Annotated in this window: 100 protein-coding genes and 1 riboswitch (2 of these 101 only partly in view); of the genes, 26 read left to right on the plus strand and 74 right to left on the minus strand. The window is 68.9% G+C overall.

Annotated features, from left to right (window positions below; translation table 11 throughout):
* Nucleotides 1-756, plus strand: the 3' portion of a protein-coding gene (dapA, locus tag OG876_RS38625; protein WP_328521676.1) for a 4-hydroxy-tetrahydrodipicolinate synthase. 255 nt of this gene lie to the left of the window's left edge; only the last 756 of its 1,011 coding nucleotides appear in the window; its start codon lies off the left edge, out of view; the stop codon is at nt 754-756.
* A gap of 179 nt (nt 757-935) precedes the next feature.
* On the opposite strand, the gene OG876_RS38630 is transcribed toward dapA (OG876_RS38625), so the two are convergent.
* From OG876_RS38630 to OG876_RS38670, 9 genes are all read right to left on the minus strand, one after another.
* Nucleotides 936-1,226, minus strand: a complete 291-nt coding sequence (locus tag OG876_RS38630) for a helix-turn-helix domain-containing protein (RefSeq protein ID WP_328521677.1) — start codon at nt 1,224-1,226, stop codon at nt 936-938.
* A gap of 163 nt (nt 1,227-1,389) precedes the next feature.
* Nucleotides 1,390-1,890, minus strand: coding sequence for a CinA family protein (locus OG876_RS38635; protein ID WP_328521678.1), 501 nt, complete (start codon nt 1,888-1,890; stop codon nt 1,390-1,392).
* Between the two features lie 86 nt (nt 1,891-1,976).
* Nucleotides 1,977-2,600, minus strand: coding sequence for a CDP-diacylglycerol--glycerol-3-phosphate 3-phosphatidyltransferase (pgsA, locus tag OG876_RS38640; RefSeq protein WP_328521679.1), 624 nt, complete (start codon nt 2,598-2,600; stop codon nt 1,977-1,979).
* Nucleotides 2,597-4,321 carry a MiaB/RimO family radical SAM methylthiotransferase gene (locus OG876_RS38645; RefSeq protein ID WP_328521680.1) on the minus strand — a complete coding sequence of 575 codons (1,725 nt, stop codon included), beginning with the start codon at nt 4,319-4,321 and terminating at the stop codon, nt 2,597-2,599. The genes pgsA and OG876_RS38645 overlap by 4 nt, the downstream gene beginning before the upstream one ends.
* 114 nt (nt 4,322-4,435) lie before the next feature.
* On the minus strand, nt 4,436-5,188 hold the full coding sequence (locus OG876_RS38650; protein WP_328521681.1) for a helix-turn-helix domain-containing protein: 753 nt from the start codon (nt 5,186-5,188) through the stop codon (nt 4,436-4,438).
* Nucleotides 5,189-5,306: 118 nt separating this feature from the next.
* Entirely contained in the window at nt 5,307-5,873 is a 567-nt protein-coding gene (locus tag OG876_RS38655) for a hypothetical protein (RefSeq protein ID WP_328521682.1), read from the minus strand.
* 3 nt (nt 5,874-5,876) lie between these two features.
* The gene (locus OG876_RS38660; RefSeq protein WP_442914056.1) at nt 5,877-8,312 is read right to left on the minus strand and encodes a DNA translocase FtsK 4TM domain-containing protein; all 2,436 of its coding nucleotides are present in this window, start codon (nt 8,310-8,312) and stop codon (nt 5,877-5,879) included.
* Between the two features lie 324 nt (nt 8,313-8,636).
* Nucleotides 8,637-9,167 carry a DinB family protein gene (locus tag OG876_RS38665; protein ID WP_328521684.1) on the minus strand — a complete coding sequence of 177 codons (531 nt, stop codon included), beginning with the start codon at nt 9,165-9,167 and terminating at the stop codon, nt 8,637-8,639.
* A gap of 40 nt (nt 9,168-9,207) precedes the next feature.
* A complete protein-coding gene (locus OG876_RS38670) occupies nt 9,208-9,576 on the minus strand; it encodes a VOC family protein (RefSeq protein ID WP_328521685.1) in 369 nt (122 codons plus the stop codon).
* A 95-nt stretch (nt 9,577-9,671) separates the two neighbouring features.
* A riboswitch (SAM riboswitch) is annotated at nt 9,672-9,785 on the plus strand.
* A 15-nt stretch (nt 9,786-9,800) separates the two neighbouring features.
* On the opposite strand from OG876_RS38670, the gene OG876_RS38675 reads away from it, so the two are divergent.
* Entirely contained in the window at nt 9,801-11,165 is a 1,365-nt protein-coding gene (locus OG876_RS38675; protein WP_328521686.1) for an aminotransferase class V-fold PLP-dependent enzyme, read from the plus strand.
* Nucleotides 11,166-11,181: 16 nt separating this feature from the next.
* Here the strand turns inward: OG876_RS38675 and OG876_RS38680 are convergent, their stop codons facing one another.
* Together OG876_RS38680 and OG876_RS38685 are read right to left on the minus strand one after the other, a co-directional pair.
* On the minus strand, nt 11,182-13,239 hold the full coding sequence (locus OG876_RS38680; protein WP_328521687.1) for a prolyl oligopeptidase family serine peptidase: 2,058 nt from the start codon (nt 13,237-13,239) through the stop codon (nt 11,182-11,184).
* A gap of 126 nt (nt 13,240-13,365) precedes the next feature.
* A complete protein-coding gene (locus OG876_RS38685) occupies nt 13,366-14,892 on the minus strand; it encodes an alkaline phosphatase D family protein (protein WP_328521688.1) in 1,527 nt (508 codons plus the stop codon).
* 218 nt (nt 14,893-15,110) lie between these two features.
* On the opposite strand from OG876_RS38685, the gene OG876_RS38690 reads away from it, so the two are divergent.
* Together OG876_RS38690 and OG876_RS38695 are read left to right on the plus strand one after the other, a co-directional pair.
* Complete coding sequence (locus tag OG876_RS38690; protein WP_328521689.1) at nt 15,111-16,190, plus strand: fatty acid desaturase family protein; 1,080 nt, start codon at nt 15,111-15,113, stop codon at nt 16,188-16,190.
* 55 nt (nt 16,191-16,245) lie between these two features.
* A complete protein-coding gene (locus OG876_RS38695) occupies nt 16,246-17,331 on the plus strand; it encodes a fatty acid desaturase family protein (protein ID WP_328521690.1) in 1,086 nt (361 codons plus the stop codon).
* Here the strand turns inward: OG876_RS38695 and OG876_RS38700 are convergent.
* The 4 genes from OG876_RS38700 to OG876_RS38715 form a co-directional block, all read right to left on the minus strand.
* Nucleotides 17,308-18,336, minus strand: coding sequence for a LacI family DNA-binding transcriptional regulator (locus OG876_RS38700; protein WP_328521691.1), 1,029 nt, complete (start codon nt 18,334-18,336; stop codon nt 17,308-17,310). The two genes, OG876_RS38695 and OG876_RS38700, sit on opposite strands and share 24 nt — an antisense overlap.
* A 191-nt stretch (nt 18,337-18,527) precedes the next feature.
* Nucleotides 18,528-20,222 (minus strand): ribonuclease J, encoded by a 1,695-nt coding sequence (locus OG876_RS38705; RefSeq protein ID WP_328521692.1) that lies wholly within the window; start codon nt 20,220-20,222, stop codon nt 18,528-18,530.
* A complete protein-coding gene (gene dapA, locus OG876_RS38710) occupies nt 20,219-21,133 on the minus strand; it encodes a 4-hydroxy-tetrahydrodipicolinate synthase (protein ID WP_328521693.1) in 915 nt (304 codons plus the stop codon). The genes OG876_RS38705 and dapA (OG876_RS38710) overlap by 4 nt, the downstream gene beginning before the upstream one ends.
* Before the next feature lie 197 nt (nt 21,134-21,330).
* On the minus strand, nt 21,331-22,119 hold the full coding sequence (locus OG876_RS38715) for a metal-dependent hydrolase (protein WP_328521694.1): 789 nt from the start codon (nt 22,117-22,119) through the stop codon (nt 21,331-21,333).
* Between the two features lie 125 nt (nt 22,120-22,244).
* Between OG876_RS38715 and argG the strand changes: the two genes are divergently transcribed.
* Nucleotides 22,245-23,678: an argininosuccinate synthase gene (gene argG / locus OG876_RS38720; protein ID WP_328521695.1), complete on the plus strand. Its 1,434-nt coding sequence runs from the start codon at nt 22,245-22,247 to the stop codon at nt 23,676-23,678.
* 49 nt (nt 23,679-23,727) lie between these two features.
* Here the strand turns inward: argG and paaE are convergent, their stop codons facing one another.
* From paaE to paaA, 5 genes are read right to left on the minus strand one after another with little or no spacing between them, the layout of a single operon-like run.
* The gene (paaE, locus tag OG876_RS38725) at nt 23,728-24,813 is read right to left on the minus strand and encodes a 1,2-phenylacetyl-CoA epoxidase subunit PaaE (RefSeq protein ID WP_328521696.1); all 1,086 of its coding nucleotides are present in this window, start codon (nt 24,811-24,813) and stop codon (nt 23,728-23,730) included.
* Complete coding sequence (gene paaD / locus OG876_RS38730; RefSeq protein ID WP_328521697.1) at nt 24,814-25,293, minus strand: 1,2-phenylacetyl-CoA epoxidase subunit PaaD; 480 nt, start codon at nt 25,291-25,293, stop codon at nt 24,814-24,816.
* The gene (paaC, locus tag OG876_RS38735; RefSeq protein WP_328521698.1) at nt 25,287-26,027 is read right to left on the minus strand and encodes a 1,2-phenylacetyl-CoA epoxidase subunit PaaC; all 741 of its coding nucleotides are present in this window, start codon (nt 26,025-26,027) and stop codon (nt 25,287-25,289) included. Before paaC ends, paaD begins: the two co-directional genes overlap by 7 nt.
* On the minus strand, nt 26,024-26,302 hold the full coding sequence (gene paaB / locus OG876_RS38740) for a 1,2-phenylacetyl-CoA epoxidase subunit PaaB (RefSeq protein ID WP_077016727.1): 279 nt from the start codon (nt 26,300-26,302) through the stop codon (nt 26,024-26,026). The genes paaC and paaB overlap by 4 nt, the downstream gene beginning before the upstream one ends.
* Nucleotides 26,299-27,225 (minus strand): 1,2-phenylacetyl-CoA epoxidase subunit PaaA, encoded by a 927-nt coding sequence (gene paaA, locus OG876_RS38745; RefSeq protein ID WP_328521699.1) that lies wholly within the window; start codon nt 27,223-27,225, stop codon nt 26,299-26,301. Before paaA ends, paaB begins: the two co-directional genes overlap by 4 nt.
* A 174-nt stretch (nt 27,226-27,399) precedes the next feature.
* On the opposite strand from paaA, the gene OG876_RS38750 reads away from it, so the two are divergent.
* Both OG876_RS38750 and OG876_RS38755 read left to right on the plus strand, forming a co-directional pair.
* On the plus strand, nt 27,400-28,584 hold the full coding sequence (locus OG876_RS38750) for a DUF418 domain-containing protein (RefSeq protein ID WP_328521700.1): 1,185 nt from the start codon (nt 27,400-27,402) through the stop codon (nt 28,582-28,584).
* A 30-nt stretch (nt 28,585-28,614) separates the two neighbouring features.
* On the plus strand, nt 28,615-29,220 hold the full coding sequence (locus tag OG876_RS38755; protein ID WP_328521701.1) for a GNAT family N-acetyltransferase: 606 nt from the start codon (nt 28,615-28,617) through the stop codon (nt 29,218-29,220).
* Here OG876_RS38755 and OG876_RS38760 read toward each other — a convergent pair.
* Complete coding sequence (locus OG876_RS38760; protein WP_328521702.1) at nt 29,209-30,180, minus strand: helix-turn-helix domain-containing protein; 972 nt, start codon at nt 30,178-30,180, stop codon at nt 29,209-29,211. The two genes, OG876_RS38755 and OG876_RS38760, sit on opposite strands and share 12 nt — an antisense overlap.
* Nucleotides 30,181-30,233: 53 nt before the next feature.
* On the opposite strand from OG876_RS38760, the gene OG876_RS38765 reads away from it, so the two are divergent.
* A complete protein-coding gene (locus OG876_RS38765) occupies nt 30,234-30,620 on the plus strand; it encodes a cupin domain-containing protein (protein WP_328521703.1) in 387 nt (128 codons plus the stop codon).
* 5 nt (nt 30,621-30,625) lie between these two features.
* On the opposite strand, the gene OG876_RS38770 is transcribed toward OG876_RS38765, so the two are convergent.
* A complete protein-coding gene (locus OG876_RS38770) occupies nt 30,626-31,063 on the minus strand; it encodes a VOC family protein (protein WP_328521704.1) in 438 nt (145 codons plus the stop codon).
* A gap of 183 nt (nt 31,064-31,246) precedes the next feature.
* Here OG876_RS38770 and OG876_RS38775 point away from each other — a divergent pair, with 183 nt between their 5' ends.
* Complete coding sequence (locus OG876_RS38775; RefSeq protein WP_328521705.1) at nt 31,247-32,971, plus strand: alpha/beta hydrolase; 1,725 nt, start codon at nt 31,247-31,249, stop codon at nt 32,969-32,971.
* Nucleotides 32,972-33,474: 503 nt separating this feature from the next.
* On the opposite strand, the gene OG876_RS38780 is transcribed toward OG876_RS38775, so the two are convergent.
* From OG876_RS38780 to OG876_RS38845, 14 genes are all read right to left on the minus strand, one after another.
* Nucleotides 33,475-35,988, minus strand: a complete 2,514-nt coding sequence (locus tag OG876_RS38780; RefSeq protein WP_328521706.1) for an ATP-binding protein — start codon at nt 35,986-35,988, stop codon at nt 33,475-33,477.
* 131 nt (nt 35,989-36,119) lie between these two features.
* On the minus strand, nt 36,120-36,566 hold the full coding sequence (locus tag OG876_RS38785; protein WP_328521707.1) for a hypothetical protein: 447 nt from the start codon (nt 36,564-36,566) through the stop codon (nt 36,120-36,122).
* A gap of 1 nt (nt 36,567) precedes the next feature.
* Nucleotides 36,568-37,314: a 4-hydroxy-tetrahydrodipicolinate reductase gene (dapB, locus tag OG876_RS38790; RefSeq protein WP_328521708.1), complete on the minus strand. Its 747-nt coding sequence runs from the start codon at nt 37,312-37,314 to the stop codon at nt 36,568-36,570.
* 76 nt (nt 37,315-37,390) lie between these two features.
* Nucleotides 37,391-39,223, minus strand: coding sequence for a hypothetical protein (locus OG876_RS38795; RefSeq protein WP_328521709.1), 1,833 nt, complete (start codon nt 39,221-39,223; stop codon nt 37,391-37,393).
* Between the two features lie 18 nt (nt 39,224-39,241).
* Nucleotides 39,242-40,255 (minus strand): ABC transporter ATP-binding protein, encoded by a 1,014-nt coding sequence (locus OG876_RS38800; RefSeq protein ID WP_328521710.1) that lies wholly within the window; start codon nt 40,253-40,255, stop codon nt 39,242-39,244.
* The gene (locus OG876_RS38805) at nt 40,255-41,256 is read right to left on the minus strand and encodes an ABC transporter ATP-binding protein (RefSeq protein WP_328521711.1); all 1,002 of its coding nucleotides are present in this window, start codon (nt 41,254-41,256) and stop codon (nt 40,255-40,257) included. Before OG876_RS38805 ends, OG876_RS38800 begins: the two co-directional genes overlap by 1 nt.
* 115 nt (nt 41,257-41,371) lie before the next feature.
* Nucleotides 41,372-42,268 (minus strand): ABC transporter permease, encoded by an 897-nt coding sequence (locus tag OG876_RS38810; RefSeq protein ID WP_328521712.1) that lies wholly within the window; start codon nt 42,266-42,268, stop codon nt 41,372-41,374.
* Nucleotides 42,261-43,187 (minus strand): ABC transporter permease, encoded by a 927-nt coding sequence (locus OG876_RS38815; RefSeq protein ID WP_328521713.1) that lies wholly within the window; start codon nt 43,185-43,187, stop codon nt 42,261-42,263. The genes OG876_RS38810 and OG876_RS38815 overlap by 8 nt, the downstream gene beginning before the upstream one ends.
* Nucleotides 43,184-44,764 carry a peptide ABC transporter substrate-binding protein gene (locus OG876_RS38820; protein WP_328521714.1) on the minus strand — a complete coding sequence of 527 codons (1,581 nt, stop codon included), beginning with the start codon at nt 44,762-44,764 and terminating at the stop codon, nt 43,184-43,186. Before OG876_RS38820 ends, OG876_RS38815 begins: the two co-directional genes overlap by 4 nt.
* Before the next feature lie 466 nt (nt 44,765-45,230).
* Nucleotides 45,231-46,613, minus strand: a complete 1,383-nt coding sequence (locus OG876_RS38825; RefSeq protein ID WP_328521715.1) for an FAD-binding oxidoreductase — start codon at nt 46,611-46,613, stop codon at nt 45,231-45,233.
* 77 nt (nt 46,614-46,690) lie between these two features.
* Complete coding sequence (locus OG876_RS38830) at nt 46,691-48,004, minus strand: M16 family metallopeptidase (RefSeq protein ID WP_328521716.1); 1,314 nt, start codon at nt 48,002-48,004, stop codon at nt 46,691-46,693.
* Nucleotides 48,001-50,223, minus strand: a complete 2,223-nt coding sequence (locus OG876_RS38835) for a polyribonucleotide nucleotidyltransferase (protein WP_328521717.1) — start codon at nt 50,221-50,223, stop codon at nt 48,001-48,003. The genes OG876_RS38830 and OG876_RS38835 overlap by 4 nt, the downstream gene beginning before the upstream one ends.
* A gap of 288 nt (nt 50,224-50,511) precedes the next feature.
* Nucleotides 50,512-50,784: a 30S ribosomal protein S15 gene (gene rpsO, locus OG876_RS38840; RefSeq protein ID WP_328521718.1), complete on the minus strand. Its 273-nt coding sequence runs from the start codon at nt 50,782-50,784 to the stop codon at nt 50,512-50,514.
* Nucleotides 50,785-50,901: 117 nt separating this feature from the next.
* Nucleotides 50,902-51,864 carry a bifunctional riboflavin kinase/FAD synthetase gene (locus tag OG876_RS38845; RefSeq protein ID WP_328521719.1) on the minus strand — a complete coding sequence of 321 codons (963 nt, stop codon included), beginning with the start codon at nt 51,862-51,864 and terminating at the stop codon, nt 50,902-50,904.
* A 120-nt stretch (nt 51,865-51,984) separates the two neighbouring features.
* On the opposite strand from OG876_RS38845, the gene OG876_RS38850 reads away from it, so the two are divergent.
* Nucleotides 51,985-52,989 carry an SGNH/GDSL hydrolase family protein gene (locus OG876_RS38850; protein ID WP_328521720.1) on the plus strand — a complete coding sequence of 335 codons (1,005 nt, stop codon included), beginning with the start codon at nt 51,985-51,987 and terminating at the stop codon, nt 52,987-52,989.
* A gap of 66 nt (nt 52,990-53,055) precedes the next feature.
* Here OG876_RS38850 and OG876_RS38855 read toward each other — a convergent pair whose 3' ends face one another.
* The 12 genes from OG876_RS38855 to rimP form a co-directional block, all read right to left on the minus strand.
* On the minus strand, nt 53,056-53,934 hold the full coding sequence (locus tag OG876_RS38855) for an NAD-dependent protein deacetylase (RefSeq protein WP_328521721.1): 879 nt from the start codon (nt 53,932-53,934) through the stop codon (nt 53,056-53,058).
* Nucleotides 53,935-53,963: 29 nt separating this feature from the next.
* The gene (locus OG876_RS38860) at nt 53,964-54,638 is read right to left on the minus strand and encodes a response regulator (protein ID WP_328527009.1); all 675 of its coding nucleotides are present in this window, start codon (nt 54,636-54,638) and stop codon (nt 53,964-53,966) included.
* The gene (locus OG876_RS38865) at nt 54,638-56,065 is read right to left on the minus strand and encodes a sensor histidine kinase (RefSeq protein ID WP_328521722.1); all 1,428 of its coding nucleotides are present in this window, start codon (nt 56,063-56,065) and stop codon (nt 54,638-54,640) included. The genes OG876_RS38860 and OG876_RS38865 overlap by 1 nt, the downstream gene beginning before the upstream one ends.
* Nucleotides 56,066-56,120: 55 nt before the next feature.
* Nucleotides 56,121-58,112, minus strand: a complete 1,992-nt coding sequence (locus OG876_RS38870; RefSeq protein WP_328521723.1) for an APC family permease — start codon at nt 58,110-58,112, stop codon at nt 56,121-56,123.
* 97 nt (nt 58,113-58,209) lie between these two features.
* Complete coding sequence (locus OG876_RS38875; protein WP_328521724.1) at nt 58,210-59,067, minus strand: LLM class flavin-dependent oxidoreductase; 858 nt, start codon at nt 59,065-59,067, stop codon at nt 58,210-58,212.
* 33 nt (nt 59,068-59,100) lie between these two features.
* Nucleotides 59,101-59,874 (minus strand): class I SAM-dependent methyltransferase, encoded by a 774-nt coding sequence (locus tag OG876_RS38880; protein WP_328521725.1) that lies wholly within the window; start codon nt 59,872-59,874, stop codon nt 59,101-59,103.
* A 53-nt stretch (nt 59,875-59,927) separates the two neighbouring features.
* The gene (gene truB, locus OG876_RS38885) at nt 59,928-60,836 is read right to left on the minus strand and encodes a tRNA pseudouridine(55) synthase TruB (protein WP_328527010.1); all 909 of its coding nucleotides are present in this window, start codon (nt 60,834-60,836) and stop codon (nt 59,928-59,930) included.
* A 26-nt stretch (nt 60,837-60,862) separates the two neighbouring features.
* On the minus strand, nt 60,863-61,297 hold the full coding sequence (gene rbfA, locus OG876_RS38890) for a 30S ribosome-binding factor RbfA (RefSeq protein ID WP_328521726.1): 435 nt from the start codon (nt 61,295-61,297) through the stop codon (nt 60,863-60,865).
* A 98-nt stretch (nt 61,298-61,395) separates the two neighbouring features.
* Nucleotides 61,396-64,545 (minus strand): translation initiation factor IF-2, encoded by a 3,150-nt coding sequence (infB, locus tag OG876_RS38895; RefSeq protein ID WP_328521727.1) that lies wholly within the window; start codon nt 64,543-64,545, stop codon nt 61,396-61,398.
* Between the two features lie 113 nt (nt 64,546-64,658).
* Nucleotides 64,659-64,997, minus strand: coding sequence for a YlxR family protein (locus OG876_RS38900; protein WP_442914057.1), 339 nt, complete (start codon nt 64,995-64,997; stop codon nt 64,659-64,661).
* Nucleotides 64,998-65,050: 53 nt separating this feature from the next.
* Entirely contained in the window at nt 65,051-66,043 is a 993-nt protein-coding gene (gene nusA / locus OG876_RS38905; protein ID WP_328521728.1) for a transcription termination factor NusA, read from the minus strand.
* Between the two features lies 1 nt (nt 66,044).
* Nucleotides 66,045-66,560 carry a ribosome maturation factor RimP gene (rimP, locus tag OG876_RS38910; RefSeq protein ID WP_328521729.1) on the minus strand — a complete coding sequence of 172 codons (516 nt, stop codon included), beginning with the start codon at nt 66,558-66,560 and terminating at the stop codon, nt 66,045-66,047.
* A gap of 153 nt (nt 66,561-66,713) precedes the next feature.
* Between rimP and OG876_RS38915 the strand changes: the two genes are divergently transcribed.
* The 3 genes from OG876_RS38915 (at nt 66,714) to OG876_RS38925 (ending at nt 68,185) form a co-directional block, all read left to right on the plus strand.
* On the plus strand, nt 66,714-67,262 hold the full coding sequence (locus OG876_RS38915; RefSeq protein WP_328521730.1) for a cell division protein FtsK: 549 nt from the start codon (nt 66,714-66,716) through the stop codon (nt 67,260-67,262).
* 115 nt (nt 67,263-67,377) lie between these two features.
* Nucleotides 67,378-67,788, plus strand: coding sequence for a ferritin-like domain-containing protein (locus tag OG876_RS38920; protein ID WP_328521731.1), 411 nt, complete (start codon nt 67,378-67,380; stop codon nt 67,786-67,788).
* A gap of 1 nt (nt 67,789) precedes the next feature.
* Nucleotides 67,790-68,185, plus strand: coding sequence for a YchJ family protein (locus OG876_RS38925; protein WP_328521732.1), 396 nt, complete (start codon nt 67,790-67,792; stop codon nt 68,183-68,185).
* A gap of 18 nt (nt 68,186-68,203) precedes the next feature.
* On the opposite strand, the gene OG876_RS38930 is transcribed toward OG876_RS38925, so the two are convergent.
* Nucleotides 68,204-69,382 carry an ROK family transcriptional regulator gene (locus OG876_RS38930; RefSeq protein WP_328521733.1) on the minus strand — a complete coding sequence of 393 codons (1,179 nt, stop codon included), beginning with the start codon at nt 69,380-69,382 and terminating at the stop codon, nt 68,204-68,206.
* 123 nt (nt 69,383-69,505) lie between these two features.
* Between OG876_RS38930 and OG876_RS38935 the strand changes: the two genes are divergently transcribed.
* From OG876_RS38935 to OG876_RS38950, 4 genes are all read left to right on the plus strand, one after another.
* Entirely contained in the window at nt 69,506-70,426 is a 921-nt protein-coding gene (locus OG876_RS38935) for a carbohydrate ABC transporter permease (RefSeq protein ID WP_328521734.1), read from the plus strand.
* 9 nt (nt 70,427-70,435) lie between these two features.
* Nucleotides 70,436-71,392 (plus strand): carbohydrate ABC transporter permease, encoded by a 957-nt coding sequence (locus tag OG876_RS38940; RefSeq protein ID WP_328521735.1) that lies wholly within the window; start codon nt 70,436-70,438, stop codon nt 71,390-71,392.
* Nucleotides 71,393-71,402: 10 nt separating this feature from the next.
* Nucleotides 71,403-72,785 carry an ABC transporter substrate-binding protein gene (locus OG876_RS38945; RefSeq protein ID WP_328521736.1) on the plus strand — a complete coding sequence of 461 codons (1,383 nt, stop codon included), beginning with the start codon at nt 71,403-71,405 and terminating at the stop codon, nt 72,783-72,785.
* 151 nt (nt 72,786-72,936) lie between these two features.
* Nucleotides 72,937-74,130, plus strand: coding sequence for a cation:proton antiporter (locus OG876_RS38950; protein ID WP_328521737.1), 1,194 nt, complete (start codon nt 72,937-72,939; stop codon nt 74,128-74,130).
* Between the two features lie 12 nt (nt 74,131-74,142).
* Here OG876_RS38950 and OG876_RS38955 read toward each other — a convergent pair whose 3' ends face one another.
* The 14 genes from OG876_RS38955 to hisD all read right to left on the minus strand — a co-directional run bounded on the left by OG876_RS38955 (nt 74,143) and on the right by hisD (nt 92,785).
* Complete coding sequence (locus tag OG876_RS38955) at nt 74,143-76,038, minus strand: glycoside hydrolase family 15 protein (RefSeq protein ID WP_328521738.1); 1,896 nt, start codon at nt 76,036-76,038, stop codon at nt 74,143-74,145.
* The gene (locus OG876_RS38960) at nt 76,035-77,390 is read right to left on the minus strand and encodes an NAD(P)/FAD-dependent oxidoreductase (protein WP_328521739.1); all 1,356 of its coding nucleotides are present in this window, start codon (nt 77,388-77,390) and stop codon (nt 76,035-76,037) included. Before OG876_RS38960 ends, OG876_RS38955 begins: the two co-directional genes overlap by 4 nt.
* A gap of 15 nt (nt 77,391-77,405) precedes the next feature.
* Nucleotides 77,406-78,782, minus strand: a complete 1,377-nt coding sequence (zwf, locus tag OG876_RS38965) for a glucose-6-phosphate dehydrogenase (RefSeq protein ID WP_328521740.1) — start codon at nt 78,780-78,782, stop codon at nt 77,406-77,408.
* Nucleotides 78,783-78,818: 36 nt separating this feature from the next.
* Nucleotides 78,819-80,396 (minus strand): GMC family oxidoreductase, encoded by a 1,578-nt coding sequence (locus OG876_RS38970; protein WP_328521741.1) that lies wholly within the window; start codon nt 80,394-80,396, stop codon nt 78,819-78,821.
* Between the two features lie 57 nt (nt 80,397-80,453).
* Entirely contained in the window at nt 80,454-81,437 is a 984-nt protein-coding gene (cydB, locus tag OG876_RS38975) for a cytochrome d ubiquinol oxidase subunit II (RefSeq protein WP_328521742.1), read from the minus strand.
* 21 nt (nt 81,438-81,458) lie between these two features.
* On the minus strand, nt 81,459-82,856 hold the full coding sequence (locus OG876_RS38980) for a cytochrome ubiquinol oxidase subunit I (protein ID WP_328521743.1): 1,398 nt from the start codon (nt 82,854-82,856) through the stop codon (nt 81,459-81,461).
* A gap of 72 nt (nt 82,857-82,928) precedes the next feature.
* Nucleotides 82,929-84,629 (minus strand): thiol reductant ABC exporter subunit CydC, encoded by a 1,701-nt coding sequence (gene cydC, locus OG876_RS38985; protein WP_328521744.1) that lies wholly within the window; start codon nt 84,627-84,629, stop codon nt 82,929-82,931.
* 8 nt (nt 84,630-84,637) lie between these two features.
* Nucleotides 84,638-86,299: a thiol reductant ABC exporter subunit CydD gene (gene cydD / locus OG876_RS38990; protein WP_328521745.1), complete on the minus strand. Its 1,662-nt coding sequence runs from the start codon at nt 86,297-86,299 to the stop codon at nt 84,638-84,640.
* Complete coding sequence (locus tag OG876_RS38995) at nt 86,286-87,578, minus strand: DUF2254 domain-containing protein (protein WP_328521746.1); 1,293 nt, start codon at nt 87,576-87,578, stop codon at nt 86,286-86,288. The genes cydD and OG876_RS38995 overlap by 14 nt, the downstream gene beginning before the upstream one ends.
* A gap of 17 nt (nt 87,579-87,595) precedes the next feature.
* The gene (locus tag OG876_RS39000; protein WP_328521747.1) at nt 87,596-88,987 is read right to left on the minus strand and encodes a glutamate decarboxylase; all 1,392 of its coding nucleotides are present in this window, start codon (nt 88,985-88,987) and stop codon (nt 87,596-87,598) included.
* A 120-nt stretch (nt 88,988-89,107) separates the two neighbouring features.
* Nucleotides 89,108-89,749 (minus strand): imidazole glycerol phosphate synthase subunit HisH, encoded by a 642-nt coding sequence (gene hisH / locus OG876_RS39005; RefSeq protein ID WP_328521748.1) that lies wholly within the window; start codon nt 89,747-89,749, stop codon nt 89,108-89,110.
* Entirely contained in the window at nt 89,746-90,345 is a 600-nt protein-coding gene (hisB, locus tag OG876_RS39010) for an imidazoleglycerol-phosphate dehydratase HisB (protein ID WP_328521749.1), read from the minus strand. The genes hisH and hisB overlap by 4 nt, the downstream gene beginning before the upstream one ends.
* Nucleotides 90,342-91,460, minus strand: a complete 1,119-nt coding sequence (locus OG876_RS39015) for a histidinol-phosphate transaminase (protein ID WP_328521750.1) — start codon at nt 91,458-91,460, stop codon at nt 90,342-90,344. Before OG876_RS39015 ends, hisB begins: the two co-directional genes overlap by 4 nt.
* Nucleotides 91,460-92,785, minus strand: coding sequence for a histidinol dehydrogenase (gene hisD / locus OG876_RS39020; RefSeq protein WP_328521751.1), 1,326 nt, complete (start codon nt 92,783-92,785; stop codon nt 91,460-91,462). The genes OG876_RS39015 and hisD overlap by 1 nt, the downstream gene beginning before the upstream one ends.
* A 101-nt stretch (nt 92,786-92,886) precedes the next feature.
* Between hisD and OG876_RS39025 the strand changes: the two genes are divergently transcribed.
* The 3 genes from OG876_RS39025 to OG876_RS39035 all read left to right on the plus strand — a co-directional run bounded on the left by OG876_RS39025 (nt 92,887) and on the right by OG876_RS39035 (nt 94,182).
* Nucleotides 92,887-93,558 carry an LON peptidase substrate-binding domain-containing protein gene (locus OG876_RS39025; RefSeq protein ID WP_328521752.1) on the plus strand — a complete coding sequence of 224 codons (672 nt, stop codon included), beginning with the start codon at nt 92,887-92,889 and terminating at the stop codon, nt 93,556-93,558.
* A gap of 85 nt (nt 93,559-93,643) precedes the next feature.
* Complete coding sequence (locus OG876_RS39030; protein ID WP_328521753.1) at nt 93,644-93,880, plus strand: ribbon-helix-helix domain-containing protein; 237 nt, start codon at nt 93,644-93,646, stop codon at nt 93,878-93,880.
* The gene (locus OG876_RS39035; RefSeq protein ID WP_131288663.1) at nt 93,880-94,182 is read left to right on the plus strand and encodes a type II toxin-antitoxin system PemK/MazF family toxin; all 303 of its coding nucleotides are present in this window, start codon (nt 93,880-93,882) and stop codon (nt 94,180-94,182) included. Before OG876_RS39030 ends, OG876_RS39035 begins: the two co-directional genes overlap by 1 nt.
* Here the strand turns inward: OG876_RS39035 and ilvD are convergent.
* Entirely contained in the window at nt 94,179-96,029 is a 1,851-nt protein-coding gene (ilvD, locus tag OG876_RS39040) for a dihydroxy-acid dehydratase (protein ID WP_328521754.1), read from the minus strand. The two genes, OG876_RS39035 and ilvD, sit on opposite strands and share 4 nt — an antisense overlap.
* A gap of 123 nt (nt 96,030-96,152) precedes the next feature.
* Between ilvD and OG876_RS39045 the strand changes: the two genes are divergently transcribed.
* The 4 genes from OG876_RS39045 (at nt 96,153) to OG876_RS39060 (ending at nt 99,987) form a co-directional block, all read left to right on the plus strand.
* Nucleotides 96,153-96,992 carry an AraC family transcriptional regulator gene (locus OG876_RS39045; RefSeq protein ID WP_328521755.1) on the plus strand — a complete coding sequence of 280 codons (840 nt, stop codon included), beginning with the start codon at nt 96,153-96,155 and terminating at the stop codon, nt 96,990-96,992.
* Nucleotides 96,989-97,417, plus strand: a complete 429-nt coding sequence (locus tag OG876_RS39050; protein WP_328521756.1) for a VOC family protein — start codon at nt 96,989-96,991, stop codon at nt 97,415-97,417. Before OG876_RS39045 ends, OG876_RS39050 begins: the two co-directional genes overlap by 4 nt.
* 58 nt (nt 97,418-97,475) lie before the next feature.
* A complete protein-coding gene (recQ, locus tag OG876_RS39055; protein WP_328521757.1) occupies nt 97,476-99,311 on the plus strand; it encodes a DNA helicase RecQ in 1,836 nt (611 codons plus the stop codon).
* Nucleotides 99,312-99,408: 97 nt separating this feature from the next.
* Nucleotides 99,409-99,987 (plus strand): dihydrofolate reductase family protein, encoded by a 579-nt coding sequence (locus tag OG876_RS39060; protein WP_328521758.1) that lies wholly within the window; start codon nt 99,409-99,411, stop codon nt 99,985-99,987.
* Between the two features lie 20 nt (nt 99,988-100,007).
* On the opposite strand, the gene OG876_RS39065 is transcribed toward OG876_RS39060, so the two are convergent.
* Entirely contained in the window at nt 100,008-101,159 is a 1,152-nt protein-coding gene (locus OG876_RS39065; protein WP_328521759.1) for a serine hydrolase domain-containing protein, read from the minus strand.
* Nucleotides 101,156-102,055, minus strand: coding sequence for a LysR family transcriptional regulator (locus tag OG876_RS39070; RefSeq protein ID WP_328521760.1), 900 nt, complete (start codon nt 102,053-102,055; stop codon nt 101,156-101,158). Before OG876_RS39070 ends, OG876_RS39065 begins: the two co-directional genes overlap by 4 nt.
* 99 nt (nt 102,056-102,154) lie before the next feature.
* Here OG876_RS39070 and OG876_RS39075 point away from each other — a divergent pair, with 99 nt between their 5' ends.
* Nucleotides 102,155-102,874, plus strand: a complete 720-nt coding sequence (locus OG876_RS39075) for an SDR family oxidoreductase (RefSeq protein ID WP_328521761.1) — start codon at nt 102,155-102,157, stop codon at nt 102,872-102,874.
* A 17-nt stretch (nt 102,875-102,891) separates the two neighbouring features.
* Nucleotides 102,892-103,659: an SDR family NAD(P)-dependent oxidoreductase gene (locus OG876_RS39080; RefSeq protein ID WP_328521762.1), complete on the plus strand. Its 768-nt coding sequence runs from the start codon at nt 102,892-102,894 to the stop codon at nt 103,657-103,659.
* Here OG876_RS39080 and OG876_RS39085 read toward each other — a convergent pair.
* The 8 genes from OG876_RS39085 to OG876_RS39120 form a co-directional block, all read right to left on the minus strand.
* The gene (locus tag OG876_RS39085; protein ID WP_328521763.1) at nt 103,650-104,021 is read right to left on the minus strand and encodes a VOC family protein; all 372 of its coding nucleotides are present in this window, start codon (nt 104,019-104,021) and stop codon (nt 103,650-103,652) included. The two genes, OG876_RS39080 and OG876_RS39085, sit on opposite strands and share 10 nt — an antisense overlap.
* Before the next feature lie 87 nt (nt 104,022-104,108).
* A complete protein-coding gene (locus OG876_RS39090) occupies nt 104,109-105,959 on the minus strand; it encodes a DUF3352 domain-containing protein (protein ID WP_328521764.1) in 1,851 nt (616 codons plus the stop codon).
* A 46-nt stretch (nt 105,960-106,005) separates the two neighbouring features.
* On the minus strand, nt 106,006-106,629 hold the full coding sequence (locus OG876_RS39095) for a hypothetical protein (protein ID WP_328521765.1): 624 nt from the start codon (nt 106,627-106,629) through the stop codon (nt 106,006-106,008).
* A 33-nt stretch (nt 106,630-106,662) separates the two neighbouring features.
* Nucleotides 106,663-110,208, minus strand: coding sequence for a DNA polymerase III subunit alpha (gene dnaE / locus OG876_RS39100; RefSeq protein WP_328521766.1), 3,546 nt, complete (start codon nt 110,206-110,208; stop codon nt 106,663-106,665).
* Nucleotides 110,209-110,483: 275 nt separating this feature from the next.
* Nucleotides 110,484-112,133 (minus strand): glycoside hydrolase family 13 protein, encoded by a 1,650-nt coding sequence (locus OG876_RS39105; protein WP_328521767.1) that lies wholly within the window; start codon nt 112,131-112,133, stop codon nt 110,484-110,486.
* Between the two features lie 126 nt (nt 112,134-112,259).
* Nucleotides 112,260-114,572: an ATP-binding protein gene (locus OG876_RS39110; protein ID WP_328521768.1), complete on the minus strand. Its 2,313-nt coding sequence runs from the start codon at nt 114,570-114,572 to the stop codon at nt 112,260-112,262.
* 54 nt (nt 114,573-114,626) lie between these two features.
* A complete protein-coding gene (locus tag OG876_RS39115; protein ID WP_328521769.1) occupies nt 114,627-114,920 on the minus strand; it encodes a hypothetical protein in 294 nt (97 codons plus the stop codon).
* Nucleotides 114,917-115,343, minus strand: the 3' end of a protein-coding gene (locus OG876_RS39120; RefSeq protein WP_328527012.1) for an RluA family pseudouridine synthase. The gene runs 482 nt beyond the window's last position; only the last 427 of its 909 coding nucleotides appear in the window; its start codon lies off the right edge, out of view; it ends in the stop codon at nt 114,917-114,919. Before OG876_RS39120 ends, OG876_RS39115 begins: the two co-directional genes overlap by 4 nt.

Raw genomic sequence — 115,343 nt, forward strand, 5'->3', positions numbered from 1 at the left:
CGCCGCAAGGTGGTCAATATCTGCGCCAACGTGTGCGTGGAGCGCGGCGCAGACTTGATTGTCGGCGCGGGGTCGAACTCGACCGCTGGCTCGATTCACTCGCTCGCCGCGATCGATCCGCGCGCCACCGCTGCTCTCACGGTGGTCCCCTACTACACCCGGCCGTCTGAGGGTGGCGTCGTTGAGCATTTCCGGCAACTGGCGGCTGCCAGTCCGATGCCGTTGCTCGTCTACAACGTTCCCTACCGTACGGGCAGGCCGTTGGGCGCAGATGCCCTCGGGCGGCTCGCTCGGATCCCCAACGTTGCCGGGTTCAAGCACGCAGTTGGTGGGATCGACGATGCGACTGTCGAGTTCATGAGCAGGGTGCCAGAGGATGTCGCGGTTCTAGCCGGCGACGACCTGTACGTCGGGCCGCTGCTGGCGCTCGGAGCACACGGGGCGATCCTGGCCTGCGCCAATGTGGCGACAGGGGCGTACGCAGATCTGCTCGCCGCTTGGCGCGACGGGCCGCTCGAACCCGCGCGTACGCTCAGCAACCGGCTCGTTCCGCTGGCCCGCGCGCTGTTCGCCGAGCCCAATCCTGCGGTGATCAAGGCCGTACTGGCGGCTCACGGCCGGATCCCCAGCCCACACGTGCGCCTACCGCTGCTTCCGTCCAGCCCGGCAGCCACCACTGCCGCTCTCGAATGCTGCGAGACCTTGGACACGCCCGCCACCAAGCCAGCTCTCGAGCCGGCAATCCGCCACCGCTAACCGCCAGGAGCCGGGTAGGAGGTGCCCGGCAGAGATCCAGCGTCGTGGTCCAGATCCCGACTTCCCCGCGGCGCAGCGGGCTGCGGCTATCCGCGCGAGGCGGCGGACGCGACGAGCCCGGGCCTCGCTAGGCGGCGAAGACGATCACGTCAGGTGGTGGAGGAGGCGGTCCGGGCCGGTTAGGCGGCGGAGGCTACTACCTCGGGCTCGATGGTGGGGTGGGTTAGGACCAGAGCCTCTTCGCGGGCCAGGTCCTCGCTGACTTCGGCGAAGACGGTGGACAGCGGGACGTCCAGGGCCATGCAGATGGCGGCCAGGAGTTCGCTGGAGGCTTCCTTTTGGCCGCGTTCCACCTCGGAGAGGTAGCCCAGGCTGACGCGGGCGTCGGCGGATACCTCGCGGAGGGTGCGCCCCTGGCGCAGCCGCTTGCGCCGCAGGACGTCGCCCAGCAGGCCACGAACCAGCACCATGAGGTTTCTCCCTTCCGCCTGTCCGGTCGTTTCTACTCGCACGGTAGCTCGACCGTAGGAACCAACGGTACCCGTTGCTGGGTCACTGCTCCTCGCAATGTCCACCTTCGGTGCGCCGCGCCGGTCTGTCCTACCTGTCCCCATGGTGGTCTCAACACCTCGATCAGTCGAGTTCTTCCGCCACAAGAGTTGCTCCGAGTTCCAGAACGGCCAACACACTTGCTCGGCGTACGGCTGCCCGGTCACCAGTTAGTTGCAACTTCCGCACCTGGACAGAGCCCGGTCCGGCCGCGGCGACGTACACCGTGCCGGCCTCGATCCCCGCCTGCGGGTCCGGCCCGGCCACACCGGTCGTGGCAAGGCCATAGGTGGCCTCCAGCCGCTCTCGTACGCCGGCGGCGAGCGCGGCGGCCGTATCTGGGTGGACCGGCCCCACAGCGGCCAAGAGGTCCTCAGGAACGCCCGCAAGCTTGGCCTTCAGGTCAGTCGCGTACACGACCACTCCGCCGCGATAGACCGCCGACACGCCCGGCACATCCGTCAGCACGCCCCCGACCAGTCCGCCGGTCAGCGACTCAGCTGTGGCAAGCGTCTCCCCGCGATCCTTCAACAGCCCCACCAACCGCGCGAGTACCACCTCGAGCTCCGCGTCCCCACCGGCCACCTGTCACCTCCGCCAGTTCCCAACAGATCCCAGCAACCCCACCAGACTCCACCACTGACCCCGGACGTCGACACGCCGGGCCGGAGTCACGGGAGGGGACGTTTCGCGGCGGCGCGGAGGCGGAGTGCTCGGCCCACGTAGTCGATGCCGGTGACGATCGTGACGATGACGGCGGCGGCCATGAACGCGACGGCGGTCCAGTGGAGGGGCGCGAACGACTGCCACGGGAGGAGATAGAGGCCGAGCGCGATCGCCTGGAGCACGGTCTTCAGCTTGCCGCCGCGGCTGGCCGGCATCACGCCGTGCCGGATCACCCAGAAGCGCAGTGCCGTCACACCCCACTCACGGACCAGCACCACGATGGTGACCCACCACGGGAGTTCACCGAGATACGACAGACCGATGAAGGCGGCGCCGGTGAGTGCCTTGTCGGCAATCGGGTCGGCGATCTTGCCGAAGTTCGTGACCAGGTTCCAGCGGCGCGCAATGTCGCCGTCGAAGCGGTCGGTGACGATCGCCACGACGAACGCGGCGGTGGCGAGCAGGCGGTCGCCGACGTCCTCGCCGCCGTCGCGGAGCAGCAGCCAGACGAACAGCGGGACCAGGATCAGCCGCAGAACCGTGAGCGCGTTCGGCACGTTCCACACGCTGGGGGCGTGGAGCGGACCGGAGGATGCGTGCGACGCCGGGTTCGTCGGCGAGTTGGTCACGCGGTCAGGTTAACTGCCGGACGGCCGTCCCGGGTGCTCACGAGTGCCGCGAACTCGGCAATCAGGTCGACTCCGTCGCTTCCGACCACCTTCGCGGACACCAGATCGCCGACCCGGACGCCCTCCGGCAGGCCGGTGACCGTCGTCGAGCCGTCCACCTCAGGCCCCTGATGAGCCGCCCGTCCCTCCCCCGTACGCCCGACTTCGTCACCTGAGGTGGCGTTGTCGGCGGAGAACTCGGTGCCCGTTGCGGACTTGGTGTCTGCGGAGGGCGTGGTGTCGAGGGATTCGACGAGGACTTCGAGCAGTTCGCCGGTACGGGCTTCGGCTCGGGCCGAGGTGAGGTCTTCGGCAAGCCGGGTGACGCGGTCGAGGCGGGCGGCGATGGTGTCCTCGTCGAGTTTGCCGTCGTAGGTCTCGGCTTCGGTGCCGTCCTCGTCGGAGTAGCCGAAGACGCCGATCGCGTCGAGGCCGGCGCGGGAGAGGAAGTCGCACAGGACGTCGACGTCGTCCTCGGTCTCGCCGGGGAAGCCGACGATGACGTTGCTGCGGATGCCGGCCGTCGGGGCAGCCGCGCGGACCTGGGCGATCAGGTCGAGGAAACGCTCGGAATCACCGAAGCGGCGCATCCGGCGCAGGAGTGGGCCGGAGGCGTGCTGGAAGGACAGGTCGAAGTACGGGACGACGCCGGGGGTCGAGGTCATCGCGGTGATCAGCGTCGGGCGCATCTCCGCCGGCTGCAGGTACGAGACGCGCACGCGGGTGATGCCGGGGACCGCGGCGATCTCGCCGGCCAGGGTCTCGAGCAGGCGCAGGTCGCCGAGGTCCTTGCCGTACGAGGTGGAGTTCTCGGAGACGAGGAAGAGTTCGCGTACGCCGTTCTCCGCCAGCCACTCGGCTTCGCGGAGGACCTCGGCGGGGCGGCGGGAGACGAACGCGCCGCGGAACATCGGGATCGCGCAGAACGCGCAGCGGCGGTCGCAGCCGGAGGCGAGCTTGAGCGGGGCCATCGGGCCGCCGTCGAGGCGGCGGCGCATGACGCGCGGGCCGCTCGCCGGGGCGGAGGTGAGGTCGGGGGCTTCGATCTTCAGCTCGTCGGGCCGACCGGTGGCGAAGCGGCCCTTCAGGGCAGGCCCGTCAACCGAGGCGTCGTCAGCGGTAGACGCCTCGCGCGCCGGCCTCAGCTGGTCAGGAATGTGACCGGCGTCCTGAACGCGGGCGGGGTCGCCGTGACCGGCGTGCGTGGGGTCGCCGTGGCCGGGGATGGTTAGGCCTGTGGTGGAGGCTCGGTCGGCGGGGGCCAGCGGGAGGAGTTTGCGGCGGTCGCGGGGGACGTGGGCCTGGTGCTTGGTGCCGGCCAGGATCGAGCGGAGGCGGTCGGAGATGTCCGCGTAGTCGTCGAAGCTGAGGACCGCGTCGGTCTCCGGGAGTGCTTCGGCGAGTTGGTCGCCGTACCGTTCGGCCAGGCAGCCGACCGCGACGACGGCCTGGGTGCGGCCGGAGTCCTTGTAGTCGGCGGCGGCGAGCAGCGTGTCGACCGAGTCCTTCTTCGCGGCCTCGACGAACCCGCAGGTGTTCACCACCACGGTGTCCGCCTCGGCGGCGTCCTCGACCAGCCGGAACCCGCCGGCTTCGAGCCGGCCGGCCAGTTCCTCGGAGTCGACATCGTTGCGGGCACAGCCCAGCGTGACCAGGGCGACGGTGGTGGGTGGCGTAGTCATCCCCCCGAGTATGACTCGCCGCGCTGTCCGGCACCTAACTCAGGACCACGCTCCGCGACCTCAAGGAACGCAGCGGACGCGACGGCCCGGGCCTCGACCACACCGAGCGGAAAGTCAGTTGGACGGGTACTTGGTGAGGGTGCCGTTGGGGTGGGCGGTGAAGCGGTAGAGCTTCGTATCGAGGCGTTTGCCGTTCAGAGTGACGATGAGGTTGGCCGGGATGCCGACGGTGATGCGGATGTCCCCGGTCGTGGTGACGGACTGAGCGATCCCGGGGCTCAGGTGCCCCTGGAAGAGCCGCTTGCCCTTCTTGTCGCGGACCGTCAGGTAGGTGCCGTCCCCCTTCGCGGTGAGGGTGAGCTCGGTCTTCAGCACCGGTGGCTTCTTGGACGGCGTCCGCGTGGGACGGACGGTCGGGGTCGGCTTGGGCGTGGGAGTTGTGACGGTCGCGGCGGTGGTCGTGGTCTTGGAGGCGTTGGCCTCGATGTCGCTGGGGAGGGTGAAGAGGCGGACCATCCCCCAGCCCATCAGGCTGACCAGGATCGCGCCGACCACGAGCGCCCACCGCGGCCGGGCCGGATGCAGGGTCGGGCCTTTGACTGCGGCGCGTTCCTCGCGGCGAGCCTTCTCCTCCTCGACGGCGTGTTCGGCGTCGAAGGCGGCGAGCAGTGGTGCGGGATCAGCCTTGACCACCCGGGCGATCGAGCGGATATGGCCGCGGGCGTAGAAGTTCCCGCCACAGCGGGAGAAGTCGTCGGCCTCCATGGCGACGAGCAACCCGGTTCTGATCCGGGTGGCGGCGCTCAACTGCTCGATCGACATGTCAGCCCGTTCCCGGGCCGCCGTGAGCTCGCTGCCGATGCTCACGTCCCCACCATCCTCTCCATCGCCCGGCGTATCTCCGCGGTCCGTCGACACCGCCATGCCGACAACCGGATCGTCGACATCAAGTCAACGGCCTTGGTGCGACGGGGTCACGGACGTATCAGAGTTGTTCCCTGACCGGGCATCTGGCATTCGCCAGCATGTGCAATGCCTGTACCACTTCCCCGTTCGACGGCCGAGCCGTCAACCCGAACGGTACCGCGAGCGAGGAGCCAGTCAGTCGACGGTTCGCGTCAGTTGTCTTGCGAGTCGAACTCGGCATCACTCCCAGCACCGGTCCAGGATCCAGCAAATGAACGGCAATCCGGCCGTCGTCCAGCAGGTGGCGGCGCTGCAGCACCGTCACCTCGTCGATGTCCTCCCAGCGCGTCCCGATCCATTCGTGGCCGATCCGCAGCCGGATGCCGACCTCGTCGGCCACCAGCATGTCCCCGACCGTCAGCGCCCGCGCACAGACCACAGCCAGTACGGCGAACCCCGCCGCCGCGAACCATCGCAGGATGCCGGTCGGACTGGTGGATGCGGAAGTGGCGAAGCCCACCGCGACCAGCAATGCCCCGAGGGCGAGCCCGCCGTGCACCTTCTGCGAGGCGTGGACGGTGAACGGCACCGGCTTGGGGTCGAGGTCGAAACGGTCCGGCCTGGGCAGTGCGCTCGCGGCGGTCACGGGTCACTCTCCTCGGAGGGTGGTGATGAAGTCCTCTAGATCATCCGGTTTGACCAGGACGTCCCTGGCCTTCGAGCCCTCACTGGGACCGACGACGCCGCGGCTCTCCAGGATGTCCATCAGCCGGCCGGCCTTCGCGAAGCCGACCCGGAGCTTGCGCTGCAGCATCGAGGTGGAGCCGAACTGCGTCGACACGATCAGCTCCGCGGCCTGCACGACCAGGTCGAGGTCGTCGCCGATCTCGTCGTCGAGATCCTTGCTCGGCCCGGCGACAGCGGTGACGTCCTCGCGATACGTCGGCTCCAACTGGGTCTTGCAATGCTCGACGACGCCGTGGATCTCGGACTCCGTCACCCACGCGCCCTGGATCCGCATCGGCTTGCTCGCGCCCATCGGCAGGAACAGGCCGTCACCCTGGCCGACCAGCTTCTCCGCACCCGGCTGGTCCAGGATGACCCGGCTGTCGGCCAGCGACGAGGTCGCGAACGCCAGTCGCGACGGCACGTTCGCCTTGATCAGACCGGTCACCACGTCCACCGACGGCCGCTGGGTGGCGAGCACCAGGTGGATGCCGGCCGCCCGGGCCAGCTGGGTGATCCGGACGATCGAGTCCTCGACGTCGCGCGGGGCGACCATCATCAGGTCGGCGAGCTCGTCGACGATCACCAGCAGATACGGGTACGGCGAGAGCACGCGCTCACTGCCCGGCGGCGGCTTCACCTTGCCCGCGCGGACCGCCTTGTTGAAGTCGTCGACATGCCGGAAGCCGAACGCGGCCAGGTCGTCGTACCGCATGTCCATCTCGCGGACGACCCACTGCAGCGCCTCGGCCGCCTTCTTGGCGTTGGTGATGATCGGCGTGATCAGGTGCGGGATGCCCTCGTAGTGGTTCAGCTCGACCCGCTTGGGGTCGACCAGGATCATCCGCACCTCGTCCGGCGTGGCCCGCATCAGGACCGAGGTGATCAGCGAGTTGACGAACACCGACTTGCCCGAACCGGTCGCACCCGCGACCAGCAGGTGCGGCATCTTCGCCATGTTCGCGACCACGAAGCCGCCCTCGACGTCCTTGCCGAGGCCGGCCACCATCGGGTGGTGGTCGTTGCGCGCGGTCGCCGACCGGATCACGTCGCCGAGGCTGACGATCTCCTTGTCGGTGTTCGGGATCTCGATGCCGATCGCGGACTTGCCCGGGATCGGCGACAGGATCCGCACATCGGCCGACGCCACCGCGTAGGCGATGTTCTTGCTCAGGGCGGTGACCTTCTCGACCTTCACCGCCGAGCCGAGCTCGACCTCGTAGCGGGTGACTGTCGGGCCGCGCGTGTAGCCGGTGATCTGCGCGTCGATGCCGAACTGCTCGAACACCTCGGTCAGCCGGTCGACCACCGCGTCCGACGCCTTGGTCCGGGCCTTGTGGACCGAACCCGGCTTGAGCATCTGCCCGTCGGGCAGCGTGTACGTGATATCGCCGGACAGGCTGAGCTGCTCCACCCGCTGCGGGATCGGCGTGTGCGGAGGCGGCTCGGGCGGCGTTTCCGGCTTGCTGGGACCACCACCGGCGCCGACGGCGATGCCCAGCCCCGGAGCCCCGGCGGCAGCGGCCGCCTCACCGTCGACGTCGTACGCGTCCTCCTCAGGAACCGGAGCTGCCTTGGCCTTGCGGCCTCGCTTCGAGAGCTCACGTCCCTCGAGCACCGGCGAGTCGTACGGCTTGATGGTGGGCTCGCCGTCCTCCTCCTGCGCGGCCTTGGCCCGGCGCTCCTTGCGGGTCAGCCGCACAGTGTCGTCGGTCGGCGCGGCCACGACGGACGGTGCGTCCTCCGGCAGCGCCGTACGCCCCATCAGTACGTCGAACGCCGCGCGGAACCGCAGTGGGATGGCGTAGACCGGAGTGCCCGTGACGACGAGGGCACCGAAGATCGACAGCAGCACCAGCAGCGGTGCGGCGACGTACTGCGTCAACAGGTCCGACAGCAGGGACGAGACGACGTACCCGATCGCGCCGCCGGCGTCCCGCAACGAACCGTCGGCCGGGTTGCTCGGACGGGGCAGACCGTTGGCGATGTGGACCAGGCCGAGTACGCCGAGGGAGATGGCGGTCCAGCCGATCACCTGACGTCCGGCCGGGCCGTTGCGGTCCGGGTGACGCAGAGTGCGGATCGCGGTCAGCAGCAGCATCAGCGGCACGGCCCAGCCGAGCATGCCGACGCTGCCGCCGACGACAGTCCGGATGCCGTTGCCGACCGCGCCAGGGAGGTCCCACCAGATCGCGGCGGCCACAACGACCGCCAGGCCGATCAGGAACAGGCCGGCGCCGTCACGGCGATGCTCGGGGTCGAGCTCGCGGGCGCCGTGACCGATGCCGCGCACCATGCTGCCGATCAGATGCGCGATGCCGAGCCAGACTTTCACCACGCCGCGACCGAGAACGATCATGGCGGCCGCGAACGGGCCCGGTCCGCTGTTTTTGGGCGTACTGGTCCGCGCGGCGGAGGATCCACCGCGCTTCGCGCTCTGCCCACGCTTCTGGGCACCTGACGGACGGGAGCGTCCACCAGCGGCCGAACGAGCCGAACTCGGCCGTTTGGCTGCCGACTTCTGCGCCCGCGCCGGGGAAGACGTGCGGGTCGCCATATCTAGCAGGCTACCCCGATTACCTCTCGAGTCCCACGTGTCACACGCCGATTACGCTGCCCCATACATAACGTCACAACGCCGCCAACCCCTCCGCATGCCATGGACCGAGGGCAAGAGGTTGCTTCACGCCCCCGTGGTGCCGTCGAGTTGTTCGCGCAGCAGGTCGGCGTGACCGCAGTGGCGGCCGTACTCGCCGATCATGTGGATGTAGATCATCCGGAGCGTCGACTCGGTCCCGCTGAAGGTGAAGCGATCGTCGAGCGACCGCCCGGCCGCGGCCTCGTCCGACAGCTTCCACTCGGCGATCAGGCCTTCGTACGCCGCCTGTGCCTCAGCCGGATCGATGCGCTCGAAATCGGCGTCCTTGCCCAGCTCGGGAGCGAACAGCGGCTCAGCCGGCGACTCCGCGGCGAAGTGGATGCGGAACCAGATCCGCTCCACCTTGGTGAGATGCCGGATGAGGCCGAGCAAGGAAAGGTTGGACGGCGGCGACGGCCGCTCGGCCAGCTGCTCGGCCGTCAGACCGGCGCACTTGTACAGCAGCGTGGTCCGGTAGTAGTCCAGATAGCCCCGCAGCAGTTCGGCTTCGGGCGCGGTCAGCGAGCCGTCCGGCCGCTCGACCGCTGGCGCCGTCCACGCCGTCGTCAACGTCATGCCGCCATCCAACACGCCCCGGTCGCCCGGAGCGAATCCATTACGGATTGACCGGCGGCGCCCAGCCGGGTCGCGGGATGAGACAGAACGGGTGTCCGGCCGGATCCTCGTACACAGTGGCCGAGAGCTTGCGAGCGCCGAGCGCCAGGACCGCCGACCCGGCCGCGTCGAGGTCGTCGACCATGACGTCGAGGTGCATCTGCTGAGGACGCGTGGGGTCCGGCCACTGCGGGCGCTGGTGGCCGAGCGCACGCTGGAAGGCGAGACCTGACGTGTGGTCGTTGTCGGCGACCACCACCCAGCCGTCGCTCTCGTACGTGATGGGCTTGCCGAGCAGGGCCGAGTAGAAGCGCGCGAGCTCCAGCGGTTCCGGGCAGTCGATCGCGAGGTGGTGCAGCCGTCCGATCATGGCAACAGTCTGCACGTCTCAGGATGTGTTCGGGAATCCCGGAATGTGAGATTGCCACTGGCGCCGGCTCAGGCTGTTCGTTACGGTTCTCGGCAGGTCATGAGTGCCAGCGCCAAGCCCCGGCTCGCTGGCCGGCAACCCTCCTCCGCGGTGGGGTGCCCCGGGTGAAGACCAGGCCGTGCGGATACGCCGCTCGGCAAGTGCGGACTTCCTGGAGCAGCAGCATGTCGATTCTCTCCATCCTCGAACCGGCCAGCGCGAGTACGCCGCGGCCGACGGTCACCCGGCTCGTCACCGGCAGCATCCCCACCACGGTCGGCTCGGACCTGCTGGTCCCGCTGGCCGACGGCCGAGTCACCGACTACGCGAACTTCGACCACGGAGCCAGTGCGCCGTGTCTGGAGTCTGTCCGGGCCAGCGTCGAGGCGGCGCTGCCGTCGTACGCGTCGGTGCACCGCGGCAACGGCTACGCCTCCCGCATCACCACCCAGTGGTACGAGCGCGCTCGCGCCGAGGTGCACGCGTTCGTCGGAGCCCGCGCCGACGACCAGGTGATCTTCACCCGCCAGACCACGGACGCGCTGAACTTGCTCGCCCACGCCGTCCCCGCGGACGCGACTGTGATCGTCTTCGAGTCCGAGCACCACGCCGCGCTCCTGCCCTGGCCGGCCGAGCGGACCGTCCGCCTGACGGCGCCCGCCTCCCCCAGTGAAGCGGTGACCAACGTCGCCGACGCTCTGCGCACCGCGCCTGAGGGTCCGCGGCTGGTGGTCGTGACCGGCGCCTCCAACGTGACAGGTGAGATCTTCCCGATCGCGGAGATCGCCGCGGTCGCCAAGGCGCACGGTGCGCGGGTCTGCCTCGACGCCGCGCAACTGGCCCCACACCGGCGGGTCGATATCGCCGCACTGGACGTTGACTGGGTCGCACTGTCCGGCCACAAGCTCTACGCGCCGTACGGCGCCGGTGCGCTGATCGGCCGCGCCGACTGGCTCGACGCCGCCGATCCGTACCTGTACGGCGGCGGCGCTACGACCGCGGTCACCGGCGACACCGTGGTCTGGGCGACCGGTCCGGCGCGGCACGAGGGCGGCTCCCCCAACGTCATCGGCGCTATCGCCCTCGCCGCGGCGTGTGCCGCGATCAGCAAGCACCGCGACGCGATCGAGCAGCACGAACGCAGCCTGCTCGCCCGCCTCCGGACCGGACTGGCTCAGCTCCCCGGCGTCACGACGTACTCGATCTTCGGCGAGGACGCGGACCGTGTCGGCACCGTCTGCTTCACGGTTGCCGGTCTGAGCTCAACGCTCGTGTCAGCGGCGCTGAGCGCCGAGTACGGCATCGGTGTCCGGGACGGCAAGTTCTGTGCGCACCCGCTCGTCGGTCACCTGCTCGCGGACTCCCCCGAGCACGGCACCGCGGTCCGGGCGAGCCTCGGCCTCGGTACGACGCGTGAGCACGTGGACCGGCTCGTCAACGCCGTACGGACGCTGGCCGCCGGTGGACCGCGGTCGGAGTACGAGGACACCGCGCACGGCTGTCAGCCCACCGACGACCCGCGGGACCTCCAAGCTCCTCGCATCTGGTAGCGAACGCCGGCCCCTCCTACTGCTCAGGAGGTACAAGGCCTACATGGTGAGCAGCGAACGCCAGTAGGTCCGCCCATTCCGCCGCGACCATGGCGGCGGGTTTCCCGAAGCCGTGACCGGTGTTGACCTCGACGCGGGTCAAGACCGGTCCCGGACCGGACTGGGCATGCTGCAGCTCGGCGATGAACTTGTGACTGTGCAACGGCACCACCCGGTCGTCGTGATCACCCGTGACCACGAGAGTCGCCGGGTACGACGTCCCGTCACGCAACTGATGCAGTGGTGAGTAAGCCAGCAGATCCTCGAACTCCGACGCATCGTCCGGATGGCCGAAGTCAGAGGCCCACGCGGCGCCCACTGTGAACATGTGGAACCGCAACATGTCCATGACGCCCACACCGGGCAGTGCGGCCGCGAACAGGTCCGGTCGCTGTGTCATGGCCGCTCCCACGAGCAGACCGCCGTTGCTGCGACCGTGGATCGCGAGCTGCGCAGGCGTGGTCACCCCGGTGTCCCGCAGGTGCTCTGCGACAGCGATGAAGTCGTCGAAGACGTTCTGCTTGTTCTTGAGCCGTCCCGCGTCGTGCCAGTCGCTGCCGTACTCACCGCCGCCCCGCAGGTTCGCGATCACCAGCACTCCGCCGGCCGCGAGCCACGCCGGCCAGCCCGGCTTGTAGTCGGCCAGGATCGGGATGCGGAAGCCGCCGTACCCGTAGAGCAGCGTCGGACGTGGTGCGGAGACGTCCAGGTCTGAGCGAGTGATCAGGAAGTACGGCACCTCGCGGCCTGGCTCGACGCGTCGCGTCACGGTGACCGACGGGGACGTGAATCCACCTGAGCCACGGACGAGCTCCGGCAAGGCACGGACGACGCCCGACGACGTCGAGACGACGTACGACACGGTGGGATCGGTTGTGGTCGACAGGCCGACGAAGAGCTCGTCGTACTCGGGGCTGGCGTCGAAGCCCACCACTCCCCCGCCCGGTACGTCGATCACCCGCGCATCGGACCCGTCGAGCGCGAAGAGCGTCAGCGCCGGCTGTGCGTCGACCAGCGTCAGGGTGGCCAGTCCGGCGGCAGTGCCGCGAACGGCCTGCAGTGTGGCCTCGCCCTCCGGGATCAGGTCGACGAACTCACCGTCCAGCGAAGCGAGCACCACGCGACCACGGGAGGCGTCACGATCGGTCCGCAGTACCAGCTGGTCGCCGGACATCCGCACGAACGCGATCTCGTCGGCGAAGGAGTCCACGACCTTCACCGGCTCGCCGAAGCCGTCGGAGGTGATCGGAAAGACCCAGAGCCGAGCGCCGGGGTCAGTGCCCTCGGTGATGTGGACGACGAGGTAGCGATCGTCCTCCGACACCTCCGGTGTGATGAAGTAGCGGTCCTGGTCCGGGAAGCTCAGCACGAGCTCGTCATCGGACTGCGGTGTGCCGACCTTGTGCAGCATCAGACGCCCGCCGGTGAGCGTCTTCGTCTCAGTCCCTTCACTGCGGCCACTCGCCGGGTAGTGCAAATAGAGGTACGCCGAACTGTCCGGGAGCCACGTGGCTTCGCAGAACTTCGCCCCCGTGACCACATCGTCGACGGGCGTGCCCGTGGCGATGTCGAGCAGCCGGAACGTCGTCCAGTCGCTGCCGCTCTCGTTGACGCCGTACGCGAAGTACTTGCCGTCCGGACTCACGGTGAACGAGCCCAACGAGTCAGTGCCGTCGGCGGACAGCGTGTTGGGGTCGATCAGGACCCGGCCGCCGGCGAGCAGCGCGTCGAGTGACTCGGCGACGTACACGACATCCTGGGCCTGCGTGCCGTCGTTGCGGCCGACGAGGTACCAGCCGGCTTTCTTCGCCGGGACGCCGGCGCGTGGGCGGGCCAGGATCGCCGCCATGGTGGTCTGGAACCACTCCCGCTCCGGATAGCCGGAGAGCTCGGCCTGGGTGAACTCGTTCTGCCTGCGGACCCAGTCCCGGGTGTCGGGCGCGTCAGGGTCTTCCAGCCAGCGGTAGGGGTCGGCGATCTCCTGCCCATGCAGCGTGTCGACCACATCGTCGCGGCGGCTCTCCGGATAGCTCATGCGGACAAACCTAACCGGACATGACAACCCTCAGCAGAGTCCGTACGAGCAATGAGCGTCGCACTCACCTGCTCCGGTGGGCGGCATCCCGCGCAGGCGCCGGAGCCAGGTGAGTACGACGGGCCCTCAGTGGTGGGCCGGGGTGATGTCCTTGGTCCAGAGGACCGTGCCGAACAGGTTGCGCAAGGAGATCGTGAGGACTCCGGTGCGCGGGTCGATCGTGGTGTGGCCGAAGAACTGGTTGCCGCTCGCCGGCGACTGGCTCGCGAAGTCCGCGACCTTCGAGAACACGACCTCCGGGCCGAACGTGTTGTCGAGCGCGTTCGGCCCGAACGTGCCGGCGTTGATCGGGCCGGCCACGATCTCCCAGAACGGGTCGAAGTCGGTGAACGCCGCGCGGGACGGGTCGTAGTGGTGGGCGGCTGCGTAGTGCACGTCGGCCGTCAGCCAGATCGCGTTACGGACCTTGCGCTTCTTGAACTGGCTCAGCACCCACGCGATCTCGTGCTCGCGACCACCCGGCGCACCGGCGACGCCGTTGGCGACGGCCTCGATCAGGTCGCCGTCCGGGACCAGCAGGCCGAGCGGCATGTCGCTCGCGATCACCTTCCAGGTCGCCTTCGACGCGGCCACCTCGCGAACCAGCCAGGCGGCCTGCTCGGCACCGAGCATCGCGACCGGGCCGACGGTGGCGGGCGTCGGGTTCGCGCCGCGGTACGTCCGCATGTCGAGGCAGAAGACGTCGAGCAGCGGGCCGTAGCTGACCTTGCGATAGATCCGGTCCCGGCCCGCGACGTGCTCCATCGGCAGGTACTCGAGGAAGGCCTTCTTCGCCCGGGACGCGAGGACGTCGACGCGCTTCTCGGTGTAGCGGTCGTCGGTGAGGATCTCCCCCGGATACCAGTTGTTCAGCGTCTCGTGGTCGTCCCACTGCGCCACCAGCGGCACGTCGGCGTACAGGTCGCGGACGTTGTGGTCGAGCAGGTTGTACTTGTACCGGCCGCGGTACTCGGCCAGGGTCTCGGCGACCTTGGCGACCTCCTCGGTCACCACGTTCTTCCAGATGGTGCCGTCGGCAACTTTCAGCTCGGCCGCGATCGGGCCGTCGGCGTAGATGTTGTCGCCGGAGTGCAGGAAGAAGTCAGGGCGGGTGTCGTGCATCGCCTTGTACGCGATCATGCCGCCGAGGTCCGGGTTGATGCCGTAGCCCTGACCCGCGGTGTCGCCGGTGAACACGAAGGACACCGGCCGGTTGCGGCCCGGCGTACTGAACGAACCGTCGAGGGTCTCGCCGACCCGGCCGCGGGCGTCCTCGAAGCCGATCCGGTAGTCGTAGCGCTGGCCGGGACGCAGGCCACGCAGCGGAAGCCGGGCGGTGAAGTCGTCGGCGGCAATGGTGACCGGACCGCGCAGCCGGATCGACTTGTCGAAGCGACCGTTGCTGGTCAGCTGGACGACCAGCCGGCCGGGGCGGTCCGTGCGGGACCAGACGACAGCGGACTGCGGGGTCACGTCGGCGCTCGCGATGCCGGACGGCAGGGCGGGCCGATCACGGCGGACGACATTGGGGGCCGCGGTCGCAACCCCTGGTACTGCGAGGGTGGCGCCGGCGACGGTGGATGCGGCCAGGAGCTGGCGGCGGCTCAAGTTCATGAGCCGAAAATGCGCTCCGCTGATGACGGTCAGATGACGGCCGGGCTAACTGGGCGCCAAATCACCCGCAGCGGCGGACAGCCGGCCGCGGTCACCGGACGCCGGCTTGCTTGTGGCTACCGGGCGTGGTTCCGTTGGGGGTACCAGCCACCTTCTCGTACCCGCTGCCCTGGACCCGGTAGCGCATCGACCGATGCACTCCGGAGCGGGGCATTCTCATGTCACAGCTTGTCGCGGAAGACCCTGATCCGTCACGGCCGCAGCAGCGCTACACGAACCTCTACACCGACCTTCTGACGACTGTCCGCGAGCTCGGACTGCTCAAGCGGCGGCGCGGGTACTACATCACCCGGATCGGCCTGGTGCTGGCCGCCTTCGTGGCGGTCTGGGTCGGCGTCGGCCTGCTCGGCAACTCCTGGTTGCAGCTCCTGATGGCAGGCGCCCTGGCGCTGGTGCTGACGCAGGTCGCCTTTCTCAGCCACGACAGCGCGCACCGGCAGATCTTCGACTCCGCCGCCTGGAACGACTGGACCGCTCGCCTGCTGGCCGGTGGACTGGTCGGGATGAGCGCCGCGTGGTGGCGGTCGAAGCACAGCCGTCACCATGGGGCACCGAACCAGCTGGGAAAGGATCCGGACATCGCGATCGGGGTCGTCGCGTTCACCCCCGACCACGTGGCCGAGCGCACGGGCTTCCAGGCGTGGCTGACCCGTCGCCAAGGCTGGCTGTTCTTCCCGTTGCTGACCCTGGAAGGCTTGAGCCTCTACGTCTCGAGCATCCGCCACCTGTTGCGCCGGGGAGCGACGTCCGTCGAGCGCATCGAGGCCGCGATCGTGGTGGGCCGGATCGGAGCCTATCTGGCCGTGCTGTTCATCCTGCTGCCGATCGGCAAGGCCGGCGCGTTCCTCGGCTTGCAGCTCGCCGTCTTCGGGGTCTGCCTCGGCGGTTCGTTCGCCCCGAACCACAAGGGCATGCCGCTGGTGCCGAGGACGATGAAGCTGGACTTCCTGCGGCGCCAGGTGCTGATGTCCCGCAACGTCCGCGGCGGGGTGATGGTCGACTTCGCGATGGGCGGCCTGAACTACCAGATCGAGCACCACCTGTTCCCGAGCATGCCCCGGCCGACGCTCAAGGCGGTCCGGCCGATCGTCCGCGAGTACTGCGCCCTGCATGAGGTGAAGTACACCGAGGTCGGCTTCTTCGCGTCGTACAAGATCGTCGTCGACTACCTGAACAACGTCGGGCTGCGGGCGCGCGACCCGTTCCAGTGCCCGCTCGTCGCGCAGAACCGGAACTGATGCACTTTGCCCAGCCGACCTCACCGGTCCACCTCACCGCACGCCTGGCGTCACGATGATTCTTGATGATGGCGGCGTGGGCGCCCAGCAGCGGTACGTCAGCCTGTACACGGATCTCCTCCATACTGTGCGGGAGCTCGGCCTGCTGCGGCGGCGCCAGGGCTACTACTACACCCGGATCGGCGTGGTCCTGACGGCGTTGCTGGCCGTCGCCGTCGGCGTGGTCCTGCTCGGCGACTCCTGGTTCCAGCTGGTGCTGGCCGTTGCGCTCGCGCTCGTGCTCGTGCAGGTCGCGTTCCTCAGCCACGACAGCGCGCATCGGCAGGTCTTCGACTCCGCGGCCCGGAACGACTGGACGGCACGCATCCTCGCGGGCGCAGTCGCGGGCATGAGTGTGACCTGGTGGCGGACGAAGCATTCCAGGCACCACAACGCGCCGAACCAGGTCGACAAGGATCCCGACGTCCAGCTCGAGGCCATCGCCTTCACGCCGGATGCGGTCGCGAAGCGCGGCCGACTCGGTCAGTGGTTCGCCGCACGCCAGGGCTGGCTCTTCTTCCCACTGCTGACGCTGGAAGGGCTCGGCCTGCACGCGTCGAGCCTGCGGCACCTGCTGCGCCGCGACGCGAACCGGCTGGAACGCATCGAGGCCGCGGTCGTGGTCACGAGGCTCGCCGGCTATGTGGCTGCGCTCTATCTGCTGCTCCCAGCCGGGAAAGCCAGTGCATTCCTCGGCCTGCAGCTCGCGGTCTTCGGGGTCTGCCTCGGTGCGGCGTTCGCGCCGAACCACAAGGGCATGCCGCTCGTCCCGGCCGGCATGCGGCTCGACTTCCTCCGCCGCCAGGTGCTGATGTCACGCAACATCCGCGGTGGCGTCCTGGTCGACTTCGCGATGGGCGGCCTGAACTACCAGATCGAGCACCACCTGTTCCCGAGCATGCCCCGACCGACGCTCCGGCGGGTGCAGCCGATCGTCCGCGAGTACTGCGCTCTGCACGGCGTGAACTACACCGAGGTCGGCCTGTTCACGTCGTACAAGATCGTCGTCGACTACCTCAACAACGTCGGCCTGCACGCCAGGGACCCGTTCCAGTGCCCGCTGGCGGCGGAGCTGCGCTCAGGCCGGCGGGATCTCGCCTGATCCGCGGATGGTGAGCTTCACCGGGACGCGGACCGTCCGACCGGGGCGATGTGGCTCCGGGAGACGCTCGGTCATCAGCTGGATCGCCGTCCGGGCCATCACGTCGGCCGACTGCGCGACCGCGGTCAGGCCGGGGCTCAGCAGGTCGCCGAGGGCGAGGTCGTCGAAGGAGACCAGCGCGACCCGATCCCGCCGGCCCGCGAGACCGCGGAGGACCTCGGCCGTGGTCATGTTGTTGGCCGACAGCAACGCCGTCGCCGGCTCCGGACGATCCAGTACGGCGGACAGCGTGATGCCGATGCCCTCGGTCGTCGGCTCGGACAGGTGGACCAGGTCCTCGTCCACGTCGATGTGGTGCCGGGCCATCGCGGCCCGATAGGCGACCACGCGTTCGCGGGCCGTGAAGATCCGCTCGTCGTCACCGAGGTACGCGATCCGCCGGTGCCCCTGCCGGACCAGGTGGTCGATCGCCTGATCGATCCCGCCGGCGTTGTCCGCGAGTACTGCGTCGGCCTCGATCCCGTGGGCCGGCCGGTCGATCGTGACCACGGCCATCCCGGCGTCGACGTGCGGCGCGAGGTAGTCCTGGGTCTCCCCGATCGGCGCCATGATCAGCGCGTCCGGCCGGCGGGCGACGAACTCCAGGCAGACCTCCCGCTCGCGCTCCGGGTCCTCGTCGGTGAGCCCGATCATCACGACCGAGCCGGACGACCGGGCCCACAGCTCGACCGCCCGGCCGAGCGAGGCGAAGAACGGGTCGCCGATGTCGCGGATCACCACTGCGATCGTCCCGGTCTTGCCGCGGCGCAGCATCCGGGCGCTCTCGTTCGGCGTGTAGTTGAGCTCCTTGATCGCGGCCTGGACCTTGGCGGTCAGCTCCGGGCTGACGTTCGGCTCCTCGTTCACCACCCGGGAGACGGTCTTCAGCGCGACCCCCGCCCGGGCCGCGACCTCCTTCATCGTGGGCCGGCGCTGGCCCGTCCCGTTCACTCCGCTGATGGTCATCGCCGGCCCCTCTCTCCCCTGTTGTGTCAGTGCCTCGTGCGCTCTGTAGCTTGAACGATAGCGGTGTCCAGGTGCGTGCATCACGGTGCTGGAGAAGCGCCCTCGATGCGGAGCATCGTGGGTGCTTCGCCAGTGCCGTGAGGTGCGTGCCTGGGCGCCGGTAGCGTCAAGTTACAGAGCGCACGAGGCACTTAGCTCTCCACGACGACCGGGATGATCATCGGGCGGCGGCGGTGGGTGTCGCTGACCCACTTGCCGACCACCCGGCGGATCACCTGCTGCAGCTGGTACATGTCGTCCACGCCGCTGCCGATCGCCTTCTCGATCTCCGCCTCGATCTTCGGCTTGAGGTCGTCGAAGACGGTGTCGTCCTCGGCGAACCCGCGTGCCTGGATCTCCGGCCCGGCGGTCAGTTTGCCGGTGACCGAGTCCATCACGGCGATGACCGAGATGAAACCCTCGTCGCCGAGAATCCGGCGGTCCTTCAGCGAGGTCTCGGTGATGTCGCCGACGGTCGAGCCGTCGACGAACACGTACCCGCAGTCCACCTTGCCGGCCACCACGGCCTGCCGGTCGATCAGGTCGACCACCACACCGTCCTCGACGACGACCACGTTCTTCGCCGGTACGCCGGTCTGGACGGCCAGCTCCGCGTTCGCGTGCAGGTGCCGGATCTCGCCGTGCACGGGCATCACGTTGCGCGGCTTGACGATGTTGTAGCAGTACAGCAGTTCGCCCGCGCTGGCGTGTCCGGACACGTGTACGAGCGCGTTGCCCTTGTGGATCACGTTCGCGCCGTGCCGGGTCAGGCCGTTGATCACCCGGTAGACCGAGTTCTCGTTGCCCGGGATCAAGGACGACGCGAGTACGACGGTGTCGCCCGGCTGGATCTGGACGACGTGGTGGTCGTTGGCCGCGATCCGGGACAGCGCCGACATCGGCTCACCCTGCGAACCGGTCGACACCAGCACGACCTGCTCCGGCGGGTAGTTGTCCAGCTCGCGCATGTCGATCAGCGTGTCGCCGGGCACCGTCAGGAAGCCGAGATCACGGGCCACACCCATGTTGCGGACCATCGAGCGGCCGACGTACGCGACCTTGCGGCGGTGCTTCACCGCGGCGTCCATCACCTGCTGCACCCGGTGCACGTGCGAGGCGAAGCAGGCGACGATGATGCGCTGGTGCTTCGCGTTGGTGAAGACCCGGTCCAGCACCGGCGCGATGTCGCGCTCGTTGGTGGTGAAGCCGGGCACCTCGGAGTTGGTGGAATCGACCATGAACAGGTCGACACCCTCCTCGCCGAGCCGGGCGAACGCGCGCAGGTCGGTGAGCCGGTTGTCGAGCGGCAACTGATCCATCTTGAAGTCGCCGGTGTGCAGCACCGTGCCGGCCGGCGTCGTGATCGCCACCGCGAGCGCGTCCGGGATCGAGTGGTTGACCGCGACGAACTCGCAGACGAACGGCCCGATCTGGAGCTTCTCGCCCTCGACCACGGTCTGCTGCGGCACGTTGCGATGCCGGTGCTCCTTCAGCTTGCCCTCGAGCAGCGCGAGCGTGAGCTGCGAGCCGATCACGGGGATGTCGCCCCGCTCACGCAGCAGGTAGGGCAACCCGCCGATGTGGTCCTCGTGGCCGTGCGTCAGGACCACCGCGACGACGTCGTCGAGGCGGTCCCGGATCGGCTGGAAGTCCGGCAGGATCAGGTCCACGCCGGGCTGGTTCTCGTCGGGGAACAGTACGCCGCAGTCCACGATCAGCAGCTTGCCGTCGTACTCGAACACCGTCATGTTGCGGCCGACCTCGCCGAGGCCACCGAGCGGGATCACCCGCAAAGCGCCCGGAGCGAGTGGTCCGGGCGCGTCGAGATCTGGATGGGGATGGCTCATGCAATCAGTCCTGCCGTTTTGAGGTCGGTGGTGAGCCAGTCCACTTGTTCGGCGGTCGCCTCAACCAGCGGCAACCGGAGGGTCGCGTGCTCGATGACGCCGGCCAGCTTGAGCGCGGCCTTCACCATGATGGCGCCCTGGGTCCTGGTCATGATCGTCTCGACGGCGGGCACCAGCCGTCGGTCGATCTCTTGAGCGGTGGCGAGGTCGCCGGCCACCACGGCGTCGATCAGTTGCCGGTACTCCGGGCTCGCGACGTGCGCGACGACACTGGCGATGCCGACCGCGCCGACCGCCAGCGAGGCGAGATTCAGCTCGTCGGCACCGCAGTAGTAGAACAGATCGGTGTTCGCCAGCACCTTGGTGGTCCCGGCGAGGTCGCCCTTGGCGTCCTTCACCGCGACGATCCGTGGATGCTCGGCGAGCGCGATCAGGGTCTCGCTCTTGATCTCCACGCCGGCCCGGCCGGGGATGTCGTACAGGATGTTCGGCAGGGCGGTGGCGTCGGCGACCGCGGTGAAGTGCGCGCGCAGCCCGTCCTGCGGAGGCTTGTTGTAGTACGGCGTGACGACCAGGAGCGCATCGGCTCCGGCGGCCTCGGCCTGCTTCGCGCACTCGATCGTGTGCGCGGTGTTGTTGGTCCCGACACCGGCGATCACCTTGGCGCGGTCCCCGACCGCCGCCAGCACCGCCTTCACCAGCTGGACCTTCTCCTGGTCCGAGGTGGTCGGCGCCTCGCCCGTGGTCCCGTTGATGATGAGGGCATCGTTACCGCGGTCCACCAAATAGGTCGCGACCTTCTGCGCGGCGTCGAGATCGAGCGCGCCATCGGGCCGGAACGGGGTGATCATCGCCGTCGTCAGGCGGCCGAACGGCGGCGCTGGCGTGGCGGAGGAAGCTGGCGAGGACATGGGGCTCAGATTACCGCTCCGCAGCCTCGGAGAAATGAGTAGGCCTGATGGCTGTCCGCTCGGGGGTCCGGGCAGCCACCAGGCTCACTCGTCCTATCGGGCCTGCCCCGGCAGTCGTTACAGCTTCCACGAAAAAAATCCGGAAAAACTTCTGCGAATACTTTCCGTAGCCAGACTGCTGCGCAGCGTCGACCACTTCAGCGCGCCAGCCAGATCGAGGTTGCGTCGAAAACATGCTGGACCGCCCGCAGTCCGCCCGGAAGCAGCAGTACGCCGGCCGCCAGCAGGAGCGGCGCGATCACCAGGCGTTCGACCCAGCTACCCGTGCTGAAGCGGAGGAGACGCGGGAGCCGGATCTCGTACCAGGTCTCGCCGCGGATCGGCAGCGGCCAGAGCCACGGGCAGCCGGAGCGAGTGAGGCTGTCGCCGAGACAGTGGACGAACATGCCGAGGCCGACCGCCATCCCGATCCAGCCGCCGATCTCCGACAAGCCGGCCTGTACGGCGTCGGCCGTCGTCGTACCGGGCAGCGCCGTACCGAAGACCGACCAGGCCGTAGCGCCGAGGACCGCGAGGACGATCCAGTCGCCGAGTACGTCGGCGGCCAACACCAGACCGGTCACGGCGACCGCGAGCACCGCCCACTTCCCCCGGTCGCCGAGGCTGGCCGTGAGTACGCCGAGCAGGATCGCGGCGGCCAATGTGTGGGTAGCGTGGCGATGCCTCCCCGTACTGTCCTCATCGCGCGGACCCTTGGTGAGGTCGTAGAGGACGCCGGAGAAGGCGCGGATGAGACCGGACACCAGCCGGGTGATCGGTCCGAGCAGCCGGGAAGCGCTCGCTCCCGGATGATCGAGGTCAGGCAGGAGTGCGTAGCCGGCTGTCGCAGCTGCGAACGGCACCACCTCGGCCACCGACGTCAGCCCGATCAGCGGCGCCACCACCAGCCCGGCGCACCACCCCGACAAGGCATGCGACCGCCCCATCACCGTGCCTCACACTCCCCTCACCCTGGAACGGCTCATCCTTTCAACCGTGGTCCGGTCCTCCAGGGAGGCTCGCCCGACGTCGTCGTTTTGCATAATCATGCAGAGGGGTGCATACTTTTCCTGTGTCCAAGGTGCTTACGTCATTGCCGGTTGGTGAGCGGGTCGGGATCGCGTTCTCGGGTGGTCTCGACACGTCGGTCGCGGTCGCGTGGATGCGCGACAGGGGGGCGGTGCCCTGCACGTACACCGCCGATCTCGGTCAGTACGACGAGCCCGACATCGCGTCCGTCCCGGGACGGGCCACGGCGTACGGCGCCGAGATCACCCGCCTGGTCGACTGCCGGGCGGCGCTGGTCGAGGAGGGGCTGGCCGCGCTGGCGTGCGGTGCGTTCCACATCCGGTCCGGCGGGCGGACGTACTTCAACACCACCCCGATCGGGCGGGCCGTGACCGGCACGCTGCTGGTCCGGGCGATGCTCGACGACGACGTCCAGATCTGGGGCGACGGGTCGACCTTCAAGGGTAACGACATCGAGCGGTTCTACCGCTACGGCCTGCTGGCCAACCCGCACCTGCGGATCTACAAGCCGTGGCTCGACGCGGACTTCGTCTCCGAGCTCGGCGGCCGCAAGGAGATGTCCGAGTGGCTGGTCACCCACGGCCTGCCGTACCGGGACAGCACCGAGAAGGCCTACTCCACCGACGCCAACATCTGGGGCGCCACCCACGAGGCGAAGACGCTGGAGCACCTCGACACGGGCGTCGAGACCGTCGACCCGATCATGGGCGTCGCGCACTGGGATCCGTCCGTCGAGATCCCGGCCGAGGACGTCACGATCGCGTTCGAGCAGGGCCGGCCGGTGACGATCAACGGCAAGGAGTTCGGCTCCGGGGTCGATCTGGTGCTGGAGGCGAACACGATCGGCGGCCGGCACGGGCTGGGCATGTCGGACCAGATCGAGAACCGGGTCATCGAGGCCAAGAGCCGCGGGATCTACGAGGCGCCGGGGATGGCGCTGCTGCACGCGGCGTACGAGCGGCTCGTGAACGCGATCCACAACGAGGACACGCTGGCCAGCTACCACAACGAGGGCCGGAAGCTCGGCCGGCTGATGTACGAAGGCCGCTGGCTGGACCCGCAGTCGCTGATGCTGCGGGAGTCCCTGCAGCGCTGGGTCGGTACGGCGGTGAGCGGTGAGGTCACGCTGCGGCTGCGGCGGGGCGAGGACTACTCGATCCTCGACACCACCGGTCCGGCGCTCAGCTACCACCCGGACAAGCTGTCGATGGAGCGGGTCGAGGACTCCGCGTTCGGCCCGGTCGACCGGATCGGCCAGCTGACCATGCGCAACCTGGACATCGCCGACTCCCGCGCCAAGCTCGAGCAGTACGCCGGCCTGGGCATGTTCGGCAGCCAGAACCCGGCGCTCGCGTCCTCCACCGACCTGATCGGCGCGATGCCGACCGGCGGCGCCGACGCGATCGCATCCCGCGGCGAGGCCACCGAGCAGGACGAGCTCCTCGACCGGGCCGCGATGGAGTCCGGTACCGACTGATCCATCCACCTCAGTCCAGCGACCGGCCTTCAGGGGAGGCCGGTCGCTGCTATGCGTCGAAGTCCAGCGTCACCTGTGGTGTCGTCGGGTGGGACTGGCAGGTCAGCACGTAGCCGGCCCGGATCTCGTCGGGCTCGAGCGCCCAGTTCGTGTCCATGCGCACCGAACCTTCGAGGACCTTGGCTCGGCAGGTGCCGCAGACGCCGCCCTTGCAAGCAAAGGGGGCGTCGGAGCGAACCGCCAGCGTCGCGTCGAGGACGGCCTTCGAGTGCTCGCCGAGCGAGAAGGTCGAACGGCGACCGTCGAGGATGACGGTCACCTCGGCGGCGTCCTCGTCCACGACCGTCTCCTCGACCGGAGCCGCCGGGGCCTCGTCGCCGACGTGGAAGAGCTCGGCGTGCACGTGCTCACGCGCCACGCCCTCCCCCAGCAGCAACTCCTGCGCACCGACGACCATCGCGTACGGCCCGCACAGGAACCACTCGTCCACACTGTCCAACGGCAGGATCGTCGCGAACATCCGCCGCAGCCGCTCCGCGTCGATCCGACCACTGAACAACTCGACCTCGGTCGACTCCCGCGACAACACGTGCACCAGGTGGAGCCGCTCGGCGTATCGGTCCTTCAGATCGGCCAGCTCGTCGACGAACATCACCGACCCGGCGGTCCGATTGCCGTAGAGCAGGGTCACGCGCGAGCCTGGTTCCGTAGCGAGGATCGTCGCGACCAGCGACAGCACCGGCGTGATCCCGCTGCCCGCCGCGACGAACGCGTAGTGCTTCACATTCGCCGGGTCGAGCGTCGTACCGAATCGGCCGAGTGGGGTCATCACCTCCAACTCGTCACCGACCTTCAGGTCATGCGCCGCGTACGCCGAGAACTCGCCGCCAGGGATCCGTTTCACGCCGATCCGCAGGACGCCCGACCCCGCGGGCGAGCAGATCGAGTAGCTCCGCCGTACTTCGTCCCCGGCACGACGGATCGTCAGGTGCTGACCTGCGGTGAACTCGTACTCCCCCACGAGCTCGGCAGGCACCGCGAACGTGATCGCCACCGAGTCGTCGGTGATCGCTTCGATCGCGGCGACCTTCAACGGGTGAAAGACCGCCCGGCGCCGGGCCACTGTCGTCGTCATCTAGATCGCCTTGAAGTGGTCGAAAGGCTCCCGGCAGCTGTTGCACCGCCAGAGCGACTTGCAGGAGGTCGAGCCGAAGCGGCTCAGCTCCGTGGTGTCGGGCGACCCGCACAACGGGCACCGGATCGTCAACGACAGAAGGACAGGCCCACCAACGGCGCGACGACCAGTCGGTGGGGCGATGCCGTACTCGGTCAGCTTGACCTTGCCGGCCTCACTCATCCACTCCGTCGTCCACGCGGGCGACAGGACGGTCTCGACACGCCCGTCGACGTGGAGAGCCTGCAGTGTCAGCTCGACCTCGTGCCGGATCAGGTCCATCGCCGGACAGCCGGAGTACGTCGGCGTGATCGTCACGACGACCTCATCGCCTTCGTGCCGCACCCCGCGCAACACACCAAGGTCCGCGATCGTCAGCACCGGCACCTCTGGGTCCGTGACCTCGCCGACGGCCTCGAGGATCGCGGTGTCGGTCACCATGTCGCCCCCGGGTGCGAGCGAGCCACATGCTGCAGCTCCGCGAGCAGATACCCCAGGTGCTCGGTGTGACGCCCCTGACGGCCACCACTGTGCTGGTACGACGCCTCTGGCCGGCTGCACGTTGATTCGTCGATCACTGCCATCACTCGACGCGTCCACTCGTCCTGCAGCGTCGACGGGTCCACTGCGACCGCGAGACGTCGTACCAGGTCGTCGGACTCGAACATCTCGGCGGTGTAAGGCCAGACCGCTTCCAGAGCGGTCTGCATCCGGCTATGGCTCTCGTCGGTGCCATCGCCGAGGCGCAGCACCCACTGGGTCGCGTGGTCGACGTGGTAGGCAACCTCTTTGACTGCCTTGCCGGCAACCCCGGACAGCGTCTCGTCGGCGGACGTCTGGAGCTCGTCGTACAAGAGATGCTGATAGGTCGCGAAGTACAGCAACCGTGCCATCGCGTGGGCGAAGTCACCGGTCGGCAGTTCGCACAGCTGCAGGTTGAGGAAGTCGCGCTCGTCCCGGAAGTAGGCGAGATCGTCCTCCGACCGGCCGGCTCCTTCGACGGAACCGGCGTACTGCAGCAGCGACCGCGCCTGGCCCAGCTGGTCCAGGCCGATGTTGCCGAGGGCAACGTCCTCCTCGAGCTGCGGGGCGGCCGCGATCCACTCGGCGGTGCGCTGCGCGGAGATCAGCGCGTCGTCGCCGAGGCGGAGCGCGTACACGAACAGATCGTTCACAGGTGGTCGACGCCTTCCGGGACCTGGTAGAAGGTCGGGTGCCGGTAGACCTTGTCGCCCGCCGGGTCGAAGAACTCGTCCTTCTCGTCCGGGCTGGACGCGGTGATGTCGGACGCCCGCACGACCCAGATGGAGACTCCCTCCTGGCGACGGGTGTACACATCGCGCGCATTGCGGAGCGCCATGGTGGCATCCGGTGCGTGCAGGCTGCCCACGTGCGTATGCGACAGCCCTCTGCGCGAGCGGACGAACACCTCCCACAGTGGCTCGATCATGCTGCACTCTCCTTGCGAGCGGCCTGCTTCGCCGCATAGGCGGCCGCGGCCTCACGGACCCACGCACCGTCCTCGTGCGCCTTGACCCGATGCGCGAGCCGCTGCTGGTTGCACGGGCCGTTGCCCTTCACCACGTCGTACAACTCGGTGTAGTCCGGCTCGGTGAAGTGGTAGTGCCCGGACTCCTCGTCGTACGACAGGCCGTCGTCGGGCACCCGGATCCCCAGTACGTCGGCCTGCGGGACGGTCATGTCGACGAAGCGCTGGCGCAGCTCGTCGTTGCTGTGCCGCTTGATCCCCCACGCCATCGACTGCTCCGAGTGCGTGGACGCGGAGTCGGGCGGACCGAACATCATCAGCGACGGCCACCACCAGCGGTCGAGGGCGTCCTGGGCCATCGCCTTCTGCGCCTCAGTGCCGTTGCACAGCGTGTGCAGGATCTCGAAGCCCTGCCGCTGGTGGAACGACTCCTCCTTGCAGACCCGGACCATCGCCCGCGCGTACGGCCCGTAGGAGCAGCGGCAGAGCGGGACCTGGTTCACGATCGCGGCGCCGTCGACCAGCCAGCCGATCGCGCCGATGTCGGCCCAGGTCAGGGTCGGGTAGTTGAAGATGCTGGAGTACTTCTGCTTCCCGCTGTGCAGCAGGTCGAGCAGGTCTGCGCGATCCACGCCGAGCGTCTCGGCCGCGGCGTACAGGTAGAGCCCGTGGCCGGCCTCGTCCTGCACCTTCGCCATCAGGATCGCCTTGCGGCGCAGCGACGGCGCGCGGCTGATCCAGTTGCCTTCCGGCTGCATGCCGATGATCTCGGAGTGCGCGTGCTGCGCGATCTGCCGGATCAGGGTCTTGCGGTACCCCGCCGGCATCGCGTCCCGCGGCTCGATCCGGCCGTCGGCGTCGATGGTCGCCTGGAAGCTGTCCATACCGGCAGCATAGCCGAGATGTGACACTTTCTCTCCAAACCGACAACAAGTGTCACAAAGTCGGACGGGGTGGTGGTAGGTCCACCCGCGAAGTGGTGGCAGCGCGCTGGGTCCGCGCCAGGTGCACCGGGAGTATTCAGTTCAAGGCTTATACAGTTTTGGAAAGGACTCCTCGTGACCACGCAGACGCTCCCGGCCGTCGATCATCGCGGACCGGTCACCGGTACGGAACGTGCGCTCGCACCCGACCTGATCCGCGGTGCGATGCTGCTGCTGATCGGCCTGGCCAACAGCGCCAACTTCGCCTTCGCCGGCCAGCCCGGCGTCGAAAGCTCACCGCACGGCCTCGAGCGCGTGCTGAACTTCGTCAAGCTCACCTTCGTGGACGCCCGGGCCTACCCGGTGTTCGCGGTGATGTTCGGCTACGGCCTGGTCCAGCTGGCCCGGCGGCAGCGCTCCGCCGGCGCGACCCCCGGCGCGGTCCGGCGGATTCTGCTCAAGCGCAACGGCTGGCTGATCGCCTTCGGCCTGGTCCACGCGACGCTGCTGTACTTCGGGGACTACCTCGGCGCCTACGGCATCGTCGGCATCATCTGCACGCTGTTCCTGCTCAACCGCGGCGACAAGTTCCACCGGATCATCCTCGGCGTCTGGGCCTTGGAGATCGTCTATGTCCTGGTCATCGCTGCCCAGGCCGCCCTCACGGTCGTCAACAGCTCGGGGCCCGCACACCCGCTCACCAACGACCCGAATCCCTCGCTCGCTGCCACGTCGTACGGCGCCAGTGTGATCGATCGGCTGCACGAGTACCCACTGCACACCGCGAGCGTCGTCGGCTTCATCATGGTCGTCTGGCTGGGCATCTGGGCGGCCCGCAAGCAGATCCTGGAGAACCCGGGTGCACACCGCAAGCTGTTGTCCTGGGTCGCCGCTGTCGGCCTGGGGATCACGATCCTGGGTGGTCTGCCGCTCGCGCTGGTCGGTGCCGGCTGGTTGAACGTCGACGAGACCGCGGTCGACTCGCTGAGCTTCCTTTCGCACGTCAGTGGGATGTTCGGTGGACCGGGCTACATCGCCTTGTTCGCTCTGCTGGTCTCGCGCATCACCACGCTGTCGCTGCCGGTCCGCGCGGTCTCGGCGCTGGGTCAGCGATCGCTGTCCGGCTATCTGTTCCAGTCGGTCTCGTGGATGGTGCTGCTGGCTCCCTTCACGTTGGACCTTCACTTCGGGAGTACGGCGTACACCGCGGCCCTGATCGCGGTTGGTGTGTGGGTCGTCTCGGTGATCGGCGCCTACGCGATGAGCAGGCGTTCCTACCGTGGTCCGGCCGAGACCCTGCTGCGGCACCTCGTGTACTGAGCGCCCGTCGGCTTTGGGAGGATGGCGGGCATGAGTGACTTCGGCGTACCGGAACCCGCCAACCTGTCCGACCTCTCCGGTGAGAGCCCGGTGGCCGAGACGAGTGTGCGGCTGGCGCTTCCGGCCGAGGCGAACGAGATCGGCGAGATCCAGGTCGCCGCGTGGCGGACGGCGTACGCCGGTCTGCTGCCGCTGGATGTCCTCGCCGACCTCAGCCCGGCGCAGTTCGCGGCGCAGTGGCGGGCCGCGTTGCTCGCGCCGGGCGAGGCGCGCAACCGGGTGATGGTCGCGCTGGCCGGCCGCACCTTGGTCGGCTTCGCCGCGATCACGCCGTCCGACGACCCGGACGCCGACCCGCGCCGGGACGCGTTGATCGCCGAGCTCGCGGTCAAGCCGGAGGCCACCCGCGCCGGCCATGGTTCGCGGCTGCTGAACGCGGTTGTCGACACCATCCGCGCCGACGGGTTCAGCCGCGTGACAGTGTGGGTCAACTCCACCGACGACGTCCTCCGCGCCTTCTACACCGAGGCCGGCTGGGCCCCGGACGGAGCGCATCGTGAGCTCGACCTGTACGGCGACGAGTCGGTGCGCATCAAGCAGATCCGCCTCCACACCGACCCGGGTTCAGCTGACTGACCGCAGCGCGAACCGCCGGCGGTAGTCGCTGGGCGTCAAGCCGGTGGTGCGTTTCAGCTGGATCCTGAGGTTGGCCGCCGTACCGAGGCCGCAGGTCCTCGCGATCGTCTCCAGCCGGACCTCGCCGCGTTCGAGCAGCCGGCAGGCGAAGGCCACCCGCTCACCGGTCAGCCAGGCGAGTGGCGTCGTACCCAGCTCGGCCTGGAACCGGCGATGCAGGGTCGCTTGACTGACCGCGGCGTACGTCGAGATGTCCGCGACCGTCAGCGGGCTGCCGAGCCGCTCCCGCGCCCACTCGAGCAGCGGCGCCAGTGAGGTGTCCGCGACCACCGGCACCGGCTGGTCGATGAACTGGCGTTGACCGCCGTCGCGATGCGCCGTGAACACCAACCGCCGGCTCACCGCGTTCGCGATCTCGGCGCCGTGGTCGCGGCGGATCAGATGCAGGCCGAGGTCGAGCGCCGCCGCACTCCCGGCCGCGGTCAGAACGTTGCCGTCGTCAACGAACAGGACGTCCGGCAGCAGTTCCACCTGCGGATACGACCGCCGGAAGGTGTCAGCCCATCGCCAATGTGTCGTCGCCCGGCGGCCGTCCAGCACTCCGGCGGCCGCCAGCGTGAACGACCCTGTGCAGAAGCTCACCAACCGCGCTCCCCGCTGCGCGGCCCGCCGTACGACGTCCAGCACGGCGTCCGACGGTGGCACTTCGGGATCAGGACGATTCGGCACGATCACCGTGTCGGCGCGATCCACCTGATCGAGGCCGGCGACCCCGGTCAGCGTGAAGAAGCCGGAATGCATGCGGATCGAGGGGTCCGGCGCGCAGAGGCTGAGCTCGTACCAGTCCCGGTCGAGCTCGGGCCGGCGCAGGCCGAACAGCTCGGTGGCGACGCCCAGCTCGAACGGGTTCGAACCGTGGTCCACGATCACGGCGACATGGTGCGAGGATTCTTTCGGCATCTGCCATTTCTAGCACTCACTCTTCGCCCGCGCACGCGGGAAGACTGGGCCGCATGAGCCACGAACCGGTTGATCTGCACGCTGTCCTGAAGACCTTCGACGACCTCTGGAGCCCGCGGATCGCCGCGCGGATCAACGACTACGACGTCCGCGTCACCAAGGTGGCGGGGTCGTACATCTGGCACGTGCACGACACCACCGACGAGTTCTTCCTGGTCCTCGACGGCGATCTGAGCATCGCCGTCCGCGACCCGGACGAACGCGTCGTCTCCCTCTCCCCCGGCCAGGTCTTCGTCGTTCCCCGCGGCACCTACCACCGCCCCTTCTCCGACGCCGGCGCCTCCATCGTCGTCATCGAACCCGCCGGCATCCCCACCACCGGCGACCACCACGACCCTCTCCCCGCCCACATCGCCACCCACACCGGCCTGGAGATCTGAGCCCTTCAGGCCAGGCAGAACTCGTTGCCTTCCGGATCCCGCATGATCACGTGATATCCGTCGGCCTCGTCCAGCCGTTCAGCCACGGTGGCCCCGAGCCCGATCAGGCGATCCGTCTCACTCTCGATCGCCGTACGACGGTCCGCACCCTCGAGCCCTTGCGCGACTTTGATGTCCAGATGAAGGCGGTTCTTGACCTGCTTGGCCTCGGGAACCTGCAGGAAGAAGATGTCGGGGCGGTCGCGGTCCTTGTCGACCAGGGTGCGGCCGGTGTTGCGTTGGCCGACCGGGATGTTGTTGGCGTCGGCCCATTCGTCCCAGGTGGCGAAGCCCGCCGGCACACCGAACGGGAAGTCGTAGCCGCCGAGCGCCGCCATCCAGAAGCGGGCCACGCGATCCGGGTCGGCGCAGTCGAAGACGATGTGCAGGTCGAACGCGGGCATGGTCGACACTCCTTACTTGGGCGTCCCAGCAGTCTCGCGTACTTCTGCCGTCGGACGGCCAGGGCAAGCCGTACATACCATCCGGCGGATTGGCGACCGGCCGGGGGTGGTGCTCGACCGGCATCGGCGGGCATGACAGATTGCGACGGTCCGATTACGCAAAGGCCATCCGCTGGAGTCTGCATGAAGTACCTCACCCTGGCCGTGAGTCTGGGGCTGTCCGCTGCTGTTGTTCTCGTCGTACCGGGGTCTGGGGCGACCGCCTCGATGCAAACGGCGACGGTGGTCGACCGGGCGCATCCGGTGGCCAACAAGTACCTGAAGCAGAGACCCGTGTGGACCCAGTGCGGCGACAAAGAGCTGCGCACGTACTGCGCCAAGATCACCGCACCGCGCGACTGGACGAACCAGTACTCCGGCAACGACATCCAGATCGCGGTCAGCAAGGTCGCACCGGCCAAGGGCAAACCGAGCCGGGTCATCTTCGGGAACCCTGGCGGCCCGGGTGGCGCCGGCCTCGGGATGGCGCCGTACCTGGCGAGCCAGGCACCGCTCGCGAAGGATCACCTCGCGGTCGGGTTCGACCCGCGCGGCACCGGTGACAGCACCGACGTGACCTGCGAGGGCGCACCCGGCTACTCGATGGACGCGCGCGACCGGGATCCGTGGAACCTCGACCTGATCGCCGAGGCGTCGGCGATGACGCAGCCGTACTGCGACCGCCAGTCGCGCGGCCTGCTCCCGTACGTAACCACCGCGCAGACCGTCCAGGACATGGATCTGATCCGGCAACTGCTCGGCTTCGACACGATCGACTACCTCGGGTACTCCGGCGGCACCTGGCTCGGGGCGTACTACCAGACCTACTTCCCCGAGCACGTCGGACGCTTCGTGCTGGACTCGAACACCGACTTCACGCAGCCCTGGATCAACACCTTCGTCGCGCAGCCGCCGGCGTTCGAGCGCCGGTTCCGCGCGGACTTCGCGACCTGGGCGGCGAAGTACGACGGCGAGCTGCACCTCGGCACCTCACCCGGCGCGGTCATCCGGACCTACGAGCGGTTACGCGCGGCACTGAAGAAGCAACCGGCTGTCGAGGAGTTCTTGGACGGCTCGGTCAAGGTCGGCTACGACCAGAACACCCTGGACTCGATCATTTCCGGGGATTTGTATACAAAACTCGACTTCTATTCGCTGGCGATCGACCTGGCATTTCTCCGCGACCTTTCCGCGGCTCAGACAAAGGGCGGACCCCGGGCCGCGCAACGTCAGGTGGACGCATTGTCGCCCGCCCGGCAGCACGAACTGGTCCAGCGCGCCAACCGCGGCGTCGTCGGGCTCCCTCCACTGGGACGGATGATCGGGGACGACGCCGAGAGCGCGACCTTCACGGCGATCACCTGCAACGACACGCCCTGGCCGCAGGGCCGCGAGTACGGCCGGCAGTTGGCCGGTCGCCTCGGGCCGAAGAACCCACTGCTCGGCTGGACCATGACCGAGAACCCGTGCTTCTACTGGGATCGCCCCAACCTGACCATGCCCACGCCGACCGGCAAAGGCTTGCCTACAACGCTGATGGTGCAGTCGGTGCACGATCCGGCGACCAACTACTCCCTCGCCGTCGCCGCCCACAACAGGTACGCCGGTTCGCGCCTGCTCACCGTCACCCGCGAAGGCGACCACGGCGTGTACGGCGGCGTGAACAAGTGCGCGGACAAGATCGTCAACGCCTTCCTCACCACCGGGAAGGCGCCGGCCAAGGACGTCAGCTGCGCCGGCGAGGGCATCCCCGCCCCGTCGGCGCCGGCCCCGGAACTCGAGGAGAGCGGCGAGCAGGGGTACGCCGGGAGCGCACCACTGCGCCGGATCGCGGGACTCACCAAAGCCGTCTCGGGATATCTGCACTGATCCGAGCGACCGTTTGAATCGCAGGAAAGGATTGTCCGCCACGGACGGAAAGGGCCGTCAATTTCTGTCCGAATTCCCTACGCTCGGACAGATCATGATCACCGTCGGCGAAATCCGGACCACGCTTTCGTTGTCAGGACAAATTTGTCAGGGCGATGTCAGGGTAACGTCCCTGTGCGACAGAGCGTGATTTCGACAACCTTGAGTCAGCGCGGAGGACCAGGCGTCGACCGGGAGGGCTCGACGGCAGGTGTCCATCGCCGACGTGGCTTCGGCCGGCTGTGAGGTGGGGGGACTGCCTGGGGGGTCAGACAGAGACACAGCCGGCCGGGCCACGCACACGGCGTTATTCGCCCGCGCTCCCAAAACCCTCGCGGGGTGCCGTCGATCCCCCAGGTCGTGGTGCTCCGCGAGGCACAAGGTCGAGGGGCTCGATCACCAGACCCGACCTACGCCGATCAGCAGCCCTGGTGGACTGCTGATCGGTTTTGTTCTGCCCGGCGTCAGAGCCGGCCGGTGTGATTCGGGTTGTGGCTCGAGGCCGGTGGCGGGTAGCCGTCGGCGACCGCGGCCAGTGGGGCCGCACGCCCGGCCGACCAGGCGGTCCGGAAGGCCCGCCGGTCCAGGGACCCCTCGATCGCGGCCCGAGTCGCTTGGTAGTCCGGCTTCTCGATCTCCGGCACCGGTGCGCCGATGACCTCGCGGACACCATCCGCGGCTCCCAGCAGGAACGCGGCGTAGTCGCTGCGGCCGCGTTGCTGGGCGACCGCCGCGAGCTCCTCGAGCACACTGGCCGACCGCCACCGATCACCCAGATCGCGATGCTCGGCCAGGCTCTCGTCCAGCAGATGTACGGCGCGCTCCGTCAGGCCGCGACGGCGTTCCACGATGCCCAGCTGGTTGAGCGACCAGGCGACACCCTCGCGGTACCCGAGCCGCTGGGACAACGCCAGACTCTCCTGCAGCAGGTCCTCGGCCTCGACCAGCTCACCGCTGTACTGCGCGATCGCGCCGAGGCTGATCAGCGACCAGGCCAGCCCCTCGCCGTCACCGATCACCCGGAAGCTGTCCCGTGCACGCTGGCACCGCCGCGCACCCACTTCGAGGTCGCCGCGCAACCAGGCCACGAACCCCAGGTGGTTGTGCGCCCAGGCCATCCCGGACCGGTCGCCGAGACTCTCGTAGAGGTCGAAACTCTCGCAATGCAGGTCCTCCGCGGCCGAGTAGTCGCCGCGCTCCCGGGCGACTCCCCCGAGCCGCTGCAGGACGAGCGCCGTACCGGCTGTGTCTTCCTGCTCCTTGTACTGCCTCAGGGCGGTCTCCAGCCGGACGGTCGCGGCGTCGTACTCGCACTGCAGGAACGCCAGCATGCCCGCGCCCAGATTCGCCTTTGCGCAGGCGGGAGCCAGACCGCCCAGCTCTTTGGCCGGCACCGAGTCGGCGAGAGCCAGCGAACGTTCCAGCCACTGGCTGCCCTCGGCATAGTGCCCACGCAGGTAGCAGAAGAGCCACAGGCCGCCGGACAACCGCAGCGCCTCGCTGAGCGAATGCGTCCGCAAGGCCCACGCCATGGCGGAGCGAAGGTTGTCCAGCTCGTCGTCCAGCCGCTCGAGCCAGTCGGCCTGGTTCGGACCACGCAGGTGACCTTCGGCCTCCTCGGCGAAGCTGATGTAGTACTGCGCGTGCCGCCGGGCCGCCTCCTCCGTCCAGCCGGCCCCCGCCAACCGGTCGGCGGCGAACTCACGAATCACCGCGAGCATGTAGTACCGCGCCATGCCGCGCCGCCGCGTCACCCGGATCAGCGACTTGTCCACCAGCCGCCCGGTGAGGTCGAGCGCCTCGGCCCGCTCCAACGGCCCTGGTGAAGCCTTCCCCGACATGACGGTCGCGGCCGCGTTCAGCGTCCAACCGCCGACGAACACCGACAGCTGCGCGAACACGTCCCGCTCCGCCGGAGTGAGCAGGTCATGGCTCCACTCGATCGCGCCGTACATGGACTGCTGGCGCGGTGACGCCGTCCGCGAGCCGCCGGCCAGGATGCCGAACGACGTCTCCAGCTCGCTCGCCAGCTCCTCGATGGTCATCACGTTGGTCCGCGCCGCGGCCAGCTCGATCGCGAGCGGCATGCCCTCGAGCCGCCGGACCACGCGCGCGACCTGGTCGATCTGCCCGGCCGGATCGTAGCCGCGGGCAATCGCGCGCTCCACGAACAACCGGACCGCGGCCGACGACTCCAGCTGATCCTCGTCGTGTGGCAGGGCCAGCGCAGGGACGACGTACACGCTCTCGCCGGGGACACGCAGGAGCTCGCGGCTGGACGCGAGGATCGACAGGTTCGGGCAGTACTCCAAGAGGGCGGCGCAGATCTGGCCGACGGTCGCGACGACATGCGAGCAGTTGTCGAAGACCAGCAGCATGTGACTGCGGCCGATCTGTTCGGCGATCTCCTCGACCAGCCGGGTGCTCTCCACCAGATGCAGGCCGGTGGAGGCCGCGACGGCCGGTACGACGGCGGCCGGGTCGCTCAGCGCGGCGAGTGGCACCCAGCAGACGCCGTCCTGGAAGCTGTCGGTGAGTTCGTTGGCCACCGCCATGGTCAAGCGGGTCTTCCCCACGCCGCCCGGCCCGGTGAGGGTCAGCAAGCGGGTGATGCGCTGGCCCAGCAAGCGTCTGGTGGCGGTGAGCTCGGTGGTGCGGCCGATCAGCTGGTTCGGCGGGGCGGGCGGCTGGCGCATCGGCGGCCGACTGGTCTCGGTCTCCCGGCGCGCGGACGCGGTGAGCTGTGACCGGTCCGGATCCTCCAGCCGGAGAGCGTCCGCAAGCAGGCGCAGCGTGTGTGCTCGCGGCGCTCGCCGACGTCCCCGCTCCAAGGCCGCGATCGCATCGACACTCAAGCCGGCCAGCTCCGCCAGACCCTCCTGCGACAGCCCGGCCTCACGCCGATGCCGGCGCAGCAGGCCGCCGAATCCTGCCCCCTGCACGTCGTCCGAAGCGCGGCCAGACCCGTCTGATGGCACAGGACGGCTCCACCCAGTCTCCGACCTGCACGTGGCGGTTGCCACGCACGTCTTGAAAGTATCCCGTTTCACACCTGGTTGTCAGTTACCGCCATGTCGTTCACAGCGAACTCCCAGGTAACTAACGGCCTTCAGTCCACCGTCTGGTCGTGGTGAGCGATCGCTGTCCGCATCGTCGCGCGGGCCCGCTTCCGGTCGCCCGCGGCGTCGTATGCAGTGGACAGGCGGAACCACACCCGCCAATCGTCGGGCGCCGCTTCCGCCTCGTCCTTGTACTTGAGGAATGCGGCGTCCGCGGCGGCTCGGTCGATCCGTCCGGACGGCCGGCGCGGCAGATCGTCGATCGGCAGGCCACCGTCCGCCTCGAGTTCGCCGGCGAGGGCCTCGGTCCGGCGGCCGAACTGCAGTTCGCGCCAGACCAGGTAGATCCCGAGCAGCGGGATCACCAGGACCGCGATCCCGAGCCCGATCGCCACCGGGTCGCCGGTCCCGATCAACAACACACCACGCCAGCCGAGCAGTACGGCGTACGCGACGAACACCACCGCGATCACGATCGCCGCACGCTTCGCGCTCATCTCAGGCTAGATCCATGAAGTGCTCGAGGCCGACGGTCAGCCCAGGCGTGCCGACGATCCGCCGGACGCCTAGGAGGACGCCAGCCATGAACGAGACCCGGGCCATCGAGTCGTGCCGGATCGTCAGCGTCTCCCCCTCGTCACCGAACAGGACCTCCTGGTGCGCGACCAGGCCGCGCAGCCTGACCCCGTGCACCCGGATCCCGTCGACATCCGCTCCCCGAGCGCCATCCAGCGCCGTCGTGGTCGCGTCGGGGATCGGTCCGGCCCCGGCGTCCCGGCGGGCGGCGGCGATCAGTTCCGCCGTACGGCGTGCCGTCCCGGACGGAGCGTCCACCTTGTCCGGGTGGTGCAACTCGACGATCTCGACGGACTCGTAGTACCGGGCGGCCTTAGCGGCGAACTGCATCATCAGGACCGCGCCGATCGAGAAGTTCGGCGCGATCAGTACGCCGGTGCCCGGGCTGGCGTCGAGTTGCGAGCGCAGCGTGGCCAGCCGTTCGTCGTCGAACCCGGTGGTCCCGACGACCGCGTGGATGCCGTGCTCGATGCACCAGGCCAGGTTGTCCATCACGACCTCGGGCCGGGTGAAGTCGACCACCACCTGCGCACCGGCTTTGGTCAGCTCCTCGAGCTCGTCGCCCTGGTCGAGCCGGGCGACCAGCTCGCAGTCGTCGGCCTCCTCGACCGCGAGGCACGTCTGAGCGCCCATCCTGCCCTTGGCTCCCAGCACACCGACCTTGATCATGCGCACCCTTCCGGTTGGAATCGAGGGCACCAGGATCTCATCCGGTCCTCCGCGTTCCGGTCAGGGTGCCGGTGGGTCAGGGTTTCTGCGCGGCTCGCTCGGCGCGCGGGACGTAGACCTGCAGCTTGATCGTGTCCTTCGCCGGCGCGAGCAACGCGTAGTCGGCCTGGAAGTCCAGCCCGCAGGCGCGCAGGGCGGTGACCTCGACGTCGGAGATGGGACGGTTGAGGATGATGATCGGCGGGCGGCTCGCGCCCCAGGGCGGGCCGTTCCGGCAGACCTCCTCGATCCCGGCCGCGGTCCTGGACCGTTCCTTCGGCGCGACCCAGGCCTCGCCGACCGGCTTCCCCTGCAGCATCAGGACGATCCCGGCCATCTTGTCGAACGCCAGGATCGGCCGACCGGCCGGCTGGAGATACGCCCGGAGTTCGGTCGCCAGCTTGGAGTAGTTCCGCTCGGCCAGCGGCTCGACGTAGAGGCCCTTCAACGCCGGCAGGGACGCCGCCGAGGTCAGCTGTGTGTGCCCGACCGACCGATAGGGGTACTGGAACAGGCCGGTGTAGGCGATGGACGCCACCGCCACCAGCGACGCAACGGCCACGATCCCCACGGTCGCCCGCGCGACGATCGGCGCCGCCCAGATCCCGGTCACCACCGCGATCATCACTGCGGCCCAGGCGGCGAACGCGTTGAAGCCGATCGTGTAGAGCGGGTTGTTCGTCCCGAACGCCTGCACCAGCGGCAGCACGACCAGCAGCCCGAGGACAACCCATCCCCGCGCGTTCTCGCGGCTCAGCACAGACCGATCCGTCAGCCGGAGCCGACCGGCGACCACAGCGGCCACGGCCGTCACCAGCGCGACGAGTACGGCGGCCAGGAGCGTCACCGTGTACCGCGACGTGTGCCCGGACCCACCCACCGCGGCACCATCGGCGACCACCCGGCGTACCGACAGAGCGAACGCAACGAGCACGAGGACCCCGGCGACGATGCGCAGCCAACGCCATCGGGCGATCACCGCGACGGCGGCCGCGACCAGCAGGATCCCGTGGTCGCGGAGTGTCCGTCCGAGCAGGTTGAGACCGGTCGACCAGTAGACGTGCAACAGGGCGGCCGGCGAGTACGACGTGTCCGCGATGAACCTGTTCACGGCCATGATCCCCGGCACCGCGACGTTCAGCCGGACCACGAACAACTGCACCACGAGCGCCGCCACCGCGAGACCGGCCAGCGCGAGACCGACACCGCGGGCAACGGCCCGCAAGCCCTGGCCGGCCAGGACGATCAGGGCGGCGACCACGATCAGCCCGATCACCACCACCGAGGTCCACTTCGCCAGCACCATCGCTCCGATAACGAGACCGGCCACGAGCAGCACCCAGAACGGCACGGTGCGCCCGCGATCGACCGCCGTCGCGATCCACAACACGCACGAGACCAGCGTCAGCGCACCGAGCAGGACCACATCGTTGTAGCCGGGCGACTGCGGCAGCCAGCTGTAACACATGCCGCCCGCGGCCAGAATGACCGCCATACCGGCCAGCTCCCACAGCCTCGTCGGCGCCGCGCCCGGCCGCCGGCCGCGCAACCAGCGCATGAAGCTGTACCCGAAGATCAGGTGGACGACGACCACGGTCAGCAGCCGGAACAGCCGCAACCGGACGATGTCGTACCCGAGCCACTCGAAGACCGGGCCGTACAGGTACTGCACTCCGGTCAGCGCCAGCGGATTGCTGTTCCACCACCGGTAGGACAGCAGGTAGTAGCCCTCGTCGGTGATGTCGAAGCCTTCGTTGGCGGCCCGGCCCGCGGTCAGGATCCACCACCCCGCGAGCCCGCCGGCAACCACGATGACCCCGGCCAGCAGCGCGAACTGCCTGCTCTTCGGGGTCATCGGTAGTGCGCTCACGGCCGCCACCCTAGGCCATCACTCCACAGATACCCCTTGGGCCGGGGCGTAGGCGGTCTGGGCATCTTCGGCGAAATGGCAGGAGACGGTCTGGCCGGAGGGGATCTCGCGGAGCTGCGGTTCCTCGCTGCTGCAGCGGGAATCCGCGCGCAGACAGCGGGTGTGGAACCGGCAGCCAGACGGCGGCATCACCGGAGACGGCGGGTCACCGGCCAGCACGATCCGCCTCCTGCCCTGCCGGGCCAGACCGGGCTCGGCGGACAGTAGCGCCTGCGTGTACGGATGCGCTGGTACGTCGTACACCTGCTGGTGCTCGCCCAGCTCGGCGACCTTGCCCAGGTACATCACCGCGACCCGGTCCGAGACGTGCCGGACCACGGAGAGGTCGTGGGCGACGAAGATGATGCTGAGACCAAGCTCACGCTGCAGGCGCATCAACAGGTTCACCACCTGCGCCTGGACGGACAGGTCCAGCGCGGACACCGGCTCGTCGCAGAGCAGTACGTCGGGGTTCAGCGCGATCGCCCGGGCGATCCCGATCCGCTGCCGCTGGCCGCCGGAGAACTGGTGCGGGAACTTGGTCTCGTCCTCGGCCCGCAGCCCGACCAGTTCGAGCAGTTCACGCACCCGGGACCGGACGTCGACACTCTTCGCGACGTCCGGGTGGACCTCCAGCGGCTCGGCCACGATCTCGCCGACCCGCATCCGGGGGTTCAGGCTCGAGTACGGGTCCTGGAACACCACCTGCACGTTGCGCCGCCAGCGCCGCAGATCGCGCGCCCTCAGCTTGCTGACGTCGACCCCGCCGTAGAAGAGCTGTCCCGACGTCGGCTTCTCCAGGGCGGCGAGCAGCCGGACCAGCGTGGACTTCCCGCAGCCCGACTCGCCGACGATGCCGAGCGACTCGCCCCGGCGGAGCGTCAGGTCGACGCCGTCGACCGCACGGACCAGTGTCTTGGTCCCGAAGCTCAGCGCCGGGCTGATGTCGTAGTGCTTCACCAGGTCGGTTGCCACCAGCAACTCGTCGGCCATCACACCGCCTCCCGTTCCGCGATCGACGTACGGCGGATGCACGCGGCATCCCGGCCAGGTGCGACGGTGAGCAGCGGGGGCACCTCACGCGCGCAGTCGTCGATCGCGTGCGGGCACCGGGGCCGGAACGCGCAGCCGGACGGGATCGCCCGCAACGACGGCGGCGTACCGGGGATGGTCGGCAGCTCCTGGCCTTTCAGGTCCGCCGACGGCATCGAGCCCAGAAGCCCTTCCGTATAAGGATGAACGGGGTACTCCAGGGCCTCCGCAGTGGACGCTCGCTCGACGACATGCCCGGCGTACATCACCACCACGTTGTCGGCGACGTCCGACACCACGCCGAGGTCGTGGGTGATCAGGACGACGCCCATCTCGCGTTCGGCCTGCAGTTCCGCGATCAGCTCCAGGATCTGTGCCTGGACGGTGACGTCGAGGGCCGTGGTCGGCTCGTCCGCGATCAGTACGTCGGGATCGAGCGCGAGCGCCATCGCGAGCATCACCCGCTGCCGCATGCCGCCGGAGAACTCGTGCGGGTAGTCGCGCACCCGCTTCGCCGCGGCCGGGATGCGGACCTGGTCGAGCATGTCCGCGGCCTGCCTGAGCGCGGCCTTCTTCGACATGCCGCGGTGCACGCGGTAGCACTCGGCGATCTGGGTGCCGACCGACTGGACCGGGTTCAGCGCCGACAGCGAGTCCTGGAACACCATCGTGATCCGGTCGCCGACGATCTTGCGCCGTTCCTTCACGGTCATCCCGATCAGGTCCACGCCGCGGTACTCCGCCGTACCGGAGACGATCCGGCCCGGCGGCATCTCGAGGATCCCGGTCAGCGCCTGGGTCGACACGCTCTTCCCCGACCCGGACTCCCCCAGGATCGCCAGCGTCTCGCCGGCGCGGACCTGCCAGGACACCCCGTCGACCGCACGCACCGGCCCGCGCGGGGTCTCGAACTCGACGCTGAGGTCCTCGACCTTCAGCAGCACTTCACCATGTCTTGTCATCGGGCCTCCCGGTCTGGACTGAGGAGTGCAGGGAGCGAAGCGACCGGAGCGACGAGGGAAGACCGGGAGACAAAGCCCGATGACCCACCGAGCCGGAGGCGAGGAATGTGCACAGTCATCGGAGCAACTTCGGGTCGAGGGCGTCGCGGATCGAGTCGCCGATGATCATGAACGAGATCGTCATCGTCGAGATGAACAACGCCGGCCAGATGAACAGGTGCGGAGTGTCCCGGTACGACGCCGCGACGCCGAACTGCGAACCCCACGAGATCGACGGCGGTTGCAGCCCGACCCCGAGGAACGTCAGCGCGGCCTCGAGGCCGACCATGCCGCCGATGCCGAGCGTGGTCATCGCCAGCAGCGGCGCCATCGCGTTCGGGAACACGTGCTTGCGCAGGATCCGCACCGGCGGTACGCCGATCGACCGGGCCGCCAGCACGTACTCGCGGTTGCGGACCGAGAACACCGTGGCCCGCATCAGCCGCATCCCGCCCGGCCAGCCGATCAGCAGGATCACGCCGACGATGATCCAGATGCTGCGGTTCGGTACCGAGTTCAGAATCACGATCAGCACCACGATGCCCGGCACCGCGAACAGTACGTCGGCGGTCCGCGAGATCAGCGCGTCGACGAAGCCCGGGAAGTACCCGGCCAGCAACCCGAACGAGCCGGCCAGGATGAACACCCCGAAACTCGCGCAGATGCTGACCAGGACCGACGGACGGGCGCCGTAGATCACGTTGGCGAAGTAGTCGCAGCCCTGGATGTCGAAACCGAACAGGTGTCCCGGGCTCCGGCCCTGCCGGCTCTTGGTCAGCTCGCAGAACCGCGGATCGACGGGGGTGAAGAGCTTCGGCACCGCCGCCATCAGGAAGAACAACAGCAGGAGCAGGCTGCAGACGACGAACTGCGGCTTGCGCAGCAGCGCCCGCAGCAGTTCCCGGTTCGACAGCGTGCGGCCGTCGCCGAGCTCCTGTGCCTCGGCGCCGACAACCGCCTGGATCTCAGACATTGCGCACCCTCGGGTCCAGGACGCCGTACAGCACGTCGACCAGCAGGTTGATCACGATGAACGAGATGAAGGCGAGGGTCGACAGCAGCACCACGACGCCACCCTCCTTCAGCTTGATCGCCTGGAACATGAACTGACCGAGCCCGGGCAGGTTGAAGATGCTCTCGGTGATGATCGCGCCGCCGAACATGCCGGCCAGGTCGATCCCGATGAAGGTCACCACCGGGAGCAGCGCGTTCGGCAGGATGTGTGACCACAGCACCCGCTGCTCCCCCAGTCCCTTCGCCCGCGCGGTCTTCACGAAGTCCGCGTTCACCGTCTCCACGATCGACGTCCGCATCAGCCGGGCGAGACCGGCGAACCCGAGCACGCCGATCACCAGCGCGGGCAACAGGTACGAGCGCGGGAACCCTTCCAGCACACCGGAGACCGGGAACCACTTCAGCTCGACGCCGAACAGGTACTGCGCGGCGAAGTACGCCACCAGCCCGGGCACCGCGAGCAGCACCAACGTTGCCAGCAGCAACGACTTGTCGATCAGCCCGTTGCGCTTGAAGCCGGCGTAGACGCCGAAGAACAGCCCCAGTGTCCACTGGAACGCGTTCGCCAGCAGCGTCAGCTTCAGCGTGACCGGGATCCGCAGCCGGAGCTGGTCGGCGATGTCCGCGCCCGCGAACGTCGTACCGAAGTGGCCGGTGAGGATGTCCTTCATGCTCAGCAGGTACTGGATGATGAAGGGATCGTCGAGGTGGAACTGGGCCCGCTTGGCCGCCAGCACGGCCGCCGGGATCGGCTTGTCGCCGGCCAGTTCCCGCAGGGGGTCTCCGGGCATCGCGAAGACGAGCGCGAAGACCCCCAGCGTGACGATCAGCCCGATCGGGACGGCCGCCAGCCCGCGGCGCAGGACGAACCGGATCACTTGAACGTCGCGTAGAGCGCCGACACCCCGACGTACTTCGACACCCGAGGCTCGATCTTGTCCGAGTGCAGATAGGCGTTCGACTTGGTGTACAGCGGGATCAGCGGCATGTCCTCGAGCGCGATGTCCTCGGCCTGCTGGTAGAGCTTGATCGCCTTGTCCTGGTCCGGCTCGGCGTCGCCCTTGGCCAGCACGGCGTCCAGCGCCGGGTTGTTGTAGCCGGCGAAGTTCGCGTCACCGTTGGACTTGAACATCGGGGTCAGGTAGTCCTCGATCGACGGGTAGTCGTGTCCCCAGCCGCCGAACCGCAGGCCGTCCAGCTTGCGGGAGTCGGCCAGCTCGGTGATCTCCGAACCCTGCTTGCCGGTGTACTTCACCTGCAGGCCGAGGTTCTGCCGGAGCATGTTGCCGATCGCCTCGGCGAAGATCTGGCCGGTGGCGGACGTGGTGTTGTAGTTGATGTTCAGCGGGCCGGAGAAACCGCCGGCCTCCTGCAGCAACGACTTGGCCTTGGCGGCGTCGAAGTCGCAGTACTTGCAGGCGTTGTCGCGGTAGCCGGCGATGTCCGGCGCGATCAGGCCCTTGGCCGGGTCGGACAGGCCGACCAGGTCGGCGAACGCCTTGCGGTCGATCGCCTCCGAGAACGCGTGCCGCAGCTTCGGGTTCTTGAACCGCGGGTCCCAGGCCGGGAAGACCAGGTAGTTCGCGCCGGAGCTGACGCTGGTCACCCACTTGTCCGGCGCGTCGGTCTTGAAGCTCTGCACCTTGGTCGACGGCACGTCGGTGAAGTCCACGTTGCCGGCCAGGAACTCGTTGTACGCCGTGTCCGCGTTCGGGATGAACCGGTAGGTGATCGAGTCCGCCTCGGGCGCGTTCGCTCCCTTGTAGCCGTCCCACTTGGCCAGCTTGATGTCGTCACCGGCGTTCCAGTCGGCGGCCAGCTTGTACGGGCCGTTGCCGATCGGCTTGCGCTTGTAGGCGTCCGGGTTCTTCCGCACCTCCTCCGGCAGCGGGGCCAGACCGAGGTACTGCAGGGTCAGGCCGAACTGCGAGAACGGCACCTTGAGCTTGACCGTGAAGGTCAGGTCGTCGACCTGCTTCAGGCCGCTGAGCGTCTTCACCGCGGTCGGCTTCGGCGTGGCGCCGTCCGGGGTCGGCGGGTTCAGCGCCTCGTACCCCTCGACCTTGGAGAAGAAGCCGTTGTTCTTCCAGGCGTTCGAGCCCTCGGCGGTCATGTTCCAGCTGTCCACGTAGTCCTTCGCGGTCAGCGGCTGGCCGTTCTGGAAGGTGTTGCCGGGCTTCAGCTTGATCGTCCAGGTCTGGCTGGTCTTGTCCGGTGTGACCGAGTCGGCCATCACGTTCTCGAGCTTGCCCGAGTTCGGGTCGGTGGTCACCAGCGGGGCGAACATCGCCATCGCGACCTGGATGCCCGGACTGCCGTTCTCGTTCAGTGGGTTGATGTACTCCAGCGGGTCGGCGGCGATCGCGATGATCTCACTCTTCGCACCGCCGGCGGAACTGCCGCCGGACTTCCCATCTCCACAAGAGGCGAGCACCAGTGCGAGACCGAGTGCCACCCCCACAACCCCAGTCAGACGTCGCACAGTCAAACCAACTTCCTCGGCGGGAGGGCCGTTAGGCGGGCGGATCAAGCGTCATGGTGGCTGGTCGAAACTGCGCATGTCAACGTTGTCAGGCACAAAACGGCGGCGCGTAACGCAGGCGTTACTTTCCCAAGACCTCAGACGACCAGCCAGCCATCACGGAGGACCGCCCCACCTTAATCACATAACCTCCGTGAGTCATCAGACGTCAGGTCAGATCTCACCCAATAAGCTATGTGCACACAAATGCGCACTCAGGCCGTTGTGCTCATCACATCGACGACTGCGGTGAGTGTCCGATCCCCTGCATGCTGTGCCGGGACGGCCCGTCTGCCGATTCGTGGTGGGTGGCGAACAGCCGTGCGAACCGCCCGTCCGGCTGTGCCATCAGGAGCCACCCCACTGCTGACCCAGTTGGTTGTCGAGCGGTAGCTCCGCGTCAGCTGGGCGGGATGTTCTGGTTCAGGTGGAACAGGTTGCCCGGGTCGTACTTCCGCTTCAGCTCCGTCAACCGGTCGTACGTCGAAGCGCCGTACGCGGACCGGATGCGGTCAGTGCCCTCGTCGGTGAGGAAGTTGACGTACACGCCGGACTGGTGCGGCTCCATCGCCCGCCACGAGTCCCGGACCCACTCCCGTTGCTGCTCGAACCCCTCCGGTCCGAGTGTCGCTCCGACGAAGTTGAACGTGTGACCGCTCGATCGCCCGCCGAACGCCGTACTGTCCTCAGGCACCCGGGAGATCGCGCCGCCGAGGTGGAAGATCGGGTACGCCGTGTACGGCGAATCGATCGCCAAGCCGCGCTCGGCCGCGATGTCGATCACGTCGTCGGTCAACTCGCCGACGTCGCACGCGCGCATGTAGTACCACCGCCCATGCGGGAAGCTCGGATCGAACATCGACTGCAGGGCGAGGTACGGCGTCGCGGTGCACGTGTCCAGCAACGACGGTGCGAACGCCTTGAGCGGCGCCACCACCTTCTCGCCTTCCTCGACCGGTCCGGCGTAGCTGACGACGACCGCCACCACCGGCCGGCCGTGCAGCTCGGCCGGAATCGTCGGCAGGGCCGGGAGCCAGCGATGGATCACCGCGGTGGTCAGCTCGTCCGGGACGTCGGTGATCCAGTCCCGGTAGAAGCGCATGAACTCCGGCGACTGCTCCATCGGCCACGCCACCAGGCCGCCGTACACGATCGGTCCGACCGGATGCAGCCGGAATTCGAACTCGGTCACGATGCCGAAGTTCCCGCCACCGCCGCGGATACCCCAGAACAGATCGGCATTCACGTCCTCGCTCGCGATCACCAACTCACCCTCGGCGGTGACCATGTCGACCGAGATCAGGTTGTCGATGCTCAGTCCGTACTTGCGCATCAGCCAGCCGATCCCGCCGCCCAGGGTGAGGCCGGCCAGCCCGGTGTGCGTGACGATGCCAGACGGCGTCGCCAGGCCGAACGCCTGGGTCTCGCGGTCGAGTTCCCCCAGCAGCACACCCGCCTGCGCGCGGGCGGTACGTCGTACCGGATCGACCCGGATGCCCTTCAGCGGCGCGAGATCGATCAGGATCCCACCGTCGCACGTCGAGTGCCCGGGGAAACTGTGCCCGCCGCCCCGGACCGCGACCGGCCCACCCGTGCGACGCGCGTACGCGAGCGCCGACCGGATATCGGCAACCCCGGTGCACCGGGCGATCAGCCCTGGCCTGCGGTCGATCGACCCGTTCCAGACCTTCCGATGCTCGTCGTACGTCGGCTCGCCCGGATGGATCAGCTCCCCACGGAAGTTCTCACCGAGTGCCTGAATCTCCGAAGTAATCGTACTCATGACCAGCTCCCCCCCGAGTCCCCCAGGTCGCTGTCACAGGCCAGTGTGCCTCCACGGCACGGGCCTGTCGAGGGTGCTCAGAGCGTGAAAGCGGTGGTGTCTTCGTCGAAGGGGCCCATCACGGTCAGGGCCGGGGTGCCGGCGTAGAGCTCGGCGGCCAGCTGGCTGACGTCGTCGAGGGTGACGGCATCGATGCGGTGGAGGATGTCGTCGACGGTGGGGAGCTCGCCGTACACGAGTTCCGCCTTGGCGATGCGGGTCATCTTCGCGCCGGCGTCCTCCAGGCCCATCACGACCGAGCCGCGCATCTGGCCCTTCCCGCGGAGCAGTTCGTCCGGGGTGATGTTGCCGTTGGCAATCACCTCGAGTTCGGCGCGGATCACGTCGAGGACCTCGCCGGCCTTCTTCGGCAGGCAGCCGGCGTACACGCCGACCATGCCGGAGTCGGCGTACGCCGAGCCGAACGTGAAGACCGAGTACGCCAGGCCGCGCTTCTCCCGGACCTCCTGGAACAGCCGCGACGACATCCCGCCCCCGACGATCCCGTGCAGTACGCCGGCGACGTACCGGCGCTCGTCGTTCCGCACCAGGCCCGGCATCCCGAGCACCAGGTGCGCCTGCTCGACATCACGATGGTGAACGCGCACTCCGCCGTACGTCGGAACCGGCTTGGCGGCGGGGAGCCGTACTGGCGCGGGCTCGGCCCCGGTGGTCACCCAATGGCGCTCGAAAGCCTTACGGACCAGGCGAACGACGTCGGCGTGGTCGACGTTGCCGGCGACCGAGACGACGATGTTGGACGGTCTGTAGCGGCGCCGGTACCAGCCCACGACCTGCTCGCGGGTCAGCCCGGCCACGGACTCCGGCGAACCGGTGATGGAGCGGCCCAGCGGGGACATGCCCCAGAGCTGCTCGGCGAAGAGGTCGTGGATGTGGTCCGACGTCTCGTCGGCGTGCATCGCGATCTCTTCGTCGATGACGTCGCGCTCACTCTCCACGTCCGCAGCCGTCAGCGTGGCGGAGGTGATCATGTCGCAGATGACGTCGACCGCGAGCGGCAGGTCGGAGTCGAGCACCCGCGCGTAGTAGCAGGTGTACTCCTTGCCGGTGAACGCGTTCATCTCGCCGCCGACCGCGTCGATCGCGGCGGAGATCTCAAGTGCGTCGCGGCGCTCGGTGCCCTTGAACAACAGGTGTTCGAGGAAGTGCGTCGCGCCGGCGAGGTGGTCCGGTTCGTCCCGGGACCCCACGCCGACCCAGACGCCGAAGGTGACCGAGCGGAAGCCCGGCACGGACTGGGAGACAACCCGAAGCCCGGAGGGCAGGACGGTCCGTTTCACCGGACCGCCCGCCTCCGGGCTCAGCAGGATGCTGGTGATGGCTCGCGTCACTCGGCGGAGTCAGCCACCTTCTCGTCGGCCTTCTTGTCGCCCTCACCCTCGATCACCGGGATCAGCGACAGCTTGCCGCGGTCGTCGATCTCGGCGATCTCGACCTGCAGCTTCTGACCGACCGACAGGACGTCCTCGACCGCCTCGACCCGCTTGCCGCCGGCCAGCGGACGCAGCTTGCTGATGTGCAGCAGGCCGTCCTTGCCCGGCAGCAGGCTGATGAACGCACCGAAGTTGGTCGTCTTCACGACCGTGCCCAGGTAGCGCTCGCCCTTCTCCGGCATGGTCGGGTTCGCGATCGCGTTGATCGCGGCCCGGGCCGCCTCGGCGCTCGGACCGTCGGTCGCGCCGATGTAGACGGTGCCGTCGTCCTCGATCGAGATGTCGGCGCCGGTGTCCTCGGTGATCTGGTTGATCATCTTGCCCTTCGGGCCGATGACCTCGCCGATCTTGTCGACCGGGACCTTCACCGAGATGACCCGCGGCGCGAACTCGCTCATCTCACCCGGCGCGTCGATGGCCTTGGCCATCACGTCCAGGATCGTCAGCCGCGCGTCCTTGGCCTGCGTCAGCGCACCGGCCAGCACGCTGGCGGGGATACCGTCCAGCTTGGTGTCCAGCTGCAGGGCGGTCACGAAGTCCTTCGTACCGGCGACCTTGAAGTCCATGTCGCCGAACGCGTCCTCGGCGCCCAGGATGTCGGTCAGCGCGACGTACTCCGTCTCGCCGTCGACCTCACCGGAGATGAGACCCATCGCGATACCGGCGACCGGGGCCTTCAGCGGCACACCGGCGGACAGCAGCGACAGCGTCGACGCACACACCGAACCCATCGAGGTCGACCCGTTCGAACCGAGCGCCTCGGACACCTGACGCAGCGCGTACGGGAAGTCCTCACGCGACGGCAGCACGGGCACCAGGGCCCGCTCGGCCAGTGCGCCGTGACCGATCTCGCGACGCTTCGGCGAACCCACCCGGCCGGTCTCACCGGTCGAGTACGGCGGGAAGTTGTAGTTGTGCATGTAGCGCTTGCGGGTCTCCGGGGACAGCGTGTCCAGCTGCTGCTCCATCCGGAGCATGTTCAGCGTGGTGACACCCAGGATCTGGGTCTCGCCGCGCTCGAACAGCGCCGAACCGTGCACCCGCGGCAGCACCCGCACCTGGGCCTTGAGCGGCCGGATGTCGGTCAGCCCGCGGCCGTCGATGCGGATCTTGTCCTTCAGCACCCGCTGCCGGACCAGCTTCTTGGTCAGCGACCGGAACGCCGCGGACAGCTCCTTCTCGCGGCCCTCGAAGTCGGCGGCCAGCTTGTCCACCGTGGCGGCCTTGACCGCGTCGGTGGCGTCCTCACGCTCGTGCTTGCCGGCGATGGTCAGCGCCTGCGCCAGCTCCTCGCTCGCGGCGGCCTCGACCGCGGCGAACGCGTCGTCGGCGTAGTCCGGAAAGACCGGGAACTCGCCGGTCGGCTTCGCGGCCCGCGCGGCCAGGTCGGCCTGGGCCTCGACCAGGGTCTTGATGAACGCCTTCGAGGCCTCGAGACCCTCGGCGACGATCTCCTCGGTCGGCGCCTGGACACCGGAGGCGACCTTCTCGAAGGTGCCCGGGGTCGACTCGGCCTCGACCATCATGATCGCGACGTCACCGGTCTCGGTCACCCGGCCGGCCACCACCATGTCGAAGACCGCGTCCTCGAGCTCGGTGTGGGTCGGGAACGCCACCCACTGGCCCTCGATCAGCGCGACGCGGACGCCGCCGATCGGGCCGGAGAACGGCAGGCCGGCCAGCTGGGTCGACATCGACGCGGCGTTGATCGCGAGAACGTCGTACAGCTTGTCCGGGTTCAGCGCCAGGACGGTGATGACGACCTGGATCTCGTTGCGCAGGCCGGACACGAACGACGGCCGCAGCGGGCGGTCGATCAGCCGGCAGGTCAGGATGGCCTCCTCGGACGGGCGGCCCTCCCGGCGGAAGAACGAGCCGGGGATCCGGCCCGCGGCGTACATCCGCTCCTCGACGTCCACCGTCAACGGGAAGAAGTCGAACTGGTCCTTGGGCTTCTTGCTGGCCGTGGTGGCCGACAGCACCATCGTGTCGCCGTCGAGGTAGGCGGCGGCGGAGCCGGCGGCCTGCTGGGCCAGACGGCCCGTCTCGAAGCGGACGGTACGGGTGCCGAAGCTGCCGTTGTCGATGACGGCTTCAGCGAAATCTGCGCCCTCCATGGGCGCGCTTGTGGATCCCGACACGGGATACCCCTCTCTAGCAGTGTGACGACTGCGAGGCGCGAGCTTCCGGGGTGCCGGTCTTCGATCGAGGCCCGCGGGTGTCCGGTGTTGCCTGATACCCGAAAGCCACTACCGAGGACCGGTCGTCCTCCCGCCACGCGCTTCGCGTCGCCTCGTTCGTCTTGCGTGCTTCTGTATTCAGTTATGACCCGCGCCCCGTGATTCAGCCTTGGCGCGGATACGCCAGGAGCGGCCACCCGAGCTCGGGGGCCGCTCCTCGCGACGTCATCGGCGAAGGCCGAGCCGCTCGATCAGGGACCGGTAGCGGTTGATGTCCTTCTTCGCCAGGTAGTTCAGCAGCCGGCGGCGCTGACCGACGAGCAGCAGCAGGCCACGACGGCTGTGGTGGTCGTGCTTGTGCTCCTTCAGGTGCTCGGTGAGCTCCGCGATGCGGTGCGTGAGAAGCGCGACCTGGACCTCGGGGGAACCGGTGTCGCCCTCGGTCAGGGCGTACTCGCCGATGATCTTCTTCTTCGCCTCAGGATTGGCTGACGACACGTGCGATCCTCTCGATGTCCGTTGCGCGGCGCACCGGGGCTTGGGTCACCCGGGCACTCTCGATCCGCGGCCGTTCAGACGGCAGCGCCCAGAGTATCAGTCCGTGGACGCGTCACCCTAATTCTGGGTAAGGATCCGGCGCGCTCCGTCGACATCGGCTTTCATCTGGACCAGCAGCTCGTCAATGGTCTCGAACCGGATCTGGCTGCCCCGCAACCGGGCCACGAAATCCACCGCGATCCGGGCGCCGTACAGCTCCAGGTCGTCGCGATCGAGGACGTACGACTCCACCCGCCGGTCGATGCCGTCGAAGGTGGGGTTGCTGCCGACACTGATCGCGGCGGGCAGCGGTTCGTCGTACGACGGAGCGCCGGGAGCCGGCTCGAGCACGGTCAGCCAGCCCGCGTACACACCGTCCAGCGGGATCGCGGCCGTGGCGTCGGCGGGAATGTTCGCGGTCGGGTAGCCGAGCTCCCGGCCGCGCTTGTCGCCTTCGACGACCACTCCGGTGACCCGCAACGGCCGCCCGAGCGCCTCCGCGGCGGCCTCGACGTCGCCCTCGGCGATCCGCTCCCGGATGTACGTCGACGACCACGGCTGCCCGTCGCCCGACAGGCTCAGACCCTCGACCTGGAAACCGTCCTTGGCGCCGGCCGCGACGAGCGTGTCGACGTGACCGGCGGCCTTGTGGCCGAAGCGGAAGTTCTCGCCGACCACGACCGCCTTGGCGTGCAGCGCGCCGACGAGGACCCGGTCGATGAACTCCTCCGGCGACCAGCCCGACACCTCCTTGGTGAACGGGAGGATCAGCACCGCGTCGGCGCCGTACCCGGTCAGCAGGCCGGCCCGCTCCTCGGGGCGGCTGAGCATCGCCGGCGCCCGGTCGGGCCGCAGCACCACCATCGGGTGCGGGTCGAAGGTCAGCGCGACCACCGGCAGGCCACCCAGCTCGGCCGCCCGCGCCCTGGCGTGCGCGAGGACCTCCTGATGCCCCCGGTGTACGCCGTCGAAGTTGCCGATCGTGACGACCGTCGGCCCGAAGTCCGGGCTCACCTGGTCCAATCCGTGCCAGACACGCATGACAGCAGGATTCCATGTCGCCGCGGGGTTCCGCGCAGCAGGTCCACGATCACCCCTTGTGATCGGGTGGTGACTCAACTTAGGGTGAGCCCCGCACCGCCGAACTCTGGGGAGGGTCCCGTGAAGCTACGCCGCCTGGTCGCCGCCTGCGCGTCCCTGGTTCTCCTCGGCACGCTGCCGATCGCTCAGGCCGACGCCACGCCCGCGTTCCGGAACTACGTGGCGCTCGGCGATTCGTACACCTCCGCGCCGCTCGTCCCCTTGCCGGATCTGTTGTCGCTCGGGTGCGTGCGCTCGTACAGCAACTACCCGAAGATGCTGGCGGCCGCACTGCGGGTTCGCCACTTCACCGACGTGAGCTGCGGTGGCGCCGACACCACGAACATGACGCAGCCGCAGAGCACCCCGCTCGGGACGGCCGCGCCGCAGTTCGACGCGCTGACCCCGGACACGGACCTGGTCACGCTCGGGATCGGCGGCAACGACTTCGGGGTGTTCGGCGACATCGTCGGCACGTGTCCCGGGCTGCGCGCCTCCGACCCGATCGGCGCACCGTGCAAGACACACTTCACGGTCGACGGCGTGGACACGCTGAAGGCTCGCGTCGCCCAGACGCAGGTCCGGATCACGGCCGTTGTCCAGGGCATCAAACAAAGGTCGCCGAAGGCAACGATCCTGTTGGTCGGCTACCCGAAGATCGCGCCGGAGCACGGGACCTGCCCGGCGATCCTGCCGTTCGCCGACGGGGACTACGGCTACCTGTACTCGATCGAGCAGGCGCTCAACTCGGCAGTGTCCACGGCCGCCGCCGCGACAGGAGCGACGTACGTCGACACCTTCGGCCCCTCGACCGGACACGACGCCTGCGCGCCGGACGGCCAGGCGTGGATCCAGGGCAAGGACATAAACCTGCTCCGCGCGCTGAACTACCACCCGCGCTACGAAGGCCAGGCCGGCGTCACATCCCTCACGTACCAGACGTTGGCCGGCGCACCAGCGATCGTGACCGCTGAGGAACAGTCGGAGTGGGCCGCGCACGCTCGACTGCTGGCGCGCCAGGCCGTCGCCTCCCCTCAGGCCCTCGAGGCCTCCCTGAACCGCCGACGGACCAGCGCGCAACGCTGACCCTTTCCAATCCGTACGGCGGACCCCGGGCCGAGCCACCTCACGCGTGGCCCGGCCCGGTGGTGTTCACAGCCGCTGCGTGAGCTCGGTGAGCGCTTGACCCAAGGGGAGGTTGACGCGCTGAGCGGCGTACGGGTCGCCGCGGGTCAGGCCTTGGTTGATGATGAGGACCGGCGTGCCGGACTTGGCCGCGTGGCGGACGAAACGGAAGCCGGACATGACGGTGAGGGACGAGCCGAGGACGAGGACGGCGTTCGCGTCGTCGATCAGCCGGTAGCAGCGCTCGACCCGGGACCTCGGCACGTTCTCGCCGAAGAACACCACGTCGGGCTTGAGTACGCCGCCGCACCTCGTGCAGTCGACCAGCCGGAAGCCGCCGACCGCCGCGGCGGGCAGCTCGGCATCACCGTCCGGATTGATCCGGGTCACCTCGGCCTCGAACGCCGGATTCGCGAGCCGGAGGCGACGGTCGAGCGCCTCCCGGGCCGAGGTCGTCCCGCACTGCAGGCAGATCACCCGGTCGAGGTTCCCGTGCAACTCGATCACGTCCCGCGCACCGGCGGCCTGGTGCAAGCCGTCCACGTTCTGCGTGATGACGCCACTGAGGTAGTCGCGGGCTTGCAGTGCCGCGACCGCCCGGTGCCCGTCGTTCGGCTCCGCTCGGGCGATCGTGCGCCAGCCGAGATGGCTCCGTGCCCAGTACCGTTGCCGACCGGACTCGCTCGCCACGAAGTCGCCGTACGTCATCGGCGTGTGCGTCCGCAGACTGCCCGTCTCCCCGCGATAGTCGGGAATCCCCGACTCGGTCGAGATGCCAGCCCCGCTCAGTACGACGACTCCCCCATGGTCCACGACATCCGCAAGAGCTCCGACATCCGTCGTACCAGGCTGCAATGCCAGAACCTCGGGACCGGGAGCCCAGCTGAGTGTCGGACGGGAACGCACGCTCCCAGCGTACCGAGCCGGACCGGTCGCTAGGGCTGGAAGCGGTAGCCCATGCCGGGTTCGGTGATGAGATGGACGGGGCGGGAGGCGTCGAGCTCGAGCTTGCGGCGGAGCTGGGCCATGTAGACGCGGAGATAGTTGGTCTCGGACTCGTAGCCGGGTCCCCAGACATCCCGCAGCAGCTGTTTCTGGCTGATGAGCTTGCCGGGGTTGCGGACCAGGATCTCCAGCAGGCTCCACTCGGTTGGGGTCAGGCGTACGTCGCCCTCGGCCGTGATCACGCGTTTGGCGGCGAGGTCGATGGTGAATGCCTCCGTCCGGACGACCACCTGGCTCCCGGCGTCCGCTGTCGTGCGCCGGAGCGCGGCCCGGATCCGGGCGAGCAACTCATCCATGCCGAAGGGTTTCGTGACGTAGTCGTCGGCGCCGGCGTCGAGGGCGGCGACCTTGTCCGCCTGGGTGTCGCGAGCGGACAGCACGATGATCGGGGCTGAGCACCAGCCGCGCAGACCGCCGACCACCTCGACCCCGTTGAGGTCCGGCAGGCCGAGGTCGAGGATGACCAGATCGGGTGGGCGCCGGGCCGCCGCGGCGAGCGCCGTCGTCCCGTCGGCCGCGGTCTCGACGTCGTACTGGCGGGCGCGCAGGTTGATCGCCAGCGCCCGCAGCAGTTGCCGGTCGTCGTCGACGATCAGGACGCTGATCAAGGCACCACCGACAGGGTCACAGTCATCGTCAATCCTCCGCCAGGGGTCTCGGACGGCAGCACGGTTCCCGCCATCGCCTCGGCGAAGCCACGGGCGATCGCGAGCCCCAGGCCGGCACCGCCGTCGGACCGATTGTCGCCGAGCCGCTGGAACGGCGTGAAGATACGCTCCCGGTCCTCCTTCGGTACACCGGGCCCGGTGTCGACCACGTGCACCCGTACGGCGTTCTCGTCGTACGACGACTCGACCCGGACCGGAACCCCGGCCGGGGCGAACCGCCGCGCATTGTCGACCAGGTTGGCGATCACCCGTTCGAGCAGCCCCGCGTCGGCGCGCACGAGGGGCAGGTCGTAGGGGACGTCGACGGTGACGATGTCCGCCGGTACGCCGACCAGCGCCTTGGCGACGACCTCCTCCAGCACGACGGGCCGCACGTCGACCGACAAGGCGCCCGCCTGCAGCCGGCTCATCGCCAGCAGGTTCGCGATCAGGTCGTCGAGCCGGTCGGCCGACTCCTCGATGGTCTCCAGCAGTTCGCTCTGCTCGTCCGGACTCCAGGTCACGTCGCGCTGCCGGAGACTGGAGACGGCGGCCTTGATGCCGGCCAGCGGTGTCCTCAGGTCGTGTCCGACTGCGGCCAGCAAGGCGGCCCGCAACCGATCCACCTCCGCGAGTTGCCGAGCCTGGGCCGCCTCGCCGGCCAACTGCTGGTCCTCCCAGGCCCGCGCAGCCGCACCTGCCAGCCGGGTCAGCAGCTTCCGGTCCTCGGCGAACAGCTCGGGGCCCTCGGCAACCAACCGCAGTCCGTCCCGCGCGGGGGCCGAGATCACGGGACTGCCGCGCAGGGGCGCGCCGGCCACCGCGACCACGTGTTCGATCTCGCCGCGGCGCTCGAGCAGTGCGACCGACACCATTCCGAAGGTCTCCCGGACCTCTTCGAGGACCGCGGTGAGCGAGTCGCCGGTCACGGGTTCGGCCGCGAGGCGGGACAGGACGTCAGCCTCGCTCCGGCTGCGGGCGGCCGCGATCCGGTGCCGCATCGCCACATCGACCGTCACGCTGACCGTCACCGCGACCAGGACGAACACGAACAGGGCGATGATGCTGTCCCGCTGTTCGACCGCGAGGGTGTGGTACGGCGTGGTGAAGAAGAAGTTGGCGAGCAGCACGGCAGCCAGAGCCGCCGCGACCCCGGGCACCAGGCCGCCGGTCACCGCGATCAGAACGACGACGAGGAGATACAGCAGGAGGATGCTCTCGAGCGCGAGGCTGTCGCGCACCGGGACGAGCGCGACCGTCAGGGCCGGCAGACCGGCGAGAACGAGAACCAAGCCGGTCCAGAGCCGCCGCCACCGACCGTGCCCGGACCTCCGGGCGGGCGCGACGCCGGCAGTCCTTCGTCCGGGCGGCCTCGTGTTGTCCACGGCACCACTCTGACACGGTGCCGCTGTCCCGTGGCGGACCGCGTCAGCCGCTCGGTCAGACGGGCTCCTCGACCCTGGGTGTCGTGGTCCCTGCGACCGCGATCATGTCCGCGGGCGGCATCCGGCGCGCCTCGAGGACCTCCGCGGAACCGAGCTGCCAGGGCACGTTGATGACCATGACGCCAGGCTGGAAGAGCAGGCGTGCTTTCAGGCGCAGTGCGCTCTGGTTGTGCAGGAACGCCTCCCACCAGTGTCCTACTACGTACTCCGGAATGAACACCGCAACCAGGTCTCGTGGACTGTTCCGTCGTACGTCCCGGACGTAGCTCAGCACCGGACCGGTCACGTCCCGGTACGGCGAGTGGAGGACCTTCAACGGCACCGGGATGTCCCGCTCGCCCCATTCCTTCAACAGCAGGTCCGCCGCGTCCGGGTCCGTGCTCACCGTGACCGCGGTCAGCGACGTCGGGCGCGTCGCGCGGGCATAGGCGAGCGCGCGCAACGTCGGCGTGTGCAGCTTGGAGACCAGCACGATCGCGAACACCCGCGGCGGCAGGATGACACCGCCCGGCCTCGGCCGCAGTTCGGCGTCCACCCGGTCGTAGTGCTTCCGGATGCCCTTCATCAGCAGGAACAGGGCAGGCATGGCCAGTACCACGATCCAGGCTCCGTGAGTGAACTTGGTGATCAGGACGACGACCAGGACCACCGCGGTGAAGACCGCACCGAACCCGTTGATCGCCCGGGATCGATGCATCGAGACCCCGGCCCCTGACGACTCCCGCAGCAGGCGGGTCCAGTGCACGACCATGCCGGTCTGGCTCAGTGTGAACGATACGAACACACCGATGATGTACAGCTGGATCAGCCGGGTCGTGCTGGCATCGAAGACCCAGATCAGCACACCTGCCAGCGCGGACAGGATGACGATGCCGTTGCTGAACACCAGCCGGTCGCCGCGCCGCGAGAACTGCCGCGGCAGGAACCCGTCGTGCCCGAGCAACGAGGCCAGGATCGGGAACCCGTTGAAGGCGGTGTTCGCGGCCAGCACCAGGATCGCCGCGGTGAACGCCTGAACCGCGAAGAACCCGATCGACTGATACCCGCCGAACACCGAACCGGCGACCTGCGCGATCACCGTGCGCTGCTCGTACCCGTCCGGCGTACCGGTGAGCCGGCCCGGATCGGTGGCGACGTGGACATCGGACACCATCGCCAGCGCGGTGATGCCGACGAACATCGCGATCGTCACCGCGCCCATGACTGTCAGCGTCGCCGCCGCGTTCCTGCTCTTCGGCGGCTTGAAGTTCGGCACCCCGTTGCTGACCGCCTCGACTCCGGTGAGCGCCGTACATCCGGATGCGAACGCACGCATCGCGAGCAGCACGAGGGCCAGCCCGGTCAGGTGGTTCCCGGCCTCGATGCCGTACGGCGCGGATTCGGCCCGCGGTGGGTCGCCGGCGAGGATCCGGACGAACCCGACCGCGATCATCGCCAGCACGACCGCGATGAACCCGTACGTCGGGATCGCGAACGCCGTGCCGGACTCCTTGACGCCGCGCAGGTTCGCCAGCGCGAGAATCGCGATCATTCCGATCGACACCGCCACCGCGTGCGGCCCGAGCGCCGGAAGCGCGGAGACGATGTTCTGGACCCCGGCCGCCACCGACACGGCGACGGTCAGCACATAGTCGACGAGCAACGCGCTGGCCGCGACCAGTGAGGCGTTCTGACCGAGATTCGCGCGGCTCACCGCATACGCGCCGCCACCGCTGGGGTAGGCGTAACAGGTCTGCCGGTACGACGCGACGACCACGGCGAGCAGCGCGAGGACGACGGCGGCGATCCACGGCGTGAGGTGCAGCAGCGTCAACCCGCCCAGGCTGAGCATGAGCAGGATCTCCTCGGTCGCATAGGCGTTCGAGGAGAGCGGGTCGCTGCAGAAGACCGGCAGAGCCAGCTTCTTCGGCAGCAAGGTCTCACCCAACCGCTCACTCCGCAGCGGCCGCCCCACCAGGAATCTCTTCGGTAGCTCTAACAACTTCACAACACCAGCCAACCGCCCCGCCGCGCGCCGTCGCCCCGGTCTTGACACCCCCTTGACGGCCGGGCCACCGATCTTGATGCGGCCTTAACGCGCCATGTCAATCGAGGCGCGGGGGGCCGGCCCGCAGGCGGCGTTCGGCGGCCGCGCGGGCGATGGCGGGGTCCATGGATGACCAGTCGGCGTCGATCCACCAGGTCGCGCCCGCGTCGGCCCACGGGCGGACCACGTCGGCGGCCCTCGGGTCGTTCGCGGCGGTCGACCCTTCGGCGACGACGTCGTACCCCTCCATGGTCAGGCCGTGGGCAGCGCGTTCCCGGCGGATCCAGGCAACACCCTCGGCGAGGTGCTCCGGGGTCAACTCGCCGGGCTGCTGACCGGGCGGGACGATGTAGTTCGGCAGCCAGCCGTCCTGCAGCGCGGCCCGGCGCATCGACTTGGGCCGCGGCCAAGCGCCGACGACCCAGGTCTGGATCCGCGGCTGCTGCACCGGTGGCGGCGGTGCGGGCGGCATCAGGTCGGCGACCTTCTTGGACCGGTAGTGCTGACCGGAGAACTCGAACGGTTGGTCACGCCACAGGTACTGCAGCATCTCCAGCGACTCGTCCATCAGCTCGGCCCGGACCTTGCGCCCCGGATCGTCCTCGAACAACCAGAACCGCTCCTCCCCCGACACCCCGAGCCCGACCGCCAGCGTCACCCGGCCGTTGCTCAGGTTGTCCACTGTCGAGGTCTGCCCCGCCACATCCCACGGTTTCCGCCGCGGCAACGGCGTCAGCATCGTGCCCAGCCGGATCCGCTCGGTTGTCATCGCCGCCGCACCGAGCATCACCCACGCGTCGATCCCCCAGACCGCCTCCCACACGAAGAACCCGTCCCACCCGTGCTCCTCAGCCAAAGCAGCCAGCTCAGCAGCCGCCCGCGCATCCCCGGACGCCATCACGAACCCGTATCTCATGCCCAGCACGCTAAGCGCTCCCACCGACAGGAATCACGCCTTGACCGCGTGGACCAGCCGCCGCGTGAGCTGTCGGGTCTCCAGCAGGTGTGCGAGCTTGCCCGACTGCTCTTCGGCCTCTTGCCAGCGTGGGTCGTCACCGTGCAACTTCGCCAGCAGCTCGTCGACACGCTGCGCCTGACGCGGCCACTCCGCGGGCTCGGTCCCGCCTGCCGCCTCGATCAGCTCACGTACGTCGAAACCGGTTTGCGCCAGCAGATCGCGCAGCTCGTCCAGGTCCGGGAACTCGTTTCCTCGCGGCAGCTCACTGTGCAGACCTGGCTCGGCCACCAGCACCAGCATGCCGAGTGATCCGCCCGGCCGCAGGACTCTCCGGATCTCTCGAAGCAGGGCGAACTTGTCATGCACCGTGCAGAGGACGCCAACGCACCAGGCAACGTCGAAGACCCGATCGCCGAACGGGAGGCGGTCACCGCTCGCACAGATCGCCGTACGACCGAAGATCCGGCGCTCCGCCCGGCACGCATCCTCCATCGGCTCGACCAGCACCGGCCGTACGCCGTACTTCTCGGCAGCCCACGCGGATGCACCACCGACGCCCGCACCCACATCGACCATGCCCACCGAGGGGCTCAGCGCGCAGGACCGAGCAAGCCAATCCAGCAGTGCGGGATCGCCACTGCCCCGGCAGCCGGCCACGATCGCGTACTCGTCACCTAGCGCCGCGACAGCGTCGGCTGTCCACGACGCGACGGTGCCGAACTCGGCGTCTTGTTCCTCGCCGCCATCCCCGCCTCGCACGCCCATGCGGCTCAGGTACCCATGGGGAGCATGCGTAGCCGATGTGATGGAACGAAACTTCAGCTGACGAAGACTGCGGTGGGTTTGGCGACCGGTCCGTGCGGTTCGTAGAGGGCGAGGAAGGTGCCGGTCGGGTCGAACATCGCGGTCTGGCCGGGCTGGAGTTTGAGGCCGGACAGTGGCCGTCCGGTGCGGATGGCGGCGGCCTGGCCGGCGTCGGCGTCGTACCGCGGGAAGGTGCCGGCGGCAACATCCGCGATCGGCAGCCAGGCGAAGTCCTGCGCCAGCGACTCCAGCGTGTGCGCCGCCGCCAGGCCGAACGAGCCGACCCGGGTACGACGCAACGCGGTCAGGTGACCGCCGACGCCGAGCTCGGCGCCGAGATCGCGAGCCAGGGCACGAATGTAGGTGCCGCTGGAACAGTCGACCGAGACGTCGACATCGATCCCGTCCGGCCCCGGGCGTACGTCGAGAATGTCGTACCGCGAGACCGTCACCGCGCGAGCCTTCAGCGCGACCTCCTCGCCGGCCCGGACGCGTTCGTACGCGCGCCGCCCGTCGACCTTGATCGCCGAGACCTTCGACGGCACCTGCGAGATCTCACCGCGGAAACCGGCCACCGCGGACTCGATCGCCTCGGCCGTGACCCCGTCGACCGGGGCCGTGGTCAGCAAGGCGCCCTCGGCGTCGTCGGTGGTCGTGGTCGCGCCGAGCCGGATCGTCGCGTCGTACGACTTGTCGGCCAGCTGAAGATGCCCGAGCAGCCGGGTCGCCCGGTTGAGGCCGATGACCAGCACACCCGTCGCCATCGGGTCGAGCGTGCCGGCGTGCCCGACCTTGCGGGTGCCGGCGAGCCGGCGGACCCGGGCGACGACGGTGTGCGAGGTCAGCCCCGCCGGCTTGTCCACGACGACGATCCCGTCGGACGACGAGGTGAAGTCACTGGACGGGGTGCCGTTCGGGGACATGGTGTCGATGCCGGTCAACGCAGCACTCAGTCCTGGTCCTCGTCGTCGTCCTTGTGCTTGTACGGATCCGCGTCGCCGGCCGGCTTGGCACCCGCGGCGGCCTTGGCCACCTCGGCGTCGGCCTCGCGGGCCTTCGCCAGCAGGTCCTCGATCTGGCCGGCGGTCTCCGGAACGGCGTCCAGGAAGAACGTGACACTCGGCGAGTGCCGCAGGCCCAGCGCCTTGCCGACCTCGCTGCGGATCAGGCCACGCGCCGACTCCAGGGCGGCCGCGGTCGACGCCCGCGCCTGCTCGTCGCCGTACACGGTGTAGAAGACGCTGGCCTCGCGCAGGTCACCGGTCAGCCGGGCGTCCGTCACGGTGACGAAACCCAGCCGGGGGTCCTTGACCCGGCGCTCGAGCAGTTCGGCGACGAGCACCTGGATCCGGTCGGCCAGCTGCTTCGCCCTTGCTTCACCCATCAGGGCTCACTCCCTCATTCATGAGAACGTCCGGAGAGACATAGACCGTCTCTCCGGACGTTACTCCCAGGCGATCCGGGCGGATCACCCTTGCTGTGTCAGTTGCGCGGCTTCTCGCGGAGCTCGAACGACTCGACGATGTCACCGATCTTGATGTCGTTGAAGTTGTTGACGGTCAGACCACACTCGAAGCCCTCGCGGACCTCGGACGCGTCGTCCTTGAACCTCTTCAGCGACGACAACTCGGTGTTGTCGACGACCACCGCGCCGTCCCGGATCAACCGGACCTTGGCGTTGCGGCGGATCAGCCCACTGGTAACCCAGCAACCGGCGATGTTGCCCACCTTCGAGGAGCGGAAGATCTCGCGGATCTCCGCCTGGCCGAGGGTGACCTCCTCGTAGATCGGCTTGAGCATGCCCTTCAGGGCCGCCTCGATGTCGTCGATCGCCGCGTAGATGACCGAGTAGTACCGGACATCGACGCCCTCGCGCTCGGCCAGGTCACCGGCCTTGCCCGCCGGCCGCACGTTGAAGCCGATGATGACGGCGTTCGACGCGATGGCCAGGTTGACGTCGTTCTCGTTGATCGCACCGACACCGCGGTCGATGACGCGGAGGTTGACCTCGTCGCCGACCTCGATCCGGACCAGGGCGTCTTCCAGTGCCTCGACCGAACCGGACACGTCGCCCTTGAGGATGAGCAGCAGTTCCTGCGTCTCGCCCTTCTCCATCGAGGCCATGAAGTCCTCGAGGGTCCGGCGCGCACGACGCTTGGCGTTGGCGGCCGCCCGGGCGCGAGCTTCGCGCTTCTCGGCGATCTGCCGTGCCCTCCGGTCGTCGTCGACGACCAGGAACTTGTCACCCGCACCTGGTACGGCGGTCAGACCGAGCACCAGCACCGGACGCGACGGCGTCGCCTCCTCGACCGGGTCGCCGTGCTCGTCGAGCATGGCCCGGACCCGGCCGTACGCCGGTCCCGCCACCATCGAGTCGCCGACCCGCAGAGTGCCGCGCTGCACCAGCACGGTCGCCACCGGACCACGGCCCTTGTCGAGGTTCGCCTCGATCGCGATGCCCTGGGCCGGCATGTTCGGGTTGGCCCGCAGGTCGAGTGCCGCGTCCGCGGTCAGTACGACGCCTTCGAGCAGCCCGTCGATGTTGATCCGGGACTTCGCCGAGACGTCGACGAACATCGTGTCGCCGCCGTACTCCTCGGGCACCAGGCCGTACTCGGTCAGCTGACCGCGCACCTTGGCCGGGTCCGCACTCGGTACGTCGATCTTGTTCACCGCGACCACGATCGGGACGTTCGCCGCCCGGGCGTGGTTCAGTGCCTCGATCGTCTGCGGCATCACGCCGTCGTCGGCCGCGACCACCAGGATGACGATGTCGGTGGCCTGCGCACCACGGGCACGCATGGCGGTGAACGCCTCGTGACCCGGGGTGTCGACGAAGGTGATGGCCCGCTGCTCGCCGTCCACCTCGGTGGTCACCTGGTACGCGCCGATGTGCTGGGTGATGCCACCGGCTTCCTTGGCAACGACGTTCGCCATCCGGATCGCGTCCAGCAGCTTGGTCTTACCGTGATCGACGTGACCCATCACGGTCACCACCGGCGGCCGCTTGACCAGGTCTGCCTCGCCGCCCTCGTCCGAACCGAAGTCGATGTCGAACGACTGCAGCAGCTCGCGGTCCTCGTCCTCCGGGGACACGACCTGGACGTCGTAGTTCAGCTCGGTGCCGAGCAGTTCCAGGACTTCCTCGTTGACCGACTGGGTCGCGGTCACCATCTCACCGAGGTGGAACAGCACCTGCACCAGCGACGCCGGGTCGACGCCGACCTTCTCGGCGAAGTCCGTCAGCGACGCGCCACGGGCGAGGCGCACGACCTCGCCGTCACCGTGCCGGACGCGAACGCCGCCGACTGCCGGCGCCTGCATGTTGTCGAACTCCTGGCGCTTCGCCCGCTTCGACTTGCGGCCACGGCGCGCCGGACCGCCCGGACGCCCGAAGGCACCCTGCGTCCCGCCACGACCACGGTTGCCCGCACCCGGACGGCCACCGCCGCCACCGGGCGGGCCGCTCGGGCCGCCGCCTCCGCCGGGACGGAAGCCACCGCCGCCGCCACCGCCGCCACCGCGCGGACCGGCACCCGGTCCACCGGAACCGCCACCGGGACGGCCACGGCCACCAGCGCCGCCGCCACCGCCACCGCCACCACCGCCCGGACCGGACGGACGACCGGTGAACGTGCCGGCCGAGGACTTCGGCATCATCGCCGGGTTGGGCCGCGGCGCACCGGGCACACTCGGACGCGGCCGGTCGTTGCTGCGACCACGGTCGTCACCACGGGACTGCGGCGGACGCGGCGCCATCCCGGCCGGGCTCGCACCCTGACCGGAACGCTCACCCTGACCACCCTGGCCGGGGCGTGCGCCACCGCGCTGCATGCCCTGGGTCGAGCTGAACGGGTTGTTGCCCGGACGCGGCGCACCCGGACGGGGCCCACCGCCCTGGCCACCCGGACGCGGCGCACCGGGGCGCGGGGCGCCGGGACGGGGCGCGTTGCCCTGGCCGCCCGGACGCGGCGCACCCGGACGCGGACCGGATCCCGGTCCACCCGGACGCGGACCCGGCCGGGTCGACTGCTCGGCGGCCGGACGCTGCTGGGCCGGAGCGGCCGGCTGAGCGGCCGCCGGGCTGGGCGCCGACGCGGCCGGCGCGGCCTTGGCGGCCGGTGCCTCGAACGACGGTGCCGCCGGGGTCTCGGCCTTGGCCGCCGGAGCGACCTCGGCGGGCGCGGTCTCCTGCCGCGGCGCGGGCTTCGGGCCCGGACGCGGCCCAGGCTTCACGCCTGGGGTCGGAACCGACTTCACCGGAGCCGGAGCGGACTCCACCTTCTCGGCCACCTCCGCCTTGGGGGTTTCTGCGACCGGCGCCGGAGTCGCCTCAGCGGCCGGCGCGGGGCGCTCGGCCGGGGACTTCGGTGCGGCCTGCTTCGCCGGCGCGGCAGGCGCGACCGGTGCGGTCGCCTGCGGCGCCGCAGACGTGCTTGCGGCGGCCTTCTTGGCCGCGCGCTTCTTCGGCGGGTTCTTCTCGAAATCTTCCGCCAACCGTCGAACGACGGGTGCCTCGATCGTCGAGGACGCCGATCGGACGAACTCTCCCATGTCGTTCAGCCTGGTCAGAACGACCTTGCTGGTAACTCCGAGCTCTTTCGCGAGCTCGTAGACCCGGACCTTTGCCACTGCTCTCCCTCTGGTCCGAGCCTGGGGCGCGGACCGTTAGTTGACGTACATGCTCATCGCATTGCACTCATCGTTCGACACTCATCGAGTGGTCATGAGTCGATGACCCGCCTTCATGTCGTCGCGACGGTCGTCGCGGGCGGCCGGGTGGCCGCACTTGTTTCGGTACTGCTTTCGGTACTGCGCTGCGCAACATGTTCCCGTACGAGCGCCAGGTCAAGCGGACCGGGGACCTTGAAGGCCCGTGGGAACGCCTTACGCCGCTCGGCGAGGTCGAGGCACGCGGCCACCGGGTGCAGATGCGCCCCGCGGCCAGGCGCCCGACGATCGGGATCCGGGAGGACACGTCCTCCGGACACCGTCATCCGCAGCAGGTCAGCCGGACTGGACCGCTTCCGGCACCCGATACAGGTGCGCTCCCGGGGCTTGCCAGGGCGCGCGTCTGCAGTCACTTTGGTACGTGATCCTCAGGGTGTGGTTGCGACTCAGTCGACCGACCGAGAGATCAGTCTACCTTCTCGTCCTCACGAGTCACATCCGTATCCGGCCGGATGTCGATCCGCCACCCGGTCAGCCGGGCGGCCAGGCGGGCGTTCTGCCCTTCCTTGCCGATCGCGAGCGAGAGCTGGTAGTCGGGCACGACGACCCGCGCCGCGCGTGCCGCGGCGTCCACGACCTCAACAGATGTAACCTGCGCCGGGGACAGCGCATTCCCGACGAAAGTGGCCGGATCGTCGCTGTGGTCGATGATGTCGATCTTCTCACCGTGCAGCTCGTGCATGATGTTGCGCACCCGCTGGCCCATCGGCCCGATGCAGGCGCCCTTCCCGTTCACCGACGGGTTCAGCGTCCGGACGGCGATCTTGGTCCGGTGACCGGCCTCACGCGCGATCGCGGTGATCTCGACCGTACCGTCCGCGATCTCGGGGACCTCGAGGGCGAACAGCTTCTTGACCAGGTTCGGGTGGGTGCGGCTGACCGTGATCTGCGGGCCCTTGAAGCCCTTCCGGACGCCCACGACGTACACCCGCAGCCGGGAGCCGTGCTCGTACTTCTCCCCCGGCACCTGCTCCGGCGCCGGCAGCACCGCCTCGATCTTGCCGAGGTCGACCATCACCGAGCGCGGGTCGCGGCCCTGCTGGACGACGCCGGAGACGATGTCGCCCTCCTTGCCGGAGAACTCGCCGTACCGGACCTCGTCCTCGGCGTCGCGCAACCGCTGCAGGATGATCTGCTTGGCGGTGGTGGCCGCGATCCGGCCGAAGTCGGCCGGGGTGTCGTCGTACTCGCGGGCCACGGTGCCGTCCTCGGCGAGCTCGCGGGCGAACACGGTGACGTGCCCGGTCTTGCGGTCCAGCTCGGCGCGAGCGTGCTGCTGGGCGCCCTCGGTGCGGTGGTAGGCCACCAGCAGGGCTTGCTCGATCGCCTCGACGACGACGTCCAGGGAGATGTCCTTCTCCCGCTCCAGGGACCGCAGTACGGCCATGTCGATGTCCATGTCAGTTCTCCTCCACCGTGCCGTCAGCGGCAGGTTCGTCGTTGCCGGCAGCCCGGTTGAACTCGATCTGGACCTTGGCCTTGGCCACGTCGGCGTACGCGACGGTCTGCATGGTGCCGTCCACGTCCAGCTCGGCCGCCTGCTCGGAGGCGGACTTGATCCGGCCGGTCAGCTTGCCGCCCGCGGTCAGCGTGACCGCGACCAGCCGGCTGATGTTGCGCCGCCAGTGCCGGGGCAGAGTGAGCGGCCGGTCGACGCCGGGGCTGGAGACCTCCAGCGTGTAGGCGCCGTCGCCCATCATGTCGTCGGCGTCGAGTGCCTTGGAGATCGCCCGGGTCACGTCGGCGACGTCGTCCAGGCTGATGCCGCCGTCGCGGTCGACGAGCACGCGCAGCAACCGGCGGCGGCCGGCCGGAGTGATCTCCGCGGCCTCCAGGTCGCAGCCGAACTGCTCGGCGATCGGCCGCAGGAAGTTCTCGAGGCTCGTGGTGTCCGTGTGGTCAGTCCTTCGGCTCACAGGTTGACCTGCCTCTCTCTCCAGTTGTGCACCCGTTCCACCCCCGGCGGTCCGGCCGAGGGCAGTAGCCCACCATATCCGGCCGGTCGCAGTGCTCGGGTCACCGGCTCGTCCCAGACCGGTCACCGGCGCGTCACCAGGTATCGTTCCGCCGTGCCGATCGAACCCCGCCGCGTGTCCCGCCGCAGCCTCCTGGTGAGTGCGGCCCTGGTGCCCGGAGCCGTCACGCTGGCCGGCTGCAAGGACGATCCGGCCGGGAGTACGCCGGGCGCCGTCAACCCCTCGTCGTCCGATGGGCGCGCCCAGGAGACGCCGACCGTCGACCCCGCGGTCGTCGCGGCTCTCAGCGCGGCGGCGACCCAGGTGACTCAATTATCCCTCGCGTTCGCGGGGACGAGCCGGAAGTTCCCGGCGCTGCGATCCCAGCTCGCGGCCGGCGCGAAGTACCACGCCAGTCACCTGGCCAAGCTCAAGGAAACCGCAGGGGTCACAGCCACCGCTGGCAAGGCACCTGCCGTCGCGGGGACGTCGGCGGCCGCGCTCACCGCCTTGGCCAGGCAGGAGAAGGTCGCGGCGATCGCCCACGCCGCCGCGGCAGCGAAGGTGTCCGGCGCCCCGGCCCGCCTGCTGGCGATGATCGCCGCCGCCGAGACCCAGCTGGCGACAACCCTGACCCCGAAGAAAAAGGCGAACGCCTCGTGACCGTGTTGAATGCCGCGCCTCCGGCGCGGGGGTCATGGGGCTTTGACTCCCGGCCTTCCCTCGTCACTCCGGTCGCTGCGCTCCCTACGCTCCTCAGTCCAGGCCGGGAGGCCCCATGACTCAGCTCGAAGCTCTGCAGGCCGCGCTCGCCGGCGAACACGCCGCCATGTACGGCGTGGGCGTGGCCGGCGGGAAGCTGAGTGGCGCCCGCTTCAAGGCCGCGACGGACTCCTATGAGCAGCACCGCGACCACCGCGACCACCTGAGCGCCCTGGTCGTCGCCGCCGGTGAGACCCCGGTCGCGGCGGAACCGGCGTACGACCTGCCTCAGGCGGTCACGAACGCGGCCACCGCCGCCGCCCTCGTCCTGCTGATCGAGCGACGAGTGGCAGCCGTGTACGGCGACCTGGTCGAGGCGGCCGAGCAGCCGGCCGTCCGGGCCTTCGCCATCGAGAGCCTGCTCGCCGCCGCGAGCGCCCAGGTCGCCTGGGGCGGCGCTCCGGTGGCCTTCCCCGGCGCAGTGTGAGATGGCCAGGTCCTGTCCGTGTGGGCTCGACGCCACCTATGACGACTGCTGTGGCCGTCTGCACCAAGGCCGTACGTCGGCCAACACCGCCGAGCAACTGATGCGCTCGCGCTACTCGGCCTTCGTCGTCGGCGATGTGCCGTACCTGCTGCGCAGCTGGCATTCCTCGACGCGCCCGCCCGATCTCCAGCTGGATCCGGACCTCGTCTGGACCGGCCTCGAGATCCTGAACACCACCGACGGAAGCCCGTTCCACACCGAAGGAACTGTCGAGTTCCGCGCACACTACACACTCGACGGCCGCCCAGCCCACCAGCACGAAAACAGCCACTTCACCCGCGAGAACGGCACCTGGGTGTACGTCGAGGCTCTCCCCGGCGGCGCCACGGGCCGATGAGGCCGGTGTCGGAGGTGTCTAGGCGCCGAGGACGTGCTGGATGCCTGCTACCGCGGCGCCGCGAGCCCAGTCGGTGAAGGTGAGCGGGGTGGTGAGGACGTCGAGCGTGCAGCGCTGGGTCTCCAATGGCCCCGGGCGGAGCCGATCATCGATCGCCTCCTGCAGAGCGGGCGAGTCGGTAAAGGCGGCGAGGTCCTCGCCGCCCAGCACGATGCAGGTCGTCTGGAGCGCCCCCGCGAAGGAGGCCACGACATGCCCGAGCGCCCGGGCGGCGTCGTCGAGCCGACGGGTGGCGGCCTGGTCGCCGCCGGCGCGGGCCCGGACCAGATCGCCGATGGTCACCGGGTGCCCGGCGGCCGCCGACGCCTGGCGCTCGAGATCCTCCCGGTTGAGATAGGCCGCCACACACCCCCGGTGGCCGAGGCTGCAGCTGGGTCCACTGCTGTCGACGGGCGAGTGCGCCAGCAGATGACCGTTGTCGATCAGTTCCTCGACGGCGACGCCGTTCCGGACGACGCCCACACCGAGACCCGCGCCGACGGTGACGATGCCGAAGGTCGAGTGCGTGCGGCCGGCACCGAACCACAGTTGCTCGCGAGCCAGCGCGGTGACGTCGTTGGTGACAATGACCGGCAGCTCGGTCCGGTCCCGCAGCGGCCCACCGAGGTCCACATCGCGCCAACCCAGGAACGTCCCCTCCCGGACGACCGAACCGTCCACGATCACCCCGCCGACGGACACCCCGATGCCGTCCACGGTCGGCACCTTGGGAGCGAGCCTGCTCGCCAGCTGGGCAACGAGCTTCACCGTGGCGGCGATCGGCACCACACCGCCCTCCTCGCGCCGGGGCAGGGCCGCCCGGGTGGTCGCCTTGACCTCGCCGAACAGGTCGCAGACGACCCCATAGGCGGTGTCGCCGGTGAGCTTGACGCCGACGACGTGCCGGGCACTGGGCACCGCGGTCAGGATCTGGCGGGGCCGGCCGATCGCGGCCGCCGGCTCGAGGTCCTCGGTGGCCATGCCGCCGACGATGAGGGCGCGGGCCAGTCGGGACATCGAAGCGTAGGAGAGATTCAGCCGATCGCCGAGGTCGCCACGGGTCGCCGGCCCGTGCACCAGCAACTGGCGGGTGACGGCGAGCTCTCCCGCGGTCAGACCCCGCTCACCGGCCGGTCGTTCCGACGTGCCAGTCACCATCCGTCCAGTTTACAAATCGACACCACGTGACCCTTGTCACATCGGCCATCCTGGCTTATTTTCAATCTGACTGTAAATAGCCCCGGACCCCGGCTCGCAGTAACCCCGGGCGAAGGAGAGCTGATGGTCACCACGACTTCGATCCGGCCGGCGAAGACCGGCCGCGCCAGGAACGGTCCGCGCGACGACACCCGTCTGGCGCTGCTGTTCATCCTTCCCGCACTGATCGGCTTCGGCGTCTTCCTGGTCTGGCCGACCCTGCGCGGGATCTACCTCAGCTTCACGAAGTTCAACCTGCTGACGCCGCCGAAGTTCAACGGTCTGGACAACTACGTCCGGATGATCCACGACCCGGTGTTCTGGAACGCGTTGAAGGTGACGCTCTACTACGTGATCCTGAACATCGGCTTCCAGACGGTGATCGCCCTGGTGATCGCCGTGATGATGCAGCGGCTGACGCAGCGCACCTGGCTGCGCGGCATCGTGCTCACGCCGTTCCTCGTCTCGAACGTGGTGGCCGCGATGGTCTTCCTCTGGATCCTCGACTACCAGCTCGGCATCGCGAACAACATCATCGCCGCGATGGGCCTCGACCGGATCCCGTTCCTGTCCGACAGCACCTGGGTCATCCCGACGATCGCCTTCATCAATGTCTGGCGACATGTCGGCTACACCGCGCTGCTGATCTTCGCCGGTCTGCAGATGATCCCCGAGACCGTCTACGAGGCGGGCCGCATCGACGGCGCGAGCGAAGTCCGGATGTTCCGCAGCATCACGGTGCCGCTGCTGCGCCCGATCCTCTCGCTGGTTCTGATCATCACGGTGGTCGGCTCGTTCCAGGTCTTCGACACGGTAGCGATCGCGACGCAGGGTGGACCGGTCAATTCCTCCCGGGTGCTGCAGTTCTACATCTACGACGTCGCGTTCGGCCGCTTCCAGTTCGGCTACGCGTCGGCAATGTCGGTGGCGCTGCTCGCCGTCCTCGTGATCGTGACATTCGTCCAGTACCGGCTCACCCGCGCCGAGTCCTCCGACCTGGCCTGAGGAGCGACCATGACCACCGACACCACCCCGAAGGTCGCCGCCGCGCCGCCCACAGTTGTCAGGGAACCCGCGGCAACCCCGAGCGAGCCACACCGGTTCAGCCCCGGTCGCGCACTCGCCTGGACGTTCATGATCCTGGTGATCCTCGTCAGCCTGTTCCCGTTCTACTGGATGCTGCGTACGGCGCTGTCCAGCAACAACGCCCTCTATGCGGGTTCCGGCAGCCTGCTGCCGGTGCAGACCTCGACCGGCGGCTTCGAGCGGGTCTTCGGCCTGCAGACCGGGCAGGAGGCCATCGATGCCGGTGGCGCCGGGCAGGCGATCAACTTCTGGCGCTACCTGTTCAACTCCGTCGTCGTCGCCACGCTCATCACTGCCGGGCAGGTGTTCTTCTCCGCGATGGCGGCGTACGCGTTCGCGCGGCTGCAATGGAAGCACCGTGAGAGGTTCTTCGCGTTCTTCCTGGGCGGCCTGATGATCCCGGCGATCTTCACGCTGCTGCCGAACTTCGTGCTGCTCAAGCAACTCGGTCTGGTGGACACCCTGATCGGGATCGCCCTGCCGACCATGTTCATGACGCCGTTCGCGGTGTTCTTCCTGCGCCAGTTCTTCCTCGGGATCTCCCGCGAGGTGGAGGAGGCCGCGCTGATGGACGGCGCTACCAAGGTCAGGGTGTTCTTCCGGCTCATCCTGCCGATGTCGGCGGCCCCGATCACGACGCTGGCGATCCTGACCTACATGGCGGCGTGGAACGAGTACTTCTGGGCGCTGATGGTCAGCTACACCGACAGGTCGCGCGTCCTCACCGTCGCACTCGGCGTCTTCAAGTCCCAGACGCCGCAGACCGGCCCCGACTGGTCCGGCCTGATGGCCGCCACGCTCGTCGCCGCCCTGCCGATGCTCGTGCTCTTCATGCTCTTCGCGAAGCGCATCGTCAACTCCATCGGCTTCAGCGGGATCAAGTGAGGAGCCCGGCATGATCACCTTCCGGCACCGGATCCGCACCGCCGCGGTCGCTCTGCTCACCGCCGCGGCCCTGACCGGCTGCGCCAGTACAACCGGTAGCAGCGCGAACGGCACCATCGAGTACTGGCTGTGGGACTCGGCCCAGCAGCCGGGCTACCAGAAGTGCGCCGACGCGTTCGCCAAGGCCAATCCCGGCCTGAAGATCCACATCTCGCAGTACGGCTGGGACGCCTACTGGTCCAAGCTCACCGCCGGCTTCATCGCCGACACCGCACCCGACGTCTTCACCGACCACCTGTCGAAGTTCGCCCAGTACGTCGATCTGAAGGTCCTCCGCCCCCTCGACGACCTCGGGCCGACCAGTGGGATCAAGGACGGCGACTACCAGCAGGGCCTGGCGGAACTGTGGAAGGGCCAGGACGGCAAGCGGTACGGCGCACCGAAGGACTGGGACACGATCGCGATCTTCTACGACGGCGCCGCACTCAAGGCCGCCGGCGTGGATCCCGCCGAGTTGGAGAACCTCACCTGGAACCCCCAGGACGGCGGCACGTTCGAGAAGCTCGTCGCGCATCTCAGCATCGACGAGAAGGGCGTCCGGGGCGACGAGCCGGGCTTCGACAAGTCGCACGTCAAGACGCACGGCCTGGCCTCCGAAGGCTCCGGCGGCGGTGGCTGGGGCCAGACGCAGTGGTCGGCGTTCGCCGGCAGCGCCGGCTGGCAGGCGACCGACAAGAACCCGTGGGGCACCAAGTTCAACCTGGACCAGCCGGCCCTGCAGGACACGCTGAGCTGGTACTTCGGCATGGTGCAGAAGGGCTACATGCCCAGCTACGAGGAGATCGGCGGCGCGAACGCGATCGGCACCGACAAGCAGATCCAGTCCGGTACGGCGGCCATGGGCCTCAGCGGGTCGTGGATGATCTCCAGCTTCACCAAGCTCACCGACTCCGCCGGCAAGAAGCTGGACATCGGGCTGGCGCCGACCCCGATCGGGCCGAGCGGCAAGCGGGCGTCGATGTTCAACGGCCTGGCCGACTCGGTCACCACGCTGTCGAAGCAGCCTGAGAACTCCGCGAAGTGGGTCGCGTTCCTGTCCGGCGCGGAGTGCCAGAACATCATCGGCCAGTCCGGCGTCGTCTTCCCGGCCCGGCCGGCCGGCACCCAACTGGCGATCGCCTACAACAAGTCCGAGCGCAAACTCGACGTCACCCCGTTCACCCGGCAGGTCGCCGACAAGACGACGTTCCTGTTCCCGGTGACGACGAACGCCGCCGACATCGCGGCGCTGATGGCACCACGCTTCGACGCCGTCTACATCGGCAGCTCACCGGTCAGCTCGTTGACGAAGCTCAATACGCAACTCGACGAGCTGTTCAAGGTCGCCCAGTAGCGCAAGGCCGGGTGGACCGCGTGGTCCACCCGGCCGACCGATCGACCCGTCCGACGTCCGGCCACGTCACGGATCGTGAGGGGTCGTGACGGGTGAGGATCGTCCGGTCCGGGTGAGGTTTCCGGTACGGACGGGCAGTGAGGCTGGTGGCATGGACACTGACCTCGGTCTGGGACTGACCAGCCTGTTCATCGTCGCGTTGGTGGCGGCCATCACGCCTGTGATCGTCGGGCTACTCGGCTGGATGCGGATTCCGCAGGTGGTGATCCTGATTCTCGGCGGCGTGGTGGTCGGTCCGCACGTGCTCGATCTGGCCGACCCGGGCAGCATCGTCCTGCTCTCGAACGTCGGTCTGGGGTTCCTGTTCCTGATGGCGGGCTATGAGCTCGACCTGGCGATCTTCCGGCAGCGAGCCGGCAAGCTCGCTCTCGTCGGGTGGGGGGTCACCATGGTGCTGGCCATCGGGGTGGTCGCGGCGCTCGCGGCGGCAGGGCTCGTGCGGGCGTTCGTGCCGGTCGCGCTCGGCCTGACGACGACGGCGCTGGGAACGCTGTTACCGATCCTGCGCGACAACAACATGCTGCGTGGGTCGTTCAGCTCCTACGTCCTGGCCGCCGGGGCGGTCGGGGAGTTCCTGCCGGTCGTGGCCATCGCGATCTTCCTCGGATCGCACGGCCGGTTCATCGGGCTGATCTCACTGGTCGCGGTGGGCCTCCTCGGGCTCGTGCTGAGTCTGGCGCCCAGATTGGGGCGGGGCGGCCGGATCGCGCGGATTCTGAGGGAGGGAGAGGACGCGACGTCGCAGACCACGCTGCGGTGGACGGTCGCGATGTTGTTGCTCCTGCTCGTGATTGCCAGCGACTTCGGGCTCGATTCCGTCCTGGGGGCCTTCGTGGCGGGAGTCGTCCTGCATCGGTGGGCACCCGGGAACGTCGAAGGGCTGGACCACAAGCTCGATGCCGTCGGCTACGGCTTCTTCATTCCCATCTTCTTCGTGTCCTCAGGGATGGGTCTCGACCTGGAGTCGATCATCCACGCACCTGGGCGGCTGGTCCTGTTCTTCCTCCTGCTGCTCATCGTGCGCGGACTGCCGACGCTGGCAGTGTACCGAACCGCATTGCCCTGGCAGCGACGGCTCGAGCTCGTCTTCGTGGTGTCGACCGCGTTGCCGCTGCTCGTCGCGCTGAGTGAGATCGGGCTCGAGACCGGCGAGATGCTGCCCGAGAACGCGGCCGCGTTGGTGGGCGCGGGCGTCTTGTCGGTGCTGGTCTACCCGGCGATCGCCGTCGCCATCGACCGCCGGCTCGCCCGCACCCACGGCGAGACCGGAGAACCCGTGCCGTAGCCTGTCCGCCGGTCAGGTCGCCGCCGCGTCCGCCGCCCGGTGTGGGGCCGGAATGCCCGCCGCGGTGTACCGGTGGGTGGACTTCGCGCGGTCCAGCGCGGCATCCAGGGTGATGGCCGCGTCGATCAGGGCCAGGTGCGTGAAAGCCTGCGGGAAGTTGCCGAGCTGCTGACCGGTCAGGCCGATCTCTTCGGAGAACAGGCCCACGTGGTTGGCGTAGGTGAGCATCTTCTCGAAGATCAGCCGGGCCTCGTCGAGGCGGCCGGCCCGGGCCAGGGCGTCGACATAGTTGAAAGTACAGAGCGAGAACGTGCCCTCGTCACCGGCCAGCCCGTCCGGTGAGGCGGCCGGGTCGTAGCGGTAGACCAGGCTGTCGACCACCAGCTCGGCATCCATCGCGTCCAGCGTCGACAGCCACATCGGATCGGTGGGCCCGATGGCGCCGACTGTTGCCATGCGCAACATGGACGAGTCGAGCACGGTGTCGCCGTAGTGCTGCACGAACGCCCCGAGCTTCTCGTTCCAGCCGCGGTGCATCAGCTGGTTGTGGATCGCGTCCCGGGTCGTCACCCACAGGCCCACCGAGCCGGGCAGGCCCCGTTCGGCGGCCAGCCGGATCGCGCGGTCGAAGGCGACCCAGCTCATCACGCGGCCGTAGGTGAAGTCCTTCTGCCCGCCGCGGGTCTCCCAGATCCCCTCCCCCGGCAGGTCCCAGTTCTCGGTCAGCCAGTCGACGATGCCCCGCAGGGCCGCCCACGTCTGGAGATCGAGGTCGATCCCGTGCTGATCGGCGAAGTAGATGCTGTCCAGCGCCTCGCCGTAGATATCCATCTGCCGCTGGTCGGAGGCACCGTTGCCGATCCGTACCGGCCGGGAGCCGCGGTAGCCCTCCAGGTGCTCGAGCGACTCCTCGGTCAGATCGGACGACCCGTCCACGCGGTACATGATGTTCAGCGGGCCGCCTCCCCCACCGGCCTTCTCCTGCACGCGGTCACGCAACCAGCGGCAGAAGTCCGCGGCCTCTTCGGTGAAGCCGAGGCCGAGCAGCGCGTAGACGGAGAACGACGCGTCCCGCACCCAGGTGTAGCGGTAGTCCCAGTTGCGCTCGCCGCCGATCTGCTCGGGCAACCCGGCCGTCGGAGCGGCCACCAGTGCGCCGCTCGGCGCGTACGTCATCAGCTTGAGCGTGATCGCCGAGCGCTGCAGCATCTCCCGCCACCGGCCGGTGTACGTCGACTGCGACAACCAGTCGCGCCAGAACGCGGTCGCGTCGTCGAACATGGCAGTGAACTCCGCGACCCCGATCTCGCGCGGTGGTCCGTCGGCCGCCGACTCCAGCACCAGCCCCCGGGTCTGCCCGGCCGACATCTCGTAGTCGATGTGCAGGTCGCCGCCGTCCACCCGGACTTGCGCGAGCCGCTCGTCACCCGGCTCACGGACCACGTGCAGCGTCAGGCTCAGATCCTCGGTCGCGAAGATCGCCCCCGGCTCGACCACCTGCAGCTCGTGCTCCTTGCGGCCGTAGTCGAAGCGGGGCGCGATGTCCACCTCGAACGCGATCCGCCCCCGCACGCACCGCATGATCCGCACGATCCGATGGTTCGCGGTGGGCTGCTTGCCGGCCGGCGGCATGAAGTCGACGACCTCGCCGACGCCCTCCTCGGTCATGAACCGGGTGATCAGGATGGCGGTGTCCGGGAAGTACAGCTGCCGGCTGGTGACGTCGGGGCCGGTCGCCCGCGTCCGGAAATAGCCGCCGCGTTCCTGGTCGAGCAGCGCCGCGAAGACGCTCGGCGAATCGAACCGTGGACAGCAGAACCAGTCGATAGAGCCGTCCGTTGCCACCAGGGCAGCGGTCTGAAGGTCGCCGATCAACCCGTGGTCGGCGATGCGTGGGTAGTCGGTCATGAGGAGTCGTCTCCCGTTCGGTTGCGGTAAAGATCGACGCCACCCGGCGCGACCTGCTGCATCGTGAAGGCGCGTTCGCGCCGGGTCTCGCGGCTGAAGGCGATCGCCCAGCTGAGCACCGCCCCGAACCGGTTGCGGAATCCGGTCAGGAAGGCGAGGTGGATGCCAAGCCAGGCCAGCCAACCGATCCGCCCACTCAGGTGGACCCGGCTGACCGAGACGACCGCCTGACCGCGCGCGATGTACGCCGCGGAGCCCAGATCGCGGTACTTGAACGGCTTCGGCGGATCGGTGTGCCCGTCCACCTCGTTCCTGATCCGCTTCGCGGCGTAGTACCCGGTCTGCATCGCCACCTCGCCGACGCCGGGAAGATCGTCGAGGCTCATCACGTCACCGACCACCGAGATCTCCGGGTGGCCGGGCAGGGTGAGATCCGGCTGGACCTTGAGCCGCCCGGCCCGGTCCTGTTCCGCCCCGGCAGCCTTGGCGAGCATGTCGGCGACTGGTGGCGCAGCGACCCCCGCGGCCCATAGCACGGTCCCGACCGCGTACGGCGTACTCGCGCCGTCGGGTCCGCGGACCACGAGCCCACGGGCGCTGACGTCGGTGACGATCGATCCCAGGTGGAGCTCGACGCCGAGCTTGGTCAGCGCGGCGGCGGCCTTGGCGGACAGCTTCGGGCCGAACGGCGCGAGCGGGGCGTCGCCGCCGTCGAACAGCATCACCTTGGCCTCGGTGGGATCGATGTGGTGGAACTGCTTGCTCAGCGTCGACGTGGCCAGCTCACGGATCTGCCCGGCCAGCTCGACACCCGTCGGGCCGGCGCCGACCAGCGCGAACGAGAGCCACCGCCGGCGCTCCTCGGGGTCGGTGGCGGATTGGGCCATCTCGAACGCACCGAAGATCCGGCGCCGGATCAGCAACGCGTCGGCCAGCGTCTTCATACCGGGTGCGAACGCGGCGAACTCGTCATGCCCGAAGTACGACTGCCGTACGCCGGCGGCCAGGATCAGGTCGTCGTACGGGAACTCGATCTCGCCGCCGGTCGGCCGCAGCGCGTGGACGATGCGGGCCTCGACGTCGAAGCCCGTCGCCTCGGCGAGCACGCACTCGACGTTCGAGTACCTGCGCAGGATCGCCCGCAGCGGCATCGCGATCTCGCCCTCGGACAGTACGCCGGTGGCGCACTGGTACAGCAGGGGCTGGAACAGGTGGTGGGCGGCGCGGTCCACGACGGTGACCTGCACCGGTCGGCGCCGGAACGCGCGCGCCGCGAACAGGCCGGCGAAGCCCCCGCCCACGATCACCACCCGGCGACGGCCCCCGGCGCCACTGCTGGTTCGCTCGCTCATCGACCGGCCCCCGGATCATCCGGCCGGGTCATGCCAGCTCGCCCCGGGCGGCAGCAGGGCGTCGGCCTCCTTCGGCCCCCAGCTGTTCTTGGCGTACGGAACGACGGGGACAACGTCACCGAGCACGGGCTCGACCACTCGCCAGGCGGCCTCGACCGTGTCCTGCGCGGCGAAGAGCGACTGCTGGCCCAGGAGCGCCGCCCCGATCAGCCGGTCGTACGGTCGCTGGTCGGATCCCGCCACCTCGGCGAAGGTCAGGTGCTCGGGCTGCGCGGTCCAGCCGGCGCCGGGCTTCTTGCCGCACAGGATGAGCCCGACCTCGCTCTCCGGCCAGATCCGGAACCGTAACTCGTTCGCGGCGCTGGAGTCCCCGAGCCCGAAGATGTCCTGCGGTGGGCGGTGGAAGCGGATCCTCACCTCGGTCGCGGTGACCGGCAGGCATTTCCCGGCCCGGATCGCGATCGGTACGCCGGCCCAGCGCCAGGTGTCGAGAGCGAGCCGGATCGCGACGTACGTCTCGGTCCGCGACGTGGGATCGACGCCGTTGACCTCCAGGTAACCGTCGTACTGCCCGCGCACCGTGTCGTCGGCGGTGAGCGGTCGCAGTGACTTGATCACAGCGGACTTCTGCGCCCGCCAGGTCGCGTCGTGGAACTGGCCCGGCGGATCGGCCGTCACACAGGCGAGCACCTGCAGCATGTGGTTCTGGAGAACATCGCGGATCGCCCCCGTGCGGTCGTAGAAACTGCCGCGGTCGGACACGTCGAAGTTCTCCGCCATGGTGATCTGGATGCTCGCGACGTGGTCGCGGTTGAGCATCGGTTCGACCACCGAGTTGGCGAAACGCGCGAACAGCACGTTCTCCAGCGGGTCCAGGCCGAGCCAGTGGTCCACCCGGTAGATGGCGTCCTCGGGGAAGACCTTGTTCATGGTCGCGTTGAGCTCCTGGGCGCTGGCGAGGTCGGTGCCGAACGGCTTCTCGACCATCACCCGGGCCCCGTCGGCCTTGCCCGCACCCGCGATGCCCTCGGCGATCCGGCCGAACAGCGGCGGCGGCACCTCGAGGTAGAACAGGGCTCGTTTCCCGGCGCCGATCTCGTCGGCCATCGCGGAGTACGTCGCGGCGTCGTCGAGGTCGCCGTCGATGTAGCGCAGGAGGCCGAGCATGCCGGCTGCCGCCGGCTTGTCGGGGTCGATCCCGTTCGCCCGCAACGACGCCGTCGCGTACGCGCGGAACTGGTCGAGTCCCCAGCCGCTCTTGGCCACCCCGATGATCGGTACGTCGAGCACACCCCGCTCGACCAGCCCGACCAGGGCGGGGAAGGTCTCCAGCTTCGCGAGGTCACCGGTCGCACCGAAGATGACCAGGGCGTCCATATCGGCGGTCGGCATAGCGGTTCTCCTCACCAGTCCGGGTCGGCTGGGCTCTCAGCCGAGCCGGTCGAGGATGTGGTCGCCGACCCGCAGCGCGTTGGCGATCGCGGTCAGCGAAGGGTTCACCGCACCGATGCTCGGGAAGAAGCTGGTATCGACGACGTAGAGGTTGTCGACGTCGTGCGCCTTGCAGTTCACGTCGAGGGCCGAGCTCTGTGGGTCGTCGCCGAACCGCACCGTGCCCGCCTGGTGCGCGGTGGCGCCGATGGGCATCCCCTTGTGCAGGTAGATGCTGTGGTCGAGCAGCCGGTGCTCGTGCATCCCGAGCTCGCCGAGCATGCCCTCCAACTTGTGCTTGAGCCGGTTGACGCCCTCGATGTTGTTCTTCTCGTCGAGAGCGAGCTGGATCGACCCGTCCTCGCGGACGGTGACCCGGTTGTCCGGCATCGGCAGGTCCTCACCACACAACCAGAAGTCGACCGCGTGGTGGGCGATCGTCTCGAAGGGCATGTTCGGTGAGACCTTGCCGGCCCAGCGCGGCGCGCCGCTGCGGACCTGCTCGGCGTCGGACTTGCCCAGCATCTGGATCCCGCCGAGCGGGTAGTCCCAGTCGTCGGCACCGAGGTACCAGTCGTTCATCGCTAGGGTCTTCTGGAACAGGGTGGGGTTCGGCTCCTTCGACACCGCCATCAACGCGAGATTGTTGTGTCGCAGGTAGTGGCGGCCGACGACGTCCGAGCTGTTCGCGAGCCCCCGCGGATGGCGGTCGTTCGCCGACTTCAGCAGCAGTACGGCGGAATTGACCGCCCCGCAGGCGACGACCACGAGGTCCGCGCTGAACTGGACGGTCGACCCGTCGACCTCCGTCACGACCTGCGAGACGGTTCGTCCGGTCGGGTCCGTCTCCAGCCGCACCACGTGGGCGTTCGTCACCATCGAGACGTTCTCGTGCTTCAGCGCCGGATCGACGCAGATAACTTGCGCGTCCGACTTCGCCTGCAGCACGCACGGGAACCCGTCCACCTTGTCGCACCGGATGCAGGCGCTGTCCCGGGTCGCCCGGCCCTGCTCGTCCTGGATGAGATCGACGCCGATCGGCAGATGGAACGGATGCAGCCCCTGCTTCTCCAGGTCGTCACTCAACTGCTGGATGCGCGGCTCGTGCTCGACCGGCGCGAACCGGTACGGCGCACTGGCCGCACCTTCGGTGGGATCCTCACCGTGGCGGCCGTGGACCCGATAGAGATGCTCGGCCTCGGTGTAGTACGGCTCGAGGTCCTCGTACCGCAGCGGCCAGGCCGGCGAGACCCCGCCGTGGTGCCGCAGTTCGCCGAAGTCCTGCGGCCGCAGCCGGAACAGGGCGGCGCCGTAGAACTTGGTGTTGCCGCCCACGTAGTAGTTGGTCTCCGGCGGGAACTCGTGGCCGTGCTCGTCGTACCAGAACTCCGGTGCGCGGTACCGGCCTTGGACGAACACCGCCGTGGAGTCCCAGTTCTCGCGTTCTCGCGGCAGGTAGTCGCCGCGTTCGAGGAGCAGGATCCGCTTACCGGACGGCGCCAGCCGATGGGCCAGTGTGCCGCCTCCCGCTCCGGTGCCGATGATGATCACGTCGTAGTGCTGACCGTCAGCCATGTCTCCAGCCTTCGACGAGTACGGGCCGGATGCCTCATCCCGGTTGGATGACGTGACCTAGGTGCTCAAGCGGTGACGGAACACGAAGTACGACCAGGCCTGGTAGAGCAGCACCAGCGGGAGGAACACCGCCGCGACAACGGTCATCACCGTCAGCGCATAGTTCCCCGAAGCCGCGTTCTGCACGGTGAGGCTGTTCGCGGGGTCGGTGCTGGACACCAGAACCTGGGGGTAGAGGGCGGCGAACAGTCCCGCCACGGAACAGACTGTCGCCGCCGCCGACAGCATGAACGCGAAGGCGTCGCGTTCCTGGTGCACTGCCAGGACGGAGACGACCATGGCTGCCGGGGCGACCACCAGGACGACGACCGGTCCCCAGCCGTGGTCGGCGACGATCAGGGTCCAGACCGCGAAGACCGTGACCACCACGAGTCCTACCCAGCCGATCCATCGAGCAGTGCGGTGTGCGCGCTCGCGCAGCTCACCAGTGGTCCTGATACCGAGGAACGTCGCCCCGTTCATGAGACAGAGCACCACCATCGTCAGCCCTGTCCACAGCCCGAACGGCGTGAAGAGATCCCAGAACGTGCCCGTGAACTCACCGTCGGCGTTGACCGGCAGACCCGCCACCAGATCGCCGAGCGCGATCCCGAGCACGAGCGGCGCCAGCAGGCTGCCGGTGGTCAGCGTCCCGCTCCACAGCCGGCGCCAACCGGGCTGGTCGACCTTGCCGCGGAACTCGAAGGAGACGCCGCGGATGATCAGTGCCACCAGCAGCAGCAGGACCGCGAGGTAGCTCGCCGAGAACCAGGTGGCGTACCAGTCGGGGAAGGCGGCGAAGATCGCCGCACCGCCGACGACCAACCACACCTCGTTGCCGTCCCAGAACGGACCGATGGTGTTGATGGCCACCCGGCGTTCCAGACTGGTCCGGCCGACCACGCGGTGCAGCATCCCGACCCCGAAATCGAAGCCCTCCAGGACGAAGAAGCCCGTCCACAGGATCGCGATGAGCACGAACCACAGCTCGGGTAGTCCCACACCCGCCTCCCGGGTCAGTCGCTAGTAGGTGATCGCCGGCGTCCGGGGATCACCAGAGGGCTCGTCGTCGGCGTGCTCGAGTTCGAGACCGCGCCGTGCGTAGCGCAGCATCAGGAAGAGGTAGACGATCCCGAGCAGCACGTAGACGGCCACCAGCACCCCGACGCTGATCGCTAGCTCGGTCGTGCTGACGGAGGTGGACACGCCGTCCGCGGTCTTCATCAGCCCCTGGACGAGCCACGGCTGGCGCCCGTTCTCGGTCAGCATCCAGCCCGCGGTGTTCATCAGTACCGGTGCCAGCACCGCCCAGGTCGCCACGGCGAGGAAGATCCGCGACGCCGTGAGTTTCTTGCGGTACAGCAGCCAGGCGCCCCAGAGGGCGAGCAGCGTGACCAGGCTGCCGAGGTAGGCCATCACCCGCATCGACCAGTATTGGATGAACACGTTCGGCACGTAGTTGCCGGCGCCGTACTGCTGAACGTCGGCCGCCTGCAGTTCGTTGAGGCCCTCCACCTCGCCGTTCCAGGTGCCGGTGGCGAGCAGGGACAGCAGATGGGGAACTTCGATCAGCTGGGTCGGGGTCTCGTCGTTCCTGCCGCCGCCGACCTGGAACAAGGAGAACGAGCAGGGCTGGCAGGTCTCCCACTGTGCCTCGGCGGCCGAGATCTTCATGGGCTGGTACCTCGCCTCGATCACGCCCAGGTGGCTGCCGACCCCCAGCGCCAGGATCGAGACCGGGAGCAGGACGACGATCGCGAGTTTGGCCGAGCGACGGAACAGCCCGCCGTGCTCGGTGCGCCTGAGTTGCCACGCGGACACCGCCAGCATCAGGACGGCCCCGGTCACCAGCGAGGCCAGGATCACGTGGATGTAGCCCCAGACGAACACGGGGTTCGTGAACAGGTCGCCGATCGAACTGAGCTGCGGCCGCCCCGTCTCGGCGTTGGTCGTATAGCCCACCGGGTGCTGCATCCACGAGTTCGCGGCCATGATGAACGCGGCCGAGAGCGACGCCCCGACCGCGACCAGCCAGATCGTGGCGAGATGGATCCGCCGGGGCAGCACGTTCCAGCCGAAGAGCCACAACCCCAGGAACGTCGACTCCAGGAAGAACGCCGCCAGCCCTTCCATCGCCAGCGGCGCGCCGAAGACGTCGCCGACGAACCGCGAGTACGCCGACCAGTTCATGCCGAACTGGAACTCCTGCACCAGCCCGGTGACGACGCCGACGGCGATGTTGATCAGCAGCAGGGTCCCGAAGAACCGGGTCAGCCGCTTGTGGTCCTCCTGGCCGGATCGGTACCACTGGGTGTGCAGTACGGCCACCAGGAAGGCCAGCCCGATCGTCACGGGAACGAATACGAAGTGGTAGATGCTCGTGGTCGCGAACTGGATGCGTGCCAGGTCGGTCGGGTCCATCGCAGGCCTTCGCCCTCGTCGGAAGCGTTCGTCGTCTCCGGGCAGGCTCGCCCGAGAGGCACGGTCAGCGCATCACTCCGGCTGGATGAGATGCGCTTGCTCCTCCGCCCAGAGTCGCGCGTACGCCCCGCCGGCCACGACCAGCTGCGCGTGCGTGCCCGCCTCTACCACCCGACCGGCGTCCAGCACCAGGATCCGGTCGACGGCCTGCAGGCCGCACAGCCGGTGCGTGATGAGCAACATGCTGCGTTCGGCGGCCGCGGCGAGCAGGGTGGCGGTCAGCGTGTCGGCCGCCGCGGTGTCGAGGTGCTCGGTCGGCTCGTCGAGGATGAGCACCGGGAAGTCCGCCAGCAGGGCGCGCGCGACGACGAGCCGCTGTCGCTGGCCGCCGGAGAGCCGGGCGCCGTGCTCACCGACCTCGGTCTCCAGGGCTCTGGGCAGAGCGTCGACCCAGTCCAGCAGACCGACCGCTGCCAGGACCGCCCGCAGCTCCACCTCGGTCGCGTCCGGTCGCGCCAGCCGGAGATTGTCACCGATCGTGCGATCGAAGACGTGTGCGTCCTGGCCGGCCACCCCGACGACCTGCCGGACGGCGTCGGGGTCCAGGTCGGCGACAGAGATCCCGTTCAGAGTGGCCGAACCGGACTCGAGATCGAGGAACCGCAGCAGGACGGCGGCCAGCGTGGACTTCCCGGCCCCGCTGGGTCCGACCACCGCGACGATCTCTCCGGGCGCCAGGTCCAGGTCGATCCCGTCGAGCGCGAGCGGTCCGGACCCGTAGCGAGCGCGCACATCGCGCAGCCGGATCGAGTACGGCGCGGCCGGCATCGGCGCCGGATCACTGGGTTCGCGGACCGGGTCATCGGCCGCCAGGAGCACGTCGACCCGGTCCCGGGAACGCCGTACCCGCTCGTGGATCGCGAAGGCCTGCGGCAGTCCGGTGACCAACTCGAAGGCGGTCAAGGACATCAGAACGACGACGGTGAGCAGGACACCGCGGAGCCTGCCGTCGTCGACGGCGACGATCCCGGCCACCACCACGGCCCAGACGCACAGGCCCGCGAGCATCGTCGTGAGCCCCGAGCCGGTGCCTGCGGTTCGAGCAGCCGCGCCGGCCACCCTGGTCAGCTCGGCATCGGCCCGCCCGGCCCGGCGCAGCTGCGCGTTCGCGGCGCCGTACGCGATCAGATCGGGCGCTCCCTGGACCAGGTCGACCACGGCGGTCGACAGTTCACCGCGGGTCTCTGCCCGGCGCGCCTCGGACCGCCGGACCAGGTGCCGGGCCAGGAGTGGAACGACCGTCGCGCAGAGCAGCGCGGCGGCCACGACCAGGATGCCCGCGACCGGCACGAGGGACCCGACCAGTCCGGCCGTCAACCCGGTTGCGGCGGCGAAGACGACGTACGGCGGGACCACGCGCAGCATCTGGTCCTGCAGTGAGTCGACGTCGTCGACGAAACGAGCCAGCAGGTCGCCGCTCCGGAAAGCCGGCAGGCCGGCCGGGGCCAGGCGCTCGAGCCTGCGGTAGACCCGCATCCTCACGTCGGCCAGCGCCCGGAACGCCGCATCGTGCCCGACCAGGCGCTCGGCGTACCGCAGCAGCGCGCGACTGATCCCGAAGAACCGCACTCCGACCACGGCGAGCCCCAGGGCGGCCATGTTGGGCTGCTCGGAGGCGCGCGCCACCAGCCAGCCGGCGGTCGCCGACAGGCCGAGGCCGGCGGCGGCGCCACCCGCGCCGAGCAGGGTGGCCGCGGCCAGCCGGGTGGTCATGCCGGAAATCATCGCTGTCCCACCGCGGCCGTCGGTTCCAACCGGATCTCCCGGTCCGCCAAAGCGACCAGAGCCGGCCGGTGTGCGGCGATCAGTGCGGTACGGCCGGCGGTCAGCCGGTCGACGGCATCGAGGACCGACGCCTCGGTCTCTCCGTCCAGAGTGGCCGTTGGCTCGTCCAGCAGGAGTAACGCTGCATCCATCAAGAAGGCCCGGGCCAGAGCGACGCGCTGCCGCTGACCTGCGGACAGACCTGCGCCCCGCTCGCCCAGCGGTGTCGCGAGTCCGTGCCGCAGCCGGCCGACCACCTCGGCAAGCCCCGCGTCGTGAACCGCTCGCAGGAGGTCGTCCTCGGAGGCATCCGGCCGGCCGAGCCTGATGTTGTCGGCCAGACTCGCGGCCAGCAGGTAGGGCCGTTGCGGGACCCATGCCACGTTGCGGCGCCAAGCGTGCAGATCGAGCCCACCGAGATCCTGCCCGCAGACCGTCACTCGCCCGGAGTCCAGGGCGACGAAGCCCAGGAGAACGTTGATCATGGTCGACTTGCCGCAGCCGCTCGGCCCGGTCAAGGCCACCACTTCCCCTGCGCCGACAGACAGACTGACCCGGTCGAGCACAGGTTCGGCCCGGTCCGGATAGCTCACGCAAACCTGGTCCACGCGCAGTTCCACCGACTGGCAGTCCGGGACTCCTGCGCCCGAACGGACCTCCGGAAGTGGGCTGTCCAGCACCGTGAACACCTGGTCCGCGGTGGCCACCCCATCCGCACTGGCGTGAAAGCTCGCCCCCAGGGTGCGCAGCGGAAGGTAGGCCTCCGGAGCGAGGATGAGCACGAACAGCCCGGTGGACAGGTCCAGGTCGCCGCTGACGAGCCTGATGCCAACCGCAACCGCGACCACTGCCACCGACAACGACGCGAGCAGCTCCAGCACCAGAGACGACAGGAAGGCCACGCGCAACGTGCCCATCGTCTCCGCGCGGAAGTCGTCCGTCGTACGGCGGACCAGGTCTGCCTGGGCGCGCGCCCGCCCGAACACCTTGAGCGTCGTCAGTCCGGCGACGCTGTCGAGAAAGTGGCCGCCCAGACGCTGCAGGATGACGAGGCGCTTGGCCGCGCGGGTCCGGGCACCGGCGCCGACGACGGCCATCAGCAGCGGGATCAGCGGAACCGTGACGGCGATGATCGCCGCCGTCACGATGTCCTGGGTCACGGCCGCGGTGATGACGGCAGCAGGGATGACGACCGCCAGCACCAACTGCGGCAGGTAGCGGGTGAAGTAGCCGTCGAGAGCATCGAGACCGCGGGTGCCGAGGGACTCGAGCTCGGCCGTGCGGTGCCGGGTGAGCCACGCCGGACCGAGGGCGACAACGTGCCGCAGCAGGGTCATCCGCAGCTCCGCCTTGGCCTGGGTCCCGGACCGGTGCGCCATCAGCTCGGCCCACCAGGCGAGCACGGCGCGACCGATGACGACGCCTAGCAGGACGAGCAGCGGACCGCGCAACCCGTGGACGCTCGCGCCGTCCTGGAACGACGCGGAGAGCAACTCGGCCAGCAGCCAGGCTTGCGTGACGACCAGGGCAGCGGTCGCGATCCCGAGCGCGACCGACCACAGCAACAACGCCCGGACGGCCCGCGTCCGCGCGATCAGTCTCCGATCAACCGCGGGCATCGGAGGTCTCACCGGACCGGGTGGCGCCAAGGCCCTGCCGGTCGCTCATCCGCGCCAGCGCCCGCTCAACCGGGTCGGCGAACGCCGCGTCGGTCGCCCGGTCCAGCGCGTCGAGTTGAGACTGCACTACCGCCCGGCGTGCGAGCGGGACCCCGTCACGCAGATCCTCGAGCATGGCCCGCAATCGGCGGCAGATCTGCGGCGAGACCGCGCCGTACTGGCGGATCTCGGTGACGCCGATGTCGAGGTACTCCGACCAGCTACGGGTCCGGACGACCAGGCGGACCTGCCCGTGGGCGTCGAGCGCGGTTCCCCGGAAGGCTCGATCGGACGAGCCGATCCCGAGCAGCAGATCGTCGATGTGGTTGAGCACCTGGGTCGCCGTGGTGGGATCGTTGACCGCCGGCGACAGCGCCCGGATGGCGATGTCGACCATGATGCGCAGCGCGAAGGCCGGGTCCTGGTCGATCGTGCGCTCACGGCCCAGCGAGACCATCCCGCGCAATCGCCGCAGATCGGTCTCGCTCGCCGCCCCGTGAACCTCCATCAGCACGGTCCCCGCGGTGACGAAGTCACCGATCGTGTGCGGTATGACGCAGACCAGGCCGCGAGCCGCCGCGTACCGGACGAGGTCCGCGATGTCGACATCCTGGATGGCGCCCGAGCGGGGTGCCAGGATCCGTGCGTCCGGCTCACCCCGTCCGGCCCCTTGGTCAGCGTTCTCGGCGGATGCGACGAGGCCGTCCTCCTCGGCCTCGATCGCCAGACCGGCCTGGGCCATCGCCGCCGCGACCGCGACCGGCCGCAAGGCATGCACGAACCGGTCGAAGTACAGCAGCAGGAGGACCAGGTCGATACTGACGGCCAGCCCGACCAGGGAAACGCCCAGATCAGGCACGGAGTCGGACTCCACATGGCGCAACAACGCGAAGGCAAAGGTGAACGTGGCCGTGAAGGCCGCCAGCACGAACTTCTGCAACCGGTCCCGGTACCACAGCCGCATGAAGCGCGGCGACAGCGTGCCGGTCGCCATCTGCACGACGAGCACGCCGATCGTGACCACGAACCCGATCAGCCCGACCATCGCGCCGGCAGCGGCCGACAGCACGCTGTTCGCGGTGCCCGCGGAGTACGACCAGGACGGTGGCAGGTCGATCAAGCCCTCGACCCACAGGTCGACCCCGGACAGCACCACGCCGGCCACCCCGCCGAGCAGCGGAACCACCCAGAGGCTCTGCCGAACGAACTGGCGCGCCCGGAAGGCACCCGTCCAGGACATCACCGGTCGCTGTCCGGTCAGTGATGGAACCCGGCCGGCGTCTCCTCCTGCGGCATCGGGGTTTCCAGCCCGTCGAGCCAGTCGACCGCGATCCGCACGTCCCGCAGGAACAGGTCGGCCATGTCGTGACTGAATCCGTTCCGCACGACCACCCGCAGGACGACCAGATCCTCCCGGTTCGGCGGCATCGAGTACGCCGGCACCAGCCAGCCCCGTTCGCGCAGCTTCCGCGAGACGTCGTACGCGGTGTACTTCGTGATGCCGTCGGCCACCCGGAACGCGAACACCGGCAGGTCCCGTCCGTCCGAGACCAGCTCGAACTCAGGCATCTCCTTGATCGCGTCACTGAGGTGTACGGCGACGTCCTGGCACGTCTGCTGGATCCGCCGGTAACCGTCCCGGCCGAGTCGCACGAACTGGAAGTACTGCAGCAGCACCTGCGCGCCGGGCCGGGAGAAGTTCAGCGCGAACGTCGGCATGTTCCCGCCCAGGTAGTTCACCTTGAAGACGAGCTCCTCGGGCAGGTTCTCGCTGTGCCGCCACAGCACCCAGCCGACGCCCGGATAGACGAGCCCGTACTTGTGACCGGACGCCTGGATCGACGCCACGCGCGGCAACCGGAAGTCCCACACCAGGTCGGGCTGGATGAAGGGAGCGACGAAGCCACCGGACGCGGCGTCGACATGCACCGGCACGTTCAGTCCGGTCCGCTCCTCCAGTTCGTCCAGCGCCGCGCAGATCTGCTCGACCGGTTCGTAACTGCCTTCCATCGTCGAACCGAGGATGGCGACCACACCGATGGTGTTCTCGTCGACGAACTGCAGGGCCCGGTCGGCGGTCAGATAGAGGTCGTCGCCCTCCAGCGGCACATACCTCGGTTCGACATCCCAGTACTCGGCGAACTTCTCCCAGACGACCTGCACGTTCTGGCCCATCACCAGGTTGGGCCGGTCGAAGGGCTTACCCGCGGCGCGACGCGCGTGCTGCCAGCGCCGCTTGAGGGCGAGGCCGCCCAGCATGCAGCCCTCGGAACTGCCCGTCGTCGACGTCCCGATCGCGTCGGTCGTGTCCGGCGCGTTCCACAGGTCGGCGAGCATGCGCACGCACCGGGCCTCGATCTCCGCCGTCTGCGGGTACTCGTCCTTGTCGACCATGTTCTTGTCGACCGTCTCGGCGTACAGCCGGTCCGCCTCGTCGTTCATCCAGGTGGTCACGAACGTAGCCAGGTTGAACCGGGCGTTGCCGTCCAGCATCACCTCGTCCCGGACGAGCTGGTACGCCGACTGCGGCAGCATCTCGTCATCCGGCATTCGGTCCTTGGGAACCGTCAGCACGGTGTCCCTCGTGAACCGTGGCATGACGGCCATGTCGCCGGTCGCGGTTTTCGTTGTGCTGCTGATCCCGGTCATCGCCGATCCACCCCTCGGTCGCGGCGACACGAGTTGCCGCCGCGATCCATCCCACACCCGGGCGCCCGGCACGTCGTCACCCGCTCCGCATGAGGCAGCCGTCGTCCGTCGGCGCGGCGGTCAGAGTGCGCGGACCCAGTTGGCCAGGAGTTCGGCGCCGGCGTCGCCGGACTTCTCGGGGTGGAACTGGGTCGCACTGAGCGGACCGTTCTCGACCGCGGCGACGAACCGGTCACCGGCGTACGACGTCCAGGTGACGGCCGGTGTCACCGAGGCCCGCGCGTCCTGGAGCTCCCACGCGCGGACACCGTAGGAATGGACGAAGTAGAACCGCTCCTTCTCGATCCCCTGGAACAACGACGTCTCGGCGGGGACGTCGACCGTGTTCCAGCCCATGTGCGGGACCGGCTCGCCGTTCGCGGGCTGCAACCGTTCGACCACTCCCGGCCACTGGTCGCAGCCCTCGGTCTCGACGCCGTGCTCGATGCCGCGGGCGAACAGGATCTGCATGCCGACGCAGATGCCGAGCACCGGGCGGCCACCGCTCAGCCGCCGGTCGACGATCACGTCACCACGGACCGCCTTGAGGCCGGTCATGCAGGCCTCGAAGGCGCCGACGCCGGGGACCAGCAGACCGTCGGCGTTCAGCGCCTCGTCGTAGTCGGACGTGACCTTGACGTCCGCGCCGACCCGTTGCAGCGCCCGCTCCCCCGACCGGATGTTGCCCGATCCGTAGTCGAGGAGCACGACCTTCTTGCTCACAGGGCGCCCTTGGTCGACGGGATCCCCGGCTGCCGCGGATCCAGCTCGGCGGCCGCCCGCAGCGCCCGGGCGAAGGCCTTGAACTGGGCCTCGACGATGTGGTGCGGGTCGCGGCCGGACAGCACCCGGATGTGGATGCAGATCGCGGCGTTGAACGCGAGCGTCTCGAACACGTGCTGGGTCAGTGAGCCGGCGTAGTCGCCACCGATGATCGCGTACACCTGACCGTCCGGCTCGCCGGTGTGCACGCAGTACGGGCGCCCCGACAGGTCGACCGTGCAGTGCACGAGCGCCTCGTCCAGCGGCACGGTCGCGTCGCCGAACCGGCGGATCCCGCGCTTGTCGCCCAGCGCCTCACGCAGCGCCTGGCCGATGCCGATCGCGGTGTCCTCGACGGTGTGGTGCGCGTCGATCTCGAGGTCGCCGACCGTGTTCACGTGCAGGTCGAGCAGCGCGTGCTTGGCCAGCGCGTTGAGCATGTGGTCGTAGAACCCGACGCCGGTAGAGATGTCGGCGCGGCCCTCGCCGTCGATGTTCAGCTCGACCAGGACCTTCGACTCGCTGGTCTCCCGGTCGATCCGCGCAGTGCGGCTCATGTCAGCCTTCCCGTGTCTGTCTTGAGGACGCGCTCCAGTGAGGCGCGGAACGCGGCCATCTCCTCGCTGGTGCCGATCGAGACCCGCAGCCAGCCGTCCGGTCCGGTCTCGCGGATCAGTACGCCGTCGTCCAGCAGCGACTGCCAGACCGCGTGGCGATCGGCGAACGTGCCGAACAGCACGAAGTTCGCATCCGAGTCGACCGCGCGCAGGCCCAGTGACCGCAGCCAGTCGACCGTCTCGTCCCGCTCGACCCGCAACTGCTCGACCCGGCCGAGCAGTTCGTCGGAGTGCCGCAGGGCCGCCCGCGCGACCGCCTGCGTCACCGCGGACAGGTGGTACGGCAACCGGACGATCCGCAGCGCGTCCACCAACTGCTTGCTCGCGGCAAGGTATCCGACCCGGCCGCCGGCCAGCGCGAACGCCTTCGACATCGTCCGCGCCACCGCGAGATTCGGGTACGTCGGCAACAGTGTCACCGCACTCGGAGTCCCGGTCCGGCGGAACTCGGCGTACGCCTCGTCGACCACCAGGACGGATCCCATCGCGGCGGTCCGGGCGGCGATCGCCTCGACCACGTCGATCGGCAGCGCCGTACCGGTCGGGTTGTTCGGCGAGGCGAGCAGGACGACGGACGGGTGATGCCGGGAGATCGCGGCCAGTGCCTTGCTCTGGTCGAGGGTGAAGTCCTCGGCCCGGCGGCCGGTGACCCAGGCAGTGTTCGTGTCCCGGGCGTACTCCGGGTACATCGAGTACGTCGGCGCGAAGGAGAGCGCCGTCCGCCCGGGGCCGCCGAAGGCCTGCAGGATATGCAGCATGACCTCGTTGGACCCGTTGGCCGCCCACACCTGCTCGGCCGTGAGTTGCGCGCCGGACTCACGGTCCAGGTAGGCCGCGAGATCCGCGCGGAGGTCGAGGAACTCGCGGTCCGGGTAGCGGTTCATGCCGCGAGCGGCCACGGTGACCGCCGCGGCGATGTCGGCGACGGTCTCCTCGCTCGGCGGGTACGGGTTCTCGTTGACGTTCAGCAGGATCGGGACGTCGAGTTGCGGGGCGCCGTACGGCTCGAAGCTCTTCAGCTCGTCGCGGATCGGCAGCCCGTCGAAGCGGCCCATCAGTTCTCCCCGGGGAAGCGCACCGACACCGCGGCGCCGTGGGCGGGCAGGTCCTCGGCGTGGGCCAGCGCGACCACGTGGCCGGCGACCTCCTGGAGCGCGTCGCGGGAGTAGTTGATGACGTGGACCGCCTTCAGGAAGCTGCGGACCGACAGGCCGGACGAGTGGCAGGCGCACCCGGCCGTCGGGAGGACGTGGTTGGAGCCGGCGCAGTAGTCGCCGAGGGAGACCGGCGACCAGCCGCCGACGAAGATCGCGCCGGCGTTGGTGATGAGGCCGGCCCGCTCCTCGGCGTCCGCGGTCTGGATCTCCAGGTGCTCCGCGGCGTACGCGTCGACGACAGCCGTGCCCTGCTCCAGGTCGTCGACCAGTACGACGGCCGACTGCTGACCTGTCAACGCTTCGGTGACGCGGTCCTGGTGCTTGGTCTTCGCGACCTGGACCGGTAGTTCGGCTTCCACAGCGGCAGCCAGGGCCTCGGACGGCGTGACCAGCACGCTGGCGGCCATCGGGTCGTGCTCGGCCTGGCTGATCAGGTCGGCGGCTACGTGCTGCGCGTCGGCGGTGTCGTCGGCGAGGATCGCGATCTCGGTCGGGCCCGCCTCGGAGTCGATGCCGACCTCACCGAGCAGGAACCGCTTGGCCGCGACCACGTAGATGTTGCCGGGTCCCGTGATCAGGTTGACCTTGCGGCAGCCGTCGAAGCCGTAGGCGAAGCCGGCGATCGCCTGGGCGCCACCCATCGCGTACACCTCCTCGATCCCGAGGAGCGCACACACCGCCAACACCGTCGGGTGCGGCAGTCCGCCGTACTCCTTCTGTGGCGGCGAAGCCACGGCCAGGGACGGGACGCCGGCCACCTGCGCCGGTACGACGTTCATCACCACGCTGGACGCGAGGGGCGCGCGACCACCCGGGACGTACAGCCCGACGCGCTGGACCGGGACGAAGCGCTGGGTCACCCGGCCGCCGGGCGCGGGCTCGGAGGCGATGTCGGGGGTGAGCTCGTCCTGGCTGACCTCGCGGACCCGGCGGATCGACTCCTCGAAGGCCGATCGCACCTCGGGGTCGAGCTCCTCCAGCGCCGTCTTCAGCGCGTCGGCCGGGACCCGGATGTCCTCGACCCGGACATGGTCGAACCTCTCGCCGTACTCCCTGATCGCCTCGAGTCCACGATGGCGGACGTCCAGGCAGATCGGTCGGACGACGTCGAGAGCCTTCTCGACGTCGAACACGGCTCGGGGGACGAGGGCGTTCACTTCGGCTTGGAGGTCGGACACCTCTCCGGCCGCCACTCGGCCCCGCAGGTCGACGCGGCGAATCATGGCCTCAGTCTAGTGGTGACGCCCCGCTGAGCTTGCGCCGTATCCACAAGGTGGCAGTCACGAGGCGTGATCGGGGGGCGGCATGGCCTAGGCTCATTGGTATGGACTCGCGCCTGCCGCTGCTCACTGTCGAGACGGTGATCTTCCCCGGGCTGGTGCTCCCCATTCCGGTGACCGACGTCCAGGGCCGCGCGGTGGTCCGCGACCTGGTCGAGAACGGTGGCGAACTGGTCTGCGGCGCCCTCGCCGTCCGGGACGGGTACGAGCTGGGCGAGCGGGTGTTCCGGTCGCTGTACGGGACCGGCTGCGCGGCGACGATCTCGGAGATCAGCCTGGACCCGGACGACGACGGCCCGGTGGAGATCACGCTGACCGGCAACCGGCGGTTCAAGGTGGCCGAGCTGGACGGCGGCGGTGACTATCTGGTCGCCGACGTCGAGTGGCTGGACGAGGACCTCGGCGACGATCCCCTGGGTTCGGCGACGATCGCCATGGCCCGCTTCCGCCGGTACGCCGAGGCCGTCACCGAGATCAGCCGGCCCGGCCTGCACATCGGCGAGCTGCCCGACGACCCGAGCACGCTCTCGTTCCTGATGTCGGCCGCGATGACGCTGCTCACCCCCGACCGCCAGAAACTCCTCGAAGCCACCGACACCACGTCCCGCCTGGTCCAGCTGGTCGGCCTCCTCGACAGCGAGCTCGCCGCAATCGCGGCCCTCCCCTCCCTCCCCGCGACCGACCTCATCAACTGGTCGACGATGTCCCCGAACTGACCGGACCGCGGCTGCGCGGCTGTGGCAGACCTGCGATGAACAGACGGCGCTACCGAAGTGAATCCCAGGGCGGTATGGTGTTGGTATGAGCAAGCAGATCACTGTGCGGTTGCCGGATGAGCTGGTCGACTTCATGGACCAACTCGTGGCCACCGACAAGGCGACGAGCCGGGCGTCCGTGGTCGCCCGGGCGATGGAGCGCGAGCGCCGGCGGGAGCTCGCCGCCCGCGACCTCGCCATCCTGACCGAGCACGGCGACTACCCGGATCTCGAAGGCCTCGCCCCCGCGGCCGCCGGCACTGTGCTCGCTGACCTCGACTGATGCGTCCGCTCCACATCGCCCGGCTGGACAAGCCGAGGCCGGTCGTGGTCCTGACCCGCGAGCTGATCCGTCCACGCCTCACCAACGTGACGGTCGCCCCGATCACCAGCACCATCCGCGGTCTGTCCACCGAAGTCCTGGTCGGCCCGGACAACGGCCTCGATCACCCGAGCGCCATCTCCTGCGACAACATCCAGACCATCCCGAAGGCCCAACTCGGCCGCCTGATCGGCTACCTCCACCCCGACCAGGAGCCAGCCCTCGCCGAAGCCATCAACCTCGCCTTCGACCTGGAGTTCTAACCCAGCTTGGAGACGTCCCGTACGGCGCCCTTGTCGGCGCTGGTCGCCATCGCGGCGTACGCGCGGAGTGCCTGGGACACCTTGCGGTCGCGGGCGCGAGGGGCGTAGACGCCGCCGAGGGCCTCGCGGCGCGCGGTCAGCTCGGCCTCGTCCACCAGCAGCTCGATCGAGCGGCCCGGGATGTCGATCTTGATCTGGTCGCCGTCCTGGACGAGTGCGATCGCGCCGCCGGAGGCCGCCTCAGGTGAGGCGTGACCGATCGAGAGGCCCGACGTACCGCCGGAGAAGCGGCCGTCGGTGACCAATGCGCACACCTTGCCCAGGCCGCGGCCCTTCAGGAACGACGTCGGGTAGAGCATCTCCTGCATGCCCGGCCCGCCCTTGGGTCCCTCGTAACGGATCACCACGACATCACCCGGCTGGACCTGCTTCGCCAGGATCTTCTCGACCGCTTCCTCCTGCGACTCGCACACCACCGCAGGACCCTGGAAGGTCCAAATCGACTCGTCCACACCGGCCGTCTTCACGACGCAGCCGTCGACGGCCAGATTGCCCTTCAGTACGGCGAGTCCGCCGTCCTTGGAGTACGCGTGCTCCAGATCGCGGATGCAGCCACCAGCTGCGTCCGTGTCCAGCGTCTCCCACCGCTCCGACTGCGAGAACGCGGTCGCCGAGCGCTTGCAGCCCGGCGCCGCGTGCCACAGCTCGACGGCCTCCGGCGACGGCGAGCCGCCGCGCAGGTCCCACGTCTTCAGCCACTCGTCGATCGAGTCGCTGTGCACGGTGTGGATGTTCTCGTTCAGCAGTCCGGCCCGGTGCAGCTCGCCGAGGATCGCCGGGATGCCGCCGGCCCGGTGCACGTCCTCCATGTAGTACGTCCCGCCCGGCGCGACGTTCGGCGCGACCTTCGCCAGGCACGGCACCCGGCGCGACACCGCGTTGATGTCGTCCAGGTCGAACTCGACCTCCGCCTCCTGCGCGGCCGCGAGCAGGTGCAGGATCGTGTTCGTCGACCCGCCCATCGCGATGTCCAGCGCCATCGCGTTCCCGAACGCCTCGCGGGAGGCGATGTTGCGCGGAAGCACGGTCGCGTCGTCGTTGTCGTAGTACCGCTTGGTGATCTGTACGACGGTCTCGCCGGCCTTCTCGTACAGCGCCTTGCGCGCGGTGTGCGTGGCCAGCACCGAGCCGTTGCCCGGCAGCGACAGGCCGATCGCCTCGGTCAGGCAGTTCATCGAGTTCGCGGTGAACATGCCCGAGCACGAGCCGCAGGTCGGGCAGGCGTTCTCCTCGATCCGCAGGATGTCGGCGTCGGAGACGTTCTCGTTGACGGCCTCGGACATCGCGTCGATCAGGTCGAGCTTGCGGACGGTGCCGTCGACCAGCGTGGCCCGGCCGGCCTCCATCGGGCCGCCGGAGACGAACACGGTCGGGATGTTCAGCCGGAGGGCGGCGTTCAGCATGCCCGGGGTGATCTTGTCGCAGTTCGAGATGCACACCAGGGCGTCGGCGCAGTGCGCCTCGACCATGTACTCGACCGAGTCGGCGATCAGGTCCCGGGACGGCAGGCTGTAGAGCATGCCGCCGTGGCCCATCGCGATCCCGTCGTCGACGGCGATCGTGTTGAACTCGCGCGCGATCCCGCCGGCCGCGTGGATCGCCTCGGACACGATCCGGCCGACCGGCGCGAGGTGGGTGTGGCCGGGGACGAACTCGGTGAAGCTGTTCGCCACCGCGATGATCGGCTTGCCGAAGTCCTCGCGGGCTACCCCGGAGGCCTGCATGAGCGCGCGGGCGCCCGCCATGTTGCGGCCGTGGGTGACGGTACGGGACCTCAGAGCGGGCACGACGACATCTCCTTGCTACGTAGACGACCTGTCCGATGGTGCCACGCCCGTCCGGATGGCGGTACGCGGGTCCCGGATTCTGGAGCAGGTGATTCTGTCCACGGCCGCATCTAGCCTGAGGACATGGCGGGCTTGGAGCACCACACGCGACCGGTGCACCCGGCCCTGCGCCCGTACGTCGGCGACCTCAGCGGCTACGCGTACGACGGTGATCCGCCAACCCTCCATCGCGGACTCCCGTCCCGGCACCTGACGCTCGTGATCACCTTGGACGAGCCACTCGGAGTCGCCTGGCCCGGCTCACCCGTCGAGAAGTTCGACGCGCTCGTCGGGGGTCTGCACTCGACCGCTGTCCACGTCGGTGCGACACCCAGCCGGGCCGGTGTGCAGCTGTCACTCACCCCGGCCGCCGCCCGTGTCCTGCTCGGCCTGCCGCCGGTCGAGCTCGCGTCCACAGTGGTCGGGCTCGACGACGTACTCGGGCGGCCGGCTCGCGCGCTCATCGATCAACTGCGGGAGGCGCCGAGCTGGGATGCGCGCTTCGACCTGCTCGAGGGACTGTTCCTGGAGCGATGGGCCGGCGATGCCCCCAAGGTGCGCCCGGAGCTCGGCTGGGCCTGGCAGCGACTGTGCGAGCGTGGCGGGGCGATCGCCGTACAGGAGCTGGCGGCCGAGGTCGGATGGAGCCGCCGGCACCTGACGGATCGGTTCACCGCGGAGTTCGGCCTGGCGCCGAAGGTGGCCGCGCGGGTGCTGCGGTTCGAGCGCACGGTCGGCCGGTTGCGACGGCGGCCGGAGATCCGGCTCGCCGACCTGTCCGCCCATTTCGGGTACGCCGACCAGGCGCATCTGACCCGGGAGTTCCGGGCGATCGCCGGCTGCTCGCCGCGGCAGTGGATGGCCGAGGAACTCCCAAACGTTCAAGACTTCGTCCCGGCCTGGGCCGCAGAGTCGGAGGCATGAACAGCATGACTGAACAGAAAGCAGTGATCGGGGTCTGGCCTGGGCTCCACTACCGAGACGGTCAGGCCGCGCTGAAGTTCCTCACCGAGGGCCTCGGCTTCACACTGGTCGCGTCGTACCCCGGCGTGGCCGAGGGATCGATCGCGCACTCCGAGCTGACCTGGCCGTTCGGTGGCGGCATCATGATGGGTTCGGCCGACGCCAAGTCCGCGCCGGACGAGTTCACGGCGCTGGCCGACCGGACCCAGTCGATCTATCTCGTCCACGACGACCCGGACAGCCTGATCGGCCGCGTGATCGGCGCCGGCGCGGTCGTCGTCCGCGGGCTGCAGGACGAGGATTACGGCTCGCGCGGCTTCACCGTCAAGGACCACGAGGGCAATCTGTGGAGCGTCGGGACCTATCGCGGCGAAGTCGCGCAGTAATCCACAGGTTTGCCTTCCGCGCCCAGCATCGCCGGGGCGTTCTCACTAGACTCGCGGGGTGACCGAGACAACCGGGCTGCCCGTTTCCGAAGCTGTCGATGTGCTGCGCCGGGTCTTCGGGTACGACGCCTTCCGCGGTGAGCAGGCCGAGATCATCGACACGGTCGTCGCCGGTGGCGACGCGCTGGTGCTGATGCCGACCGGCGGCGGGAAGTCACTGTGCTACCAGATCCCGGCGCTGGTTCGATCCGGTGTCGGAGTGGTGATCTCGCCACTGATCGCGTTGATGCAGGACCAGGTCGACGCGTTGACGGCGCTCGGCGTCCGGGCCGGCTTCCTGAACTCCACACAGGACTTCGAGCAGCGGCGCGAGGTCGAGCAGGCGTTCCTGGCCGGCGAGTTGGACCTGCTCTACCTCGCTCCCGAGCGGCTCCGGGTCGAGGCGACAGTCCGGCTGCTCGACCAGGGCAAGATCGCGCTGTTCGCGATCGACGAGGCGCACTGTGTCTCGCAGTGGGGCCACGACTTCCGGCCCGACTACCTGATGCTGTCCGAGTTGCACGAGCGCTGGCCCGACGTACCGCGGATCGCGCTGACCGCGACGGCGACCGAGGCGACGCACCAGGAGATCGCGACCCGGCTGAAGCTGGGCGACGCGAAGCACTTCGTCGCGAGCTTCGACCGGCCCAACATCCAGTACCGCATCGTCTCGAAGGACAACCCGCAGCGGCAACTGCTCGACCTGCTGCGGACCGAGCACGCCGGGGACGCCGGCATCGTCTACTGCCTGTCCCGCAACAGCGTCGAGAAAACAGCGGCTTTCCTCACGCAGAACGGGATCGAAGCCCTGCCGTACCACGCCGGCCTGGACAGCCGGACCCGCGCCGCGAACCAGGCCCGGTTCCTCCGCGAGGACGGCCTGGTGGTGGTCGCGACGATCGCGTTCGGGATGGGGATCGACAAGCCCGACGTACGGTTCGTCGCGCATCTCGATCTGCCGAAGTCGGTCGAGGGCTACTACCAGGAGACCGGCCGCGCCGGGCGGGACGGGCTGCCGTCGACGGCGTGGCTTGCCTATGGGCTGCAGGACGTCGTCCAGCAGCGGAAGATGATCGACACGTCCGAAGGTGATCTCGCGCATCGTCGCCGGCTCAGCGCACACCTCGACGCGATGCTCGCGTTGTGCGAGACCGTGCAGTGCCGCCGGTCGCAACTGCTCGCGTACTTCGGTCAGCACGGCGACACGTGTGGGAACTGCGACACCTGCCTGACGCCGCCGGAGTCGTGGGACGGGACGATCGCGGCGCAGAAGTTGCTGTCGACGGTGTATCGGCTGCAGCACGAGCGCGGCCAGAAGTTCGGCGCCGGTCAGCTGATCGACATCCTGCTCGGCAAGGAGACGGAGAAGGTCAGGCAGTTCCGGCACGATCAGCTGTCCGTGTTCGGGATCGGGATCGAGCTCAAGGACACCGAGTGGCGCGGCGTGATCCGGCAACTGCTGGCGCTGCGCCTGCTCGCGGTCGAAGGCGACTACGGCACGCTCGTGCTCACCGAGGAGAGCGGCGAGGTTCTCGGCCGGCGTCGCGAGGTGATGATGCGGCGCGAGCCCGAGCGAACGCGGTCGAAGTCGAGGTCTTCCGGTGCGAAGAAGGCCGCGGCCGACCTGGCGCCCGAGGCCGCACCGGTCTTCGAGCGGTTGCGGGCGTGGCGTGCCGGTGTCGCCAAGGAGCAGGGCGTTCCGGCGTACGTGATCTTCCACGACGCGACGCTGCGGCAGATCGCCACCGACCTCCCCGGCACCCTGGCCGAGCTCGGCACGATCAGCGGCATCGGCGAGAACAAACTGGCCAAGTACGGCGAGGGCGTCCTGGAGGCACTCGCCGAGCCGGAGTGAAATCCGTCGCGGGTGATGTCGAGTCTGCTCCGGCGCCTTCGACGCGATGGTAGGAAGCGCGGGCAGGCCGTGCTTCACGGAGTGAAGGAGCAGGCTGATGGCTGCATCGGTGTTGTTGATGTCGATGTCCGTCGACGGGTACATCGCGGGTCCGAACGACGCCCCGGGGAACCCGGGCGGCGACGGCTTCATGCGGTTGCACGAGTGGTACAAGACCGCGGACGGCGACTTCGGTCGGCCGGACGGACCGGCCGCTGACATCTGGGACGAACTGAACGCGACCGGCGCGGTGCTGGTCGGGCGGCGGACCGCGGAGCAGGTGGACTGGTACGGCGGTGACCACCACGGGGTGCCGATCTTCGTGCTGAGCCGTCAGCCGGCGCCGGAGGCGGCGCAGAAGTACGAGACGGTGACGTTCGTGAGCGACGTCGAGAGCGCGATGGCCCAGGCGAAGGCCGCGGCCGGGGACAAGGACGTTCTGGTCCACGGTGCCTACACCGCGCAGAAGGCCCTCGAAGCCGGCGTCCTGGACGAACTACAGATCGACCAGGTCCCGGTCCTGTTCGGCCACGGCATGCGCCTGTTCGACGTACTTCCGAACCAGATCGAGTTGGAGGTAGCGCGGGTGATCGACACGCCAGCCGCCACCCACATCCGCTACCGGGTCCGCCACTGAGCCTGACCCTCCGGCCCCGTTCAGTTGAGCAGGGGCTGGAGGGCCTTGGTCAGGTCTTGCACCATCGTGCCGATATTTCTGCTGCCGTCGGCAACCATCAGGGCGACCGAGACCTTCTTCGCCGGGACCACGACCATCACGCTCGTGTGGTCGGGATTGTTACCGCCATGACCGAACGCCGCGCCGATGTCGAGGATATTCCCGAACAGCTCCGTTCCCAGCCCGTTGGGCCCGTCGCCTTTGGTCATCTCGCTGACCAGGTCGGCCGGTAGCACGCGAGCGCCGTACAACTGGTATCCCCAGCGTGCGACCGTCGGTGCGTCGGCGGCAAGTCCACCCGCCGCCGCGACCGCGCTCGCGAACGCGCGGCACGGAAGGTAGCCGTCCGGCTCGCCGCAGGACTCGTTGTGGTCCACGACGGCCGGAGGCTGCGGCTTCTCCCCGTCCTGGAAGGCGGCATGCTTCAGCCCAGCCGGCGTGGCCAGGTCGCGACGGAGCCGACCGGCGAGCGGCTCGCCGGTAACCTTCTCGATCAGCAGGCCCAGCAGCTGATAGCTGGCATTGCTGTAACCGGAGTCGCTGCCCGGCGCCCCGATCCTCGCAGTGTGGTACGACAGCGTCTGCTCAAGCGTCCAATGCCTGCCCGGCGCCGCTGCGATCGCCTTGTCCAGCTCGCGGTAGTCGTCGCCGCCGAAGTCCGGAACACCGGAGGTCATCGACAGATGCTGCCGGACTGTCGCGTTGTTCGCGGTCAGCTTGTGCGGCACGTACGTCGAGATCGGCTTGTCCAGGTCGACCTTGCCCGCCTTGGCGAGCAGCATCACCTCGGCCGCGACGAACGTCATCGTGATGTCCCCGGCAGCCATGGCCGTCTCCGGACGCAACGGCGTGCCGCGGATGTCGGTCCCGGCCGCGCCCGCCCAGGTCCAGCGATCGGTAACGACCGCAGCGGTCGCACCTCGCGAGCCTGTTTGAGCGTCGGGGGATGCGATCACCATGTCGACCACGTTCTGTAAGGCCTTCGCCTTCGCCGGGTCGAGTGTCCCGGTCCCCGGCTCCGGGAAGGCCTGCGCCGACGCAGGCGTGGTCGGCGTTGGCGCCGGACTCTCTCCCCCACCAGAACATCCCACCACCAGCGCAAACACCAGGAGGGCGGTTGCGCTCCACCTCATTCTTCGATGATGCCACTGTGCGGGCCGGATGGCGCCCACTCGACCGCGGCCGCGACGTCGGCGAAGTCGTGGAGGAGGCGGGAGCGGCGGGTGGCTGTCCAGGCCAGGGCGACCTTGTTGGTGGTGAGGTCGTTCACGGGTACGACGGAGACGTCGGGGCGCTGGTAGTAGGTGGCGACCGATAGCGGGATGATCGATACTCCGCGGCCGGCCGCGACGTGTTCGAGTTTCTCTTCGACGCTGCGGTAGGTGGGGACCGGCTTCGGGTGGCCGAGGCGGAGTTCGAGTGCGATGTCGCGCCATTCCGGTACGGCGTCGGGGTCCTGCAGGAGGTGTTCGTCGGCGAGGTCGGTGATCTCGATCATCGGCTTGCCGGCCAGGCGGTGGTTCGACGGGAGCATCGCGACCCGGGGCTCCTCGAACAACGGTCGGATGCTCAGCCCCTGCTGGTCGATCGGGAGGCGCACGATGCTGACGTCGGCGCGGCCGTCGTGCAGGACGTCCACCTGGTCGTCCCAGGTCGTCCGGATCACGTCGACCTCGACATCGGGATGCGCGGCGGCGAAGGCCCGGACGACCTGTGTCACGGTGATGCCGGGCATGAAGCCGACGGTGAACGTCTTCGGTCCCCGCGCCGCCTGAGCCACCCGCCGACGCACGGCGTCGGCCGAGGCGAGCAGGGGCCGTGCGTCGTCGAGCAACTGACGACCGGCTGGAGTCAGCTCGGTGGATCGCTTGGTGCGGACGAACAGCTGGGCCCTGAGCTCGTCCTCGAGCGCGCGGATCTGCCGGGACAGCACCGGCTGGGCGATGTGCAACCGCTCCGCCGCCCGGCCGAAATGCAGTTCCTCGGCGACAGCGACGAAGTACCTGAGCTTGCGGAGGTCGACGTCCATAATACCTTCAGGGTATGACAGCGGCCGGAACAGGTCTTGGACCGGGACCGCTCGGGACGCGCATCGTGGAAGGGAATCCCCACCACGAAAGGCAGTTCCATGACTTTGCAGGATCAGCGCGTCGTCCTCCTCGGCGGTACGTCGGGGATCGGCCTCGCGACCGCCGGCCTCGCCGCCGCCCAGGGTGCGACCGTGATCGTTGCCTCCAGCAACCACGAGTCCGTGAAGCGCGCGCTGGACACCCTCCCCGCGACCGCAACCGGCCAGGCCGTCGACCTCACGGATCCCGTGGCGGTCAAGGCCTTCTTCGACGGCCTCGACGCGTTCGACCACCTCGTCTACACCGCGGGTGAGTCGCTCACTCTCCTCGACATCGCAGCGATGGACCTGGACCAGGCCCGAAAGGCGTTCGAGCTCCGCTACTTCGGTGCGCTGGGTGCCGTCAGCGCCGCCGCGTCGAAGATCCGCCCGGGTGGTTCCGTCGTCCTGACGAGCGGTGCCGCAGGCGACCGTCCGAACCCGGGCTGGTCGGTGGCGGCCAGTATCTGCGGAGCGGTCGACTCCCTCGTCCGCGCACTCGCGGTGGAGCTGGCACCGCTGCGCGTCAACGCGGTCAAGCCCGGCGTGGTCCGCTCGCCACTGTGGTCGAACCTGTCCGTCGAGGACCAGCAGACGCTGTACGACGAGACGTCGCGGCTGCTGCCGGTCGGCCGGGTCGGCGAGGTCACGGACATCGCCGAGGCCTACGTCTACCTGATGAACCAGGGCTACGCGACGGGCACGATCCTCACGGTCGACGGCGGCCACGTCCTCGTCTGACACGGCAGACTGAAGACATGGCACGCATTCTCGTCACCGGATCCGCCGACGGCCTGGGGCACCTGGCCGCCTCCGAGCTCATCGATCAAGGGCACGACGTCGTACTCCACGCCCGCAACCAGGCCCGGGCCGCCGACGCTACAGCCGCCCTGCCGAAGGCCTCGGGCGTGCTGATCGGCGACCTCGCGAGTATCGCGGAGACGCGCGAACTGGCCCGGCAGGCGAACGAGTCGGGGCGGTTCGACGTGGTGATCCACAACGCGGCCGTCGGCTACCAGGAACCGCGGATCGAGACGGTCGACGGGCTCGAGCACGTGTTCGCGGTCAACGCCTTGGCGCCGTACGTGCTGACCGCCCTGATCGATCGGCCGGACCGGCTGGTCTATCTGAGCTCCGGCATGCACGAGGGCGGCGACGTCGTCCTCGATGATCTGCAGTGGACCCGACGGCGATGGCGCGGAGCGCAGGCGTACTCGGACTCGAAGCTGTACGACGTGATCCTGGCCTTCGCGGTAGCCCGGTTGTGGCCCGAGGTCCGATCGAATGCTGTGGATCCGGGCTGGGTTCCGACCAGGATGGGTGGCCGGGGTGCGCCCGGTGACCTGAGCCAAGGTCACTTGACGCAGGTCTGGCTGGCCACCGCGCCGAGCACACCGAGCGGCGGGTACTACTACCACCTGCAGCCTCACCGGACGCACCCGGCCGCCTCGGATCCCGAGGTGCAGGCGGCCTTCCTGGACGCCTGCGCCTCGCTCACCGGGATCACGATGCCGGGTCATTCCTGAGACACGTAGAGCCTGTTCCCGTCCTGGTCGCGGAGGCTGAACATCGGCGGAACACCCGGCCATTCGAGCAGTTCGCCGGTGTCGACCCCTTCGGCGAGGAAGTGCTTGTGCGCCGCCGGCGCGTCCGGGCTCGACAGCCGGATGCCGGTGTCGACGCCGGCCGGATTCTCCTCCGAGGCCGGCACCAGGGCGATGCTCGCAGCGGCACCGGCCGGCGCGACCACGATCCACCGGCCGCCGAACTGCGGCAGCGGTGCGTCCATCAACAGCTCGAAGCCCAGCGTCTCGGTGTAGAACGTGACCGCCCGATCCTGATCGGTGACCGGTACGCCGACGGTCCGAATGCCGGTGAAGTGGTTCATCTTGGTTCTCCTCCTGGGTGAAAAGGTGCTTTCACCCAGGAGGTAGAAGCCATCCGGCCGATTTCGACATCACCGGCCGAAGAAGTCCTACTTCGCGACGACTCGCAGGGAGAACTCCGCCTGGCCGTCGCCCGTGGAGCGGGCCACGAAACCGCCGGAGCGGAGGGCGGCCAGGTCCTTGTCGGAGCTGAACCGCGGGCTGAGCGAGCTCGCCGCCTCGAAGTCGACGTACCCGACCGTCACCGCGCCCTTGGTGTCGGGCAGGGCCTGCTTGAAGTTCTCGGACTGGCCGAGGTTGCCGCCCTTGAGCACCTGCTCGGCGTAGTCCTTGTCGGTGGCGAGGACGAGCGTGTCGTCGTCCTTGGCCGTCTCGATCGGGATGTTGGCCGAACTCCGCTCGTGCAGCAGGGTGGTCAGCTTCTCCACCACCGGCTCGGCCTTGGCCGGGTCGGTCTCCATCCGGGCCGCGATCTTCGGGCCGTTCGCGCTGTCCTTGTCGATCGCGACCGCGAGGTTCTTGCCCAGCAGGCTCTTCAGGTCGTCCGGCAGCGTCAGGCCGGTCTCCTCGGTGATCTGCTCGGTGAGCTGCTTGATGTTGCCGTTGGACGCCTTGTCCATCTGCTGCCACATCGTGTCGACCAGGTTCTCGCCGCCCGACACCGCGACCGCGCCGGCCGTGCTGTCCGGCAGCTTGGTGATCAGGTCACCGGCGTCGGCCGAGTTCACCTTGATGCTCTTGTCGCCCTGGGCGATGCCCTTCAGTTCGACGTACGACGCGTCGAACCGTAGCGCGGCGGCCATGCTCGCTTCGCCGATCCCACCGAGCGCCGCGGAGTCGACCTTGCCGGAGATCGAGGCGATGCCCTTCATGTCGGCCCAGGCGGACATGAAGCCCTGCTCTCCGAGCTTGTCCATGTCCGAGCTGAACTTGGCGTTCTTGTCCAGCGGGTTGTCCTTGGCGGTGGCGACGGCCTTGTCGACCGTGGCCTGGTCGTCGCCGAGCAGCACGTAACCGTTGCTGAACGCGCGACCCGGCTTCTTGTCCTCGTTCGCCATCAGCTTGTCCAGGCCCTTGGTGGCCTCGCCCTCGTTCTTCACCTGGACCGCGAGCACGACGACCGGGTCGTCCTTGCCGTCGGCGGGTGGGAGCGCGGCGACGCCGGCGCGTTCACCGAGCCACGGCTTGATGTCCTTGTCGTAGTCGACATCGGCCAGGTCGTTGCCGGCGTACTTCTTGATCTGCTCGAACAGCTTCTGCCGGAGGTCGTCCTTCTCACCGGTCAGGCCGAGCTTGTCCTTGACCGACGGGAACTTCAGCAGGAAGCGGATCGCGGCGACCTTCTGGCCGGCCGACGGGTTCAGGTCGACCCGGGCGTAGGCGACGGCGGTGCCCGGCAGCACGGCGGACGGTTGGTCGCCGCCCTTGAGCTTGCCGTAGGCAAAGATTCCGCCACCCGCGACCACGAGCACCATGGCCAGCGCCGCGATCAGCGGGATCACCTTGCCGCGCTTCTTCTTCGGCTCCGGCTGCCACTGCGGCTGCCCGTAGCCAGGCCCCTGCGGCGGCTGCCCACCAACGTGCAGCTGCTCGTACGTCGCCTGCCCACCGGCCGGTCCGTACGGCGCCTGACCCGGCTGCCCGTACTGCGGCGCACCCTGGCCGTACTGCGGACCTCCCTGGCCGTACTGCGGACCTCCCTGGCCGTACTGCGGTCCACCGTGCGGCTGCTGCGGTCCGCCGTACGGCTGACCCTGCTGCGGCGGGCGCTGCTGGTATGCGGGCTGCTGCGGGCCGGGCTGCGGCGGGTACTGCTGCCGGCCGGGCTGGGGCCACAGGTTCTGGCCTTGACCCTGCGGCGGGCCGTACGGGTTCTGGGGGTTCTGCGGACCGCCGGCACCCGGGTACTGCGGGGTGGGCGGGGTGTTCTGGTCGGACATATGCTCCCTCGCTGGCCGGTGGCCTCACCCACCGGACTGGCAAAGGCTATTGCACCGGTGGTGCAGGCTCTGACGCGGCAGGTTGCGATGTGGTTGCAACCGGCTCGCTGCGCCAGGTGGTGGCAGCGAGGATGGCGCACGCCAGCGCGGCACCGATCAGCCAGGCCGCGGCGGGAGTCCAGGTGTGCAGTTCGAGCGGCGCCGAGATCAGATCACCGGGCTTGGCCGCCTGCAGACGCGGCTGCAGCGGATCGTGGCCGAGCAGCATGCCGACGCCCCAGGAGATGCCGGAGCCCAGGCACGCGCCCAGCGTCACGATCGCGACCGACCACGGTCCGTAGTTCCGGAGCCACCAGAAGAGCGCACCACCGAGCACGAGCGCGGCCAGGAACCCGATCGCGGTGAACGTGCCATCCGGACCGAAGATCCGCGTCATCTGCTCCTCCCCCAGCGCTCCACCGTTCTCGTCCACGGTGTACTGCGCCAGCGGCGAGAACTGCTGCCAGGCCCACCCGGCCACCACACCGGCGGCCAGGAACACCACGACGGTCACGACGATCGCCTTCGCCCACGGCATCTCCGGCTCCGGCTGTGCCGGCGTACCCCAGGGCAGACCTGCAGGCGGCGGAGAGTACGGCGACGAAGGCTGCGCCGGGTGCGGTTGAGTCACCTCGACAGTGTGACGCATCGAATCCAGCGACGATCAGCTGGCCAGGCAGGACGGGCCGAGCAGCGCCTTCAGGTCCGCCATCAGCGACGCGGTCGGAGTGACCCGGAACCGGTCGCCGATCCGCATCACCGTCGTCTTCTGCCGCGCCTGCAGCCGGAGCTGGACCTCGGTCATCCCCGGGTGCGACTGCAGCACGTCCCGGAGTTGCTCGACGACCGGCGGCGTACACCGGTTGACCGCCATGGTGATCACCACCGGACCGCTCGGGCCCTCGGTCAGGTCCGGCACGATCACCTCGGAGCCGCTCAGCTCGACCCGGTCCTCGCGACGACGCAGCCGCCCCTTCATCAAGATGATCGCGTCGTTGCTCAGCAGGTGCGCGTGCAGCTGGTACGCCGAGGAGAACATCATCACCTCGATCGAACCTTCGAGGTCCTCGATGGTGACGATCGCGTAGATGTCGCCGCGCTTGTTCACCTTCCGCTGGACCGCGGTGACCAGGCCGCCGATCGTCACCTGGGTGCCGTCCGGCCGGTCCTCGTCGGCGAGCAACTGACCGATCGTGCAGTCGCTGCCGTTGGTGAGCACGTGCTCGACGCCGAACAGCGGGTGGTCGGACACGTAGAGACCGAGCATGTCGCGTTCGTGCGCGAGCTTGGTCGCCTTGTCCCACTCCTCGATCTCAGGAACGGTGACGGTGAGCCGGCTGTTGCCCTCGCCCTCGTCCGCGTCGTCGCCCATCGAGAACAGGTCGAACTGGCCGTGCGCCTCGTTCCGCTTCAGGTCGATCGCTTCGTCGACGGCCTGCTCGTGCACCGCGACGACCGCGCGCCGGGCGTGGTTCATCGAGTCGAACGAACCGGCCTTGGCCAGCGACTCGATCACTCGCTTGTTGCAGACCGGCAGCGACACCTTGTCGATGAAGTCGACGAAGTCGGTGAACCGGCCCTTCTCCTCGCGGGCCGCGACGATCTCGGCCACCACGTTCACGCCGACGTTGCGGATCGCGGACAGGCCGAAGCGGATGTCGGTGCCGACCGGGGTGAAGTTCGAGTCCGACTCGTTGACGTCGGGCGGCAGCACCTTGATGCCCATCCGGCGGCACTCGTTCAGATAGATGGCCATCTTGTCCTTGTCGTCCTTCACGGACGTCAGGACGGCGGCCATGTACTCCGCCGGATAGTTGGCCTTCAGGTACGCCGTCCAGTACGAAACCAGGCCGTACGCCGCGGAGTGCGCCTTGTTGAACGCGTAGTCGGAGAACGGGACCAGGACGTCCCACAGCGCCTTGATCGACTGGTCGGAGAAGCCGTTCGCCTTCATGCCCTCGGAGAAGCCGACGTACTCCGCGTCCAGCACCTCGCGCTTCTTCTTGCCCATCGCCCGGCGGAGCAGGTCCGCTTTACCAAGCGTGTAGCCGGCGAGCTGCTGGGCGATCGCCATCACCTGCTCCTGGTAGACGATCAGACCGTAGGTCGTCCCCAGGATCGGTTCGAGCGCGACGGCGAGTTCGTCGTGCGGGTAGCTGATCTCCTGCTGCTTGTTCTTGCGCAGGGCGTAGTTGGTGTGGCTGTTCGCGCCCATCGGACCGGGCCGGTAGAGCGCGCCGACGGCGGAGATGTCCTCGAAGTTGTCCGGCTTCATCAGCCGCAGCAGCGCCCGCATCGGGCCGCCGTCGAACTGGAACACGCCGAGCGTGTCACCGCGGCCGAGCAGCTCGAAGGTGGGACCGTCGTCCAGGCTCTTGGCCAGCTCGTCCAGGTCCAGCGTGATGCCGCGGCTGGCCTCGACGTTCTTGACCGCGTCGTCCATGATCGTCAGGTTGCGCAGACCCAGGAAGTCCATCTTGACCAGGCCGAGCGTCTCGCAGCTCGGGTAGTCGAACTGGGTGATGACCTGGCCGTCCTGCTCGCGCCGCATGATCGGGATCAACTCGATCAGCGGCTCGCTGGACATGATCACGCCGGCCGCGTGCACACCCCACTGGCGCTTCAGGTTCTCCAGGCCGCGGGCGGTGTCGACGATCTTGCGGACGTCCTGGTCGGACTCGTACAGCTGCCGGAACTCGCCCGCCTCGGAGTACCGCTTGTGCTGCGAGTCGAAGATGCCGGACAGCGGGATGTCCTTGCCCATCACCGCCGGCGGCATCGCCTTGGTGATCCGGTCGCCCATCGCGAACGGGTAGTCCAGCACCCGGCCGGCGTCCTTGATCGCCTGCTTGGCCTTGATCGTGCCGTAGGTGACGATCATCGCGACCCGGTCGTCGCCGTACTTCTCGGTGACGTAGCGGATCACCTCGGGGCGGCGGCGGTCGTCGAAGTCGATGTCGAAGTCGGGCATCGACATGCGTTCCGGGTTCAGGAAGCGCTCGAAGATCAGGCCGTGCTGGAGCGGGTCCAGGTCGGTGATCCGCATCGCGTACGCGCACATCGAACCGGCGCCGGAACCACGGCCCGGACCGACCCGGATACCGTGCTCCTTGGCCCAGTTGATGAAGTCCGCGACGACCAGGAAGTAGCCCGCGTAGCCCTTCGAGGTGATGACCTCGATCTCGTACTCGGCCTGCTTGCGGACGTGGTCCGGGACGCCGCCGGGATAGCGCTTGTGCAGGCCGGTCTCGACCTCGGCGACGAACCAGGACTCCTCGTTGTGGCCGTCCGGGCAGGGGAACCGCGGCATGAACCGGCCCTCGCCCTCGGTGAAGCTGACGTCGCACTGCTCGGCGATCAGCAGCGTGTTGTCACACGCCTCCGGCAGGTCCTTCCACACCTCGCGCATCTCGGCCGCGGTCTTGACGTAGAACTCGTTCGCGTCGAACTTGAACCGGTTCGGGTCGGACAGCGTCGAGCCGGACTGGACGCACAGCAGCGCGGCGTGCGCGGTCGAGTCCTCGGGCTTGGTGTAGTGCAGGTCGTTGGTCGCGACCAGCGGGAGGTCGAGCTCACGGGCCAGCTTGAGCAGGTCCTTCTGGATGTCGCGCTCGATGCCGAGGCCGTGGTCCATCAGCTCGCAGTAGTAGTTCTCCCGGCCGAAGATGTCGCGGAACTCCGCGGCCGCCTCGACGGCCTCCTTGTACTGCCCGAGGCGGAGCCGGGTCTGCACCTCGCCGGACGGGCAGCCGGTGGTCGCGATCAGGCCCTGGCCGTACGTGTTCAGCAGCTCGCGGTCCATCCGGGGCTTGAAGTAGTAGCCCTCGAGGCTGGCCAGCGAGCTCATCTTGAAGAGGTTGTGCATGCCGGAGGTGTTCTTCGCCAGCAGCGTCATGTGGGTGTACGCACCCGAGCCGGAGACGTCGTCGCGGCCCGAGTTCGCATCGCCCCACTTGACCCGCTTCCGCTCGCTGCGGTGGGTGTGCGGGGTCAGGTACGCCTCGACGCCGATGATCGGCTTGACGTCGTACTTCTTCGCGGTCTTCCAGAACTCGTAGGCCCCGAAGACGTAGCCGTGGTCGGTGGTCGCGATCGCCGGCATGCCCATTTCCTGGGCTGTCTTGAACAACTCGTCGATCCGCGCGGCGCCGTCCAGCATCGAGTACTCGGTGTGCACATGCAGGTGCACGAAACTATCGCTGGACGCCATGTCGACGCGGACCTCCCAGGGCGTGTGTGAGCGGGACTGAGCCAGCCTAAACGGCGCCATGGACAGTCTCTCAACCGCCGCTCCGACCAGTCCCACGGCCGCCCGATATCCGGTCGTGGACCAGACCACGATCACACCAGTTGCCGTGCCCCGCCGGCCGCGGCAACTGGCCGGCGAGGCAGGCCCCCCATCCTCTCCAGCCGGAGGGATTCGGAGCGGATGGAGCGGCCGACCTGGCGTCGAGCAGGGGTCTCAAGGACGCCAGGTCAGCCGGCTTACGCACCGTCTGGCAGGAGGGTCCAGACGGTACTGTTCGGGGGTAGCTTCTCGCCCGCTTCAGGGTCGCTGGCGATCAGCAGGGCGCCGTCGACCGGATTGCACACCGGTCGCGACGAACAGTTGACGACGCAGCCGAGTCCGTCGCCGCGAGTGAACGCGAGTACGCCGGGCTCCGTCGGCAGCCATCGGAAGTCGCCGGATGCGAGCGCCGGGATCCGGTGCCGCAGTGCCAGCGCCTCGCGATAGAGATGCAGCATCGAGTCGCCACTGCCCAGCAACAGGTCCGCCGCGTGTTCCGCGAACCAGTCCGGTTGCGGTAGCCACGTCGTACCCCGAGTGCCGTCCGGTGAGAACCCGAAGGAGTTGTGTGCTGCTGTCCACGGTAGCGGTACCCGACAACCGTCCCGTCCGCGCCGGACGCCACCACTGCGGTGGAACATCGGATCGGTCAGCACATTCTCCGGCAGATCCGTGACCTCGGGCAGTCCCAGCTCCTCGCCTTGGTAGAGGTACGCAGACCCCGGCAGCGCCAGCATCAGCAGTGCCGCCGCCCGCGCCCGGGCCAGGCCGAGGTCGAGATCGCCGGGCCCGGCACCTGGTGCTCCGCCGGCGTACCGGGTGACCGACCTCGGCATGTCGTGGTTGTTCAGCACCCAGGCGACGGAGGATCCGGACCCGGCGATCGTCTCGAGGCCACGGTCGATCACGTCGTGCAGCGCCCGGTCGTCCCAGTCGGCGCGGAGGAACTCGAAGAAGAAGGTCTGATGCAGCTCATCCGGACGCTGGTACTGCGCGAGCTGCTCGGTGTCCAGCAGGCCGACCTCGCCGACCAGCACCCGCTCGCGGCCGGTCCGCCGGGTGTATTCCTCCGCGATCGCTCGCCAGCTGCGCCAGACATCGTGCACCTCGGGCTGGTTCCAGGCGTGCGGGTTGACCGGGTCGCCCGTGAGCTCGTCGTGCCCGGCGTGCTCGTGGTCCGGCAGGCCGTCAGCCTTGTGCAGCCCGTGTGCGACGTCGATCCTCAGCCCGTCCACGCCACGGTCGAGCCAGAAGCGCAGTACCTCCTCGAAGTACGACGAGACGTCTGGATGCCGCCAGTTGAAGTCGGGCTGCTCGGCCGCGAACGTGTGCAGGAACCACTGGCCGTCCGGCACCTGCTGCCACGCCGAGCCACCGAAGATCGACCGCCAGTTGTTCGGCGGTTCCTGGCCCTGGCCTTCAACGAAGTGAAAGCGGGCCCGTTCCGGGGTCCCGGGTCCGGCGGCGAGGGCCTCGAGGAACCAGGGGTGCGCGATCGAGCAGTGGTTCGGTACGACGTCGACGAGCACCTTCAGGTCGAGCCGGTGGGCGTCCCGGATCAGCCGGTCGAACGATTCGAGCGTCCCGTACTCCGGATGGACGCCGCGGTAGTCGGAGACGTCGTACCCGTGGTCGTGCTGCGGGGACGGGTAGAACGGGTTGAGCCACAGGGCGTCGACACCGAGGCTGCGCAGGTACGGCAATCGGGCGCGGACGCCGTCGAGGTCGCCGATGCCGTCACCGTCGGAGTCGGCGAAGCTACGGACGTAGACCTGGTAGACGACCGCGGTCTGCCACCACTCGCGGGCGCTGCCCGGCAGGGGTGGGCAGCACACTTCGGCTGACATCGAGGTACCTCGGCAACGTGGGGGGAGGGGCAACGTTGTCAGCCACGATCCCGGCCGGACGGCGTACGGGCATCGGGACACCTACGGATATCGCTACGTACGTCGGGCGAGTCCAACGTGGAAACGTTACCGATCGGGGTGTTCGGCGATCCAGCGGCCGACCTGGGCCCGGGAGCTGAAGCCGAGCTTGCTGAGGATGTGCTCGACGTGCGTCTCGGCGGTCCGCTGGGAGATGACGAGGCGGGCGGCGATCTCCCGGTTGCTCAGCCCCTCGCCGACCAGGCCCGCGATCTCGTGCTCACGCCGCGTCAGCCGCCCGGCCATCCCCGGCTTCGTGGCGGTCTCGCGTTCCTCCCCCAGCGCCAGCGCGACGGCCTGCTCGAACGAGTACACGGCACCCTGCGCGAAGGCCCCGTCGAAGACCTCGTCGCCGACCACTGCCCGGATCCGCTGGGCGGTCAACTCGTCGAACTGACTGTATGGCGTCGTCTCGTCGACGTGCGCGCCGCTGGACCGCCAGACCGCGCGGGACGCGCCCGCCAGCCGGGCCGCCCGCTCGTCCGGCGCGGTCGACCCGGCGCACCACGACAGTGCCTGGACGCAGAAGCCGATCCCGGTGCGATCGTTCATCGGCAGCCACAGCCGGATCGCTTCGCGGAACGCGCGCGTGGCCTCCTCGAACTGGTCGTGGTCGCGCCACCGGACGATGCCGGTGCTCCACAGCGCGTAGGCTTTCGACGAGGCCGCGCTCCGGGACTCGGCCAGCTCGTAGGCCAGCCGGCTGAACTCCTCGACCCGCGGATCGCCGAGGAAGAAGGTTGCCGCGGACAACAAGATCAGCAGGTCGAACTCGCCCAGCTCGTCCTGGACCGCACGGTAGCTCGTCAGGCCGCGCTCCAGCCGGGCGACGGCACCGGTGAGATCACCTTGGTAGATCAGCGCCTGCCCCTCCACCTCGGCGATCCGGGCCCGCAACTGCTCGTCGTCGTACCGCTCGGCGAGCTCCGCGCACTCGGCCAGCAGCCGGGTCGACTGCTCGGCCTCGCCCAGGAACATCGAGAGATAGGCACCGGCCCAGATCCCCTTCGCCCTGGTCGGGGTCTGCTCCGGCGCGGCGTCGATCGCCAAGCTGAGGTAGCGATGCCCTTCACGGAGGAACCCGGCGAACCAGAAGTTCCACAGCGGTGCCGCGATCTCCAGGGCGGCCGCGCCTTCACCCGGCTCGCTCAGGCAGAAATCGAGGGCCACCCGGAGGTTCTCGTGCTCGCGCCGCATCCGGATGTACCAGTCGGCCTGCCGCGGGCTGAAGCAGTCCGCCTCCCAGCGAGCCGCCAGCGTCCGGTAGTAGTCGCGGTGCCGGCGCTCGAACTCGCTGGTCTGGCCGGCGTCGGCGAGCCGTCGGCCGCCGTAGTGACACATGGTGCTGAGGATGTCGTACCAGGCGACCGTGTGGTCGGTGGCCACCGTGCGCGTGATGATCGACTTGTTCACCAGGCCGGCAATCAGGTCGAGCACGTCCTCCCGCGGGACACCGTCGCCCGAGCAGATCTCCTCCACTGCTTCCAGCTCGAATCCGCCGGCGAAGACCGACAACCGCTCCCACAGCATCCGCTCCGCCGGGGAACACAGGTCGTAACTCCAGCCGATGGCTGCCTCCAGCGCCTGCTGCCTGGCCGGCCCGGCCGGTCGCCCGCCGGTCAGCAACCGGAAGCGGTCCGCGAGCCGGTCGATGATCTGCGCGAGCGACAGCGTCCGCATCCAGACCGCCGCCAGCTCGAGAGCCAGTGGTACGCCGTCCAACCGCCTGCACAACTCGATCACTTGAGCCCGGTTGGTCTCGTCGATCACGAATTCGGGCATCACCGCGCGGACGCGATCCGCGAAGAGAATCAAGGCCTCGTACTGGTCGGCGTCGGCGGCCGGCACCTCGGCCGACGGCGTCGACAACGGTGGCACGGACAGGACCTGCTCACCTTCGACACCGAGCACGTGCCGGCTGGTGACCAGGATCCGCAGGTGCGGTGCCGCCGCCAGCAGCTTGCTCACCAGTACGGCGCACGCCTCGGCCAGGTGCTCACAGTTGTCGAGCACCAACAGCAGGTGCTTGTCCTCCAGGTACTCCGCCAGGTCGGCCGTCGGGTTTGCCGACACCTGGCTGAGCTCCAGCGTCCCGGCCAGAGTGTGTCCGAGCAGGGCAGGATCCTGCAGGGCGCCGAGTTCCACGAACCAGACTCCGTCGGGGAACGTCCGTCGTACCTCTGCCGCCATCCGGAGCGCGAGGCGGGTCTTGCCGACTCCTCCTGAACCGGTCAGCGTGAGCAGACGGCTACTCGACAGCAACCGCCTCGTTTCCGCCAGCGCACGACGCCGCCCCACGAAGCTCGTCAGCTCAGCCGGCAACCGGCCACGAGTCGGCGCCGTGGGCTTCGACTCAGCCATGCCTCAGCCTAGGCCGGATCCAGGCGCTTGAGACCGGCTCGAGGTCGCGGCCGTTCAGACGAGTTCGCGATCGTCGCCGTTGATGACGAGGGCCTGGCCGTCCCGCAGCGGGAGATACGGGACGCCGGTGTGGTCGTAGAGGTCGGCGACCTTCGCGAGGAGTTCCTCCGCGTGGAGGCCTACCTCGGTCAGCCAGGTGATCTCGTCCGCGACCTTCGCCCGGCGTACGTCGGGATCCTCGGTGTCGATCGAGTTGCAGATGACCGCGACCCGGGCGTTCGGTGGGAGGAGCGCGACGAGGCGGTCGGGGTGGTCGCCGAGGCGGAAGGAGGACAGGTAGAGCTTCATTGGGCGTCGACGAGGAGGTCCAGGGCGTGGTCGAGGTCGTCCGGGTACTTCGAGGTGAACTCGACGTACTCGCCGGTGCCGGGGTGGGTGAAGCCGAGGCGCATGGCGTGCAGCCACTGGCGGGTGAGTTGGAGACGCTCGGCGAGGACCGGGTCGGCGCCGTACGTGAGGTCGCCGCAGCACGGGTGACCGATCGCGGACATGTGCACCCGGATCTGATGCGTGCGGCCGGTCTCCAGCGTGATCTCCAGCAGCGTGGCGAACCGGAAGGCCTCGAGCGTCTCGTAGTGCGTGACGCTCGGCTTGCCGCCCGCCACGACGCCGAACTTGTAGTCGTGGTGCGGGTGCCGGTCGATCGGCGCGTCGACCGTGCCGGTGAACGGGTCGGGATGGCCTTGGACCAGCGCGTGGTAGATCTTCTTG

Source organism: Kribbella sp. NBC_00359, assembly GCF_036097425.1.
Taxonomy (GTDB): domain Bacteria; phylum Actinomycetota; class Actinomycetes; order Propionibacteriales; family Kribbellaceae; genus Kribbella.

Excerpts from the sequence above, each read along its gene's own strand:
- OG876_RS39035 (WP_131288663.1), top strand. The coding sequence starts at position 93,880 with ATGCGTCCGCTCCACATCGCCCGGCTGGACAAGCCGAGGCCGGTCGTG.
- OG876_RS39030 (WP_328521753.1), top strand. The coding sequence starts at position 93,644 with ATGAGCAAGCAGATCACTGTGCGGTTGCCGGATGAGCTGGTCGACTTC.
- OG876_RS38810 (WP_328521712.1), bottom strand. The coding sequence starts at position 42,268 with ATGTCTGAGATCCAGGCGGTTGTCGGCGCCGAGGCACAGGAGCTCGGC.
- OG876_RS39050 (WP_328521756.1), top strand. The coding sequence starts at position 96,989 with ATGAACAGCATGACTGAACAGAAAGCAGTGATCGGGGTCTGGCCTGGG.
- OG876_RS39060 (WP_328521758.1), top strand. The coding sequence starts at position 99,409 with ATGGCTGCATCGGTGTTGTTGATGTCGATGTCCGTCGACGGGTACATC.
- OG876_RS38670 (WP_328521685.1), bottom strand. The coding sequence starts at position 9,576 with ATGATCGGACGGCTGCACCACCTCGCGATCGACTGCCCGGAACCGCTG.
- OG876_RS39080 (WP_328521762.1), top strand. The coding sequence starts at position 102,892 with ATGGCACGCATTCTCGTCACCGGATCCGCCGACGGCCTGGGGCACCTG.
- OG876_RS38690 (WP_328521689.1), top strand. The coding sequence starts at position 15,111 with ATGTCACAGCTTGTCGCGGAAGACCCTGATCCGTCACGGCCGCAGCAG.
- paaA (WP_328521699.1), bottom strand. The coding sequence starts at position 27,225 with ATGGACAGCTTCCAGGCGACCATCGACGCCGACGGCCGGATCGAGCCG.
- OG876_RS39090 (WP_328521764.1), bottom strand. The coding sequence starts at position 105,959 with ATGTCCGACCAGAACACCCCGCCCACCCCGCAGTACCCGGGTGCCGGC.
- rbfA (WP_328521726.1), bottom strand. The coding sequence starts at position 61,297 with ATGGGTGAAGCAAGGGCGAAGCAGCTGGCCGACCGGATCCAGGTGCTC.
- OG876_RS38945 (WP_328521736.1), top strand. The coding sequence starts at position 71,403 with ATGATCACCTTCCGGCACCGGATCCGCACCGCCGCGGTCGCTCTGCTC.
- OG876_RS38845 (WP_328521719.1), bottom strand. The coding sequence starts at position 51,864 with ATGCGTGTCTGGCACGGATTGGACCAGGTGAGCCCGGACTTCGGGCCG.
- OG876_RS39070 (WP_328521760.1), bottom strand. The coding sequence starts at position 102,055 with ATGGACGTCGACCTCCGCAAGCTCAGGTACTTCGTCGCTGTCGCCGAG.
- OG876_RS39105 (WP_328521767.1), bottom strand. The coding sequence starts at position 112,133 with ATGTCAGCCGAAGTGTGCTGCCCACCCCTGCCGGGCAGCGCCCGCGAG.
- dnaE (WP_328521766.1), bottom strand. The coding sequence starts at position 110,208 with ATGGCGTCCAGCGATAGTTTCGTGCACCTGCATGTGCACACCGAGTAC.
- OG876_RS39015 (WP_328521750.1), bottom strand. The coding sequence starts at position 91,460 with ATGGGCCGCTTCGACGGGCTGCCGATCCGCGACGAGCTGAAGAGCTTC.
- OG876_RS38940 (WP_328521735.1), top strand. The coding sequence starts at position 70,436 with ATGACCACCGACACCACCCCGAAGGTCGCCGCCGCGCCGCCCACAGTT.
- OG876_RS39025 (WP_328521752.1), top strand. The coding sequence starts at position 92,887 with ATGGACTCGCGCCTGCCGCTGCTCACTGTCGAGACGGTGATCTTCCCC.
- OG876_RS39085 (WP_328521763.1), bottom strand. The coding sequence starts at position 104,021 with ATGAACCACTTCACCGGCATTCGGACCGTCGGCGTACCGGTCACCGAT.
- OG876_RS39045 (WP_328521755.1), top strand. The coding sequence starts at position 96,153 with ATGGCGGGCTTGGAGCACCACACGCGACCGGTGCACCCGGCCCTGCGC.
- OG876_RS39000 (WP_328521747.1), bottom strand. The coding sequence starts at position 88,987 with ATGACCGGGATCAGCAGCACAACGAAAACCGCGACCGGCGACATGGCC.
- OG876_RS38685 (WP_328521688.1), bottom strand. The coding sequence starts at position 14,892 with ATGAACTTGAGCCGCCGCCAGCTCCTGGCCGCATCCACCGTCGCCGGC.
- OG876_RS38970 (WP_328521741.1), bottom strand. The coding sequence starts at position 80,396 with ATGGCTGACGGTCAGCACTACGACGTGATCATCATCGGCACCGGAGCG.
- OG876_RS38715 (WP_328521694.1), bottom strand. The coding sequence starts at position 22,119 with ATGGGGCGGTCGCATGCCTTGTCGGGGTGGTGCGCCGGGCTGGTGGTG.
- hisB (WP_328521749.1), bottom strand. The coding sequence starts at position 90,345 with ATGAGCCGCACTGCGCGGATCGACCGGGAGACCAGCGAGTCGAAGGTC.
- OG876_RS38645 (WP_328521680.1), bottom strand. The coding sequence starts at position 4,321 with ATGACTACGCCACCCACCACCGTCGCCCTGGTCACGCTGGGCTGTGCC.
- OG876_RS38675 (WP_328521686.1), top strand. The coding sequence starts at position 9,801 with ATGTCGATTCTCTCCATCCTCGAACCGGCCAGCGCGAGTACGCCGCGG.
- OG876_RS38875 (WP_328521724.1), bottom strand. The coding sequence starts at position 59,067 with ATGAGATACGGGTTCGTGATGGCGTCCGGGGATGCGCGGGCGGCTGCT.
- truB (WP_328527010.1), bottom strand. The coding sequence starts at position 60,836 with ATGTCCCCGAACGGCACCCCGTCCAGTGACTTCACCTCGTCGTCCGAC.
- paaD (WP_328521697.1), bottom strand. The coding sequence starts at position 25,293 with ATGGTGACCGACACCGCGATCCTCGAGGCCGTCGGCGAGGTCACGGAC.
- OG876_RS38980 (WP_328521743.1), bottom strand. The coding sequence starts at position 82,856 with ATGGACCCGACCGACCTGGCACGCATCCAGTTCGCGACCACGAGCATC.
- OG876_RS39065 (WP_328521759.1), bottom strand. The coding sequence starts at position 101,159 with ATGAGGTGGAGCGCAACCGCCCTCCTGGTGTTTGCGCTGGTGGTGGGA.
- OG876_RS38660 (WP_442914056.1), bottom strand. The coding sequence starts at position 8,312 with ATGATCGTTCTCGGTCGCGGCGTGGTGAAAGTCTGGCTCGGCATCGCG.
- OG876_RS38955 (WP_328521738.1), bottom strand. The coding sequence starts at position 76,038 with ATGACCGACTACCCACGCATCGCCGACCACGGGTTGATCGGCGACCTT.
- OG876_RS39075 (WP_328521761.1), top strand. The coding sequence starts at position 102,155 with ATGACTTTGCAGGATCAGCGCGTCGTCCTCCTCGGCGGTACGTCGGGG.
- OG876_RS38800 (WP_328521710.1), bottom strand. The coding sequence starts at position 40,255 with ATGGCCGACGAGTTGCTGGTGGCAACCGACCTGGTGAAGCACTACGAC.
- cydC (WP_328521744.1), bottom strand. The coding sequence starts at position 84,629 with ATGACCACCCGGCTGGCCGCGGCCACCCTGCTCGGCGCGGGTGGCGCC.
- OG876_RS38760 (WP_328521702.1), bottom strand. The coding sequence starts at position 30,180 with ATGCCGAAAGAATCCTCGCACCATGTCGCCGTGATCGTGGACCACGGT.
- OG876_RS38950 (WP_328521737.1), top strand. The coding sequence starts at position 72,937 with ATGGACACTGACCTCGGTCTGGGACTGACCAGCCTGTTCATCGTCGCG.
- OG876_RS39115 (WP_328521769.1), bottom strand. The coding sequence starts at position 114,920 with ATGAAGCTCTACCTGTCCTCCTTCCGCCTCGGCGACCACCCCGACCGC.
- paaE (WP_328521696.1), bottom strand. The coding sequence starts at position 24,813 with ATGACGACGACAGTGGCCCGGCGCCGGGCGGTCTTTCACCCGTTGAAG.
- paaB (WP_077016727.1), bottom strand. The coding sequence starts at position 26,302 with ATGATCGAGCCACTGTGGGAGGTGTTCGTCCGCTCGCGCAGAGGGCTG.
- OG876_RS38835 (WP_328521717.1), bottom strand. The coding sequence starts at position 50,223 with ATGGAGGGCGCAGATTTCGCTGAAGCCGTCATCGACAACGGCAGCTTC.
- dapA (WP_328521693.1), bottom strand. The coding sequence starts at position 21,133 with ATGTCCTCGCCAGCTTCCTCCGCCACGCCAGCGCCGCCGTTCGGCCGC.
- OG876_RS38995 (WP_328521746.1), bottom strand. The coding sequence starts at position 87,578 with ATGTCCTGGACGGGTGCCTTCCGGGCGCGCCAGTTCGTTCGGCAGAGC.
- OG876_RS38700 (WP_328521691.1), bottom strand. The coding sequence starts at position 18,336 with ATGACCATCAGCGGAGTGAACGGGACGGGCCAGCGCCGGCCCACGATG.
- OG876_RS38930 (WP_328521733.1), bottom strand. The coding sequence starts at position 69,382 with ATGGTGACTGGCACGTCGGAACGACCGGCCGGTGAGCGGGGTCTGACC.
- cydD (WP_328521745.1), bottom strand. The coding sequence starts at position 86,299 with ATGCCCGCGGTTGATCGGAGACTGATCGCGCGGACGCGGGCCGTCCGG.
- OG876_RS38680 (WP_328521687.1), bottom strand. The coding sequence starts at position 13,239 with ATGAGCTATCCGGAGAGCCGCCGCGACGATGTGGTCGACACGCTGCAT.
- zwf (WP_328521740.1), bottom strand. The coding sequence starts at position 78,782 with ATGCCGACCGCCGATATGGACGCCCTGGTCATCTTCGGTGCGACCGGT.
- dapB (WP_328521708.1), bottom strand. The coding sequence starts at position 37,314 with ATGATCAAGGTCGGTGTGCTGGGAGCCAAGGGCAGGATGGGCGCTCAG.
- OG876_RS38805 (WP_328521711.1), bottom strand. The coding sequence starts at position 41,256 with ATGACAAGACATGGTGAAGTGCTGCTGAAGGTCGAGGACCTCAGCGTC.
- OG876_RS39110 (WP_328521768.1), bottom strand. The coding sequence starts at position 114,572 with ATGGCTGAGTCGAAGCCCACGGCGCCGACTCGTGGCCGGTTGCCGGCT.
- OG876_RS38770 (WP_328521704.1), bottom strand. The coding sequence starts at position 31,063 with ATGCCCGCGTTCGACCTGCACATCGTCTTCGACTGCGCCGACCCGGAT.
- nusA (WP_328521728.1), bottom strand. The coding sequence starts at position 66,043 with ATGGACATCGACATGGCCGTACTGCGGTCCCTGGAGCGGGAGAAGGAC.
- OG876_RS38695 (WP_328521690.1), top strand. The coding sequence starts at position 16,246 with ATGATTCTTGATGATGGCGGCGTGGGCGCCCAGCAGCGGTACGTCAGC.
- OG876_RS38880 (WP_328521725.1), bottom strand. The coding sequence starts at position 59,874 with ATGGGCGTGCGAGGCGGGGATGGCGGCGAGGAACAAGACGCCGAGTTC.
- OG876_RS38960 (WP_328521739.1), bottom strand. The coding sequence starts at position 77,390 with ATGAGCGAGCGAACCAGCAGTGGCGCCGGGGGCCGTCGCCGGGTGGTG.
- OG876_RS38920 (WP_328521731.1), top strand. The coding sequence starts at position 67,378 with ATGACTCAGCTCGAAGCTCTGCAGGCCGCGCTCGCCGGCGAACACGCC.
- OG876_RS38755 (WP_328521701.1), top strand. The coding sequence starts at position 28,615 with ATGAGTGACTTCGGCGTACCGGAACCCGCCAACCTGTCCGACCTCTCC.
- OG876_RS38665 (WP_328521684.1), bottom strand. The coding sequence starts at position 9,167 with ATGACGTTGACGACGGCGTGGACGGCGCCAGCGGTCGAGCGGCCGGAC.
- OG876_RS38705 (WP_328521692.1), bottom strand. The coding sequence starts at position 20,222 with ATGAGCCATCCCCATCCAGATCTCGACGCGCCCGGACCACTCGCTCCG.
- OG876_RS38935 (WP_328521734.1), top strand. The coding sequence starts at position 69,506 with ATGGTCACCACGACTTCGATCCGGCCGGCGAAGACCGGCCGCGCCAGG.
- hisD (WP_328521751.1), bottom strand. The coding sequence starts at position 92,785 with ATGATTCGCCGCGTCGACCTGCGGGGCCGAGTGGCGGCCGGAGAGGTG.
- OG876_RS38825 (WP_328521715.1), bottom strand. The coding sequence starts at position 46,613 with ATGAGTACGATTACTTCGGAGATTCAGGCACTCGGTGAGAACTTCCGT.
- OG876_RS38925 (WP_328521732.1), top strand. The coding sequence starts at position 67,790 with ATGGCCAGGTCCTGTCCGTGTGGGCTCGACGCCACCTATGACGACTGC.
- OG876_RS38785 (WP_328521707.1), bottom strand. The coding sequence starts at position 36,566 with ATGAGCGCGAAGCGTGCGGCGATCGTGATCGCGGTGGTGTTCGTCGCG.
- OG876_RS38765 (WP_328521703.1), top strand. The coding sequence starts at position 30,234 with ATGAGCCACGAACCGGTTGATCTGCACGCTGTCCTGAAGACCTTCGAC.
- OG876_RS38630 (WP_328521677.1), bottom strand. The coding sequence starts at position 1,226 with ATGGTGCTGGTTCGTGGCCTGCTGGGCGACGTCCTGCGGCGCAAGCGG.
- OG876_RS38775 (WP_328521705.1), top strand. The coding sequence starts at position 31,247 with ATGAAGTACCTCACCCTGGCCGTGAGTCTGGGGCTGTCCGCTGCTGTT.